Source organism: Mitsuaria sp. PDC51 (assembly GCF_900113225.1).
In the GTDB taxonomy this organism is placed as follows: Bacteria; Pseudomonadota; Gammaproteobacteria; order Burkholderiales; family Burkholderiaceae_C; genus Roseateles.
In genome coordinates this window covers 1593332-1708674 of record NZ_FOZE01000001.1, presented here as the reverse complement: position 1 = coordinate 1708674, position 115343 = coordinate 1593332, and the positions used below count along the sequence as shown (strand labels likewise).

The 115343-nt window shown below is 70.0% G+C and carries 87 protein-coding genes, 2 tRNA genes and 2 riboswitches (2 of these 91 running past the window's edge); of the genes, 41 read left to right on the top strand and 48 right to left on the bottom strand.

Features of this window, described 5'->3' with window-relative positions; genetic code table 11:
• A protein-coding gene (locus BM393_RS07420; RefSeq protein WP_254783259.1) for a TonB-dependent siderophore receptor crosses the window boundary here: on the top strand, positions 1–629 show its 3' portion. The gene continues 1369 nt to the left of window position 1, outside the view; only the last 629 of its 1998 coding nucleotides appear in the window; its start codon lies beyond the left edge, outside the window; it ends in the stop codon at positions 627–629.
• Between the two features lie 65 nt (positions 630–694).
• On the opposite strand, the gene BM393_RS07415 is transcribed toward BM393_RS07420, so the two are convergent.
• Genes BM393_RS07415 through BM393_RS07405 form a run of 3 tightly spaced genes read right to left on the bottom strand, consistent with a single transcriptional unit; the run spans position 695 to position 2834 of the window.
• On the bottom strand, positions 695–1657 hold the full coding sequence (locus BM393_RS07415; RefSeq protein WP_091725166.1) for a helix-turn-helix domain-containing GNAT family N-acetyltransferase: 963 nt from the start codon (positions 1655–1657) through the stop codon (positions 695–697).
• A gap of 57 nt (positions 1658–1714) precedes the next feature.
• Positions 1715–2350 (bottom strand): UdgX family uracil-DNA binding protein, encoded by a 636-nt coding sequence (locus tag BM393_RS07410; protein WP_091724108.1) that lies wholly within the window; start codon positions 2348–2350, stop codon positions 1715–1717.
• A 16-nt stretch (positions 2351–2366) separates the two neighbouring features.
• Positions 2367–2834, bottom strand: coding sequence for a response regulator (locus BM393_RS07405; RefSeq protein WP_175538214.1), 468 nt, complete (start codon positions 2832–2834; stop codon positions 2367–2369).
• A 209-nt stretch (positions 2835–3043) separates the two neighbouring features.
• On the opposite strand from BM393_RS07405, the gene BM393_RS07400 reads away from it, so the two are divergent.
• Both BM393_RS07400 and BM393_RS07395 read left to right on the top strand, forming a co-directional pair.
• On the top strand, positions 3044–8146 hold the full coding sequence (locus BM393_RS07400; protein WP_141225254.1) for a HAMP domain-containing protein: 5103 nt from the start codon (positions 3044–3046) through the stop codon (positions 8144–8146).
• Positions 8137–10569: a response regulator gene (locus BM393_RS07395; RefSeq protein WP_091724100.1), complete on the top strand. Its 2433-nt coding sequence runs from the start codon at positions 8137–8139 to the stop codon at positions 10567–10569. The genes BM393_RS07400 and BM393_RS07395 overlap by 10 nt, the downstream gene beginning before the upstream one ends.
• 108 nt (positions 10570–10677) lie before the next feature.
• On the opposite strand, the gene aceA is transcribed toward BM393_RS07395, so the two are convergent.
• Complete coding sequence (aceA, locus tag BM393_RS07390; RefSeq protein ID WP_141225253.1) at positions 10678–11976, bottom strand: isocitrate lyase; 1299 nt, start codon at positions 11974–11976, stop codon at positions 10678–10680.
• 339 nt (positions 11977–12315) lie between these two features.
• Positions 12316–13293: a tripartite tricarboxylate transporter substrate binding protein BugE gene (locus tag BM393_RS07385; RefSeq protein ID WP_091724097.1), complete on the bottom strand. Its 978-nt coding sequence runs from the start codon at positions 13291–13293 to the stop codon at positions 12316–12318.
• A 144-nt stretch (positions 13294–13437) separates the two neighbouring features.
• Here BM393_RS07385 and BM393_RS07380 point away from each other — a divergent pair, with 144 nt between their 5' ends.
• The gene (locus tag BM393_RS07380; protein WP_091724095.1) at positions 13438–14331 is read left to right on the top strand and encodes an AEC family transporter; all 894 of its coding nucleotides are present in this window, start codon (positions 13438–13440) and stop codon (positions 14329–14331) included.
• A 36-nt stretch (positions 14332–14367) separates the two neighbouring features.
• Here BM393_RS07380 and BM393_RS25935 read toward each other — a convergent pair whose 3' ends face one another.
• The 3 genes from BM393_RS25935 to BM393_RS07370 all read right to left on the bottom strand — a co-directional run bounded on the left by BM393_RS25935 (position 14368) and on the right by BM393_RS07370 (position 16464).
• Positions 14368–14634 carry a hypothetical protein gene (locus tag BM393_RS25935; RefSeq protein WP_183478932.1) on the bottom strand — a complete coding sequence of 89 codons (267 nt, stop codon included), beginning with the start codon at positions 14632–14634 and terminating at the stop codon, positions 14368–14370.
• Between the two features lie 116 nt (positions 14635–14750).
• Positions 14751–15563 carry an aspartate/glutamate racemase family protein gene (locus BM393_RS07375; protein ID WP_091724092.1) on the bottom strand — a complete coding sequence of 271 codons (813 nt, stop codon included), beginning with the start codon at positions 15561–15563 and terminating at the stop codon, positions 14751–14753.
• 7 nt (positions 15564–15570) lie between these two features.
• Positions 15571–16464 (bottom strand): amino acid ABC transporter substrate-binding protein, encoded by an 894-nt coding sequence (locus tag BM393_RS07370; RefSeq protein WP_091724089.1) that lies wholly within the window; start codon positions 16462–16464, stop codon positions 15571–15573.
• Between the two features lie 128 nt (positions 16465–16592).
• Between BM393_RS07370 and BM393_RS07365 the strand changes: the two genes are divergently transcribed.
• Positions 16593–17474, top strand: coding sequence for a LysR family transcriptional regulator (locus tag BM393_RS07365; protein WP_091724087.1), 882 nt, complete (start codon positions 16593–16595; stop codon positions 17472–17474).
• On the opposite strand, the gene queG is transcribed toward BM393_RS07365, so the two are convergent.
• Positions 17452–18531, bottom strand: coding sequence for a tRNA epoxyqueuosine(34) reductase QueG (queG, locus tag BM393_RS07360; RefSeq protein ID WP_175538305.1), 1080 nt, complete (start codon positions 18529–18531; stop codon positions 17452–17454). The two genes, BM393_RS07365 and queG, sit on opposite strands and share 23 nt — an antisense overlap.
• Positions 18532–18623: 92 nt before the next feature.
• Between queG and tsaE the strand changes: the two genes are divergently transcribed.
• Together tsaE and BM393_RS07350 are read left to right on the top strand one after the other, a co-directional pair.
• Positions 18624–19187 (top strand): tRNA (adenosine(37)-N6)-threonylcarbamoyltransferase complex ATPase subunit type 1 TsaE, encoded by a 564-nt coding sequence (gene tsaE / locus BM393_RS07355; RefSeq protein WP_091724085.1) that lies wholly within the window; start codon positions 18624–18626, stop codon positions 19185–19187.
• Positions 19188–19218: 31 nt separating this feature from the next.
• Positions 19219–20715, top strand: coding sequence for an N-acetylmuramoyl-L-alanine amidase (locus BM393_RS07350; RefSeq protein WP_254783257.1), 1497 nt, complete (start codon positions 19219–19221; stop codon positions 20713–20715).
• 6 nt (positions 20716–20721) lie between these two features.
• On the opposite strand, the gene BM393_RS07345 is transcribed toward BM393_RS07350, so the two are convergent.
• The 5 genes from BM393_RS07345 to BM393_RS07325 form a co-directional block, all read right to left on the bottom strand.
• The gene (locus BM393_RS07345; RefSeq protein WP_091724082.1) at positions 20722–21114 is read right to left on the bottom strand and encodes an XRE family transcriptional regulator; all 393 of its coding nucleotides are present in this window, start codon (positions 21112–21114) and stop codon (positions 20722–20724) included.
• A gap of 2 nt (positions 21115–21116) precedes the next feature.
• Positions 21117–21527 carry a type II toxin-antitoxin system RelE/ParE family toxin gene (locus BM393_RS07340; protein ID WP_254783255.1) on the bottom strand — a complete coding sequence of 137 codons (411 nt, stop codon included), beginning with the start codon at positions 21525–21527 and terminating at the stop codon, positions 21117–21119.
• A 130-nt stretch (positions 21528–21657) separates the two neighbouring features.
• The gene (locus BM393_RS07335) at positions 21658–22176 is read right to left on the bottom strand and encodes a nucleotidyltransferase family protein (protein WP_091725158.1); all 519 of its coding nucleotides are present in this window, start codon (positions 22174–22176) and stop codon (positions 21658–21660) included.
• Positions 22177–22229: 53 nt separating this feature from the next.
• Positions 22230–25685, bottom strand: coding sequence for a S41 family peptidase (locus BM393_RS07330; protein WP_091724076.1), 3456 nt, complete (start codon positions 25683–25685; stop codon positions 22230–22232).
• A gap of 283 nt (positions 25686–25968) precedes the next feature.
• A complete protein-coding gene (locus BM393_RS07325) occupies positions 25969–26622 on the bottom strand; it encodes a DedA family protein (RefSeq protein WP_091724074.1) in 654 nt (217 codons plus the stop codon).
• 94 nt (positions 26623–26716) lie between these two features.
• Between BM393_RS07325 and mutL the strand changes: the two genes are divergently transcribed.
• Positions 26717–28759, top strand: a complete 2043-nt coding sequence (mutL, locus tag BM393_RS07320) for a DNA mismatch repair endonuclease MutL (RefSeq protein WP_091724072.1) — start codon at positions 26717–26719, stop codon at positions 28757–28759.
• Here the strand turns inward: mutL and BM393_RS26085 are convergent.
• Complete coding sequence (locus BM393_RS26085; protein WP_254783253.1) at positions 28716–29816, bottom strand: hypothetical protein; 1101 nt, start codon at positions 29814–29816, stop codon at positions 28716–28718. The genes mutL and BM393_RS26085 overlap by 44 nt on opposite strands.
• Positions 29817–29831: 15 nt before the next feature.
• Between BM393_RS26085 and BM393_RS26080 the strand changes: the two genes are divergently transcribed.
• Genes BM393_RS26080 through BM393_RS07295 form a run of 5 tightly spaced genes read left to right on the top strand, consistent with a single transcriptional unit; the run spans position 29832 to position 36055 of the window.
• On the top strand, positions 29832–30605 hold the full coding sequence (locus BM393_RS26080) for a pseudouridine synthase (protein ID WP_254783251.1): 774 nt from the start codon (positions 29832–29834) through the stop codon (positions 30603–30605).
• 17 nt (positions 30606–30622) lie between these two features.
• Complete coding sequence (gene miaA / locus BM393_RS07310) at positions 30623–31612, top strand: tRNA (adenosine(37)-N6)-dimethylallyltransferase MiaA (protein ID WP_091725156.1); 990 nt, start codon at positions 30623–30625, stop codon at positions 31610–31612.
• A gap of 8 nt (positions 31613–31620) precedes the next feature.
• The gene (locus BM393_RS07305) at positions 31621–32280 is read left to right on the top strand and encodes an ABC transporter ATP-binding protein (RefSeq protein ID WP_091724067.1); all 660 of its coding nucleotides are present in this window, start codon (positions 31621–31623) and stop codon (positions 32278–32280) included.
• Positions 32281–32321: 41 nt separating this feature from the next.
• On the top strand, positions 32322–34913 hold the full coding sequence (locus BM393_RS07300) for an FtsX-like permease family protein (RefSeq protein WP_091724066.1): 2592 nt from the start codon (positions 32322–32324) through the stop codon (positions 34911–34913).
• Entirely contained in the window at positions 34913–36055 is a 1143-nt protein-coding gene (locus tag BM393_RS07295) for a lipocalin-like domain-containing protein (protein ID WP_091724064.1), read from the top strand. Before BM393_RS07300 ends, BM393_RS07295 begins: the two co-directional genes overlap by 1 nt.
• A 60-nt stretch (positions 36056–36115) precedes the next feature.
• Here the strand turns inward: BM393_RS07295 and BM393_RS07290 are convergent, their stop codons facing one another.
• Positions 36116–36673, bottom strand: coding sequence for a diguanylate cyclase domain-containing protein (locus BM393_RS07290; RefSeq protein WP_217648397.1), 558 nt, complete (start codon positions 36671–36673; stop codon positions 36116–36118).
• Positions 36674–37036: 363 nt separating this feature from the next.
• Here BM393_RS07290 and BM393_RS07285 point away from each other — a divergent pair, with 363 nt between their 5' ends.
• Positions 37037–39058, top strand: a complete 2022-nt coding sequence (locus tag BM393_RS07285) for a CHASE domain-containing protein (RefSeq protein WP_091724059.1) — start codon at positions 37037–37039, stop codon at positions 39056–39058.
• A gap of 46 nt (positions 39059–39104) precedes the next feature.
• Positions 39105–39683, top strand: a complete 579-nt coding sequence (locus BM393_RS07280; RefSeq protein WP_091724057.1) for a GNAT family N-acetyltransferase — start codon at positions 39105–39107, stop codon at positions 39681–39683.
• Here BM393_RS07280 and BM393_RS07275 read toward each other — a convergent pair.
• Entirely contained in the window at positions 39662–40264 is a 603-nt protein-coding gene (locus tag BM393_RS07275; protein WP_091724054.1) for a MarC family protein, read from the bottom strand. The genes BM393_RS07280 and BM393_RS07275 overlap by 22 nt on opposite strands.
• Positions 40265–40380: 116 nt before the next feature.
• Here BM393_RS07275 and BM393_RS07270 point away from each other — a divergent pair, with 116 nt between their 5' ends.
• The gene (locus BM393_RS07270) at positions 40381–40944 is read left to right on the top strand and encodes an Lrp/AsnC family transcriptional regulator (RefSeq protein WP_091724051.1); all 564 of its coding nucleotides are present in this window, start codon (positions 40381–40383) and stop codon (positions 40942–40944) included.
• Between the two features lie 23 nt (positions 40945–40967).
• Here the strand turns inward: BM393_RS07270 and xerD are convergent, their stop codons facing one another.
• From xerD to BM393_RS07250, 4 genes are all read right to left on the bottom strand, one after another.
• Complete coding sequence (xerD, locus tag BM393_RS07265; RefSeq protein ID WP_091725153.1) at positions 40968–41942, bottom strand: site-specific tyrosine recombinase XerD; 975 nt, start codon at positions 41940–41942, stop codon at positions 40968–40970.
• A 115-nt stretch (positions 41943–42057) separates the two neighbouring features.
• Positions 42058–43641, bottom strand: a complete 1584-nt coding sequence (locus BM393_RS07260; protein ID WP_175538213.1) for a DegQ family serine endoprotease — start codon at positions 43639–43641, stop codon at positions 42058–42060.
• Between the two features lie 151 nt (positions 43642–43792).
• On the bottom strand, positions 43793–45211 hold the full coding sequence (locus BM393_RS07255; protein WP_091724045.1) for an ATP-binding protein: 1419 nt from the start codon (positions 45209–45211) through the stop codon (positions 43793–43795).
• Positions 45208–45867, bottom strand: a complete 660-nt coding sequence (locus BM393_RS07250; protein ID WP_091724043.1) for a response regulator transcription factor — start codon at positions 45865–45867, stop codon at positions 45208–45210. Before BM393_RS07250 ends, BM393_RS07255 begins: the two co-directional genes overlap by 4 nt.
• Positions 45868–45918: 51 nt before the next feature.
• Positions 45919–46022, top strand: a riboswitch (glycine riboswitch).
• Between the two features lie 10 nt (positions 46023–46032).
• Positions 46033–46151: riboswitch (glycine riboswitch) on the top strand.
• Between the two features lie 64 nt (positions 46152–46215).
• Between BM393_RS07250 and gcvT the strand changes: the two genes are divergently transcribed.
• The 4 genes from gcvT (at position 46216) to BM393_RS07230 (ending at position 52378) form a co-directional block, all read left to right on the top strand.
• Entirely contained in the window at positions 46216–47349 is a 1134-nt protein-coding gene (gcvT, locus tag BM393_RS07245; protein WP_091724040.1) for a glycine cleavage system aminomethyltransferase GcvT, read from the top strand.
• A 98-nt stretch (positions 47350–47447) separates the two neighbouring features.
• Entirely contained in the window at positions 47448–47819 is a 372-nt protein-coding gene (gene gcvH / locus BM393_RS07240) for a glycine cleavage system protein GcvH (protein WP_091724037.1), read from the top strand.
• Between the two features lie 137 nt (positions 47820–47956).
• On the top strand, positions 47957–50851 hold the full coding sequence (gene gcvP, locus BM393_RS07235; RefSeq protein ID WP_091724034.1) for an aminomethyl-transferring glycine dehydrogenase: 2895 nt from the start codon (positions 47957–47959) through the stop codon (positions 50849–50851).
• 135 nt (positions 50852–50986) lie between these two features.
• On the top strand, positions 50987–52378 hold the full coding sequence (locus BM393_RS07230; RefSeq protein ID WP_091724032.1) for an L-serine ammonia-lyase: 1392 nt from the start codon (positions 50987–50989) through the stop codon (positions 52376–52378).
• Between the two features lie 18 nt (positions 52379–52396).
• Here the strand turns inward: BM393_RS07230 and BM393_RS07225 are convergent, their stop codons facing one another.
• Entirely contained in the window at positions 52397–52594 is a 198-nt protein-coding gene (locus BM393_RS07225; protein WP_091724029.1) for a hypothetical protein, read from the bottom strand.
• A gap of 226 nt (positions 52595–52820) precedes the next feature.
• Between BM393_RS07225 and BM393_RS07220 the strand changes: the two genes are divergently transcribed.
• Together BM393_RS07220 and BM393_RS07215 are read left to right on the top strand one after the other, a co-directional pair.
• A complete protein-coding gene (locus BM393_RS07220) occupies positions 52821–54266 on the top strand; it encodes an MFS transporter (RefSeq protein ID WP_091724027.1) in 1446 nt (481 codons plus the stop codon).
• 130 nt (positions 54267–54396) lie between these two features.
• Positions 54397–56436 carry an ATP-binding protein gene (locus BM393_RS07215; RefSeq protein WP_254783249.1) on the top strand — a complete coding sequence of 680 codons (2040 nt, stop codon included), beginning with the start codon at positions 54397–54399 and terminating at the stop codon, positions 56434–56436.
• A 20-nt stretch (positions 56437–56456) separates the two neighbouring features.
• On the opposite strand, the gene BM393_RS07210 is transcribed toward BM393_RS07215, so the two are convergent.
• The 9 genes from BM393_RS07210 to BM393_RS07170 form a co-directional block, all read right to left on the bottom strand.
• Complete coding sequence (locus BM393_RS07210; RefSeq protein ID WP_091724022.1) at positions 56457–57350, bottom strand: serine protease; 894 nt, start codon at positions 57348–57350, stop codon at positions 56457–56459.
• Positions 57347–58651: a GNAT family N-acetyltransferase gene (locus BM393_RS07205; RefSeq protein ID WP_091724020.1), complete on the bottom strand. Its 1305-nt coding sequence runs from the start codon at positions 58649–58651 to the stop codon at positions 57347–57349. The genes BM393_RS07210 and BM393_RS07205 overlap by 4 nt, the downstream gene beginning before the upstream one ends.
• A gap of 76 nt (positions 58652–58727) precedes the next feature.
• Positions 58728–61604: an XrtA/PEP-CTERM system TPR-repeat protein PrsT gene (gene prsT / locus BM393_RS07200; protein WP_091724018.1), complete on the bottom strand. Its 2877-nt coding sequence runs from the start codon at positions 61602–61604 to the stop codon at positions 58728–58730.
• 61 nt (positions 61605–61665) lie between these two features.
• Positions 61666–63033: a PEP-CTERM-box response regulator transcription factor gene (prsR, locus tag BM393_RS07195; protein ID WP_091724015.1), complete on the bottom strand. Its 1368-nt coding sequence runs from the start codon at positions 63031–63033 to the stop codon at positions 61666–61668.
• Positions 63034–63106: 73 nt separating this feature from the next.
• Positions 63107–65245 (bottom strand): XrtA/PEP-CTERM system histidine kinase PrsK, encoded by a 2139-nt coding sequence (prsK, locus tag BM393_RS07190; protein WP_091724012.1) that lies wholly within the window; start codon positions 65243–65245, stop codon positions 63107–63109.
• Between the two features lie 83 nt (positions 65246–65328).
• On the bottom strand, positions 65329–66708 hold the full coding sequence (locus tag BM393_RS07185) for a TIGR03013 family XrtA/PEP-CTERM system glycosyltransferase (RefSeq protein WP_091724009.1): 1380 nt from the start codon (positions 66706–66708) through the stop codon (positions 65329–65331).
• Between the two features lie 443 nt (positions 66709–67151).
• Positions 67152–68294 (bottom strand): branched-chain amino acid ABC transporter substrate-binding protein, encoded by a 1143-nt coding sequence (locus tag BM393_RS07180; protein ID WP_091724007.1) that lies wholly within the window; start codon positions 68292–68294, stop codon positions 67152–67154.
• Positions 68295–68636: 342 nt separating this feature from the next.
• On the bottom strand, positions 68637–69065 hold the full coding sequence (locus BM393_RS07175; protein WP_091724004.1) for a DNA polymerase III subunit chi: 429 nt from the start codon (positions 69063–69065) through the stop codon (positions 68637–68639).
• A 46-nt stretch (positions 69066–69111) separates the two neighbouring features.
• Positions 69112–70572, bottom strand: coding sequence for a leucyl aminopeptidase (locus tag BM393_RS07170; protein ID WP_091724002.1), 1461 nt, complete (start codon positions 70570–70572; stop codon positions 69112–69114).
• Positions 70573–70600: 28 nt separating this feature from the next.
• Here BM393_RS07170 and lptF point away from each other — a divergent pair, with 28 nt between their 5' ends.
• From lptF to BM393_RS07145, 5 genes are all read left to right on the top strand, one after another.
• Positions 70601–71800: an LPS export ABC transporter permease LptF gene (gene lptF, locus BM393_RS07165; protein ID WP_091723999.1), complete on the top strand. Its 1200-nt coding sequence runs from the start codon at positions 70601–70603 to the stop codon at positions 71798–71800.
• Complete coding sequence (gene lptG, locus BM393_RS07160; RefSeq protein ID WP_091723996.1) at positions 71797–72960, top strand: LPS export ABC transporter permease LptG; 1164 nt, start codon at positions 71797–71799, stop codon at positions 72958–72960. The genes lptF and lptG overlap by 4 nt, the downstream gene beginning before the upstream one ends.
• Before the next feature lie 88 nt (positions 72961–73048).
• A complete protein-coding gene (locus BM393_RS07155) occupies positions 73049–73474 on the top strand; it encodes a sirohydrochlorin chelatase (RefSeq protein ID WP_091723994.1) in 426 nt (141 codons plus the stop codon).
• A gap of 19 nt (positions 73475–73493) precedes the next feature.
• A complete protein-coding gene (locus tag BM393_RS07150) occupies positions 73494–74438 on the top strand; it encodes a CysB family HTH-type transcriptional regulator (RefSeq protein ID WP_091723991.1) in 945 nt (314 codons plus the stop codon).
• Between the two features lie 97 nt (positions 74439–74535).
• Positions 74536–75705 (top strand): pyridoxal phosphate-dependent aminotransferase, encoded by a 1170-nt coding sequence (locus BM393_RS07145; protein ID WP_091723988.1) that lies wholly within the window; start codon positions 74536–74538, stop codon positions 75703–75705.
• Between the two features lie 34 nt (positions 75706–75739).
• On the opposite strand, the gene BM393_RS07140 is transcribed toward BM393_RS07145, so the two are convergent.
• Positions 75740–77827, bottom strand: coding sequence for a hypothetical protein (locus tag BM393_RS07140; RefSeq protein ID WP_141225252.1), 2088 nt, complete (start codon positions 77825–77827; stop codon positions 75740–75742).
• Positions 77828–78064: 237 nt separating this feature from the next.
• Here BM393_RS07140 and BM393_RS07135 point away from each other — a divergent pair, with 237 nt between their 5' ends.
• The 3 genes from BM393_RS07135 (at position 78065) to BM393_RS07120 (ending at position 80177) form a co-directional block, all read left to right on the top strand.
• On the top strand, positions 78065–78769 hold the full coding sequence (locus BM393_RS07135) for a Crp/Fnr family transcriptional regulator (RefSeq protein WP_091723982.1): 705 nt from the start codon (positions 78065–78067) through the stop codon (positions 78767–78769).
• A gap of 70 nt (positions 78770–78839) precedes the next feature.
• Complete coding sequence (locus tag BM393_RS07130) at positions 78840–79922, top strand: phosphotransferase family protein (RefSeq protein ID WP_091723979.1); 1083 nt, start codon at positions 78840–78842, stop codon at positions 79920–79922.
• Between the two features lie 178 nt (positions 79923–80100).
• Positions 80101–80177, top strand: a tRNA-Pro gene (locus BM393_RS07120).
• Between the two features lie 87 nt (positions 80178–80264).
• Here BM393_RS07120 and BM393_RS07115 read toward each other — a convergent pair.
• Positions 80265–81740: a bifunctional diguanylate cyclase/phosphodiesterase gene (locus BM393_RS07115; protein ID WP_091723977.1), complete on the bottom strand. Its 1476-nt coding sequence runs from the start codon at positions 81738–81740 to the stop codon at positions 80265–80267.
• A 346-nt stretch (positions 81741–82086) separates the two neighbouring features.
• Between BM393_RS07115 and BM393_RS07110 the strand changes: the two genes are divergently transcribed.
• Together BM393_RS07110 and BM393_RS07105 are read left to right on the top strand one after the other, a co-directional pair.
• Complete coding sequence (locus BM393_RS07110; protein WP_175538212.1) at positions 82087–84072, top strand: OPT family oligopeptide transporter; 1986 nt, start codon at positions 82087–82089, stop codon at positions 84070–84072.
• A gap of 172 nt (positions 84073–84244) precedes the next feature.
• Positions 84245–84321, top strand: a tRNA-Arg gene (locus BM393_RS07105).
• Between the two features lie 440 nt (positions 84322–84761).
• Here the strand turns inward: BM393_RS07105 and BM393_RS26275 are convergent.
• Both BM393_RS26275 and BM393_RS07100 read right to left on the bottom strand, forming a co-directional pair.
• Positions 84762–84896: a hypothetical protein gene (locus tag BM393_RS26275; RefSeq protein WP_256382270.1), complete on the bottom strand. Its 135-nt coding sequence runs from the start codon at positions 84894–84896 to the stop codon at positions 84762–84764.
• On the bottom strand, positions 84881–85081 hold the full coding sequence (locus BM393_RS07100) for a hypothetical protein (RefSeq protein WP_091723972.1): 201 nt from the start codon (positions 85079–85081) through the stop codon (positions 84881–84883). Before BM393_RS07100 ends, BM393_RS26275 begins: the two co-directional genes overlap by 16 nt.
• Before the next feature lie 128 nt (positions 85082–85209).
• Here BM393_RS07100 and BM393_RS25140 point away from each other — a divergent pair, with 128 nt between their 5' ends.
• Positions 85210–86493, top strand: coding sequence for a hypothetical protein (locus BM393_RS25140; protein WP_141225251.1), 1284 nt, complete (start codon positions 85210–85212; stop codon positions 86491–86493).
• A 264-nt stretch (positions 86494–86757) separates the two neighbouring features.
• Here BM393_RS25140 and BM393_RS07095 read toward each other — a convergent pair whose 3' ends face one another.
• The 5 genes from BM393_RS07095 to BM393_RS07075 form a co-directional block, all read right to left on the bottom strand.
• Positions 86758–87213, bottom strand: a complete 456-nt coding sequence (locus BM393_RS07095; protein WP_091723969.1) for a hypothetical protein — start codon at positions 87211–87213, stop codon at positions 86758–86760.
• A 113-nt stretch (positions 87214–87326) separates the two neighbouring features.
• A complete protein-coding gene (locus BM393_RS07090) occupies positions 87327–87623 on the bottom strand; it encodes a hypothetical protein (RefSeq protein WP_091723966.1) in 297 nt (98 codons plus the stop codon).
• A 36-nt stretch (positions 87624–87659) separates the two neighbouring features.
• Positions 87660–91739 (bottom strand): RHS repeat-associated core domain-containing protein, encoded by a 4080-nt coding sequence (locus tag BM393_RS07085; protein ID WP_091723963.1) that lies wholly within the window; start codon positions 91737–91739, stop codon positions 87660–87662.
• Positions 91736–93277, bottom strand: a complete 1542-nt coding sequence (locus BM393_RS07080) for a hypothetical protein (protein WP_091723961.1) — start codon at positions 93275–93277, stop codon at positions 91736–91738. The genes BM393_RS07085 and BM393_RS07080 overlap by 4 nt, the downstream gene beginning before the upstream one ends.
• Before the next feature lie 13 nt (positions 93278–93290).
• Complete coding sequence (locus tag BM393_RS07075) at positions 93291–95399, bottom strand: type VI secretion system Vgr family protein (protein ID WP_091723958.1); 2109 nt, start codon at positions 95397–95399, stop codon at positions 93291–93293.
• Positions 95400–95648: 249 nt separating this feature from the next.
• Here BM393_RS07075 and BM393_RS07070 point away from each other — a divergent pair, with 249 nt between their 5' ends.
• The gene (locus BM393_RS07070; protein ID WP_091723954.1) at positions 95649–96509 is read left to right on the top strand and encodes a metallophosphoesterase; all 861 of its coding nucleotides are present in this window, start codon (positions 95649–95651) and stop codon (positions 96507–96509) included.
• Positions 96510–96538: 29 nt separating this feature from the next.
• On the opposite strand, the gene BM393_RS07065 is transcribed toward BM393_RS07070, so the two are convergent.
• Positions 96539–98476: a diguanylate cyclase domain-containing protein gene (locus tag BM393_RS07065; RefSeq protein WP_141225250.1), complete on the bottom strand. Its 1938-nt coding sequence runs from the start codon at positions 98474–98476 to the stop codon at positions 96539–96541.
• Positions 98477–98719: 243 nt separating this feature from the next.
• On the opposite strand from BM393_RS07065, the gene BM393_RS07060 reads away from it, so the two are divergent.
• The 3 genes from BM393_RS07060 to BM393_RS07050 all read left to right on the top strand — a co-directional run bounded on the left by BM393_RS07060 (position 98720) and on the right by BM393_RS07050 (position 102552).
• The gene (locus BM393_RS07060; protein WP_091723949.1) at positions 98720–99226 is read left to right on the top strand and encodes a GNAT family N-acetyltransferase; all 507 of its coding nucleotides are present in this window, start codon (positions 98720–98722) and stop codon (positions 99224–99226) included.
• Between the two features lie 81 nt (positions 99227–99307).
• Positions 99308–100924, top strand: coding sequence for a polyamine aminopropyltransferase (locus BM393_RS07055; RefSeq protein WP_141225249.1), 1617 nt, complete (start codon positions 99308–99310; stop codon positions 100922–100924).
• Positions 100906–102552, top strand: coding sequence for an FAD-dependent oxidoreductase (locus BM393_RS07050; protein ID WP_091723946.1), 1647 nt, complete (start codon positions 100906–100908; stop codon positions 102550–102552). Before BM393_RS07055 ends, BM393_RS07050 begins: the two co-directional genes overlap by 19 nt.
• Before the next feature lie 7 nt (positions 102553–102559).
• Here BM393_RS07050 and moaD read toward each other — a convergent pair whose 3' ends face one another.
• From moaD to BM393_RS07025, 5 genes are read right to left on the bottom strand one after another with little or no spacing between them, the layout of a single operon-like run.
• A complete protein-coding gene (gene moaD, locus BM393_RS07045) occupies positions 102560–102811 on the bottom strand; it encodes a molybdopterin converting factor subunit 1 (protein ID WP_091723943.1) in 252 nt (83 codons plus the stop codon).
• A gap of 52 nt (positions 102812–102863) precedes the next feature.
• On the bottom strand, positions 102864–104147 hold the full coding sequence (gene glp / locus BM393_RS07040; protein WP_254783245.1) for a gephyrin-like molybdotransferase Glp: 1284 nt from the start codon (positions 104145–104147) through the stop codon (positions 102864–102866).
• Positions 104140–105549, bottom strand: a complete 1410-nt coding sequence (gene thrC / locus BM393_RS07035) for a threonine synthase (protein WP_091723940.1) — start codon at positions 105547–105549, stop codon at positions 104140–104142. The genes glp and thrC overlap by 8 nt, the downstream gene beginning before the upstream one ends.
• Positions 105546–106856, bottom strand: a complete 1311-nt coding sequence (locus tag BM393_RS07030; protein ID WP_091725148.1) for a homoserine dehydrogenase — start codon at positions 106854–106856, stop codon at positions 105546–105548. Before BM393_RS07030 ends, thrC begins: the two co-directional genes overlap by 4 nt.
• Before the next feature lie 29 nt (positions 106857–106885).
• Positions 106886–108112, bottom strand: coding sequence for a pyridoxal phosphate-dependent aminotransferase (locus BM393_RS07025; protein WP_091723937.1), 1227 nt, complete (start codon positions 108110–108112; stop codon positions 106886–106888).
• 116 nt (positions 108113–108228) lie between these two features.
• Here BM393_RS07025 and BM393_RS07020 point away from each other — a divergent pair, with 116 nt between their 5' ends.
• From BM393_RS07020 to BM393_RS07010, 3 genes are all read left to right on the top strand, one after another.
• A complete protein-coding gene (locus tag BM393_RS07020; protein ID WP_091723934.1) occupies positions 108229–108603 on the top strand; it encodes an Mth938-like domain-containing protein in 375 nt (124 codons plus the stop codon).
• A 156-nt stretch (positions 108604–108759) separates the two neighbouring features.
• Positions 108760–109239, top strand: coding sequence for a peroxiredoxin (locus BM393_RS07015; RefSeq protein ID WP_091723931.1), 480 nt, complete (start codon positions 108760–108762; stop codon positions 109237–109239).
• Positions 109240–109611: 372 nt separating this feature from the next.
• Positions 109612–111336, top strand: coding sequence for a PhoH family protein (locus BM393_RS07010; protein WP_091723928.1), 1725 nt, complete (start codon positions 109612–109614; stop codon positions 111334–111336).
• 82 nt (positions 111337–111418) lie between these two features.
• Here BM393_RS07010 and mdtD read toward each other — a convergent pair whose 3' ends face one another.
• A complete protein-coding gene (gene mdtD, locus BM393_RS07005; protein ID WP_404932498.1) occupies positions 111419–112891 on the bottom strand; it encodes a multidrug transporter subunit MdtD in 1473 nt (490 codons plus the stop codon).
• A 71-nt stretch (positions 112892–112962) separates the two neighbouring features.
• Between mdtD and BM393_RS07000 the strand changes: the two genes are divergently transcribed.
• Positions 112963–113811, top strand: a complete 849-nt coding sequence (locus tag BM393_RS07000) for an HAD family hydrolase (RefSeq protein WP_091723926.1) — start codon at positions 112963–112965, stop codon at positions 113809–113811.
• A gap of 79 nt (positions 113812–113890) precedes the next feature.
• Here BM393_RS07000 and BM393_RS06995 read toward each other — a convergent pair whose 3' ends face one another.
• A protein-coding gene (locus tag BM393_RS06995) for a propionate--CoA ligase (RefSeq protein WP_256382268.1) crosses the window boundary here: on the bottom strand, positions 113891–115343 show its 3' portion. The gene runs 488 nt beyond the window's last position; 1453 of the gene's 1941 nt are visible here — the last part of the coding sequence; the start codon falls outside the window, past its right edge — the gene reads right to left on this strand; its stop codon occupies positions 113891–113893.

Sequence of the window (115343 nt, the reverse complement as noted above, 5' to 3'; positions counted from 1 at the left end):
CCTTCCTGCCGGTCAGCGGCCAGGACTTCGATGGCAAGGGCTTCGTGCCCGAGACCGGCAAGCAGTACGAATGGGGGCTCAAGCATGAATCGGCGGACGGCCGGCTCACCGGCTCGCTGGCGGTGTTCGACCTCAAGCGGCGCAACGTCACGACCTCGGATCCGGTCAACACCGGCTTCAGCGTGCAGACCGGCGAGCAGCAGTCGCGCGGCGTTGAACTCGAGGTGGGCGCCCGGCTCAAGGACGGACTGAGCCTGACCGCCGGCTACGCCTACACCGACGCGCGGGTCACGCGCGACAACAACGCCGCGATCCTCGGCAAGCCGATCAACCTGCAGCCGCTGCATGCGGCGACGCTGTGGGCGCTGTACAAGCCGACCGGGCTGCCGAACTGGACCTTGGGCCTCGGAGGTCGCGCGGTGAGCCGCCAACGCGGCAGCCTGCCCTTCGCGCTGCCCGGCTACGCGGTCGTCGATGCGAGCGTCGGCTACGCCGGCCCGGCCTGGCGCGTCAATGCGGGCTTGAAGAACCTGCTCGACAAGGACTACTTCGACGGCGCCATCAACGCCAACGTGGTCTCGCCGGCGCTGGGCCGCACCTGGACGCTGAGCCTGCAGCTGAGCTATTGAGCTACTGAGCTCTTGAGCGTGGCGAGCGCGGCAACGCCGGGCGCGGCGGACCCCGTGCTCGCGGATCAGCCCAGCGTCAGCTCCCAGGTTTCGCCGACGAGATCCAGGCCGAATCCCTGGAAGGGCTCGCTCGCGACCAGTTGGTAGCCCGCCTTGCGATAGATGTGCTTGGCGGCATCGAGCTGGCTGTTGGTCCACAGGCGCACCTGCCGGTAACCCGCCTCGCGGGCGAAGCGGTGGCACTCGGCGACGAGGCGATCACCCAATCCGAGTCCGCGCGCCGAGGGCTCCACCAGCAGCAGTCGCAGCTGCGCCACGCCGTCGATCGGCGCGCCGGTCGCCTCGTCGCGGGCCTGCACCAGCGCGACGCTGCCGATGTTGGTGCCGTCGCGCTCGGCGATCCAGCAGGCCTCGCGACGCGGGTCGAAGCGCTCGAGGAAGTCGGCGGCGATGCGCGCCACCAGCGCCTCGAAGCTCAGGTCGAACTGGTACTCGCGCGCATAGAGCGCGCCATGCCGCGCGACGATCCAGCCCATGTCGCCGGGCCGGTGCGGACGCAGCAGGAGGCCGCCCTTCGCCGGCTTCGCGCCCGGCTCCTCGAGCAACGACTGCACCCGCCGCAGCGCCTGAAGCAGCTCCACCTGCTGGACCTCGCCGAGCTGGCCCAGCAGCTCGCCCACCTGCTCGCGCGAGCGGCGATCCAGCGGCTTGAAGGCCTTGCGGCCGGCCGGGCTCAGCGTCAGCAGCGACTGCCGGGCGTCCGCCTCGCTGCGCGACGCGCGCACCAGGTCGCGCTCCTTCAGATGGCGCAGCAAGCGGCTGAGGTAGCCGGCGTCCAGGTCCAGCAGCCGCCCCAGTTCGGTCGCGGTCATCCCGGTTCCGGCCTCCAGATGCGCCAGCTCCCAGAGGATGCGGCACTCGGTGAGGCTGAACTCGGAGTCCAGCAGCCCTTCGTCGAGCACGCCGATGCGGCGCGTGTAGAAGCGGTTGAAGCGGCGGACGGCTTCGATACGGTCACTGTCGATCATGGCGCGCATGCTGCGCCATGTATTTGCTTTTGGCAAGCAATTGATTGCCAGCGGACCTCACACGTTGGGCGGAGCGCCGCCACGCTTCGGCAGCTCCCCGGCGCGGCGCAGGTCCTCGATCCACGCGGCGATCGCCGCGTCACGATCCGGTCCGCGGTCGCGCAGCAGCGCCGACGGGTGCAGCGTGATCAGCACGCGCCGGCCATCCTCGCGCGCGAGCCATTGGCCGCGATTCGCCAGCACCGGCACCGCATGCCCCAGCACCGCGCGGGCCGCCGTGGCGCCGAGCGCCACGATCGCGGCCGGGTCCACCGTGGCGATCTCCTGCTCCAGCCACGGCGCGCAGGCCTGCACCTCGCGCTGCGCCGGCGACTTGTGCATCCGCCGCTTGCCGCGCAGTTCGTACTTGAAGTGCTTGACCGCGTTGGTCAGGTAGAGCTGGTCGCGTGGCCAGCCCAGTTGCTCGAGCGCCTCATCAAGCAGACGTCCCGCCGGGCCGACGAAGGGATGCCCCTGCAGATCCTCGCGATCGCCGGGCTGTTCGCCGACGAGCATCAGCCGCGCCGCGACCGGCCCTTCACCAAATACCGTATGCGTCGCGCCCTGCCACAAGGGACAGGCCCGGCACGCCTTCGCCTGCTCGGCGAGCTGCGCCCACTGGGCCTGCCGGGCGGCGCGAGCGACGCGGGCCATGTCGCTTCCGGCCCACTCAATGCCTGGGCGTGCGATTCCCGTATGCGGGACGCGCCGGCCGGATCGCCGGCGCGCTGCCGCCGGCGACGAAATTGCCGGGTCGGGCGGTCAGCAATACCGCCAGCAGGTCGGTCACCTTCAGCGGCTTGTAGAGCAAGCGGTTGAAGCCCGCCGCGCCGGCGCTCTCGTCGGTGATCTCCGGGCCGCCGCCGGTCAGGCAGACGTACATCACGTGGCGGCCGGCCTCGGCATCGATGAGCTTGGCTTCGGACACCACCTCCAGGCCATTCATGTCGGGCATGTCGAAGTCGACGAACACCAGCTCCGGCTTGAACAGCTTGAGCAGCCGAAGGCCCACCCGGCCGCTGTAGGCCACCGCCGTCGCGCAGCCGTAGCAGCGGAACAGCTCGCTGAGGCTGCGCGCTCCCTCCGGGTCGTCGTCAATGACGAGGACCCGCAGCGCATGAGGCGATGGTTCGGACATCGAGGTGTTCTCCCTGAGTGCAACACGACGCAACAGCCCTACCCGCGCGACAAAGCGCGTCCGGCCACTGCCGTCCGTCGATGACTGAGAAGGGCAAGTGGCGTGCCCGCACCCCTTCGCGCCGACGCTCCTAAACCCAGCCCCCATGGTGGTGTACGCCCGGCTAAAGTCCATCGGTTGAGCCGCGTCGAGACGGCCGGGAGATGACCATGAGCGTCTTGGAAGAAGGGGTGGCCGTGGTCCCGGCCGAACACCTGAATGCGATGCTGCTCGCGCTCCATGCGCTGCGGCGTGGCGACCCCGACGTCCGGTTGCCGTTCCACTGGACCGGCGTCGCCGGCAAGCTCGCCGATGCCTTCAACGAGGTGGTCGAGCAGAACGCGTCGATGGCCGCGGAACTCTCCCGCCTGCGGCAGGTCGTCGGCAAGGAAGGCCGGCTCAAGCAGCGCGCCGCCCTGCCCGAGATGCGCGGCTTCTGGGGCCAGCAGATCGACTGCATCAACGCGCTGATCGACGACCTCGTCCATCCCACCAGCGAAGCTGCCCGCGTCATCGGCGCCGTCGCCGAGGGCGACCTCACCAAGTCCATGGCCCTGGAGGTCGACAACCGCCCGCTGCAGGGCGAGTTCCTGCACACCGCCAAGACCATCAACCGCATGGTCGAGCAGCTCGGCGACTTCTCCGCCGAGGTGACCCGCGTCGCGCGCGAGGTCGGCACCGAGGGCAAGCTCGGCGGCCAGGCCAAGGTCAAGGGCGTGGCCGGCACCTGGAAGGACCTGACCGACTCGGTCAACTCCATGGCCGGCAACCTCACCGACCAGGTCCGCAACATCGCCGACGTGACCACCGCCGTCGCGCAGGGTGATCTCTCCAAGAAGATCGAGGTCGACGTCAAGGGCGAGTTCCTGACGCTGAAGAACACCATCAACACGATGGTCGACCAGCTGCGCTCGTTCGCGTCCGAAGTGACCCGCGTTGCGCGCGAGGTCGGCACCGAGGGCTCGCTCGGCGGCCAGGCGCGCGTCGAAGGCGTGTCCGGCACCTGGAAGGACCTGACCGACTCGGTCAACTCGATGGCCGGCAACCTGACCTCGCAGGTGCGCAACATCGCCGACGTGACCAAGGCCGTGGCCGCCGGCGACCTGTCCAAGAAGATCACCGTCGACGTCAAGGGCGAGATCCTGGAGCTCAAGAACACCGTCAACACGATGGTGGACCAGCTGCGCTCCTTCGCGGCCGAAGTGACCCGCGTCGCGCGCGAGGTCGGCACCGAAGGCAAGCTCGGCGGCCAGGCCGACGTGCAGGGCGTGGCCGGGACGTGGAAGGACCTGACCGAGTCGGTGAACTTCATGGCCGGCAACCTGACCTCCCAGGTGCGCAACATCGCCGAGGTGACCACCGCGGTGGCTGCGGGCGACCTGTCCAAGAAGATCACCGTCGACGTCAAGGGCGAGATCCTGGAGCTCAAGAACACCGTCAACACGATGGTGGACCAGCTGCGCTCCTTCGCCGCGGAAGTGACCCGCGTGGCGCGCGAGGTCGGCACCGAGGGCAAGCTTGGCGGCCAGGCCGATGTGCAGGGCGTGGCCGGTACGTGGAAGGATCTGACCGACTCGGTCAACTCGATGGCGTCCAACCTGACCTCGCAGGTGCGCAACATCGCCGACGTGACCAAGGCCGTGGCCGCCGGCGACCTCTCCAAGAAGATCACCGTCGACGTGCTCGGCGAGATCCTCGAGCTCAAGACCACCATCAACACGATGGTGGACCAGCTCTCGTCCTTCGCCGCGGAAGTGACCCGCGTCGCGCGCGAGGTCGGCACCGAGGGCCGCCTGGGCGGCCAGGCCACGGTGCGCGGCGTGTCGGGGACCTGGAAGGACCTGACCGACAACGTGAACTTCATGGCCGGCAACCTGACCGGCCAGGTGCGCGGCATCGCCAAGGTCGTGACCGCCGTGGCCAACGGCGACCTGGCGCAGAAGCTGACCGTGGAGGCCAAGGGCGAGATCGCCGCGCTGGCCGACACCATCAACTCGATGACGGACACGCTGGCCATCTTCGCGGACCAGGTGACCACCGTGGCGCGCGAGGTGGGCGTCGAGGGCAAGCTCGGCGGCCAGGCCAAGGTGCCGGGCGCGTCGGGCACCTGGAAGGGCCTGACGGAGAACGTCAACGAGCTCGCCGCCAACCTGACCACCCAGGTGCGCGCGATCGCGGAGGTCGCCACCGCCGTGACGCAGGGCGACCTGACGCGCTCCATCACCGTCGAGACGCAGGGCGAGGTCGCGGCGCTGAAGGACACGATCAACGAGATGATCGTCAACCTCAAGGACACGACCCAGAAGAACACCGAGCAGGACTGGCTCAAGACCAACCTGGCCAAGTTCAGCCGCATGCTGCAGGGCCAGAAGGACCTGGTGACCGTCGGCCAGTTGATCCTCAGCGAGCTGGCGCCGGTGGTCGGCGTGCAGCAGGCCGAGTTCTACGTGCTCAACATGCGCGGCGAGATGCCGCGCCTGAAGCTGATCGCCAGCTATGCCTCGGGCGGCCTGGCCACGCATGGCAAGGAGCTCGCGCTCGGCCAGGGCCTGGTCGGCCAGTGCGCGCTGGACCAGGAGAAGATCCTACTGGCCAACGTGCCCAGCGGCGCCTTCCGTGTCGCCTCCGGCCTGAGCGAGACGGCGGCGATGGAAGTGCTGGTGCTGCCGGTGGTCTTCGAGGGCCGCGTGCGCGGCGTGCTGGAGCTGGCCTCGCTGGAGCGCTTCAACCCGACCCACCAGGCCTTCCTGGACCAGCTCACCGAATCCATCGGCATCGTGATCAACACGATCGAGGCCAGCACCCGGACCGAGGACCTGCTGATCCAGTCGCAGTCGCTGGCCGAAGAGCTGCAGCGCCGGCAGCAGGAACTGCAGCAGACCAACGGCGAGCTGCAGGAGAAGGCGCAGCTGCTGGCCCACCAGAACCAGGAGGTGGAGCGCAAGAACGCCGAGGTCGAGCAGGCCCGGCAGGCGCTCGAGGAGAAAGCCGAGCAGCTGGCGCTGACCTCCAAGTACAAGTCGGAATTCCTGGCCAACATGTCGCACGAGCTGCGCACGCCGCTGAACTCGCTGCTGATCCTGTCCGACCAGCTCTGCAAGAACAGCGAGGGCAACCTGACGCTCAAGCAGGTCGAGTTCTCCAAGACCATCCATGCGTCGGGCAACGACCTGCTGATGCTGATCAACGACATCCTGGACCTGTCCAAGATCGAGTCCGGCACCGTGGCCGTGGACGTCAGCGAGCTGCGCCTGGACGAGCTGCAGCGCTCGGTGGAACGCAGCTTCCGCCACTTCGCCGAGTCCAAGCACGTGGGCTTCAGCGTCGAGATGGAGCCGCCGCTGCCCAAGTCGCTGGTCACCGACGTCAAGCGGCTGCAGCAGATCATCAAGAACCTGCTGTCCAACGCCTTCAAGTTCACCCACCAGGGCCAGGTCACCTTCGCCGTCACCGCGGCCGCCGACGGCTGGTCGGCGGACAACGAGGTGCTCAACCACGCGGGCCAGGTGATCGCGTTCTCGGTGGCGGACACCGGCATCGGCATCTCGGCCGACAAGCAGCAGATCATCTTCGAGGCCTTCCAGCAGGCCGACGGCTCGACCTCGCGCAAGTACGGCGGCACCGGCCTGGGCCTGGCGATCAGCCGTGAACTCGCGCGGCTGCTGGGCGGCGAGATCAAGCTGGTGAGCGCGCCGGGCCGCGGATCGACCTTCACGCTCTACCTGCCGCAGCACTACACGCCGGCGCGCACCGCCCGTCCGCGCCCGGCCGGCGCGAAGCCGGTGGTCGATGCCGTCGACGTGGTGGACACGTCCCCTGCAGCCGATGCGGCGAAAGCGGACGCCGCGACGGCGGGCGCCGACGACGCGCCGCGCTCGCGCGCGGCGATCACCGCGGCCGAGCTGGCCGAGGCCGCGGTGCAGCGCGCCGCGGCACGCCGCGCGCCGGCCGGGCGAGCCCGTCCGGCCCCGTCCGACGCCGCCGAACCGCCGCCGCTGGAGCCGCAGCGCCCGCAGATGGACGCACCGCCGGACAGCATCGTCTTCGCCAATGTCGCCAAGGACGATCGCGAGGACATCGCCAGCGGCGACCGGGTGCTGCTGATCGTCGAGAACGACCTCGCCTTCGCCGACGTGCTGCTGGAGGCGGCGCGCCAGGGCGGCATGAAGGGGCTGGTGGCCACCACCGGCGCCGGTGCGCTGGCGATGGCGCAGGAGTTCCGGCCCAGCCTGATCTCGCTGGACATCTTCCTGCCCGACATGCAGGGCTGGCGGGTGCTGGACCGGCTCAAGTCCGATCCCGACACCCGGCACCTGCCGGTCTGCGTCGTCTCCACCGACGACGCGCGCGACCGCGCGCTGCAGGCCGGCGCGCTCGGCTTCCTGTCCAAGCCGCTGCAGTCGCGCGACGACGTGGACGTGGCGCTGCGCGAGCTGCAGCGCTACCTGGACCGGCCGCAGCGCCGGCTCGCCGTCGCGATGCCCGACGGGCCGGAGCGGATCGCGCTGCTGGCGCCGCTGGCGCATGACGTCGAGACGATCTTCGTCCGCTCGGCCGAGGAGGCGCGCGAGCTGCTGCCCGGCGTCGACGCGCTGCTGGTCGACGCGGCCAACTGCCCCTTCGGGCCGCAGGACGTGCTGGATGCGCTGGAGCGCCGGCCCGGCACGCTGCCGCTGCCGGTGGTGGCGCTGAACGCCGAGCCGCCCGCCGGCGCCGAAGCGTCCGACGAGCCGGGCGTGGCGCGACGATGGTCGCGGCCGCATGGCCTGGCGGTGCGCACCGCCGCCAGCACCGATGCGGCGCTCGCGGCCCTGGCGATGGCGCTGCACCGCGCGGCGGCCGACATGGGCGACCGCGAGGGCCAGGCGCTGCGCGACGCGCAGGAGGCGCGTTGCCCGCTGGCCGGCAAGAAGGCGCTGATCGTCGATGACGACATGCGCAACATCTTCGCGCTCGCGACCGTGCTGGACAGCCACGGCATGGTGATCGTCTCGGCCGACAACGGCCGCGAGGCGATCCGCCTGGTGCAGGAGGATCCGTCGATCGACATCGTGCTGATGGACATCATGATGCCGGAGATGGATGGCCTGGAGACCATGCAGCAGATCCGCCGCCTGCCGCGCGGCCGCGAGCTGCCGATGGTGGCGGTCACCGCCAAGGCGATGAAGGGCGACCGCCAGAAGTGCATCGAGGCCGGCGCCTGGGACTACCTCTCCAAGCCCGTCGACCCCGCCAACATGCTGACGGTGCTGCGGGGCTGGCTATGCCGCTGAGCGCCCTCTTCGACGGCTACGCGACGCCCGACGCGGCGGAGCGCGCCAGCATCCTGATCGTCGACGACCTGCCCGAGAAGCTGCTGGTCTTCGAGACCATCCTGGCCGACCTCGACCAGCACCTGGTGATCGCGCGCTCGGGCAGCGAGGCGCTGCGCGAGGTGCTGCGCCAGCAGTTCGCGGTGATCCTGATGGACGTGAACATGCCGGGCATCGACGGCCTGGAGACGGCGCGGCTGATCCGCGGCTACCGGCGCTCGGCGCACACGCCCATCATCTTCGTCACCGCCTACGCCGACGAGCTGCAGACCGCGCAGGGCTACTCGCTGGGTGCGGTCGACTACATCCTCTCGCCCGTCATTCCCGACGTGCTGCGCAGCAAGGTGCGGGTCTTCGTCGACCTGTTCATCATGCAGCAGCGCCTGCGACAGCAGGCGCTGGAGCGCATCGCGATCGCGCGCGCCGAAGCGGCGCAGCGCGCCGCCGAGGAGAACACGCGGCGCTCGATCTTCCTGGCGCAGGCCGGGCGCGAGCTGGCCGACTCGCTGGACGCCGAGGTCGCGATGCGGCGCCTGCTTGCGCTGCTGGTGCCGCGCTTCGCGCCGCGCGCGCTGCTCTGGCTGCGCGACGCCGGCCATGGCCACGAGCGCGTGCTGCGCTGCGACGCACCGATCGCGGCCGGCGAGCCGGCGCTGTTCACCGAGGGCCGCGAACAGATGCTCTCCGAGGTCCTCTACAACGCGACGCGCAACGCGCTCGAGCAGATGGTGCCGGCGCTGCAGCCCGGCGGGTCCGGCGCCGGAGCGGCCGCCCTGCCCGCGGCGCTGCCCGCCTTCGCGCCGTCGGTGCTGCCCGAGGACGACGAGCCGCCGCCGCGGGCGCTGCTGCGCCGCGACACGGCCAGCGGCGTCGTGCTGCCGCTGGTGGCGGGCGAGCGCGCGCTCGGCGGGCTGCTGCTGGTCGAGCCGCACCAGCCGCCCGACTGGCCGACGCTGGAGGAGCTGGCCGGACGGGCCGCGATCGCCTTCGAGAACGCGCGCCTGTATGGCGCGCTGCAGGCCGAGATCGTCGAGCGCCGGCAGGCCGAGGCCGGGCTGCTCGAGGCCAGCCGCCGCAAGGATGAATTCCTCGCGATGCTGTCCCACGAGCTGCGCAATCCGCTCGCGCCGATCCGCAGCGCGATCGAGGTGATGCGCGCGCTGGTGGTGCCGCAAGCGGGCGAGGAGGCTGCCGCGCGCGCCGATCGCGACGCCCGGCTCGCCCAGGCGCTGGCGGTGACCGACCGTCAGGCGCGTCACCTGACGCGCCTGGTCGACGAGTTGCTCGACGTCGCCCGCATCAGCCAGGGGAAGATCGTGCTCAAGACCGAGACACTGGACCTGCGCGATGTCGTGCGGCAGAGCCTGGAGGCGGTGCAGTCGCTGGTGGACCTGCAGCGCCAGGAACTGCGCCTGCAGTTGCCCGACCGGCCGGCGCGGGTCCGCGGCGATGCCGCGCGGCTGATCCAGGTCATCACCAACCTGCTGCACAACGCCAGCAAGTACACCGGGCCCGAAGGCCGCATCGAGCTGACGTTGGCGCGCGACGAGCCGGTCGATGGCGACAGCGATGACGACGGCCGCGCCGCGGCGTCGCGCGCGCCGGGCTTCACGCTGACCGTGCGCGACAACGGCCGCGGCATCCCCGCCTCGCTGCTGCCGCACGTCTTCGACCTCTTCGAGCAGGGCCCGCGCGGCCTCGATCGCAACCAGGGCGGCCTGGGCGTCGGGCTGACGCTGGTGCAGCGCTTGGTGCAGCTGCATCACGGCGAGGTCGAGGCACGCAGCGACGGCCCCGGCCACGGCTCCGAATTCGTGGTGCGCCTGCCCGCGGTGCAGGCGGACGAGGCGATGGACACGGTGCCGCCGGAGCCCGCAGCTGCGGCCAGCACCGCCCCGACCGGCGGCGCGGGGGCCGGTCGCGGCACGTCCGCGCCGCAGCCGCAGCCGCAGCCGCAGCCGCAGCCTCAGCAGGATGACGAGCCCTGCCACGTGCTGGTCGTCGACGACAACCGCGACGCGGCCGATTCGATGGCGGTCTTCCTCGAGCTGGCCGGCTTCGACACGCAGGTGGAGCTGGACGGCGCCCGCGCGCTGGACCTGGCCGCCGCCAGCGCGCCCGACGTGGTGCTGCTGGACATCGGCCTGCCCGGCCTGGATGGCTACGAGGTGGCCCGCCGGCTGCGCACCCTGCCCGGCGGCGATCGCTGCCTGCTGATCGCGCTGACCGGCTACGGCCAGCAGGACGACCGTCGGCGCGCGCACGAGGCGGGTTTCGACGTGCACCTGGTCAAGCCGGCGGACCCGGATGCGGTCGTCGAGCTGATCCAGGAATGGCGGCTGCGCGCGCCCGCCGCGCTGCATTCCGAGGCCACGACGCGCTGAGCCCGCGCCACGGCGCCATGAAGCCGCGGCGCCATGAAAAAAGGGACTGCTCCCGCAGTCCCTCTTCCGGTTCATCGACCCCGCGTGAACGGGGCCGCCGCGCGGCGATCAGCCGTGCTTGGCATCGAAGAACTGTTCGTCCTCCGTGGAACCCTTCAGCGCCGCGGTCGACGCCTGCGCCTCGATCGTGGTGGTGACCGCGTCGAAGTAACCCGTGCCGACCTCGCGCTGATGCTTCACCGCGGTGAAGCCCTTTTCGGCGGCGGCGAATTCAGCCTCCTGCAGCTCGACGAAGGCGCTCATGTTGTTGCGCGCATAACCGTAGGCCAGGTTGAACATCGAGTAGTTCAGGCTGTGGAAGCCGGCCAGCGTGATGAACTGGAACTTGTAGCCCATCGCGCCCAGTTCGCGCTGGAACTTGGCGATGGTGGCGTCGTCCAGGTTCTTCTTCCAGTTGAAGCTCGGCGAGCAGTTGTAGGCCAGCAGCTTGCCGGGGAACTTCGCATGGATGGCCTCGGCGAAGGCCTTGGCGAAGGCCAGGTCGGGCTTGCCGGTCTCGCACCAGATCATGTCGGCGTAGGGCGCGTAGGCCAGGCCGCGGCTGATGGCCTGGTCCAGGCCGTTGCGGGTGCGGAAGAAGCCTTCGACAGTGCGCTCGCCGGTGCAGAAGGGCTTGTCGTTGTCGTCGATGTCGCTGGTCACCAGGTCGCCGGCCTCGGCGTCGGTGCGGGCCAGCAGCACGGTGGGCACGCCCATGGTGTCGGCCGCCAGGCGCGCCGCGACCAGCTTGGCCACCGCTTCACGCGTCGGGACCAGCACCTTGCCGCCCATGTGGCCGCACTTCTTGGCGGCGGCCAGCTGGTCCTCGAAGTGCACGCCCGCGGCGCCAGCGTCGATCATGCCCTTCATCAGCTCGAAGGCGTTCAGCACGCCGCCGAAGCCGGCTTCCGCGTCCGCCACGATCGGAGCGAAGTAGTCGATGTCGTTCTTGCCTTCGCTCCACTGGATCTCGTCGGCGCGCTTGAAGGTCGCGTTGATGCGCTTGACCACCTTCGGCACCGAGTCCACCGAGTACAGCGACTGGTCGGGGTACATCTCGCCATTGCTGTTGGCGTCGCCGGCGACCTGCCAACCGGACAGGTAGATCGCCTTCAGGCCGGCCTTGACCTGCTGCATGGCCTGGTTGCCGGTGAGCGCGCCCAGCGAGTTGACGAAGGGCTCGGTGTTGACCAGGTTCCAGAGCTTCTCGGCGCCGCGCTTGGCCAGCGTGTGCTCGATCGGCAGCGAACCGCGCAGCCGCACCACGTCGGCGGCGGAGTAACCGCGCTGGATGCCCTTCCAGCGGGGGTTCTCGGCCCAGTCCTTCTCGAGGGCGGCAATTTGTTGTTCGCGGGTCAAGGTCGTCATGGTGAGCTCCTGTGGGGAATGAAGTTGCTGGAGAAAACGAAAACCGATGGGCTCAAATCTAGGCGCCTTGACTGCCGCCGTGTTGGCGTATGTCTTATATAAGACTGAATTTTTTATCCATACAAATCAATCACTTGCAAACAGGAAACCGGATAGTGAGAATGACTCTTCCATCATGAGAAATCTTGCGGCGGTGCAGCACGACTGCTTTTTGCATGCCGACAAACTCTTTTCATGATATGAAATCACCCGGGCGGCGATGGGAATCCGCAGACCGGAAATCCGGCCAAGAAAAAGGGCGCCCTTTTCGGGGCGCCCTTTTTGCGGAGACCGGTCCGGTCAGTCGAGCTTGAGCTTCTGCGTCTCGACGACCTTCTTGTAGACCGCGTATTCGGCCTTGATCTGCTCGCTGAACTGCTCCGGCGAGTTGCCGATCACGATCGAGCCGGTTTCCTCGATGCGCTTCCTGACCTCGGGCATGTCGACGGTCTTGCGCGCGGCCTCGTTGATCTTGGCCACGACCTCCTTGGGCAGGTTCTTCGGGCCGAGGATGCCGTAATAGGCCATGCGGTTGACCGGCTCCAGGCCCAGTTCCTTGAAGGTGGGCACGTTGGGCAGCACGGCCAGGCGCTGCGGCGCGGCCACGGCGATGGCCACCAGGCGGCCGTCCTTGATGAACGGGAGCGCGGACGGCAGGTTGTCGAAGATCATCGGCACCTGGCCCGCGACGGTGTCGTTCAAGGCCGGGCCGGCGCCGCGGTACGGGATGTGGGTGACGAAGACGCCGGTCAGGCTCTTGTAGAGCTCCATCTGCAGGTGACCGATGCCGCCGGTGCCGGAGGTCGCATAGCTGTACTTGCCGGGGCTCTTCTTCAGTTCGGCGATGAAGGCCTTGTAGTCCTTGGCGGGGAAGGACGGATGGACCGCGATGACGTTGGGCGTGGCCGCGAGGTTCACGATCGGCGTGAAGTCGGTCAGCGGGTTGTACGGTGTCTTCGGATTGATCGCCGGGTTGGTGGCCGTGGTGGACACGGTGGCCACGCCCAGCGAGTAGCCGTCGGGCGCGGACTTGGCGGTGTCGTTGGCGCCGATGATGCCGCCGCCGCCGGCCTTGTTCTCGACGACCATGGTCTGGCCCAGCGGACCGGCGATGTGCTGCGCGACCACGCGCGCCACGATGTCGGTGGTGCCGCCCGGCGCGAACGGGACGACCAGCTTGACCGGCTTGGTGGGATAGGACTGGGCCAGCGCCGCGGCGCAGGACAGCGTCAGCGTGCCCAGCAGCAGGCCGCGTTGGAGGATCGAGCGACGGTTCATGAGCTCCTCGTCTTCTGAAGGATTGGGGGATCGGGACAGCTTAAGTATCTCGTCGGCGCGCTCGCGCTAGCGGAACTACGTAGAGACCTCGCCGGCGGGGCGGGAAAGCGCTGGCACACTCGGACGCCCCCTTCGAGTCTTCCGATGCTGCTGCTGTTGCCTGACTTCCTGCTGATCGTCGCCGGCTTCGTGCTGTGCCGGTACACGCCGCTGGACCGCCCGGTCTGGGAAGCGGCCGAGAAGCTGGTGTACTTCCTGCTGTTCCCGGTGCTGCTGTTCAACTCGATCTCGCGCAGCAGCCTGTCGCCGGGGGACACGATGGCGCTGATGGGCGGCGGGCTGGGCGTGATGCTCAGCGGCATCGCGCTGGCCTTCGCGCTGCGCTGGGTGCCGGGCGTCGACGCGAGAACACATGCTTCCGGCGCGCAGGTGGCCTTCCGCTTCAACTCCTTCGTCGCGCTCGCGCTGGCCGAGCGGCTGCATGGCGCGCAGGGCGTGGCGTGGATCGCGATGATCGTCGCGGTGTGCGTGCCGGTGGCCAATGTCGCGGCGGTCTATCCGCTGGCCCGGCATGGCGGGCACGGCTACCTGCGCGAGCTGGCGCGCAATCCGCTGATCGTGTCGACGCTGGCCGGCCTGGCCGCCAACCTCACCGGGCTGCGCCTGCCGGAGCCGGCGGCGATCTCGCTGCAGAAGATCGGCCTGGCGGCGCTGCCGCTGGGGCTGATGGCGGTCGGCGCGGGACTGCGGCTGGGGGCGCTCAAGGACGCGCCGTGGCTGGCGAGCGCCCTGCTCGCGATCCGGCACCTGGTGCTGCCGGTGATCGCGCTGGCGATCGGCCATGCGCTCGCGCTGCCCGCGCCGCAGGCGGCCTTGCTGCTCGCCTTCGCGGCCATGCCGACGGCCTCCAGCGCCTACGTGCTGGCCGTGCGCATGGGCGGCAACGGCCCGTTCGTGGCGGGGCTGGTGACCGTCTCCACGCTGCTGGGGATGATCGTGCTGCCGCTGTGGCTGGCGCTGGGGACCGCGGCGCGCTGAGTACGGCTCGCCGCGCGGTGGCGGCGAGCCGTCCGTTCAAGGTCGATCGCGATCGGAACACTGCTCACGCCGGGCCGATCCGCGCCGTGCGAGCCATCGACCAGCCACCACGGCGCCAACCGCGATCAGGCACTGGTCGACGAGGAATCGCGGCATCGACATCCGCGCCTCCGCGCCTGCGTCAAAGGACGCGCCGAGTCCGACGAGGAGGACGCCCAGAGCGCCCCAACCCCACGAGCGATGGCCCGTGGCCCCTCGTACGAAGGCCGCGACGTAGCAGGTGGCGCCCAATTCGAGAATCATGCATCTGCTCCTCGGGCAGGACCATCCCGCCCGCAAGCGCATCTTCCCGACTGGAGGCGCCGGGAACCATCCTGGATTCCTCGTCGCACGTCGATGCCAGACACCGACTGGAATGTCTACTTGTGCCGCGGCGCCAGCGCCCAGGCCACGGCCTGGCGCGCCAGCGCCGCGGTGGCATCGATGACGGGCGCGCCCGCCGCCGCGGCGTCCAGCACGAGGGGGATCTCGGTGCAGCCCAGCACGATCGCCCGCGCGCCGCGTGCGCACAGGGCCTGCGCGGCCCTCGTCAGCCGCTGCGCCGCCGAGTCCATGGCTCCGGCCTTCACGTCGGCGATGCCGGGCATCACCAGCTCCAGCATCTCGCCCGCCGTGGGCAGCAACCAGTGGACGCGGCGTCCGTCCGGCGAAGCCCGGTTCAGGTAGAGCCCGGACGCGAGCGTCGCATCGGTCGCCAGCAGGCCGACCTTGCCGCCATCGGGCACGCGCTCCAGCGCCTCGGCGATCGCCGCGTCGACGAGGTGCAGCATCGGCAGCGCCAGCGCCCGTTCGAGCTCATCGAACCAGAGGTGCGCCGTGTTGCAAGGCACCACCACCACGCCCGCGCCGGCAGCCACCAGCCGGCGCCCGCTGTCGACCATGGCCGCGAGCGGCGACTCGCCCTCGCCGCGGAACGCGGCCGTGCGGTCCGGCACCTGAGGGATGCTGCTGACGACGACCGGCACGTGCTCCTGGTCCGTCGCCGCGGGCGTGGCCTCGAGCATCTTGCGCATGAAGTCCACCGTCGCCAGCGGGCCCATGCCGCCCAGGATGCCGACGATGCCCGCGGCACCGGGCGCCGCGACCGGACGCCGGATCGCATCGACGGCCGTCGGCGCGGCGGGCAAGGCTCCGCCCGCGCCGCGCGCCAGGCGCGGTGTGTCGTGCGTCATCGCGGTCTTACAGCGCCGGCTTGTCGGACAGCGTCTTGAGGTTGTCCTGCAGCTCGCGGCTCATCGGCGCATTGAGATTGATCCCCTTGGGCGGGATCGGCGACTGGAACCACTTCTTGTAGAGCGTCTCGAACTCGCCGCTCTTCATCAGCTGCGTCAGCGTCGCATCCACCAGCTGCTTGAAGGCCGGATCGTCCTTGCGCAGCATGATCGCGTAGGGCTCGACCTGGACCGCGTCGCCGACCACGGCCAGCTCCGCGGGATTGATCGCACTGGCGCGCAGGCCGTAGAGCAGGATGTCGTCCATCGCGAACGCGTCGGCGCGGTCCGACTGCACCAGCAGCGCCGATTCCGCATGGTCCTTCGCGCTGATCAGCTCGAAGCCCAGTTGCTTCTCCGCGTTGAGCTTGCGCATCACCTGGAAGTTGGTCGTGCCCGTGGTGGACACCACCTTGCGCCCCTTCAGGTCGGCGAAGGACTTGATCGGCGAACTGCTCTTCACCAGCAGCCGCGTGCCCGTGTAGAAGTAGTTGATCGCGAAGCTCACCTGCTTGGCGCGCTCGCTGTTGTTGGTGGTGGAGCCGCATTCGATGTCCACCGTGCCGTTGGCCAGCAGCGGGATGCGGTTCTGCGAGGTGACCGACTGGGTCGCCACCTTCAGGTCGGCGCGGCCGGTGGCCTTGCGGACCTGCTCGACGATCCGGCCGCAGATTTCCCAGCCGAAGCCGGTCGGCTGCGCATCCGCGCCCAGGTAGGAGAACGGGATCGAGGAATCCCGGTAGGCGACCGTGATGACGCCGGAGGCCTTGACCTTGTCGAGCGTGCCGCCCGCCTGGGCCCACGCGCCCATCGGCGCGACGAGCGACAGGGCGACGACTGCACTGGAAACGAACACCTTCATGGGAATTCCTTTCTCGGGGACGCGGGGGTTGCAATGCCGTGAACGATATTGAACCTCAGTGCCCAGCGGGCATCGCGGTTGCGCGTCATCCTATAAGCTGGCCTTATGTTCCCTATGGAGACGGCGTCATGCGCCTGAAGCACATCGAGGTCTTCCACGCCGTCATGCTGACGGGATCGGTCAGCGCGGCCTCGAAGCTGCTTCATGTGACACAACCGGCGGTCACGCAGTCGCTGCAGCTGGCCGAACTCCAGCTGGGCTACGCGCTGTTCACACGCCAGCGACGCCGCCTCGTACCCACGCGCGAAGCGCAGGCGCTCTACCCGGAGGTGCAGGCGCTGATGTCGCAGCTGGAGTCGGTGCGGCGCATGGCCGGCGCGCTGGGCAGCGGCGAGGGCCAGGGCTTCCGCATCCTGATCGTCCCTTCGCTGGCGGTGAAGGCCCTGCCCGAGGCGCTCAAGCGCTTCCGCTGCCGCTACCGCGACCTGCCCATCAGCGTGCGGACGATGCATTCGAACGACATCGCCCGCGCCATGGCGCTGCAGGAGGGCGATGTCGGCATCGTCTACGGGCGGCTGCCCCACCCCGCCCTCTCCGATGAACTGGTGGCGACCGGCCGGCTGGTGTGCGCCTCGCCGCGCAGCCGCACCGGCGCCGACCGCCGCACCACCGTCGCGCTGCAGGACCTGCTGCGCGAGCCCTTCATCCGCATCGACGAGCGCGACCCGCTGGGCGCCGTGCTGGCCGATCAATGGGCGCGGCTGGAGCTGTCGCCGCGGGCCGGCATCACCGTGCAGACCCACCACATCGCGATGATCATGGCCGAACAGGGATTCGGGCCGGCCATCATCGATTCGTTCACCGCGCAGGCCAGCGCGGGCGACCTGCACATCCGGACGCTGCTGCCGGAAGTGCCGGTCGAGGTGCGCGCGGTGCAGCCGCAGGGCTTGCGCTCGCCGCAAGCCGTGTCCGACTTCATCGCCGCGTTCAGGCAGGCCGTCGAGGGCTGAGGTCCTGCGCCAGGGCCCAGTCGATGTGCTCCGCCAGCAGCGGCGACGCGCCAGCGCGCGCCGCCTCGAGCGCCGCCCGCATCGCCGCCCGCAGCGCCGGCGCCAGGTCTTGCCGCAGCGCGTTGCCCAGCGCGACCGCGATGTTGCGGCGCCACCGCGCGTGGCCGATGCGGCGGATCGCCGAGCCTTCGGTGCGCTTGAGGAAGGTCGCCTCGTCCCAGGCCCACAGCGTCAGCAGCGAGGCGTCCCCGAGCGGCTCGCGCCATTCGAAGTCGGGCAGCGGGTTCCTGCGCGCGAACTTGTTCCAGGGGCAGGCGAGCTGGCAGTCGTCGCAGCCGTAGATGCGGTTGCCGATCGCGGCGCGAAACTCGACCGGGATCGGGCCGTCCTGCTCGATCGTCAGGTAGCTGATGCAGCGCCGCGCGTCGAGCCGGTAGGGGGCGATGATCGCCCCGGTCGGACAGGCATCCAGGCAGGCGCGGCACTGGCCGCAATGCGCGCTGACCGGCTCGCTGGGCGGCAGCGCCAGGTCCAGGTAGATCTCGCCGAGGAAGAACATCGAGCCGCTGTCGCGGTGCAGCGTCAGGGTGTGCTTGCCGCGCCAGCCGATGCCCGAGCGGCTGGCGAGTTCCACCTCCAGCACCGGCGCCGAGTCGGTGAACACGCGGTGCCCCATCGGGCCGACGCGCGCCTGCAGGCGGTCCGCCAGCTGCTGCAGGCGCTGGCGCAGGACCTTGTGGTAGTCCCGGCCGCGGGCGTAGAGCGACACCTGCGCCCGCGCCGGGTCGGCCAGCGCGGCCCACTCCCGCGCCTGCCATTCGGGGCCGATGGCCTCGGGCAGGTAGTCCATGCGCGCGGTGAGGATGCTGATCGTGCCGGGCACCAGTTCGGCCGGGCGGGCGCGCTTGAGGCCATGCGCGGCCATGTACTGCATCTCGCCATGGAAGCCGGCGTCGAGCCAGGCCTGCAGCCCGGCCTCCGCATCGCTCAGATCGACGTGGGCCACCCCAATCTGTGAGAATCCGAGCTCATGCGCCCAGGCGCGGACCTCGACCATCAGCGCAGCCAGCGCGTCGGGGTCGCGGGAGGGGCTCGAGGAGGCGTCGGAGGGCGCGTCGGGCCGCGGGGTGTTGACCAAGGAATTCATCGCTGTTGAGCATTCTAGAAACCCGCCCATTCCGTTGGCCCGACGAGGCCGCCTGCGAGCGCTTCGCGCAGGCGCTGGCCCGCTGTCCGCAGATCGCGGACCTGGGCATCGAGCTCGACGGCGGCCTGGGGGCCGGCAAGACCAGCCTGGTGCGCCACCTGCTGCGCGCGCTGGGCGTCACCGGCCGCATCAAGAGCCCCAGCTACGCGGTGGTCGAGGACTACACGCCGCCCGGCCTCGGCGGCCTGCCCGCCCATCACTTCGACTTCTACCGCTTCAGCGATCCGCGCGAGTGGGAGGACGCGGGCTTCCGCGACGTCTTCGCCGCGCCGGGGCTCAAGCTCAGCGAATGGCCGTCCAAGGCCGCCGGCATGCTGCCGCCGCCGGACCTGCGGCTGGTGCTCGCGGTCAATGACGACGACAGCCGGGACGTCCACGCCGAGGCGCACACGCCGCGCGGCCAGGCGCTGCTCGCCGAGCTGGACCGGCAACTGGCCGCCTCGACCTCATCGTCCGCCGCGCCCGCCGCTTCCGATGCGCCGGGCACGAACGGCGCCCCCGATTGACATCGATTCGAACGAGACCGACACGCCTCACATGAACGGAGACCTGACCGGCCTGCCTGCCGCCCCCCTGCCGCACGACGCGGTGGCGGCCCCGTCCACGCCCGTGACTGCGCCCGCGTCGCGCGACCGCCGCAAGGCCCTGCGCCGCATGGGCGCGGTGGTGCTGAGCTTCCCGGCCCTGCCCGCGCTGGCTGCGGGCGTCACCGGCGCCGCCACCATCGTCGCGGTGCGCGTCTGGCCGGCGAGCGACTACACGCGCGTGACCATCGAGTCCGACCGCCAACTGGCCGCCAGGAGCTTCATGGCCGCGAATCCGGACCGGCTCGTCATCGACATCGATGGCCTGGAACTGAACGCCGGCCTGAAGGAGCTGCTCGGCAAGGTGAAGCCGGACGACCCTTACATCGCCGGCGTGCGCGTGGGACAGAACCAGCCGCGCGTGGTGCGCATCGTGCTGGACCTGAAGCAGGCGGTGGCGCCGCAGGTGTTCACCATCGAGCCGGTGGCGGCCTACAAGAACCGCCTGGTGCTGGACCTGCATCCGACGCGCGAGCGCGATCCGCTGCTGGACCTGGTGCGCGAGAAGGAAGCGGCCGAGAGCGCCGCGGCGCAGTCGGTCAACGACGCGCTGGGCGAGCTGATCGGCCGCATCGACCGGCCGCAGACGGCGGCCTCGAGCGCCGAGAGCGCCGCCAGCGCGGCCGCCCTGCCCCCGCAGCGGCCGGCCAGCGCGGTCGCGCGGATCGAGACCCCGCCGCCGCCCGCGCCGCCGCTCAAGGAGGTGGCGCCGGAGATGAGCCAGTCCAAGCTGGATCGCCTGATCGTGATCGCGATCGATCCGGGCCATGGCGGCGAAGACCCCGGCGCGATCGGCCCCACGGGCCTGCGCGAGAAGGACGTGGTGCTGGCGATCGGCAAGAAGCTGCGCGACCGGCTGAACGCCAACCCGCGCATCCGCGTGATGATGACGCGCGATGCGGACTTCTTCGTCCCGCTGGGCGAGCGGGTGCGCAAGGCGCGGCGGGTGCAGGCCGACCTGTTCGTGTCGATCCATGCCGACGCCTTCATCACGCCGAAGGCGCGCGGGGCCTCGGTCTTCGCGCTGTCCACCAGCGGCGCGAGCTCGACGGCGGCGCGCTGGATGGCGGACAAGGAGAACGCGGCGGACGTGATCGGCGGCGTCAACAGCAAGGCGGTGAAGGATGCCGGCGTGCTGCGGGCGATGCTGGACATGAGCACCTCGGCGCAGATCAAGGACAGCCTGAAGCTGGGCGGCGAGGTGCTGGGGCAGATCGGCAAGCTGGCCAAGCTGCACAAGGGCAGCGTGGAGCAGGCCGGCTTCGCGGTGCTGAAGGCGCCGGACGTGCCGTCGATCCTGGTGGAGACGGCGTTCATCTCCAACCCCGAGGAAGAAGCCAAGCTGCGCGATCCGGACTACCAGGACGACCTGGTCAAGGCGCTGGCCACCGGCATCGCGCGCTACTTCGCAAAAAATCCGCCACTGGCGGCGAGACATCGGGCGTTGTGAAAGCGCTCAGGCGCGGCGCCGCGCCTTCGCCTTGCCGGACTCGGACTTGATCGCCAAGGGTGCGCCGTCGGACGACAGTGTTCCCAGGCCATCCAGGACGATCACCACACCGGCGGCCGTGCGGATCGTGAGTTGAAGCTCCGCCCCCATGGCGGAGACGTATTTCCGCAGCGTGGACAAGAGCATGTCGCTGCGCTTCTCCAGCTGCGTGACCGCGTTCTGCCTGATCTGAAGCACATCCGCCAGTTCGGTCTGTGTCTTCTCCAGGGCGCGGCGCGCGTCGGCCAAGGTGTCGGCGTAGCGGATCATGTCGTCCGCCATTTCCCGCCCCTTCGTCTCGACCCATGCCCGATCATCCGGCGGCAGGTCCGCGATGACGCTCTTCAAGGTGCGGCCCATCTTCAACTCCTTTCAGGCTTCTCAATTCCATTGACCGCGCTGGCAAGCAGGTCTGCAAACCGACGATCCGCCACCTGGATGAGCTGCTTGTAGAACGCTGACTGGCTCTTGCCCTGTTTCGCACCCGCCACCAGGACGCAGGCGCGCCTGTCGGGATCGAAGGCGAAGGCCGCCCGCCAGACCTCCCTTCCCGCCCTCGCGGTGAAGCGCAGTTCCTTCATGTTGGCGAACTTGGACCCATGGAGAACATCCACGTGCGGCCTGCCCGCGTGCGGTCCAGCATGCTCCACAGCCCGCATCGCGGCGATCAGTCCCAGGCGCACGGCCCGATCCAGATGTTCGAACTCGGCGTCGAACTCGTCATGGAAGTAGACCTCCCACTCTTGCCCTGTGCAGTCAATCGAGGCGCTCACCATAATCCTTGCGTGATATCACGTCAAGGTGATGGTAGAGCCCCTCATGCCAGCTTGCGGCGCTTCTCCCCCATCGCGCTCGGTGCTCCACCCGCAAGGGGGACCGACGTCAGTTCGCCGCAAGCAGCGCTCAATCCGCGATGACCGTTGTCCGCGGCCAGCGTTCGACGTAGCGCTTTGCCGCGGTCCTGTCCCGGAAGTTCTGCTCGCTGGCTCGCGTCGGGTTGCGGCGCACGACCATGTTGAAGAGGTCGTCGAGCCCATGGGGCGCGATCACATGGATCGTGTCGTCCGCGTCGAGCCAGAGTGCCACCGACGTCGCGTATTCGGGCCAGCTGCCGACGGCTTCCTCGAGCGAGCGCAACGGCGCCACGGCGTGGCCGAAGTACGACTCGAACCAGAGATGCACCGCGGCCTGATTCGTCACTTCCCACGGCAGCCCGGGCAGGCGTTCAGACAACCGGCGCTGGAGTTCGGCATCCCGCTCGCCACGCAGGTCCACGGGATCGAAGAACGCGACATCGACATCGGACAGGGCCGAGGGCTGCCCATGCCCGCTCAGCGCGTCCCACACGAGGTTGCGAACCGCGCCGGCACCGATGCACCAGGACGCCAGGCCCAGCGAGCGCACGGCGCGCAGCGCGTCCATGAGCCAGCCGCTGCCGCGCGCGAGCTCGACGAGCCGCGCGCGGTGGTCGACGCTCACTTGCCCAGCTGCGTCGGCATCGGCGGCGCCACGGTGCGTTGGATCGGCTGCCATGTCTTCAGGCGCTCCATCACGTTCGCGACCGCCGCCTCGAGCTGCACGTCACGGCCGGCGTTGACCGCCACCGGGTCCAGGTCCACATCGATGTCGGGCGAGACGCCTTCGTTCTCGATGCGCCATTCGCCTTCCGGCGTGAAGAAGCGGAAGAACGGCACGACCAGGAAGCCGCCATCGATCAGGCTCGGATTGGCCGAGATCCCGATCAACCCACCCCAGGTCCGCTTGCCGATCAGCGGCCCCAGCCCCGTGCGCTTGAACGCATACGGCATGAAGTCGCCGCCGGAGCCCGCGTCCTGGTCGATCAGCATCGCCTTGGGCCCGTAGATCGCGCCCGCGGGCGTGTCGTAGATCAGGCCATCGCGGTCCTTCCAGCTGCCCAGGTAGGCCCGGTTCAGCAGCTCGGTCACGTAGTTGGCCGCCTGGCCGCCGCCATTGCGGCGGTCGTCGACGATCAGGCCCGGCTTGTCCACCTGCGCGAAGAACATCCGGTTGAAGTGCTGGAAGCCCGGGCCGGCCGTGTCCGGCATGTAGACGTAGGCGATCTTGCCGCCGCTCAGGCGATCCACTTCCTCGCGGTTGTGGTCGATCCAGGCCCACTGGCGCAGGCGGCTCTCGGTCGAGATCGGCTCGACCGTCACGCGCCGCGCGCCCTGCCCGTTCGCGTTGGCCGACACCGTCAGCTGCACCTGCTTGCCGACCGTGTTCTCCAGCTGCTGGTACAGGTTGTGGGTGCCGTCCACCGGCTGGCCGTTGACCGCCAGCAGGTAGTCGCCCTCCTTGACGCCCAGGCCAGGCGCGGCCAGCGGCGCCTTCAGGTAGGGATCCCAGCGGTCACCCTTGAAGATCTTCTTGATGCGGTACTTGCCGTTCTCGAAGCTGAAGTCCGCGCCCAGCAGGCCCACCGCGACGCGCGCCTCCTGCACCACGTCGCCACCGCCCACGCGGTTGTGGCCCACCTGCAGCTCGCCGATCATCTCGACCAGCAGGTCGTTCAGGTCCTCGCGGCGCTGCACGCCGGCCACCAGCGGCGCATAGCGCTGATAGACGCCTTGCCAGTCCAGGCCGTGGAGCTTGGGGTCGTAGAAGAACTCCTTCTCCATCCACCAGGTCTCGTCGAAGATCTGGCGCCACTCGGCGCGCGGGTCGATGCGCGTCTTCAGGCCCGACAGGTCGATGCTCTTGGTGTCGACCTTCTCGCGGGCGTCGGCGATTTCCAGTCGGCCGCCGCCCAGGTTCAGCAGGAGCTTCTTGCCATCGGGGCTGAGGCTGTAGTCCTCGACCTGCGGCTTCACCAGCTTGGCCTTCTTCTCCTCGAAATCGAAGCGGTACAGGTCGCCCTTGCGGCCGTTGCCGCCCTCGGCGTCAATCGACACGCCGGGCTGCTTGCGCTCCAGGTAGAACAGCGCGCCATCGTCGGCCACGCCCAGGTCGTCGTAGCGGGCCGTCGCGACCGGCAGGCCGACGATGCGGTCCTTCAGGCCGGCGAAGTCGATCCGCACCGGCTTGGCCTTGGGCTTGACGTCCTTGGCGTCGTCCTTCTTGTCGGACTTGTCGGCCTTCGCGTCCTTGTCGCCCTTGTCGCCCTTGTCGGACTTTTCGCCCTTGTCGGACTTGTCTGCGTCCTTGGTCTCGTCCGCCTTGCCCTTGCCGTCCTTGCCCTCCTCGTCACCCGCCTTGGGCTCGAGCGGCGACTTGCCGTCGGCACGCAGCACCGCCGCGTACAGCCCCATGCGCAGCGAGCGCTCCTGCGTCGACATGTCCAGGCCCACCTGGGCCGGGCCGGAGTTGATCGAGGCGGCGAAGAACAGCACGTCGCCCTTGGTCGAGAATGCCGGCAGGTTGGCGTGGCTCAGGCCGTCGGTGACGGTGTGCTGCTGGCCGGTCTGGAAGTCGACGATGCGGACCTGGCTGAAGAAGTTCTTCCCGACCACCGTGTAGGCCAGGTAGCGACCGTCGGGCGAGAAACTGACGTCGAAGCCGGCGCGGCGCTCGCTGGTGTCGATCTTCGCGAGCCTGCCCGACTGCGGGCCGCTCAGCGGCAGCTGGTAGAGGTTGAGGTGGTTGTCCTGCAGCACCAGCCGCGCGCCATCGGGCGACCAGTCCAGCAGCGTGTAGTAGCCGACCTCGGGCAGCAGGATCTTGCGCGTGGGCTTGTTGGCGGCCTGGTCGCCGAGCTGGTCGCGGATCACCACCTGGTGACGCATGCCGGGCTCGTCGGAGACGTAGGCGACCTGCTGACCGTCGGGACTCCAGATCGCATCCTTCTCGCGCACGCCGGAGGTCTGCGTCAGGTTGCGCACGACGCCATCCTTCACCGGCACGGTGAAGACCTCGCCGCGGGCGCTGATCACCGCGCGCTTGCCGGTGGCCGACAGCGCCGCCTTGGTGACGGTGCGGGCCGCGTCCTTCCACTGCACGCGGGCCTCGTTGCTGGGCTCGTTCAGCGCGATGCTCAGGATGCGCGCGGTGCCGCCCTCCAGGCCGATCTCCTTGAGCTGCCCGCCGGCCTCGTAGACGATGCGCCCGTCGCGGCCATCGGCGCTGCGCACGTCCCAGACGGTTTCCCGCGTCAGCTGGCGCAGCGCCTTGGTCCTGGTGTGGAAGGCGAAGAGGTTGGCCGCGCCGTCGTTGCGGTCCGAGATGAAGACGACTTCGTCGCCCATCCAGATCGGATTGCTGTCGGTCGCGTTGACATGCGGGATCTGCTCCCAGGTCTTGCCCTTGGGATCGAGGATCCAGATCGGCGGCGTGGTGCCGCCGCGGCTCTGGCGCCAGCCGCTCGGGCCCGAGTAGGCCGCGCCGTTGGGGCGGTAGGCCAGGCGCGTGCCGTCGGGCGACCACACGCCTTCATAGGCGACGGCCTCCATCACCTTCTGCTCGAAGCCGCCTTCCAGCGCCACCTCGAACAGCTGCTTGCTGCGGGTATTCAGCACCTCGCGATTGGAGGCGAACAGCACGCGCCTGCCATCGGCGCTCCAGCCGGTGACCTGGTCCGCGGACGGATGCCAGGTCAGGCGCCGCGGCTGACCGCCGCTGGCGGCGATCACGTAGACATCGGTGTTGCCGTCGTAACCGGCGGAGAACGCGATCCACTGCCCGTCGGGCGAGAAGCGCGGCGCGAACTCCGGCGCGGCATGACCGGCCAGGCGGCGCGGCTGGCTGCCGTCGCGGTTGGCGATCCACAGGTCGCCGCCGTAGACGAAGGCCAGATGGCGCGCCGAGACGGCCGGCTCGCGCAGCAGCATCGTCACGGCGGGGGCCTGCGCGGCGACGCTCGCGGCGGAAGAAACGGAAGCCGTCGCGGCCTGCTGGGCCTGCGTGGGCGCCGCCGCGATGGCGGCGGTCAAGCTCAGGGCCAGGGTGGCGGCCTTGCTGAGAGTGCTGAGTTGCATGGGCTTGTCGGCGGTGAAAGGCAGCGGGCGAGGATAGCCCCGTGACTTTCCCGTGACGAAGCTCACCCCCGGGGTTTGCGCGCGGGGTGCGTCGGTGTTTTCCCGGGAGGGTGGCTGGGGGGGAAGACCGCCCACCTGCCGAGGTCGAGCGCTTGGTCGCTGGGGCGTGGGGCCCTGGCCGCAAGGGCCAGAACCCCACGCCCCACCGCCCCCGAACGGCTCGCTGTCCGCGTCGCAGGCTCGTGGTCTGCGTCGAGCTGTGCGCTGTCTGGGGGAAGTGCGGTTATGCGGCGGAGGCGGACTTCGCGCGCGAGGCCTTCCATCCGCCGTAGAGGGCGATGAGGCCGGGGATGATGATCATGGCCCAGATGATCTTGGAGAGATGGGTCTGGACGAAGGGGATGTTGCCGAAGAGGTAGCCCGCCAGCGTCAGGCCCACCACCCAGATGACGCCACCGGCGACGTTGTAGGCGGTGAAGCGGCTGCGGGTCATCTCGGCGACGCCGGCCACGAAGGGCGCGAAGGTGCGGATGAACGGCATGAAGCGCGCCAGGATGATGGTGACGCCGCCGTGCTTCTCGTAGAACTCATGCGCGGCGTCGAAGGCGCGCTTGTTGAAGAAGCGGGACTGCTCCCACTGGAATACCTTGGGCCCGAAGTAGCGCCCGATCGTGTAGTTGCACTGGTCGCCCAGGATCGCGGCCACCAGCAGGACGGTGATCGCCAGCGGCAGATTCATCATCCCGGTGCCGCACAGCGCACCGACCACGAACAGCAGCGAATCGCCCGGCAGGAAGGGCATCACCACCAGGCCGGTCTCCACGAAGACGATCAGGAACAGCAGCGCGTAGACCCACATGCCATAGGCGGCCACGAACTCGGCGAGGTGCTTGTCGACATGCAGGATGAAGTCGACGAGGAAGTGCATCAGATCCATGGGCGCGGATTATGGCGGGCGGTTCCATGACAACCGGTGACGAAACGCGAGGACGGACCGGATCGAATTTCCGCTCCTCCTACAATCGCGCCCCATGGATGACACCCTCGCCCCGATGGCGGACTCCGCGGCCGATCCGGGCCACGCCGTCTCCGGCGCGCGCCGCGCGATCCGCGAACTCCCCGATGAACTGATTTCCCAGATCGCCGCCGGCGAGGTCGTCGAACGCCCGTCCTCCGTCGTGCGCGAACTGGTCGACAACGCGCTGGACGCCGGCGCCGGCCAGATCCAGCTCAAGCTGATCGCCGGCGGCATCCGCTCCCTGATCGTCGAGGACGACGGCCACGGCATCCCCGATGGCGAACTGCCGCTGGCCATCAAGCGCCACGCCACCAGCAAGATCGGCAGCCTCGGCGACCTCGAGGCCGTCGCCACCATGGGCTTCCGCGGCGAGGCCCTCGCCGCCGTGTCCTCGATCGCGGAACTGGCCATCATCTCCCGCTTCCACGGCGCCCCGCATGCCTGGCGGCTGGAAGCCCGCACCGGCGAGCTCAGCCCCGCCGCCCGCGCCAGAGGCACCTCGGTCGAGGTCCGCGAGCTGTTCTTCAACACCCCCGCCCGCCGCAAGTTCCTCAAGAGCGAGGGCACCGAGCTGGCGCACTGCCTGGAAGCGCTGCGGCGCCACGCCCTCGCCCGCCCCGACGTCGGTTTCGCCGTCTGGCACGAGGGCAAGCTGGTCGACCAGTGGCGCGCGTCACCGCTGCCGCAGCGGATCGCCGAAGTCCTGAACGAGGAATTCATCGCGCAGAGCCGCGAGGTCTTCGCCGAGGTCGGCCCGATGCGCATCCACGGCCGCGTCGGCCTGCCCGAAGCCGCTCGCAGCCGCGCCGACATGCAGTACGTCTACGTCAACGGCCGCTACGTGCGCGACAAGCTGATCGCCCATGCGATCCGCTCGGCCTTCGACGACGTGCTGCACGGCCATCGCCAGCCCAGCTACGTGCTGTTCATCGACGTCCAGCCCGAACTGGTCGACGTCAACGTCCACCCCACCAAGATCGAGGTCCGCTTCCGCGACGGCCGCGAGATCCACCAGCAGGTGCGCCGCGCCGTGGTCGCCGCGCTGGCGCTGTCCCGCGCGGAGGACGGCGCGCCGGCCACGGCCGAAGGCGCTGCCGCCGGGCCGGCCGCGGACCCGGGTCGCCAGCGCTGGACCGGCACGCCGGCCTGGGAGCGGCCGATGGACGGCGCGCCCGCCGTCTCCGGGGCATCGTCCGGGGCGTCGTCCAGTGCGTCGTCCGACACGGACGCGCCCGGCGCCCGCGCCTACGAGCCACCCGCGCCGTATCACGCCCCCTCGGCCCGCTTCGCCGGCCCGGAAGGCTGGCGCGCGCCGATCCCGACCCGCGCGCAGACCGCGCTCGCGCTGGAGCAGGCCGAGGCGCTCTACGCCGGCGCGCCGGCGGCCGGGCTGCCGACGGCGCCGGCCTCGTCTGCCGCCGCGCTGCTGCGCGATGCGCCACCGATGCCGCTGCCGCTCAGCCAGGCCGGTGAGTGGCCGCTGGGCCGCGCGATCGCGCAGATCCAGGGCATCTACGTGCTGGCCGAGAACGCCCAGGGCCTGGTGATCGTCGACATGCATGCGGCCCATGAGCGCGTCGTCTACGAGCGGCTCAAGGCCGCGCTCGGCGAGACCCGCATCGACTCCCAGCCGCTGCTGATCCCGGTGACCTTCGCCGCGACGCCGGCCGAGATCGCCACCGCCGAGGCACAGGCCGAGACGCTGCGCCGGCTCGGGCTGGACATCTCGCCGCTGTCGGCCAAGGTGCTGGCGGTGCGCGAGCGGCCGGCGCTGCTGGCCGGCGGCGACGTGGTGGAGCTGGCCCGCGGCGTGCTGGCCGAGCTGGCGCAGTTCGACGCCAGCCACGCGATCGAGCGCGCCCAGCACGAGATCCTGGCCACGATGGCCTGCCATGGCGCGGTGCGCGCCAACCGGCAGCTGACGATCGACGAGATGAACGCGCTGCTGCGCGACATGGAACGCACCGAACGCGCCGACCAGTGCAACCACGGCCGCCCGACCTGGCGCCAGCTCACCCTCCGCGATCTCGACGCGCTGTTCCTGCGCGGACGCTGAGCCGTCGCCGCTCGCCCCGCCCGCTTTCCCGTTCGCATCGGCGATCCACCCTTTCACCAGAAGCAGTACCGACATGGCCACGCTCAAGCTCAACAAGAACAAATCGGCCGACGCCAAATCCGCGGACGGTCCGGACAAGGGCCCCCGCCGCGCGCCGCTGCGCGGCCAGGGCGTCAACAAGCCGCGCCCGACGCTCGCCAAGGCGCAGGCCGAGCGCGCCGAACGCGAGGCCTCGTTCCAGCAGCGCCGCGCCGAGGAAGGTCGCCAGGAGCGCCGTGATCCGCGCGGCGACGATCGCCACCGCGACGCGCGCGGTCCGCAAGGCCGGGATGAACGCCGCGGCGGCCCCGGCCGCCCGCAACGCGAAGGCGGCTACGGCGATCGCGCCGACCGCGGCCCGCGCGAGGACCGTGGTGGTTTCGGCGCCCGCCCTGACCGGGGCGGCGACGAACGCCGCGCCCACAGCGACCGTCCCCAGGGCGACCGCGGTCGCTACGGCGACCGTCCGCACGGAGATCGCCCCCGCTACGAAGACCGCTCGCAAGGGGATCGTTCCCGCTACGGCGATCGCCCGCGTGACAACGACCGCCCGCGCCAAGAGGACCGTTCCCGCTTCGAGGGAGACCGTCCGCGCCGCGACGACCGCGGCGGCGACCGTTACGGTGACCGCCCCGCCCGCCCGCAAGGGGACCGCGGCTACGGCGACCGTCCTCAGGGCCCACGCGCCTTCGGCGAGCGCCCCCAGGGAGACCGTCCTCAGCGCGACCGTCCCTTCGGCGACCGCCCAGCGGGGGACCGCGGCTACGGCGACCGTCCGCGTCGCGATGAGCGAGGCGGCGACCGGGGCGGCGACCGCTACGGCCGCGGCGCCGAAGGCTCGCGCTACGGTTCGGGCCCGGGCGCGAATCCCGGCTTCCGTCACGGCGAGGACCGGCCGCGCCGCGCGCCCGTCGGTGATCGGGGCGCCGCCCATCCGGGCGACGTCCACGCTCGCGCCGAACGCGAGGAGCGCGCCGAGCGCACCGACCGTCCGCGCCAGCCGGACGCGCCGCGTCAACCCGCACCGGTGCGCTTGGCCGATCCCGACGCCGGCGAGCGCCTGTCCAAGCGCATGAGCGAGCTCGGCCTGGCCTCGCGCCGCGAAGCCGACGAGTGGATCGAGGCCGGCTGGGTCACCGTCGACGGCGAGCCCGCGACGCTGGGCCAGCGCGTCGGCCCGGACGCGAAGATCGAAGTCGATCCCGCCGCCCGCGAGCAGCAGGCGCAGCGCGTGACCATCCTGCTGCACAAGCCCATCGGTTATGTCTCCGGCCAGGCCGAGGACGGCTACGAGCCGGCGTCGGTGCTGGTCAAGGCCGACACGCACTGGGGCGAGGATCCCGCCAAGATCCACTGGGCGCCCGGCCACGGCCGCAACCTCGCGCCCGCCGGCCGGTTGGACATCGATTCCACCGGCCTGCTGGTCCTGACGCAGGACGGCCGCATCGCGCGCCACCTGATCGGCGAGGACTCCGACGTCGAGAAGGAATACCTGGTGCGCGTCGCCCTCGAGCACGGCGATGGCGGGCAGCATCCGCAGCACCAGCTCGATCCGAAGGCGATCGCGCTGCTGAACCACGGCCTCGAGCTGGACGGCGTCCAACTCAAGCCGGCCAAGGTCAGCTGGGCCAACGAGGACCAGTTGCGCTTCGTCCTGCGCGAGGGCCGCAAGCGCCAGATCCGCCGCATGTGCGAGCTGGTCGGCCTGAAGGTGCTGGCGCTCAAGCGCGTGCGCATCGGCCGCATCCCGCTGGGCCAGCTGCCGCCGGGCCAGTGGCGCTACCTCGCGCCCTGGGAGCGCTTTTGATCGAAGCGCCGGCCGCGATGGCCGCAACGGCCGCCGCGGTCGCGCCCCGCCCGCCGCCGGCGTTGCGGCCGCTGTGCCTCGCCGGGCCGACGGGCTGCGGCAAGACGGCGGCCGCGCTCGCGATCGCGCGCCGCCAGCCGGTGGAGATCATCAGCGTCGACTCCGCGCTGGTGTACCGCGGCATGGACATCGGCACCGCCAAACCGACGCCGGAAGAACTCGCCGCGGTGCCGCATCACCTGATCGACGTCCTGGAGCCGACCGCGAGCTACTCGGCGGCGCAGTTCGTCCGCGACGCGCTGCGCCTGGTGCCCGAGATCCAGGCCCGCGGCGCGCGGCCGCTGCTGGTTGGCGGCACGATGCTTTATTTCAAGGCGCTGTTCGACGGCCTGTCCGAGCTGCCGCAGGCCGATCCAGCGCTGCGCGCGCAACTCGATGCCGAGGCCGCCCGCGACGGCTGGCCCGCGATGCATGCACGGCTGGCGGCGCTGGATCCGGAGACCGCCGCCCGCCTGGCGCCGCTGGACGCGCAGCGCATCCAGCGCGCGCTCGAGGTCTGCCTGCTCAGCGGTGAGCCGATGTCGGCGCTCTACCGGCGCCAGCGCGCGCAGGGCGTCGACTGGCCGCTGATCTCCCTGGAGCCGTCGGACGCGGCGCGCGCCTGGCTGCACCAGCGCCTCGCGCAGCGCTTCGAGCTGATGATCGAACAGGGCTTCGTCGACGAGGTGCGGCGCCTGCGCGCCCGCGGCGACCTGCACCTGGGGCTGCCGTCGATGCGCTGCGTCGGTTATCGGCAGGCCTGGGAACTGCTCGACGCCAACGAGGCCGCGCCCGACTTCGCGGCCCTGCGCGAACTGGGCACCGCCGCGACGCGGCAACTCGCCAAGCGCCAGATCACCTGGCTGCGCAGCATGCCGGCGCGGCGCGTGGTGGCGGCGGAAGCGCCCGACGCGCTCGAACAGCTGATCGCGCTCGCCGACGACACCGCCACTGCCGGCGCCAACTGAGCTCGACGATGGACGTCCCCCTCCTCACCGCCACCGGCCTGACCAAGCGCTACGGCGCGCAAACCCTGTTCGAGCACCTCTCGCTGACGCTGCATCGCGGCGAGATGCTGGCGCTGCTCGGCGAATCCGGCAGCGGCAAGTCCACGCTGCTGAACGGGCTGGCGGCGCTCGAGCCACTGGATCGCGGCCAGGTGGTGCTGCAAGGCCGCGACCTGCTGGCGCTGGACGAATCCGGCCAGGCCCGGCTGCGTCGCGAGCAACTCGGCTTCGTGTTCCAGGCCTTTCATGTGCTGCCCCACCTGACCGTGCGGGACAACGTCGCCCTGCCGCTGCTGCTGCAGGGCAAGCCCGACGCGCGCCGCGTCGAGGAGATGCTGGACGCGGTGGGCCTGGGCGCGCAGGCCCGCCACCTGCCGCGCCAGCTGTCCGGCGGCCAGCTGCAGCGCGTGGCCATCGCCCGCGCGCTGGTGCACCGCCCGGTGCTGGTGCTGGCCGACGAGCCCACCGGCAACCTCGATCCCGCCCATGCCGACCAGGTCATGCGGCTGCTGCGCCAGCAGTTGCGCGACCAGGGCGCGGCCTGCCTGCTGGTGACGCACTCGGCCCATGCCGCCGAGCTCGCGGACCGGCGCCTGCGGCTGGAGGACGGCCGCCTCGTCGAGGCCTGAGGGCGCGACGCCCGCGCCCGCCGATTGCCCGTCCCCATCGCATGAGCGCCCCGACCGTCTCCCCGCCGCGCGGCACCGGCCGCCACGCCCCGCTCGCCGGCCTGCGGCGCGCCTGGGGCTGGTGGTGGCAGCTGTCCTGGCCCGCGCTGCGCCTGCAGTGGGGCCGGCAGCTCGCCGCGCTGCTGACGATCGCGCTGGGCCTGGCGCTCGCGGGCGCGGTCCACTGGATCAATGCCTCGGCCCTGGCGCAGTTCGAATCGGCCGCGCGGCAGAGCAGCGCGCAGGCCGATGTCGAGCTCGGCGCCACCGCCGGCGCCGCGCCGCTGTCCGACCGCTTCTTCGCCGAGCTCGCCGCGCGCGAGGACATCGCCGCGATCGCGCCCCGGCTCGACGCGAGCATCCGGCTGCAGGGGCGCGACGGCCAATGGCAGCGGGTGCGGCTCATCGGCCTGGACCTGTTCCAGATCGGCGCCTTCCATCCGCAGTGGCTGCCGCGGATGGACGGCGCGGACCTCGGCCGCGCGCTGCGCGAGCCCGCGCTGCTGGTCAGCGACGCCGCCTGGACGCGGCTCGGCCTGGACGCCCCCGCCGCGCTGCGCGTGGACCTGCCCGGCGAGCCCGCGCCGCTGCCGGTCGTCGGCCGGGTGCCGGATCGCCAGCAGGCGCTGGTGATCATGGACATCGCCTGGGCCCAGCAGCTGCTGCATCGCCCGGGCCAGCTCGACGCCATCCTGCTGCGCATGGCCACCGGCCACGCGGTGCCGGCGGCCTGGCCGCCCGGCGTGTCGGCGCATGCGCCCGACGACCAGGCCCGCCAGCAGGCCGACGACGCCCGCCGCCTGACGCGCGCCTACCGGCTCAACCTGGGCGTGCTGTCGCTGATGGCGCTGTTCGTCGGCGCCTTCATGGTCTTCGCGGTGCACAGCCTGTCGGTGGCGCAGCGCTTGCCGCAACTGGCGCTGCTCGGCGTGCTGGGCATGAGCGCAAGGCAGCGCCTGGCGCTGCTGGTGTCCGAGGCGCTGGCGCTGGGCCTGGCCGGCGCGGTGCTGGGCCTGGGCCTGGCGATCGGGCTGGCGGAACTCGGGCTGCAGGCGCTCGGCGGGGACCTGGGCAGCGGCTTGACCGGCCTCAGCGGCGGCCGGCCCGCGCTGCGGCTCTCGACGGCGTCGATCGTGGGCCTGCTCGCGCTCGGGCCGCTGGTCAGCCTGGGCGCGGCGGCGCTGCCACTGGCGCGGCTGCGCCGGCTGCCCGTCGCCCAGGTGCTCAAGGGCCTGGGCAGCGGCGGCGACACGGGCCGCTGGTGGTGGATCGGTCCGGCGCTGCTGCTGGCCGCGCTGCCGCTGGCGGCGCTGCGGCCGGTGCTCGGGCTGCCGCTGGGCGCCTACGCCGCGATGGTGGCGCTGCTGCTGGGCGCGCTGGGCAGCGTGCCCTTCGTGCTGCGCGCGATCACCAGCCTGCTGCGTGGCTGGGCGGCGCGACGCGCGCTGCCGCTGCTGGCGGTGGAACGCGCCCGCGACCAGGCGGGCGAGGCCGGCCGGCTGATCGCCGGCGTGCTGGTCGCGCTGGCGCTCGCGGTGGCGATGCTGGTGATGGTCGCGAGCTTCCGCCAGTCCCTGGACCAATGGCTGAGCGACATGCTGCCGGCCGATCTCTACCTGCGCCAGACTGCTCGCGACAGCGCCCAGCAGGGCCAACCGATGCCGCCGGGGCTGGCCGCCTCGGCCGCCCGGCTGCCCGGCATCGACCGCGTGGCGGCACAGCGCACCCGCGACATCGGCTTCACCGTGCGCGGCATGACGGGCAGCACGACGCTGCTGGCACGACCGCTGGACCACCGCCTGCCGCTGCAGGGCGAGGCGGTCGCGCTGCCGGACGGCGTGCAGCCGGTCTACATCAACGAGGCGATGCGCGACGAGCTGCGCCTGGCGCCCGGCGACCGCTTCACGCTGCGGCTGGAGGGCCGCCAGTTGCCGGTCGCGGTGAAGGCGATCTGGCGCGACTACAGCCGCCAGACCGGGGCGGTGCTGATGGAGCGGCGCGACTGGGAACGGCTCAGCGGCGACGCGGCGATCACCGAGCTGGCGCTGTGGCTGCGGCCCGGCGCCGATCCGGTGGCGGCGCAGCAGGCGCTGCGCGAGGCCTCGGGGGCGCCGGACTCGCTGGAGATCGCCTCCGCGGGCGAGCTCCGCCGCTTCTCGCTGGCGATCTTCGACCGCAGCTTCGCCATCACCTACTGGCTGCAGGCGGTGGGCCTGGGGCTGGGGTTGTTCGGCGTCGCGGCCAGCCTGTCGGCGCAGTTGCTGGCGCGCCGGCGGGAATTCGGCCTGCTGCTGCACCTGGGATTGACGCGCGCGATGCTGCGCCGACTGGTGCTGGCCGAGAGCCTGCTGCAGGCGGTGGCCGGCGCGCTGATGGGACTGATCGTCGGCCTGGCGATCAGCGCGGTGCTGGTGTTCCGGCTCAATCCGCAGAGTTTCCACTGGAGCATGGACTGGTCGGTGCCGGCGGGCCGGGTCGCGGCGCTGCTCGCGGCCAGCCTGGTCGCCACCGGCGTGACCGCCGCCTGGGCCAGCGCCCGCGCGCTGCGCGCCGGTCGGGGCGAGGCGCTGCGCGCGGTGCGGGAGGACTGGTGATGATCGGACGACGACCGCTGCTGGGCGCCCTCGGCGGCCTCGGCGCCATGGGGCTGGCCCGCGCGCAGGCCACGCCGACCGACGAGACGCTGTCCGACGCGCCACTGCGCTTTCCCCGCGACCACGGCGCGCACCCCGAGACCCGCATCGAGTGGTGGTACGTCACCGGCGTGCTGCGGGTCGACGGGCGCGCTGGCGAGACGACGCGGCCGGACTTCGGCTTCCAGCTCACCTTCTTCCGCGTCCGCCATGCGCTCCAGCGTCCGCTGTCGTCGGCCTTCGCGCCGGACCAGGTGATGCTGGGCCACGCGGCGATCTCGGACCTCGGCCGCCAGCGGCTGCTGCACGACCAGCAGGTGCTGCGCCACGGCTTCGCCAACGCGCGCGCCGACACCGACGACACCCGCGTGCGCCTGGGCGCCTGGCAGCTGCGGCGCAGCGACGGCCCCGGCGGCCGCAGCCGTTATGTGCTGTCGATGCCCAGCGAGCACGCGGGCTTCGCGCTCGCGCTGACGCTGGACGCGCCCCAGGCGCCGCTGCTGCAGGGCCGCGCGGGCTGGTCGCGCAAGGGCCCGGGCGCGCAGCAGGCCAGCCGCTACGTCAGCGAGCCGCAGCTGGCCGGCAGCGGCCGGCTCGCGCTGCGCGACGGCGGCACGCGCACGGTGCGGGCCAGCGCCTGGCTGGATCACGAGTGGAGCAACCAGTACCTCGGTCGCGGCGCCGACGCCGCGCCGGACCGGGCGGTCGGCTGGGACTGGCTTGGTCTGAACCTGGACGACGGCTCGTCGCTGACGCTGTTCCAGATGCGCGCGCACGACGGCGCGGTGATCTGGACCGGCGGCAGTTGGCGTGCCGCGCACGGCGGCGCGCCAGTCGACTTCGAGCAGCAGCTGCGCTTCGAGCCGCTGGCCTTCTGGAAGAGCCCGGTGAGCCGGGCCACCTACCCGGTGCGCTGGCGCATCCATACGCCGCGCGGCGTGCTGCTCGTCGAGGCGGCCTACGCGGCCCAGGAGATCGACACCCGGCTCAGCACCGGCTTCCCGTACTGGGAGGGCGTGGCGCGCGTGAGCGACGAGGCCGGCCGCGGACTCGGCTGGGGCTACCTGGAGATGACCGGCTACGCCGGCCGGGTGCCGCTGTAGCGCCACCGACCGCGGGCCGAGGACCGATGGCCGATGGCCGATGGCCAAGGGACGACGGCCTCAGGCCGGGCGCGTTCCGCTGTAGCGGTTGCGGCCGGAGGGCATCGCCGCGTAGGCGCGCACGCAGTTGCAGCCGGCGCCGCGCGCCATCGCCAGAGCCTGACGCGCCTGCTGCAGCAGCTGGTCGGCGCCCTGCTGCGGCTCGCGCCGCCAGTCCTGCCAATGGGCCAGGCCCAGGCTCGCGCTCAAAGGCAGCGACTGGCCCTGCCAGCGGTAGTCCAGCGTCGCGACGCGGGCCCGCAGCCGGTCGGCCGCGTCCAGCGCGCCCAGCGGATCGGTGCACGGCAGGTAGGCGGCCCAGACGCCGCGCGGCAGCGGCAGCAGCCAGTCGCCGCCGCGCAATTGCTGCCGCATCAGCTGGTCCAGGCGCTCGTCCAGCGCCTGCAGGCATTCCTGGCCGTGCTGCTGCTGCAGGCGGGTCCAGGGATCGAGTTCCAGCAGCATCAGCACGCCGTCGTGGCGGTGGCGCTGCGCCCGGGCGGCCTCGCGTTTGAGGCCGTCCATCAACTGCGCCTCGTCCGCCGCGGCCACCCGCGCGGGCGGGTCGCGGCGCGCCACCCAGCGCCGCCTCAGGAATGCCCACCAGGCCCCGGGGCCCCTGTCCGAGTCTTGAGCCATGCTGCCCGCCTTCGCCGGAGATGAGGATTGATTGCAGCACAGGAGCAAGCCGCGCGCCGCCCCCTTGAGCGAGGGAGGATAGGCGCTTGCGCGGCGACGCGTCGCGGCAGATGTAACGAATCCGGACGCGCCGCAGGGACGCCATGCCGCCGCGCGGCGGCTGCTCTAAAGTACCCGGCTGTGTCCACGCCCAGCGGCCCCGCCGCCCCGCCCGTGCACGACGCTCCAGCGCACGACCTCGCGTCCCCGCTCCCGGCCCCAGCGCCCACGCCCGCACCATCCTCCGGGGCCGGCGACCTGCCGATGCCCGCCGTCGTCGGCGCGCTGCTGGTGCTGCTGGCCGGCCTGGCGCTGACGCTCAGCGCGATGCTCTGGAACCGCAACCGCGTCGTGGCCGAGGCCCATCGCCTGCTCGACGCCCAGATGGAGCGGCTGGAGCGCGACATCGTCCAGCGCTTCGTCCAGCCGGTGTACGGCCTCAAGGGCGCGCGCGGCGCGCTGGCCGCGCTGGGCGGGCGCGTTGACCGGCAATCCTTCCGCGCTTACGTCCAGTCGCGCGACCTGACGCGCGAATTCCCCGGCGTGCGCGGCTTCGGTTTCGTGCCGCGGGTCAAGCGCGCCGACCTGCCCGCCTTCATCGCCGCCGAGCGCGCCAACGGCGCGCCGCAGTTCTCGGTACGCAGCCGGGGCGACGCGCCCGACCTGTTCGTCGTCGCGCACATCGAGCCGCTGTCGCAGAACTACGCGGCCTGGGGCTTCGACCTGGGCTCGGAGGCGATCCGGCGGCGCGCGATCGAGCGCGCCATCGCCACCGGCGAGGCCACGCTGTCGGCGCCGGTGCCGCTGGTGCAGGACCATGCGCACGGCCCCGGCATGCTGCTGCTGGTGCCGGTGTTCCGCGACGGCGCCGACCCGATCGACGCCGCCCAGCGGCGCCAGGCGCTGCTGGGCCTGCTCTACGCGCCGCTGGTGGCGCAGGAGATCCTGCACGGGCTCAAGGAAGGCCTGGCGGCGGCGCCGATGGATTTCCGCCTGCTGGTCGACGACCACACCGCGACCGAGGACCTGCTGCTCGACTCCAGCACCGGCATCCAGCCACTCGATGCCGCGCCGAGCGCGCAGCCCGCCTTCGACCTCCGCGTGGTGGCGGCCGAGCGTCGGGTGGAGATCGCCGGGCGGGCGTTCCGGCTCGAGGCCGCGCTGACGACCGCCTACGAGCGCGCGGTGATCGACGCGGCGGGCTGGGGGCCGGGCCTGATCGGCCTGCTGCTGACGGCGCTGCTGGCGGCAACCACCTACCTGCTCGCGGCCGGCCGGGCGCGGGCGCAGGCGCTGGCCGACGCGATGACCGAGGACCTGCGCCGCCTGACGCTGGACCAGCAGGCGATGCTGGACGCCGACGTGATCGCCATCGCCAAGCTGCGCGGCCGGCGCATCGTCTGGAAGAACCGCGCGCTGGAACAGCTCTTCGGCTACGGCACCGACGAGATGCTCGGGCTGCCGGTGCGCGAGCTCTATGTCGACGAGGACACCTTCGCCGCGCTGGGCCGCAATGCCTATCCGGTGCTGAGCCGCGGCGGCCACTACCGCAGCCAGCTGCAGATGCGGCGCAAGGACGGCAGCCTGGTCTGGATCGACCTCAACGGCGTGGCGCTGCCGGGCGAGCGCGACGTGGACACGACGCTCTGGATGATGGCCGACATCACGCAGAGCAAGGCGCACGAGGCGCGCGTGGAGCGGGCCGCCTTCCATGACGCGCTCACCGGCCTGCCCAACCGGGTGCTGCTGGCCGACCGGCTGCGCCAGGCGATGGCCGTGGCGCAGCGGCAGTCGCAGAAGATGGCGGTCGCCTACCTGGACCTGGACGGCTTCAAGGCCATCAACGACGCCCACGGCCACGACGCCGGTGACGAGGTGCTCAAGGTCGTCGCGCAGCGGCTGTCCAGCGGCATCCGGGGCTCGGACACGGCCGCGCGGCTGGGTGGCGACGAGTTCGTCGTGCTGCTGACCCCGCTGCCCGCGGTGGCCGACAGCCGGCCGGCCTGCGAGCGGCTGCTGAGCGAGATCCTCGCCCCGGTGCGGCTGTCCAGCGGCGTGACGGTGCAGGTCGGCAGCAGCTTCGGCGTGGCGCACTACCCGCTGGACGGCGTCGACCCCGAGGTGCTGATGAGCCGCGCCGACCAGACGATGTTCGAGTCCAAGCGCGCCGGCCGCTGCCGCATCCGCTGGCTCAACGGCGCGTTGCCGCCGGAGGAGCTCGACCTCTCGGCGCTGCGGCGCACGGCCGAGGAGCTGGCCGCCGAGGCCGCCGAGGCCGACGGATGACCGGCGTCATGCCCGCTGAACCGCTGAACCGCCGTACAGTCGCCCGATGACCTCACTGACCACCGCCCGGCTCCGCCTGGAGCCCATGACCGATGCGCATCTGCACGGCCTGTTCGAGATGAATCGCGACCTGGACGTGATGCGCTACATCACGGGCAAGCCCGACACGCTCGAGGACACGCAGGCGATGATCGACCGCGTCAAGGCGCGCTGGGCCGAATGGGGCTACAGCTGGTGGACCTTCTTCGAGATCGAGACCGGCGAGATCATCGGTGCCGGCTGCATCCAGCACCTGGGCCGCGACGCGGCCAATCCGCACGAGATCGGCTGGCGCCTGCGCCGCGACCGCTGGAACCGCGGCTACGGCTCGGAGGCCGCGCGCCGCATGGCCGCCTTCGCCTTCGACGACCTGCGCGCGCCGCAGCTGGTGGCCGTCTGCGACCCGGCCAACGAGGCGTCCTCGCATGTGATGACCAAGCTCGGCATGCGCTATCGCGGCGTGGAGCGCTGGTACGACAACGACGTCGCGGTCTACGGCATGACGGCGGCGGAATGGCGCGCGGCGCAGGCCGCCGCGCGGACCGGGCCGGCCAATTCCGCCGATCAGAGCCCGCCGACGAAGTAGCGCTTCAGGCCCGACAGGATCATCTCGACCGCGATGGCGGTCAGCACCAGGCCCATCAGTTTCTCCAGCGCCGAGACCACCGAGTCGCCCAGCAGCTTGCGGATGCGGTCGGCCAGGATCAGCGCGAGGAAGGAGATGACCATCGCGGTGAACAGCGCGCCGATCCATTCAGCCACACGGTCCGGCTGGCGCGAGGCCAGCAGCAGCACCGTGGCCATCGCGGACGGACCGGCCAGCAGCGGCACCGCCAGCGGGAAGATGAAGGGCTCGCGTCCGGTGTCCACGCCGTAGGCCGACTCGCCGGCGTGGCTGAAGATCATCCGGATCGCGATGATGATCAGGATCACGCCGCCGGCCACCTCGAGCGAGCGCTCCGACAGGTGCATCAGGCGCAGGAACCCCTCGCCCAGGAACATGAAGGCCAGCAGCACCGCGAAGGCGATGCCGACCTCGCGCAGCGCGACCTTCAGCCGGCGCTCGCGCGGCACGGCCCGCATGATGGGGATGAAGATCGGCAGGCTGCCCAGCGGGTCGAGCACCAGCAGCAGCAGGATGAGGGCGGAGAGGAAGCTGTGATCCATGGGGCGCGATTCTCGCCGATGACGGCGTCGCGTTCGCCGCGGGTGGCACGCGCTCGCGCACGCTTCGTTCACGTGAATCCCTAGAATCGCAACAATTCCTCATCACGACCTCGCCGATGAACAAGTTGGACAAGAAGCCGCCTCGATCCGTTCCCGCCCCGGCGATCAGCGCGGGCCGGCCGGCCGCGGCGCCGACGCGCCCCCGCCCCCTCGGGCCGGTGACGCTGGACGCGATCGACCTGCGCATCCTGGGGGCGCTGCAGCGCGACGGCCGCATGTCCAACGTGGACCTGGCGGCGCAGGTCCACCTGTCGGCGCCGCAGTGCTTCCGCCGCGTGCGCGCGCTGGAGGAACGCGGCGTACTGCGGGGCTATCGCGCCGACGTGGCGCCGCTGGCGCTCGGGCTGGGCGTCACCGCCTACGTCAGCCTGAACATCACCGCCCAGGCCTTCGCCCGCGTGCGCGAGATCGAGTCGCTGATCCGCGACTTCCCCGAGATCCTGGAGTGCCACACCGTCTCGGGCGATTCGGACTACCTGCTGAAGGTGGTGGCGCGCGACCTGCAGGCGCTGTCCAAGTTCCTCACCGACAAGCTGATGCAGCTGGACGGCGTCGCGGACGTGCGGTCGATGATCTGCCTGGAGGAGATCAAGCCGCCGGCGGGCCTGCCGGTGGACTGAGGCGGCGTCGGCGCGACCGGCGCTCAGCCTCGCGGATGGTGCGCCGCGTGCAGCGCCTTCAGGCGCTCCCGCGCCACGTGCGTGTAGATCTGCGTCGTGGACAGGTCGGCATGGCCCAGCAGCAACTGCACCGCGCGCAGGTCCGCGCCATGGTTCAGCAGGTGCGTGGCGAAGGCATGCCGCAGCGTGTGCGGCGAGATCGGGCTGGTGATGCCCGCCACCACCGCGTATTTCTTGACGATGCGCCAGAAGGTCTCGCGCGTCATGGCCTGGCCGAAGCGGGACAAGAAGAGGTCGTCGGTGTTGCGCGCGCTCAGCAGCTGCGGACGCGCCTCCTGCAGGTAGCGCATCAGCCAGGCGTGCGCCTCCTCGCCGAAGGGCACCAGCCGCTCCTTGTCGCCCTTGCCGGTGACGCGCAGCACCGCCTCGCGCAGGCCGACATGCACGCTCTTGAGCGTCACCAGCTCGGTGACGCGCAGGCCGCTGGCGTACATCAACTCGAGCATCGCGCGGTCGCGCAGTCCCTGCGCGGTGCCGACGTCGGGCGCGTCCAGCAGCGCCTCGACCTGGGTCTGGTGCAGCGTCTTGGGCACGCGCAGCGGCTGCTTGGCGGCGCTGAGCTTGAGCGTGGGATCGCGCTCCAGCCGGCGTTCCCGCAAGGCCCAGCGGAAGTAGCGCTTGAACACCGACAGCCGCCGGTTCGCGGAGGTCGCCTTGCCGCCCTCGTGTCGCGCGGCCGCGTAGCCGAACAGGTCCTGCTCGCGGGTGTCGTCCAGCGCCAGACGCGGCTCGGCCGCCAGCCAGTCGGCCAGCAGCTGCAAGTCGCGGCGATAGGCCAGCTGCGTGTTGCGCGACAGGCCCTCCTCGATCCAGAGGGCCTCGATGAAGGCGTCGATCGCACGCTGGCTGCGCTCGCGCTCGGCCGAGCGCAGGGCCGGCTCACCGGGCGAGGCTTCGGGGGGGCGTGGTGCGGATGGGGTCGATCGGGACGAGGACATGCCGCGCATGATGCCAGCGCGAGGCCGCCGAAAAAAAGGGGCCCGCGCCACCACGCGCGGGCCCCACGGAGCAACCGCCACAGGCAGCGGTTGGTTGGGAGAACGGTTCAGGTCATCAGCCGATGCGCACCGGCACGAAGATCTTGTCGGCGCCGCGCTGCACCAGCAGCGCGACCGACTTCTCCGCGCCCTTGACCGCGCCGCGGACCTGCTCGACCGACTGCACCGGCGTGCCGTTGACGGCCAGCAGCACGTCACCCGGACGGACGCCGGCACGCGCCGCGGCGCTGCCCTCGCCCACTTCCTGGATCAGCAGGCCGTCGCGGGTGCCGAGCTGGCGGCGCTCCTCGGGCTGCAGCGGACGCAGCGCCAAGCCGAGCTTGGCGTGGTCGCCATCAGCGTCGCCGCCAGCCTTGGCCAGCTTCGCGCCCTTCTCGTTCGCGTCGCCAAGCGTGGCGGTGATGGTCTCGCGCTTGCCATTGCGCCAGACCTCGATGTCCACCTTGTCGCCGGGCAGCGACTGGTCCACGAGCGCCGGCAGGTCGCCGCTGGAGACGATGCGCTGGCCCTTGAAGCCCAGGATCACGTCGCCCGAGCGCAGGCCGGCCTTGGCGGCGGGGCCGTTCTCCTCGACGTTGGCGACCAGCGCGCCCTCGGGGCGGTCCAGCTTGAAGGAATCGGCGAAGCCCTGGTTGACCTCCTGCACCATCACGCCCAGCTTGGCGTGCTGCACCTTGCCGCCCTTCTCGATCTGCTGGCGGACCTTGTTGGCCACCTCGACCGGAATGGCGAAGGACAGGCCCTGGTAGCCGCCCGACGCGCTGTAGATCTGCGAGTTGATGCCAACCACCTCGCCGCGTGCGTTGAACAGCGGGCCGCCGGAATTGCCGGGGTTGATCGCGACGTCGGTCTGCAGGAAGGGCACGCGGCTCTCGTCCGGGCCCAGCGAGCGCCCCTTGGCGCTGATCACACCGGCGCTGACGCTGTTCTCGAAACCGAAGGGCGAGCCGATCGCCAGCACCCATTCGCCGACGCGCAGGTCGCGGGTCGCGCCCAGGCGCACCGTCGGCAGGTTCTTGGCCTCGATCTTGAGCACCGCGACGTCGGTCGACTTGTCGCTGCCCAGCACCTTGGCGCGAAACTCGCGGCGGTCGGTGAGCTTGACCACCACTTCCTGCGCGTCCTGCACGACGTGGGCGTTGGTCAGGATCACGCCGTCGGCGCTGACGATGAAGCCCGAGCCCTGGCCGCGGATCTCGCGGCTGCCGCCCTCGCCGCCGCCATTCGGGCCGCCGGGCATGCCGGGCACGCCGAAGCGGCGGAAGAACTCGTAGAACGGATCATCCGGATCGATCTGCGGCACGCGCGCGGCGCGCGTCTTCACCGTGCCGGACACGCTGATGTTGACCACCGCCGGCCCTTGCGCCGCGGCGATCTGCGCGAAGTCGGGCATGCCCGCCGGCGGCGGCGTGAAGTTCGCCGCCGGCGCGGCCGCGTTGGCCAGCGGCGTCGTCACCGCGGCGACCTGCGCCTCACCGGTTTGCGCCGGCGCGGTCGCCGCCGAGTCCGAGACCGAGACTGGGGTCACCTTGGCGTTGCGCATCGCCAGCGCACCGCCCGCGGCACCCAACACGCCGGCCGCGGCCAGCGCCCACACGAGCTTCTTCACCGGAATCATCTTCTCCACTTGTTGAGCCATCTGAACCTCCAGATTCGCTGCCGGCGGTCGGCCCGGAGGCCTTGCGCCGATTCGATGGCTCGAAGTGTGAGGAGCTTCGCTTAGGTCGCTCTTAATCGCCGTGGCCCCGCCGTGAAGCGGCGGTGGCGAGCGCCTTTCAGGCGCATGCCTTTCAGGCGTGCGGCAGCGCCGGCGGCACCGCGGGCGGCAAGGTTGGCGCCGCGGCCGGCGTGGCGCGCGAGAGCGGCATCGCCAGCTCCACGCGCAGGCCGCCCAGCGCGGTGCTGTGCCCCAGGCGCAGGCTGGCGCCGTGGTCGTCGGCGATGCTGCGCACCAGCGCCAGGCCCAGGCCGCTGCCCGGGGCCTGCTGGGCCTGCGCCTCGGAACGGTAGAAGCGGTCGAAGACCCGGCCGCGCTCGGCGTCGGGGATGCCGGGCCCGTCGTCCTCGACCACCAGCAGCGCCTGTCCGCCGCTGCGCTCCAGGCTCAGGTCGACGCGGCTGCGCCCGTACTTGATGCCGTTGTCCAGCAGGTTGCGCAGCAGCATGGTCAGTGCCTCGCGGTGGCCGTCCACCAGCACCGCATCGCAGCGCTCCATGCCCAGGTCGATGCCACGGGCCTGCGCCAGCGTCGCCGCGTCGATCACGCCGTCGCGGCACAGCGCATCCAGCGCGATCGGCTGCGACGGTGCCTGCGCCCTGGCACTGTCCTGCCGCGCCAGCGCGAGCAGCTGCTCGATCAGATGGGACGCACGGTCGATGCCCTGCCCGAGCTTCTCCAGCGCCTGCGCGCGGGCGGCGTCGTCCGGCGCGCGCCGCAGCGACTGCAACTGCAGCTTCAGCGCCGCCAGCGGCGAGCGCAACTCATGCGCCGCGTCGGCGACGAAGTGCTGCTGCTGCTCGAAGGCCTGCCGCACGCGGTCCAGCAGGCCATTGAGTTCGGTGACCAGCGGCTGGATCTCGGCGGGGAGGTCCTCGTCGTCGACCGGCGCCAGGTCCTGCGCCGCGCGGCGCGACAGCTGCTGGCGCACCCGCTCCAGCGGCGCCAGCGAATGCGAGACCACCCACCACACGACCAGCGCCAGCATCGGCAGCATCAGCGCCGTCGGCAGCACCGTGCGCCACGCGAGCTGCCCCGCCATGCGCTGGCGCACCGCGATGTCCTGCGCGACCTGCACGACCTGGAACCGGCCCTGCACCGCGAAGACCCGATAGCGCTTGCCGCGCAGCGCGACATTCGAGAAGCCCAGCACCGCGCGCTGCGGCAGCCAGTCCGGGCCGGCCGAGCGGTACAGCGGCGTGCCGTCCAGGCCCCAGACCTGCACGATCAGGTCGATGCTCTGCTCCTCCCCCAGCGGCAGCGGCAGGCCGGTGCCCATGCCCGCGCGCAGCGACAGCGCGACCTGCTGCATCTGGTAGTCGAAGATCTCGTCGGTCTCCATCAGCGCGTTGCGGTAGGCGCTCATGCCCTGGATCAGCGCGCTGGTCAGCATCGCGCCCAGCAGGAACAGCAGCAGCCGGTAGCGCAGCGAGCGCGGCAGCAACGCGAACCGGCCGCGCCGCGGCGCGTCGGGCTCCAGGCCCGCGTTCATTCCTTGGGCACGCGGTAGCCGACGCCGCGGACGTTCTGGATCAGCTCGGCGCCCAGCTTCTTGCGCAGGCCGTGGATGTAGACCTCGACGGCGTTGCTGCTGATCTCGTCCTTCCAGCCGTACAGCTTCTCCTCGAGCTGCTGGCGGGACAGGACCATGCCGGGGCGCGCCAGCAGCGGCTCCAGCACCGCCCATTCGCGCTGCGACAGCGTCACCGGATGGCCGTTGGCGGTGACCTCGCGCGTGGCGGGGTTGATGCTCACGCCCATGTGCTCGTAGACCGGCTCGGCTCGGCCGGCGGCGCGGCGCAGCAGCGCGCGGATGCGGGCCAGCAGCTCGTCGAGCTCGAAGGGCTTGAGCACGTAGTCGTCCGCCCCGGCATCGAGCCCGGCCACCCGCTGCGCGGTGGCGTCGCGCGCGGTGGCGATCAGCACCGGCACCGTCTGCTTGCGCCCGCGCAGGGCCTGCAGCACGCTCATGCCGTCGCGCTTGGGCAGGCCCAGGTCGAGCAGCACCAGGTCGTAGGTCTGGGATTGGAGCGCGGTGTCGGCGATCTCGCCGTCGCGCACCCAGTCCACGGCATAACCTTCGGCGCGCAGCAGCCCGAGCAGCTGCTCGCCGATCATGAGGTCGTCTTCCACCAGCAGGAGTCGCATGGGCGCGATTGTGCACGTCCGGCTGGACCGGGTCATTTCCATGACTACAATGCGCGCCTGTCAGGAGAGAGCCCCCTCGCGGGGGCCGCCGAAGGCGCAGTGGCACTGGCGATCCCACGCTGCGAACGCTCAGGCAAAAGGACTGACGAAACGCCCGAGACATCGGGCGTCCTCACTGGAGAGAGGCGGGGCGGACCACCGGTCGAGCCCGTCCACCGAAGGGGCAAGCCACCGGTCAACCACCGGCGGCCAATCTCTCAGGTAAAGCGGACAGCGAGGGCATCTCCCCCACCCGGACGTGATCGGTTCACAGTCGGGTGGTCATGACGAATGCCCTCGGAGCGAGACATGTCCGCCGATCAGAACCTGAACACGCCCCTGCACAAAACCCCCCTGCACGCGCTGCACCTGGAACTGGGCGCCAAGATGGTGCCCTTCGCCGGCTACGACATGCCGGTCCAGTACCCCGCCGGCGTGATGGCCGAGCACAAGCACACCCGCGCCAAGGCCGGCCTGTTCGACGTCTCCCACATGGGCCAGGTGCTGCTGGTGGGCGACGACGCCGCCGCCGCGCTCGAGACCCTGGTGCCGGTCGACATCGTCGACCTCGGGATGTTCAAGCAGCGCTACGCGCTCTTCACCGCCGACGATGGCGGCATCCTCGACGACCTGATGGTGGCGCGCCGCACCGACGGCCTGTTCGTGGTCGTCAACGCCGGCTGCCGCGACCAGGACATCGCCCATATGCAGAAGCATCTGTCGGGCCGCTGCGAGGTGCGTCCGCTGCCCGACCAGGCGCTGCTCGCGCTGCAGGGCCCGCAGGCGGTGACCGCGCTGTCGCGCCTGAACCCGGGTGTCGCCCAGCTGGTCTTCATGACCGGCGGTTTCTTCGAGCTGGACGGCATCCCCACCTTCGTGACCCGCTCGGGCTACACCGGCGAGGACGGCTACGAGATCTCCGTCGCCGCCGACCGCAGCGTCGAGCTGGCCCGCAAGCTGCTGGCCCAGCCCGAGGTGATGCCCATCGGCCTGGGCGCGCGCGACTCGCTGCGCCTGGAAGCCGGCCTGTGCCTGTACGGGCACGACATCGACACGACGACCACGCCGGTCGAGGCGTCCCTGACCTGGGCGATCCAGAAGGTGCGCCGCGCCGGCGGCGCGCGCGCCGGCGGGTATCCGGGCGCGGCCGTCATCGACCGCCAGTTCGCCGAAGGCGCCGCGCGCAAGCGGGTCGGCCTGGTGAGCTCGGAACGCATGCCGGTGCGCGAAGGCGCCAAGCTGGTCAACGCCGACGGCCAGGAGATCGGCGTCGTCACCAGCGGCACGCTGGGCCCGACGGTCGGCAAGCCGGTGGCGCTGGCCTATGTGCAGACGCCGTACGCCGCGCTGGGCACCGAGCTCTTCGCCGAAGTCCGCGGCAAGCGCACCCCGATGACGGTCTCTTCCACGCCGTTCACGCCCAACGGATACTTCCGCGGCTGATCCGCGATCCTGGGTCACCTCGTCCCCCGTTCCCTCGAGCCGACGCGAGTCGTCCTCGGGATTCCCGTTCCAACCATCCGATTGCACGGAGCCTCTCCATGAGCATCAAGTACACGCCCGACCACGAGTGGGTCGACACCACCGACGGCATCGCCACCGTGGGCATCACGGTCCACGCGCAGGACGCGCTGGGCGACGTCGTGTTCGTGGACCTGCCGGACGTCGGCAAGTCCTTCGCCGCCAAGGAAGTGGCCGGCGTGGTCGAGTCGGTCAAGGCCGCCGCCGACGTCTACGCCCCGGTCTCGGGCGAGATCGTCGAGGTCAACGAGGCGCTGCGCGCCGACCCGTCGCTGGCCAACACCGACCCGCTGAAGTCGGGCTGGTTCTTCAAGGTCAAGCTGTCCAACCCGGCGGAACTCGACGGGCTGATGGACACCACGGCCTACGACGAGCTGGTGAAGAACTCCTAATCGTCGCCCCCTGCGCGCAAGGCCTCGTCAGGCCTGCCGCCGCCGCTGGCCCTCACCCCTGCCCTCTCCCGCAAGCGGGAGAGGGAGCCCGGCAGGCCTTGCGCCGCAAAGAACTTCATCTCCAGGATCGCCCCGCCATGTCCGCCCTGCCCTCCTTCGCCGAACTCGAGAACGCCGTCGAGTTCCACGCCCGCCACATCGGTCCCGACGCGCACGACGAAGCGCTGATGCTGTCGGCCATCGGCAGCGCCTCGCGCGCCGCGCTGATCGACGCGATCGTGCCGGCCGCCATCAAGCGCGCCGCGAAGATGGACCTGCCGGACGCCGTGACCGAAGCGCAGGCGCTGGCCGAGCTCAAGGCCATCGCGGGCAAGAACCAGATCCTCAAGTCCTTCATCGGCCAGGGCTACCACGGCACCCTGACCCCGGGCGTCATCCTGCGCAACATCCTCGAGAACCCCGCCTGGTACACCGCCTACACGCCCTACCAGGCCGAGATCTCCCAAGGCCGCATGGAGGCGCTGGTCAACTTCCAGACCATGGTCTGCGACCTGACCGGCCTGGCCATCGCCAACGCCTCGATGCTGGACGAGGCCACCGCCGCCGCCGAAGCGATGACGCTGGCCGCGCGCGTGGGCAAGAGCAAGAGCCAGACCTTCTTCGTCGCCGATGACGTGCTGCCGCAGACGCTGGAAGTCGTGCGCACCCGCGCCGAGCCGCTGGGCATCACCGTCCAGGTCGGTCCCGCCGAGGACGCCGGCAAGGCCGAGTGCTTCGGCGCGCTGGTCCAGTACCCCGGCGTGACCGGCGTGGTGCGCCCGCTGCAGGCGATCGCCGACGCGGTCCACGCGCACGGTGGCCTGCTGGTGGCCGCGGCCGACCTGCTGGCGCTGACGCTGATCGCCGCGCCCGGCGAGCAAGGCGCCGACATCGCCGTCGGCACCACCCAGCGCTTCGGCATGCCCATGGGCGCCGGCGGCCCGCACGCCGCCTACATGGCCTGCCGCGACGAGTTCAAGCGCTCGCTGCCGGGTCGCCTGGTCGGCGTGTCGGTCGACGCGCACGGCAAGCCCGCCTATCGCCTGTCGCTGCAGACGCGCGAGCAGCACATCCGCCGCGAGAAGGCCACCTCCAACATCTGCACGGCGCAGGTGCTGCCGGCCGTCGTGGCCAGCATGTACGCCGTGTATCACGGCCCGCAAGGCCTCAAGCGCATCGCGCAGCGCGTGGCCGCCTACACCGCCGTGCTGGCGCAGGGCCTGAAGTCGCTGGGCCTGACGCTGGCCCACGAGACCGCCTTCGACACGCTGCACGTGAAGACCGGCGCGCACACCGGCCCGGTGCTGGCCGCCGCCGTCGCCGCCGGCATGAACCTGCGCCGCGCGAGCGAGGACAGCATCAGCCTGACGCTGGACGAGACCACCACCCGCGCCGACGTGCAGGCGCTGCTGACCGTCTTCGCCGAGGGCAAGCCGGTGCCGGACGCCTTCGCCGCGGCCGGGGCGCCGACCACGCTGGTGCCGGCCGCGCTCTCGCGCACCAGCGCCTACCTGACGCATCCGATCTTCAACATCCACCACTCCGAGACGGAGATGCTGCGCTACATCCGCCTGCTGTCCGACAAGGACCTGGCGCTGGACCGCAGCATGATCCCGCTGGGCTCGTGCACGATGAAGCTCAACGCGACCAGCGAGATGATCCCCATCACCTGGCCCGAGTTCGCGCAGGTGCACCCCTTCGCGCCGCAGAGCCAGCTGCAGGGCTACGCCCAGCTGGACCAGCAGCTGACGTCCTGGCTGTGCCAGGCCACCGGCTACGCGGGCGTCTCGCTGCAGCCCAACGCCGGCTCGCAGGGCGAGTACGCCGGCCTGCTGATCATCAAGGCCTGGCATGAGTCGCGCGGCGACGCGCATCGCAAGATCTGCCTGATTCCCGAGTCGGCGCACGGCACCAACCCGGCGTCGGCGCAGATGGTGGGCATGCAGGTCGTCGTCACCAAGTGCGACAAGGAAGGCAACATCGACCTGGCCGACCTGAAGGCCAAGTGCGAGCAGCACAGCGCCAACCTCGCCGCGATCATGATCACCTACCCTTCGACGTACGGTGTCTTCGACACCCACGTCAAGGAGATCTGTGCGCTGGTGCATGAACACGGCGGCCGCGTCTACGTGGACGGCGCCAACATGAACGCGCTGGTCGGCATCGCGGCGCCGGGCCAGTTCGGCGGCGACGTGTCCCACCTGAACCTGCACAAGACCTTCTGCATCCCGCACGGCGGCGGCGGCCCGGGCGTCGGCCCGGTCTGCGTGGTCGAGGACCTCGTGCCCTTCCTGCCGGCGCACCGCTCGGCCGGCCTGGGCGAGAAGACCGCCATCGGCGCCGTCTCCGCCGCGCCGCTGGGCAACGCGGCGGTGCTGCCGATCTCGTGGATGTACATCCGCATGATGGGCGAGACCGGCCTGAAGGCCGCGACCGAGACCGCGATCCTGTCGGCCAACTACGTGGCCGCGCGCCTGTCGGACCACTACGACATCCACTTCAGCGGCAACATCGACGGCGTCAAGGGCGGCGGCGTGGCCCACGAGTGCATCCTGGACCTGCGCCCGCTCAAGGACAGCTCCGGCATCTCCGCCGAGGACGTCGCCAAGCGCCTGATCGACTACGGCTTCCATGCGCCGACGCTGTCCTTCCCGGTCGCCGGCACGCTGATGGTCGAGCCGACCGAGAGCGAATCGAAGTTCGAGCTGGACCGTTTCATCGCCGCGATGATCCAGATCCGCGAGGAGATCGCGAAGGTCGAATCCGGCGCCTGGTCCAAGACGGACAACCCGCTGCTCAACGCGCCGCACACCGCCGAGAGCCTGCTCAAGACCGAGTGGACGCATGGCTACAGCCGCGACGACGCGGCCTATCCGGTCCCGGCGCTGCGTCACGTGAAGTATTGGTCGCCGGTGGGCCGCGTGGACAACGTCTACGGCGACCGCAATCTCGTCTGCTCGTGCCCTCCGCTCTCGGCCTACGCTGACGAGTGATCAGGGTGAATCAAGGAGGCCGCTGACGCGGCCTTCTTTTTGGCCTAGCTTCTTTCAAGGCCGCACGGTCGGCGCGTCACGAGCGCGCAGAACCGGACGGCGCAAGCCCGCAAGGGAATACCCACGAGGTCCGCCATGGCAGTTTCCGTTTTCGACCTGTTCAAGATCGGCATCGGGCCGTCGAGCTCGCACACCGTCGGGCCGATGCGCGCCGCGCGCATGTTCGTGCAGCGCCTGCGGCATGAGGGCGTGCTCGAGCGCACGGTGCGCGTGGCCACCGCGCTGTACGGCTCGCTGGGCGCGACCGGCAAGGGCCACGGCTCGGACAAGGCCGTGCTGCTGGGCCTGGCCGGCCATGAGCCGGACACGGTCGACATCGAAAGCATTCCCGGCATCCTCGACGCCATCCGCAACGACAAGCGCATCGCGCTGGGCGGCGACCATGTCGTCGCCTTCGACGAGGCGCGCGACCTGGTGATGTACCGGCGCCAGAGCCTGCCGCTGCACGCCAACGGCATGCGCTGCATCGCCTACGACGCCGAAGGCAACGAGCTGCAGAACCGCGTCTACTACTCCGTCGGCGGCGGCTTCGTCGTCACCGAGGAAGTCCTGGCCGACGGCGCCAAGCAGAAGCAGATCGCGCCGGACACCACGGTGCTGCCCTACCCGTTCAAGACCGGCGCCGAGCTGCTCGCGCTGACCGAACAGGAAGGCTGCTCGATCGCCGAGATCATGCGGCGCAACGAACGCCACTGGCGTCCCGACGAGGAGACGCGCGCGGGCCTGCTGAAGATCTGGCGCGTGATGCAGGAATGCGTGCAGCGCGGCTGCCGCACCGAGGGCATCCTGCCCGGCGGCTTCAAGGTGAAGCGACGCTCGGCGGCGCTGTACCGCGATCTGGTCGCGCATCCGGAGGCGGCGCTGCGTGATCCGCTGCAGGTGATGGACTGGGTCAACCTGTACGCGCTGGCGGTCAATGAAGAGAACGCCGCTGGTGGCCGCGTCGTGACCGCGCCGACCAATGGCGCGGCCGGCATCGTGCCGGCGGTGCTGCACTACTACGCCCGCTTCGTGCATGGCGCCAATGAGGACGGCATCGTCGACTTCCTGCTGACGGCCGCGGCGATCGGCATCCTTTACAAGGAGAACGCGTCGATCTCAGGCGCCGAGGTCGGCTGCCAGGGCGAGGTGGGCGTGGCCTGCTCGATGGCCGCCGGCGCGCTGTGCGCGGTGATGGGCGGCACGCCGGCCCAGGCCGAGAACGCCGCCGAGATCGGCATGGAGCACCACCTGGGCCTGACCTGCGATCCGGTCGGCGGCCTGGTGCAGATTCCCTGCATCGAACGCAACGCGATCGCCTCGGTCAAGGCCATCAACGCGGCGCGCATGGCGCTGCGCGGCGACGGCACCCACCATGTCAGCCTGGACAAGGTCATCAAGACCATGCGGGAGACCGGCGCCGACATGATGACCAAGTACAAGGAGACCGCCCGCGGCGGTCTGGCGGTCAACATCGTCGAGTGCTGACGCGCCGACGGCGACGCGTCAGCCGTCGTCGCCGACCGTGAACGACGCCGGGGCCGGGCCGGCGTCGCCGTCGTCCTCCAGGCCCGCGCCGCGGGCGTCCTGCACTGCGCTGAACAGCAGGCCGATGGTCATGGCGAGGCTGCACAGCAACAGCGCGGTCTTGAACAAGCTGGTAGGTTCGGTCCTCGCGGCCTTGGCGTGCTTGGTGATGCTCATGGCGGTCTCCTTTGGATCTGACGCATGGTCCGCCCGTCGATGCCGCCGAGGCAGACGCCGATGACGCATCGCCGGGTCCTGCAATGGCGTCAGCGCGCGTCGGCGATCGACCGACAACGAGGATGTAGAAATCCGTCAGCCCCGATCGTCGTGAAGCGAAACCCCGTCTGTCTTCACGAAGCCGTCACGGGTCCTGCCACCCCCTCTGAATGGATGCGAATCCGCCATGACTGCTCACCTTGATCCGAAGCGGCGCCGCTGGCTGGCGCTGGGCGTGCTCTGCCTGGGCGTGCTGATGATCGTGCTGGACACGACCATCGTGAATGTCGCCCTGCCCTCGATCCGCGCCGACCTGCACTTCACCGAGACCTCGCTGGTCTGGGTGGTCAACGCCTACATGCTGACCTTCGGCGGCTTCATGCTGCTGGGGGGCCGGCTGGGCGACCTGTACGGCCACCGGCGCATGTTCCTGGCGGGGCTGGCGCTGTTCACCGCCGCGTCGGCCGCCTGCGGCCTGGCGCACACCCAGGGGCTGCTGATCGCGGCCCGCGCGGTCCAGGGGCTGGGCGGGGCGGTGGTGTCGGCGATCTCGCTGTCGCTGATCATGAACATGTTCACCGAGCCCGCGGAGCGGGCCAAGGCCATGGGCGTCTACGGCTTCGTCTGCGCCGGCGGCGGCAGCATCGGCGTGCTGCTGGGCGGCCTGCTGACCAGCACGCTGAGCTGGCATTGGATCTTCCTGGTGAACCTGCCGATCGGCGTGGTGGTGATCGGCCTGTGCCTGTGGCTGATCGAGCGCGCCGGCCCGACGGCGCCCGACGAGACCCTGGACTGGGCCGGCGCCGTGACCGTGACGCTGTCGCTGATGCTGGCGGTCTACGCCGTCGTCAACGGCAACGAGGCCGGCTGGACCTCGCCCCGCACGCTGGGCCTGCTGGGCGTGGCGGCGGCGCTGATGGCGGCCTTCCTGGTGCTGGAGACCCGGGTGGCGCATCCGCTGATGCCGCTGTCGCTGTTCCGGCTGCGCTCGGTGGCGGTGTCCAACGTGATCGGCGTGCTCTGGGCGGCGGCGATGTTCGCGTGGTTCTTCCTGTCGGCGCTCTACATGCAGCTGGTGCTGGGCTACGACGCGATGCACGTGGGCCTGGGTTTCCTGCCGGCCAACCTGATCATGGCGGCCTTCTCGGTCGGCCTGTCGGCGAAGCTCGTGATGAAGCTGGGCCTGCGCAAGCCGCTGTGCGGCGGGCTGCTGCTGGCGGCGCTGGGGCTGGCGCTGTTCGCGCGGGCGCCGGCGGACGGCGGCTTCTGGCTGGACGTGCTGCCCGGCATGCTGCTGCTGGGCCTGGGCGCCGGGGTGGCCTTCAACCCGGTGCTGCTGGCGGCGATGAGCGAGGTCGCGCCGAGCGAATCCGGTCTGGCCTCGGGCATGGTGAACACGTCCTTCATGATGGGCGGTTCGCTGGGGCTGGCGGTGCTGGCCAGCCTGGCGGCGTGGAAGACGGCCGAACTCGGCGCGCTGGGCGCCGCATTGCCGGCGGCGCTGGCGGGCGGTTACCGCGTCGCCTTCGCGGTCGGCGCGGTCTTCGCGGCCACGGGCGGGCTGCTGGCCCTGCTGCTGCGCGAGCCCGCGCCGCAGCCGGGCATGGCGGCGCCGGCCGGTCACGCCGGCTGAGGCTCTGCCGCCTCCACCTTGCCTGCGCGCCTACCGATCCTTGCACAGTTGTTCCTGGGTGTCCGGCGGCCCTCCGGAACGGGATGAGAATGCCCCTTCGTGAGGACGGACGAGGAACGTGGCAATGAGCATGAACACCTATCTGAAGGGCCGCCTGCGCAACACCGCCCTGTTGCGCAGCCAGGGACTCATGCCGCTCTACGAGGCCGTGGTCAATGCGATCCAGGCGATCGCCGACTCGGACGATCCCGACGGTGGGGACATTCGCATCGAGGTGCTCCGCACGCCCCAGCAGCAGTTGCTGGAAGACACCCGGCAGCGCCGCGGGGCGCCGCCCCAGGAGCCCATCGTCGGCTTCCGCATCATCGACAACGGCGTCGGGTTCGACGAACGGAACATGTCCTCGTTCGAGACGCTGGACAGCGACTACAAGGCCGCGCTGGGCTGCCGGGGCGTGGGGCGACTGCTGTGGCTGAAGGCCTTCGAAGCGGTCAAGGTGTCCAGCATCTTTCGTTCCAGTGACGGCAGCCTGCGCCAGCGCAATTTCTCGTTCACGCCCGCGCATGGCGTCACCGCGCAGGTGATGACCGACGCTCCTCCCGACGCACAGCCGACAACGATCATTGAACTCTGCGGCTTCGACCAGCCCTATCGCGAGGCTTCACCAAAGACGGCCACCACCATTGCCCAGAACGTCTTCGAGCATTGCCTCTGGTATTTCGTGCGCGAGGGGGGCGCACCGGCCGTCTCGGTCGTGGACGGCGACGAGGTGATCGACTTGCATGAGGTCCACGCCGCCTACATGCTGTCGTCCTCGACCAAGGAGCGAATCACGCTCAAGGGGCAGGAGTTCGAACTGACCCATCTGCGATTGAAGGCCGGCGCGGACCGCCAGCACTTCCTGGCCTGGTGTGCCGCGGGCCGCGTCGTGGAGAAGGAACCCTTGGGCGGTCGGATCTCCGGTCTCCACGGTCGGATCAAGGATCCGGAGGGCGACTTCCACTACGCCTGCTACATCACCTCGGCCTACCTGGATGGCCACGTCCGGCCCGAACGCATCGGCTTCGACCTCGAGGCCATCAGCGATGACCTGTTCTCGGCTACCGAACTCGGGATCGACGACATCCGGGACGCCGTGGTCACCCGCGCCAGCCAGCACCTGCGTGACCACCTTGAAACGAATGCAAAGGCCAGCCGGGACCGCGTGGAGCGCTTCGTCTCCGAGCGGGCACCTCGCTACCGGCCGATCCTCAACCGGATCGAGCCGGCCCGGTTGAGCGTTGATCCCGACATCTCGGACCGCGACCTCGATCTGCTCTTGCACCGTCATCTCGCGGACATCGAAGGCAGCCTGCTCGCGGAAGGCCACGAGATGATGAACCTGGGAGACGCCGAGTCACCGGCCCAGTACCAGCTTCGACTGCAGCGCTATCTCGAGAAGGTCGATGACATCAAGAAGTCTGACCTCGCCAACTACGTCTTCCACCGCAAGATCATCCTCGACATCCTGGAGAAGGCCATCAGCGTCGGCGCCGACGGTCGATACGCGCGCGAGGATCTGATCCACGATCTGATCATGCCGATGCGCAAGACCTCCGACGAAGTGTTCTCGGATGGCTCGAACCTCTGGTTGATCGATGAACGACTGGCGTTCCACAACTTTCTCGCATCGGATCGGCCGCTGGCCTCCATGCCGATCACCGGAAGCATCGATGCCAAGGAGCCGGACCTGTGCGCCTTGAATGTCTTCGACCAACCGCTGCTGGTGAACGAAGGTCAGAAGCTGCCGCTGGGATCGATCGTGGTGGTGGAGATCAAGCGCCCGATGAGGAACGACGCTCGCGCCGTAGAGGACAAGGACCCGATCGAGCAAGCGCTCGGTTATCTCGAACGGATTCGCGAAGGCGGTGTCAAGACCGCGCGGGGGCGCCCCATCCCGGGTTCCGACACGATCCCCGGCTTCTGCTACGTCATCGCGGACCTGACTTCAACCGTGCGCCATCGTTGCAAGGTCCTGGGGCTGCGCGAAACCAGCGACAAGCAGGGCTACTTCGGCTTCAACGACAACTTCAGGGCCTACATCGAAGTGATCTCGTTCGACCGACTGCTCAACGCGGCCCGGGAACGCAATCGCGCCTTCTTCGACAGGCTCGGATTGCCAACACCCTGAAGAGCGGGCCGGCTGAGGCCTCACTTGTCCAGCAGCGGCCAGACGTACTTCACCGGTACCGCGTAGCTGATGCCGCTGGGCGCGCTGAGCGCCGATTCGCGGGTGCCCTTGAGGGCCACCATGTTGACCACGCCCACCACCTTGCCGGTGCGGATGTCCAGCAGCGGCCCGCCGCTGTTGCCCGGATAGGCCGTGGCGTCCAGCTGCAGGAACTCCAGCGCGCCTTCCCTCAGCTGGCGCACCGCGCGCTCGGACAGCGCATTGGAACTGGGCGCCGGCAGCGCGGCCCGGGTGATCGCGGCGATGCTGCCGCGATGCGTCGCCATCGTCACGCCCAGCGCGGTGCCGATCGGATACCCCATCAGCGCCACCGCCGCGCCCTCCCGGACCACCGGCCGGTCGCCATCGACCTCCGCCAGCGACAGCACGTCCACCAGCGCGCCCTTGTCGTCGGCCAGCTCCAGGATCGCCAGGTCGCGCGCCGCGTCGCGGCGCAGCAGCTTCACCGCCCGCAGCTGCGGCTGCCCCGACGCATTGCCGGCCGCCGGCACGGTGATCATCAGGTCCTTCTCGACCGGGTTCGGGACCACATGCGCGCAGGTCACGATGCGGCGCCCGTCCCCCACCGCGAAGCCGGTGCCGCGGAAGCCGAAGCGCGGGTTGTCCGTCGCCGCGAAGGTGCCCACCGCCACCACCGCCTGGCGGCTGCGGTCGATCAGGTCCGGCAGGGTGTTGGACATCTCCTGCGCCCGGGCCGTGCCCGTGCCGGCCAGGCCCCAGGCGCCGAGCGCGCCGCCCGCGCCCCAGGCCAGCAGCTCGCGGCGCGCCACGACGCGGGCGCGTCCGGGAGCCCGTGCGGCATCGGTCGCGTTCGGGGGCGTCGTCGAGGGGATCCGGTCGGTACTGCGGGTCATGCGGCAAGGTCCTTCGAGGTGATGCCCATCTCCAGCGTGGAGACGAAGCTGCGCCAGTGGCGGTCGGGTTCGTCGATGCGGAAGCCGTAGAAGCTGCCCTGGTCCGTGTCCTTGCGGCGCACGGCGCGGCAGGTCACATGGGCCGTCTCGCTGTGGCCCAGCTCGATCTCGACCGTGCCGTCCACCTGCAGCGGGAGTTCATGGTCGCACTCGGCCTGGAAGCCGTGGGCCGAGACCTCGATCACGTCGAGGTCGAAGTGGCCCATCTCGCTGTCGTTGGCGGCGCGGATGTCCAGGTGGCCGGGGCAGCGGATCGAGTAGCGCGGGTACTGCCGCAGCGAGCGGCCCAGGTCCTGCCCGCCGCCGCTGAGCATCGGCAGCACCGAGCGGAACTGCGCGTCCTCGCGGTACACCGACCACAGCAGCGCCTTCTTGCGGTCGTCCATCTGCGCGAACACCGGCACCACGCGGTTGAAGAAATGGTCCAGCAGCGCCGGCGTCATGACCGGGTCGTTGGTGGTGTGGAAGCGGCGCTCGGGCAAGCGGATGTTGGGCAGCCGGTGGCGGAAGAAGTAGTGGTGCAGGTTCTTCACCGGCTTGCGGCCGCGGTAATGGCGCTCGAACAGCGCATCGGCCTCGTGCAGGTCCAGCGTCGCCCCGACCGCCGGCGCACCGTTGGCGAAGTCGTACTCCGCCACCGTCTGCTCCTTGAGCCGCCGGAAGAACAGCAGCGCCTCGTACAGCTCGATCTTGTCGGGGTTCACCGCGATCACCAGGTGCCGGGTATCGAAGTACTCGGTGCAGTACTGGTGCATGAACTTCATCAGCGGGAACAGGATCGCGCCGCCGGTCTTGCGGAAGGCCGGCGCCACCGCCAGGGCCGAGATCTCGGCGATCTTGCCGCCCTTGGCCCGCACGCCCTCGAGGTCGAAGACGGACTGCAGCGGGAAGCCGAACACGCCCTCGCGCACCATCGAGATGGTGCCCACCACCACGCCGTCGTACTTGGCGCACAGCGTCGTCGTGGTCGGGAGGGCGTGATAGACCGTCACGCGCAGACCGCTCGGGTCGGGTTTCATGAAGCCGCTGCCGACATAGGCGTCGTGCAGGATGCGGAAGCAGGCGTCGAGTTCCTCCTGCGTGTCCGCCACCTTGAGCTCCAGGCGCTCCGAGGGCGACGGGTCGCAATCCACCATGCGGCGGTAGATCGCGAAGCGCATCGGCTTCGGCAGCGAGGAGAAGATCCGCCGCAGCCCCTGGTGGAACCGCTTGCGAAGACTGGATCGTCGAATCTGGCTCATGACCGTCCCCTCCCCGGGTGCGGTGTCTCCGCCGCCTCTCGGCCCGCGCGGGCGTCCGACCTCGTGGTCGACCGCCTCAGCGGATCGCGGCCTGCAGCTTTCGCACCTCGGCTTGTTGCTCGAAATTCGGTCCCAGGTCCGCCAGGCGCTTGAGTTCCGCCTCGGCATCGCCCTTGTTGCCGCCGGCCACGTACAGCTGCGCCAGGCGCAGGCGGTACGCGGGCACCGACGGCGCCTGCTTCACGGCTTCCTTCTGCACCTCGACGGCCTTGGCGTTCTGGCCCTTGGCGGCGAGGGCCTCCGCCAGCGTGTCCATGTAAGGCGGCACGTTGGGGCGGAGCTTGTTCGCTTGCTCGGCAAATTTCAAGCCCTCGTCCGCCTTGCCGGCCCGCAGGCGCAGCCAGGCGACGTTGTTGGCCGCCGCCGCGTTCATCGGATTGGCGGCCAGCACCGCCTGATAGCGCTGCTCCGCCTCGGGATAGCGGCCGCTGTTGAGCGCCACGTCGCCCAGGTGGTACTGGAACAACTCGTCGGTCTTGTACTTGGCCAGGTAGGCGGCGGCGTAACGCTCGGCCTCGTCCTTGCGGCCGGACTCGATCAGCGTGCTGTGCAGCACGATCGCCAACTCGGTGTTGGCGGTGGTGGCGCCGGCCTCGGCGGCCAGCTGGTCGGCCTTGCGGTAGGCGGTCACCGCGGCGGGGAAGTCGCGCCGGCTGCGCGCCACGTCGCCCTCGAGCTTCCAGCCCAGGCCGAACTTGGGCTGCGCCTGCTGCAGGCCCTTGACCGCGACGAGCGCCAGGTCCGGGCGGCCCATCTGCAGGGCCTTCTCGACCACCTTGCGCGCCAGCTCGCCGTCGCCGGGCCCGATCGCCTGGGCCCGCTTGAGCGCCGCGGCCGCGGCCTCCTTGTCGCCGGCCAGCAGGTGCAGGTCGGCCAGGCGCAGCGGTCCCAGCGGCGAGCGCGGCTGCAGCGTCGCGACCTTGTTGAAGCTGCTGATGGCCTGCTGGCGGTCGCCGGTGGCGGCCTGCACCTGGCCCAGCAGGTCGATCAGCGCCGGGTTGTCCGGGCTGGCGGTGACGCCTTCCTGGGCCAGCGACAGCGCGGTCTTGAAGTCCTTCTGCTCCATCAGCAGGCCGACCGCCGCCTGGCGCGGCGTCGGGTCGTCCGGATGCTGCCGGGCGAGTTCGGTCAGGCGCTTGATCGCCACGTCCTTCTCGACCAGCTTGTGCGCCAGCTTCAGCCCCATGGTGGCCATCTCGGCGCGCAGGTTCTTCGGATCGGCCTTGAGCACCACCTCGTAGCGCTTGACGGCGTCCTCGGCCTTGCGGTCCTGCAGGTCCATGGTGGACAGGCTGTTGGCCGCGGTCATCGAGGTGGGCTCGCGCCGGACCGCCTCGTCGAAGGCGGCGCGCGCGCCGGCGCGGTCGCCGCGCAGCAGCGCCATGCGGCCGCGCAGCTCGGGCGCGGTCGAGGACTTGGGATCCTTCTTCTCCAGCGCGGCGATCGCCTGCGTCGCGGCCTCGTCGTCCTTCTTGCGCGCCAGCACGCTGATCAGCGCGATGTCGGCGGAGGTGCCCTTGTCCTCGGCCGAGAGCTTGCGCAGCGCGGCCACGCCGGCAGCCTCCTGGCCCTTCTGGATCTGGCCCAGCGCCAGGCCGACACGACTGCGCACGTCGTTCGGATTGACCTCCGCGGCGCGGGCGAGGAAGCGCTCGGCCTCGGCGCCCTGCCCCTGCTTGAGGCGGATCTCGGCGGCCAGCGCCAGCACCTCGGCCGACGGCGCCTTGCCGTCGAGCGCCGGTTGCAGCGTCGTCATCGCCTGCTCGGCATCGCCGCCGCGCAGCTGCAGCTGCGCCAGCGCGACGCGGGCCGACTGCGCCTCGGGCGAGGCCTGGATCAGCTTGCCGTAGTTCGCCTCCGCCTGGCGCAGGTCGCCGTTGGCCTGCGCGACGCGACCGGCCAGGAACAGCGCGCGCTCGTTGTTCGGCGCGACCTTCAGCAGCGCCTGCGCCAGCGCGGTCGCCTCCTTCACCTGGCCCGCGTCCATCGCGAAGACGGCCGCGTAGTAGAAGGTCTGCGCATGCTGCGGCGCGGCCGCCTTCATCGCGGCCACCGCGTCCTTGGCCCCGGCCTTGTCGCCGGTGCGCATCAGCTGATTGATCAGGCCGGCATGGGCGCCGACCAGCTTCTTGTCGAACTCCAGCGCCTTGCGGAAGCTGGCGATCGATTCGGCCGCCGGCGCGTCGGCCAGCACCTGCAGCTCGCCCTTGAGCTGCCAGGCCTCGGCCGCCTGCGGCGACTTGGCCAGCACGCGCTCGACCTCCTCGCGCGCTTCGGGCAGCTTGCCCTCGCTGGTGAGCAGCCGCACGTTGACCAGCCGCACCGCCACGCTGTCGGGTGCCGCGCGCACGGCGGCATCGGCGGCCTTGCGGGCCTCGGCCAGCTTCTGCCGGGCGACGTAGGCGCCGACCAGCGTGGTCTGCAGGTCGGCCTCGTCGGCGGCGGTCTGCAGGTGACGGCTGCCGTACTGGCCGATCAGCTCGTCGACCTTGCCCTGCATCAGCAGCAGCCGGGCCTGCAGCGCGATCAGCGCGTCGCCGCCGAAGCCCTGCGAGCGCGCCTTCTCCGCCTCGATCGCGGCGCCGGCGACGTCGCCGCTGTCCAGCAGCGCCTTGGCCAGCAGGTAGCGGGCCTCGGCCAGCGACCCGTCCTTCTGCAGCGCGTTCTTGAGCTGGATGATCGCGGCCTTGTGGTCCTTCTTCTCCAGGTGCGTCTTGGCGGAATTCACCAAGTCCTGCGCGGATTCGCCCAGGCAGGCCGACAGCAGCAGCGCCGAACCCAGCGCCAGCGCGGTCGCGCCGCGCTGCAGGGCCCGCGGGAGGCCGTCGGGCGCGCTGCGGGAGGAGCCGTGGAAGGAACCGGTCGGTGGGCGGTGCGCGGGCTTGCGGGACATGCGTGTCTCTTTCGCTGTCGGTGGGTGTCGGAGGATCGGTGCGGTGCTCAGGCCTTCATGCCTACGCCTTGACGCCGAGGCGGGACATCAGGTCGTACAAGGTCGGCCGGCTGACCCCCAGCAGGTCGGCGGCCTTGGCGATGTTGCCGTCGGTGCGGGCCAGCGCGGCCACCACGGCCTGGCGCTCGGCGCGTTCGCGCACGGCGCGCAGGTCGAGTTCGGGCTCCTCGGCGGCGGCCTCGCCGCCGGCGGGCAGCGGCAGGTTGAGGTCGTCGGCGGTGATGCGGTCGCCGTCGGCCATGATGGACGCGCGCTTCATCACGTTCTGCAGCTCGCGCACGTTGCCCGGCCAGCGGTGGCCCTCGACGGCGCGGATCGCGTCGTCGGCCAGGCGCAGGATGGGGCGGCGCTGCTCCGACGAGAAGCGGCGCAGGAAGGCATGGCTGAGCAGCACCGCGTCGCCGACGCGATCGCGCAGCGGCGGGATGTCGACCACGATCTCGGCCAGGCGGTAGAACAGGTCTTCGCGGAACAGGCCCTGCGCGATCTTGGCCTTCAGGTCCTGGTGCGTCGCGCCGACGATGCGCACGTCCACCGCGATCTCCTGGCGCCCGCCCAGCCGCTCGATGCTGCGCTCCTGCAGGAAACGCAGCAGCTTGGCCTGCAGCGGCATCGGCAGGTCGCCGATCTCGTCCAGCATCAGCGTGCCGCCATGCGCGGTCTCGATCTTGCCGACGGTGGTCTTGGTCGCGCCGGTGAAGGCGCCGCGCTCGTAGCCGAAGAGCTCGCTCTCGAGCAGCGCCTCGGGGATGGCCGCGCAGTTGATCGCGACGAAGCGGCCCTTGCGCTTGGACGCATCGTGCAGCGATTGCGCCAGCACCTCCTTGCCGGTGCCGCTCTCGCCCAGCAGCAGCACGGTGGCGTCGCTGCCGGCCACCCGCTCGACGGTGCGGCAGATGCGCTGCATCTGCGGGTCGCGCGTCAGCAGCCGACCGGTGGGCTCGCCGTCCTGCTGCGTCAGCAGGCGCTGGTTCTCCTGCTGCAGCTCGTGCAGGCGCATCGCGCGCTCGACGGTCAGCACCAGCACGTCGGGATCGACCGGCTTGGCCAGGAAGTCGTAGGCGCCCATGCGGATGGCCCGCAGCGCGTTGCTCTGGTCGTTCTGGCCCGTGAGCACGATGACCTTGGTGCCGGGCTCCAGCTCGATCAGCTTCTCGAGCAGGCGGAAGCCCTCGGAGGTCGAGTCCTGGTCCGGCGGCAGGCCCAGGTCCATCGTGACCACCGGCGGCTTGTGGCGGCGGAACTGCAGCACGGCGCTGGCGACGTCGTCGGCCGTGACCGACTCGAAGCGGTCCATCGACCACTTGAGCTGCTTCTGCAGCGCGAGGTCGTCCTCGACGATGAGCAGCGAAGGGGGCTGGGCGCTCATGCGCGTTCCCTCCGCCGCGCGGGGCCTTGCGGGAGGGAGGCGGCGGGGCCGGCGAACGGCGCTGCGGCGGGGCTCATCGCGCCTCCACCAGGCCGGCGTCGCTGCCCGACTGGGCGAAAAACAGCGGCAGCAAGATGGTGACCTTGGTGCCTCGTCCGGGCGCGCTTTCCACGTTGATCTTCCCCCCTAGTTCCTGCAGGTACTGGTAGCTCTCGTAGGCGCCGATGCCCATGCCCGCCGCCTTCGTCGTCTGGAACGGCTTGAACAGCCGTTGATCGATGAACTCCTGCGACATGCCGCAGCCAGTATCTTCCACTTCCACCTGCGCGTGGCTGCCCACGCGCTGCAGCCGCAGCGTGACGCGGCCGTCGATCGGCGTCGCGTCCAGCGCGTTCTGCACCACGTGGCCGAGCACGCGCTCGATCCGTTCCTCATGGCCGCGCGCGCTGACCTCGTCGCGCAGCTCCAGTTCCAGGCCGCGGCCCTTGCCGACCGCCGCCGCGGCCAACCGCCGCGCGATCGCCGTCAGCGCCACGCCGCCGGCGCTGCCGTGATGCGGCTTGTCGCCCTCGCGCAGCTGCAGCATCAGCTGGCGCATCTTGTCCAGCGAGTTCTCCACCGTGTCCAGCATGTCCTGCTGGAACTCCGGGTTGTCGCGCAGCCGCTTGGCGTTCTTCATCATCAGCGACAGCTGCGTGACGATGTTCTTGAGGTCGTGCACGACGAAGGCCGACATGCGGTTGAAGGCCTCGAACTTGCGCGCCTCCAGCAGCGCCTCGGCCGCCTGCATCTGCGCCAGGTAGCTGGCGGCCTGCTGGGCGGCGGTACGCAGCAGGTCCCGCACTTCCCAGTTCAGCTCCAGCCGCGTGCGCGGCTGCCCCAGGATCACCCAGCCGGTCAGCGTGCCCGCGTTGATCAGCGGCACCAGCAGCCAGTGGCGCGCATCGCCGGCCAGCGCGGCCGGCAGCGGCGCGTGCTCGTAGGCGCCGGGGTCGCGGCGCCATTCGTCCAGGTCGACGATCCAGGCGCGCTCCTGCAGCAGGTGCAGCAGCGCGGCGTCCGCGGCCAGCGGCTGGCGGTCGTCGTTGAGGTTCCAGCGCGCGGCCTGCTGGTATTCGCCGTCGGCGCCGGCCGCGGGCGCGCGACGCAGCCACAGCGCGCCCGAGGGGCTCTCGACCAGGTGCGCCAGCCCGCGGATCACCGACTCGCCCAGCTCCGCCGGCGAGGCGCTGGCCGACAGCATCGCGGTGAAGCGCAGCCACTCCTGGCGATAGTCGTAGCGGTAGCTGAAGAAATGCTTGCTGATGTAGACGCGCAGCTTGGCGCGCAGCGAGCCCGACAGGCCCATCGTCAGCAGCGCCAGCACGCCCACGGCCAGCAGCACCTGCTGCAGCGCGCGGCCCCATTCGCCGCCGGTGTAGCGCACGTAGTAGCCGATGCCCGACACCCCCAGCAGGTAGACGCCCACGATCAGCAGCGTGGCCGAATGGAAGGCCGCGGTGCGCGAGACATGGAGCTTGTCCAGCCACTTCTTGTGGCGCCGGCTGGCCAGCCACAGCAGCGGCACGGCCAGGCTGTGCACGGCGGCGCGCACGCTCAGCGCGTCGCCGTCGAACTGCTGGAACAGCGAGGCCTGCGAGAACACGAACACGTCGAACGCGAAGACCGCGCCCAGGCCCAGGCAGACCGGCTTGGCATTCCAGCGCGCGTCGCTGTGGATGTTGCGCAGCATCTGCTCGAGCAGCACCAGGCCGAAGACGCCCAGGCCCAGCCAGGCCATCGTCATCGGACGCTGCATCTGGGCCAGCGGCGCGTCGCCCCAGTAGCGCCACAGCGGCAGCGCGACCGCGGCCGCCACGCCGGCCCAGGCCAGCCACTGCAGCGGCCGCGCGACGCCGGCGCTGCGCGCCTGGCCGTCGTCACCGCGCGATTCGATCAGCGCCAGGATGAAGGAGAACCACGCGCCGTAGCGCAGCGCGTCGCAGATGGGCAGCAGCACCAGCGCGGGCCACTGGTGGGACCCGAGCCAGCCCTGCTCGACCGCCGCGTCCAGCCCCGCCCAGACGGCGCTGAGCAGCAGCGCGGCCTCGAGTCGCAGCGCGCGGCGCCGGTGCTGGCCGAACTGCGGCAGCACCACGACCGCCAGGGCCAGGTGCGCCAATACCGCGACGATCCCGGACGCGGTGCCGAGGTTCAGGGTGTCTGCCCACATGGATCAGGGTCCCGGCGCGCGGGCCGCGTTCCGAGGCGGGCGCGGGAACGGGACGCCGGGAGCGGGTCGCTCCGCCGTCGCGCTCAGCGCGCCCCCCGGCCCGTCAGGACCACCGCCACCGTCTCCAGCATGATCAGCAGATCGAGGAACAGCGTGTGGTTCTTGACGTAGTACAGGTCGTACTGGAGCTTCTCCAGCGAGTCCTCGATGGTGGAGCCGTATTCGTAGCGCACCTGCGCCCAGCCGGTCACGCCCGGCTTCACGCTGTGGCGCACCGCGTAGTACGGAATCTGCGCGACCAGCTCGTCGACGAAGAAGGGCCGCTCGGGACGCGGGCCCACCATGCTCATCTGGCCGCGCAGCACGTTGATCAGCTGCGGCAGTTCGTCGATGCGGACCTTGCGGATGAAGTTGCCGACGCGGGTCACGCGGGCATCGTTCTTGGTCGCCCACTGGGGGCGGCCGTCCTTCTCGGCGTCGTTGCGCATGCTGCGGAACTTGATCACCTTGAAGGTGGCGCCGTTCAGGCCCACGCGCTCCTGCGTGTAGAAGATGCTGCCGGGCGATTCCAGCTTGATGAGCAGCGCGGTGACCGCCATGATCGGCGCGGTCGCCACCAGCAGCACCAGCGAGGACACCAGGTCGAAGGCGCGCTTGACGGCACTGCGCAGCACGCCCTGGTTGAAGCCGTCGCCGAAGATCAGCCAGCCGGCGTGGACGTGGCTGATCTTGATCTGCGCCAGCGTCTTCTCGAAGTAGGTGGCCAGGTCCACGACGCGGATGCCGTAGAGCTTGCAGTCCAGCAGCTGGCGCAGCGGCATGGAGCCGCCGCGGCGCTCGGACAGCGCCACGACGATCTCGTCCACGCCCAGGCGCATCGCGGCGTCGGTCAGGGTCTCGCCGGCGGCCAGCAGCTGGTGGGCGGGCACCTGCGGATCGATCTCGTTGGGGCCCGGCAGGAACCCGACGATCTGCGCATGCGGATCGGCGGCGCGCAGGCTCTCGCTGACGGCCAGCGCGGCGTGGCCGCTGCCGAAGATCAGGATCTTGGTCCGGCCCGCGCCCTGCACGCCGGAATGCGCCGCGTAGACGCGGTGCACCATCACCAGCGCGACGGCCAGCATGGCGGTCGTGGTCAGCAGGTCGCGGTGGGAGACGGTGGCGGGGATCAGGCTGAACAGGCCGTAGGCCAGCGGCAGGCCGATCAGCAGCGCGAACAGCGCGCGGGCGCAGGACTGCGTCAGCGAGCGCTTGTGGGATTGGGAGTAGAGGCCGGACGCGGAGTTGATGACGAACATGCCGCCGGCCAGTGACAGGCCATAGGACGCCGCGAAGCTCATCATGTGCTCGCCGCTGCCGTGGCTCAGCGCGACCGCGAACACCGCCGCGATGATCAGGCCCAGGTCGAACAGCACCTGGATCAGGGTACGACGATGGAGGTAGTGGTTAAAAATTCGAATCATGCCCGTCCCCAAAGCTGGTCACGGCATCCTCTTGGGACGCTGTCGCCGACCCGGGTGAACCTCTCTGGACCGCTCGTCGCGAACGCCTCCTCCAGAGGAGGACCCTGTTCGCTGCGGGGGGCATCATGCCTGCGCCCCCCAGGCTTGAAAGCCCCCTGTTTGCAGGGGCGTCCGCCTTGCAATCCGACCCGGTTGAACCCGTCTCCCGTCGACCGCCGCCGGATCCCCGAATCGATCCCTCGGCACGCTGACGCAGGCCATTGTCGGTAGCGCCTCGGAGGCGCAAACCCCCTGACTGAATGCTTTGGGGGGCTCTCGTGCGGGAATGCACGCGAGTGAGGGGGTGATCCCTCGATCAGGGGACAGCGCCATGTCGCATGGCCATGGACGAAAAAAAACGCCCACCGAAGTGGGCGTCCTTCAACCTTGCAGCGCTTGGAGGATCAGCGCACCACGGCGATCTGCTCGCGGTTGCCACCCTTGTAGGTGTACAGGGTCAGCGCGCCGTTCTTGATGTCGCCCTTGGCGTCGAAGGCGATCGTGCCGGTCACGCCCTTGTAGTCCGAGGTCTTGGCCAGCACGGGCAGGTAGACCTTGGGGTCGGCGGACTTGGCCTTGACCATGGCGTCGACCATCACGTTGACCGCGTCATAGACGTACGGAGCGTAGATCTGGACGTCGACCTTGTACTTGTCCTTGAACTTGGTCTTGAAGGCGTCCAGCGACTTCTTCGATTCGCCTTCCACGCCGCCCGCTTCCGCGCAGACGACCTGGCTGTCGCTGATGGTGCCGGCGGACAGCTTGGGCAGTTCGGCCGTGCAGATGCCGTCGCCGCCCATGAACTTGGCTTCGATGCCCAGCTGCTTCATCTGGCGCAGCATCGGGCCGGCCACGGCGTCCATGCCGCCGAAGAAGACGACGTCGGGCTTCTTGCCCTTCAGGGAGGTCAGGATGGCGGTGAAGTCCGTGGCCTTGTCGTTGGTGAATTCGCGGCCGACGACCTTGCCGCCGGCGGCCTTGACGCCCTTCTCGAATTCGTCGGCGACGCCCTGGCCGTAGGCGGTGCGGTCGTCGATGACGGCGATGGACTTGCCCTTGAGCTGCGTCACCGCGTACTTGCCCAGCGTGCCGCCCAGGTGCACGTCGTCAGCCACGACGCGGAACGCGGTCTTGTAGCCGTTGCGGGTGTACTTGGGGTTGGTCGCCGACGGCGAGATCTGCGGGATGCCGGCATCGCTGTAGATCTTGGACGCGGGGATGGTCGTGCCCGAGTTCAGGTGGCCGACCACGCCGTTGACCTTGGAGTCGACCAGCTTCTGGGCGGCGGCGGTGCCTTGCTTGGGATCGCCGGCGTCGTCTTCGGCCAGCAGTTCGAACTTGACCTTCTTGCCGCCGATCGTCACGCCCTTGGCGTTCAGCTCGTCGATGGCCATCTTGGCGCCCAGTTCGTTGTCCTTGCCCAGGTGCGCGATCGCGCCGCTGGTCGGACCCACGTGGCCGATCTTGACCACCGCATCCTGCGCCATCGCGGCGCCGCTCGCGGCAATGGCGATTGCGCCCACGATCACATTCAGCTTGGATTGCATCTAGGAACCTCCGACTCGGGATATGTGGAATGACGTTGAGTTCTCAACGCGAGCGACCATACCCCGAAAGGCGGAGCCGTTTCCATAGTGAAAATGCTGTGAACGCGGTCACGGCGCAGGCGTTGTCGCGCCCCTGTCACCGGGGCAAACCCGGATGGTTTTCACAGGAGTGCGAAGGCGCACACAGCCCCTGCGCGAAGAGTGCGGATTTCCGCCCACCCGGCGCCCGACAAGCCCCGCCAGCGCCCTGTCCATGGGCGTCACGGCACCACGCCCGCGCGCGGCGGCACCACCGCGGCGCGATCGGTCGCGGTGAACGTTCGTGGTGATCGACGCCGGCGTTCAAGCCGACATCACGTGATGATTCAGCGTCAGGCCGAGGGCCTTGTAGGCCTTGAATCGCGCGCGTCCCGCGGCGACCTGTTCGGCATCTGTGGAGACCAGCTCCAGCACGCGCTCGAAGCGTTCGATGCCCGGCGGCACGCCCGGCTCGAAATTCAGCAGCACCCGGCACCCGGCCAGCGCGTCGAGCTGGTCCGAGAGCAGGATGGGGGTGCGCGCGCGCAGCAGTTCCGGCGTGTCGCCGCGCAGCAGCAGGTGGGGCAGGAACTCGCCGGGATCGAAGGTCCAGAGCGTCTGGTCGAGTCGTTCGAGCAGCCGCATCGGTCCCCACACCCCGACGGTCAGCCCGGCCGCCTGCGTCTTGCGCAGCAGGCGGCAGGCGTAGACCTGTCGGTCGGGCACGCCGGTATAGAAGTTGACCTCCGTCACCGGACCCGCCCTTCCCTTGTCAGCTTCCGAGGAACGCGGCGCGCGCTCAGCGGACCTGCGACAGCACGAAGTGCGTCAGCAGGCCGACCGGACGGCCGGTGGCGCCCTTGGCGCCGCCGCCCTTCCAGGCGGTGCCGGCGATGTCCAGGTGGCCCCAGCGGTACTTCGAGGCGAAGCGCTGCAGGAACTTGGCCGCCGTGATGGAACCGCCCTCGCGGCCGGCCACGTTGGCGACGTCGGCGAAGTTGGTCTTCAGGCCGTCGGCGTAGTCGTCGTCCAGCGGCAGGCGCCAGCACGGATCCAGCGCCGTCTCGCCGGCGGCCGACAGCGCGGCCGCCAGTTCGTCGTCGCTCGCGTACATGCCGGAGCGCACGCCGCCCAGCGCGATCACGCAGGCGCCGGTCAGCGTCGCGACGTCGACCACGGCCGCGGGCTTGAAGCGCTCGGCATAGGTCAGCGCGTCGCACAGGATCAGGCGGCCTTCGGCGTCGGTGTTCAGGATCTCGATGGTCTGGCCCGACATCGAGGTCACCACGTCGCCCGGCTTGACCGCGCGGCCGCTGGGCATGTTCTCGCAGGCGGCGATCAGCACGACCAGGTTGATCTTGGGCTTGAGCTCGGCCACCGCGCGCAGCGTGCCCAGCACGGAGGCGGCGCCGCCCATGTCGAACTTCATCTCGTCCATGCCGGCGCCCGGCTTGAGCGAGATGCCGCCCGAATCGAAGGTGATGCCCTTGCCCACCAGCACGATGGGCGCCTGCGTTCTGGCGGCGCCTTCGTATTTGGCGACGATGAAGCGCGGCGGCACGTCGGAGCCCTTGGCCACCGACAGGAAGGAGCCCATGCCCAGCTTCTCGATGCCCTTCTGGTCCAGCACCTCGACCTTGATGCCGTGGCTCTTGGCCAGCGCCTTGGTCTGGTCCGCCAGATAGGCCGGCGTGGCGACGTTGGGCGGCAGGTTGGCGCATTCACGCGCCACCGCGATGCCGGCACCGATGGCCTGGCCGCGCGTCAGGCCGGCCTTGACCGCCTTGGCCTCGTCCTTGCCGTGCAGCAGCGCGATCTTCGTCAGCTTGGACGCGGCGGGCGCGCTGGGCTTGGTTTCGCGGTAGACATAGACGGCGTCCTGGGCGGCCAGCACGGTCTGCTCGGCCAGGGACTCGGTCAGCTCGGCGCCGAAACCGGCGTAGGCCACCGAGGCGCCGGTCGCGCCCTTGCCCTTGAGCTGGCCCAGCGCCGCGGTCAACGCGGAACGCGCCGCCTTGAGCGTCGAACCGCTGGCGGCCACGATCAGGCGCGGGGCCTTCAGGCCGGCGGGACGGACCAGGGACAAGACCTGACCCGCCTTCAGCTCGAAGTCGCCGAGCTTGATGGCGTCCTTGACCAGGGCGGAGACGGTCTTGTCGAGCGACGCCGGCAGGCTGTCGCCGGCGACGATCAGCACCAGGGCGTCGGCGCCGTGCGACGACAGGGCGTCGAGGGACGCGAGCTGAGAGCGAAAGTCCATAATACCGAGAAGTAGATAAAGTGCCCGGATGTTATTCGATTCATCAGTACGCAAAGAACTCGCCCGCAGTTTCGGATTGGCCTTCGTGGTCATCCTGACCATCGTCGTGACGATGCTGCTGGTGCGCTCCCTCGGCATGGCGGCCAAGGGCACGGTGGCACCGCAGCATGTGCTGCTGTCGCTGGGCTACCTGGCCCTGGCCCAACTGCCGGTGATGCTGAGCCTGTCGCTGTTCGTCGCCGTCGTCATGTCGCTGGGGCGCATGTACAAGGAATCGGAGATGACCATCTGGTTCGCCAGCGGCCTGGGCCTGACGCGCTTCGTGCGGCCGGTGCTGACGATGGCCTCGCCGGTGCTGGTGGTGGTGACGGTCTTGATGACCATCGTCTGGCCGTGGAGCAACGAGAACAGCGCCCAGCTGCGCGAGCAGTTCGAGCAGCGCAGCGACCTGTCCCGTGTCGCGCCGGGCCAGTTCCAGAGCTCCAACGACGGCTCGCGGGTGTTCTTCATTGAACGCGACCCGGCCGACGAGGCCGCCGCGCGCAACGTCTTCATCATGAACAACACCGAGCACCTGGAGTCGGTGACGACCTCGGCGCGCGGCGCGCTGCAATACAAGAACAACCAGCGCGTCCTCGTGCTGGAGCACGGCCAGCGCAACGACGTGGACCTGCGCAACGGCGACAAGTCGGTCGCGCGCTTCCAGCAATACCAGGTGGTGGTCGACGACGAGGTGATGCGCGCCGACGGCAAGCGCGCGCCGAAGACGCGTCCGACGCTGGACCTGCTGGTCGACCGCTCGCCGCAGAACGACGGCGAGCTGGCCTGGCGCTTCGGCATGATCCTGGGCTGCGTCAACCTGGTGCTGCTGGGCATCGGCATCTCGGCGACCAACCCGCGCCGCGCCAGCAACTGGAACCTGCTGTTCGCACTGCTGGCCTTCATCGTCTACTTCAACCTGATCAACCTGACCCAGACCTGGGTGGTGGGCAACAAGATGAAGCTGGGGCCCGCGATGCTGGCGCTGCATGGCGGCGCCTTCGTCGTGACCATGCTGCTGCTGCTCTGGCGCGAACAGGGCGCGCGCCTGGGCGCCCCGCGCAGCGGCGTGCTGCCGGCGCCGCCGGAGAACCCGGCCTATGCCGAGACCGTGCTGGGCCCGGTCCCGGCGGGCGTGGTCATCGCGCCGGCCTCGATGTCCTCGTCCACGCCGGGAGTGCCCACATGAGAACCGTGCGGCGGCTGCTGTACCGCGACATCCTCAGTTCCTTCACCCTGGTCATGGCCGGGTTCCTGGCGCTGTTCTTCTTCCTGGACTTCATCGACGACCTGGACCGCTTCCAGCGCCTGGGCCTGGGCCTGGGACTGGCGGTGTGGTCCAGCGTGCTGAAGCTGCCGGGCCGTTTCTACGAACTGATGCCGATCGCGGTGCTGATCGGCACCATCTTCAGCATGGCGCGGCTGGCGCAGTCCAGCGAATTCACCATCCTGCGCACCGGCGGCCTGGGGCCGCAGCGCGCGCTGGGCCTGCTGAGCGTGATGGCGCTGGCCTTCGCGGTGCTGGCCTTCGTGGTGGGCGACTTCGTCAACCCCTGGGCGGACCGCCAGGCGCAGCTGCTCAAGTCCACCGCCAGCGGCGGCGTCACGAACGCGCAGGGCGCGTGGATGAAGGACCGCATCGGCGACTTCAGCTACGCGGTGCATGTCGGGCGGGCCCGCTCGAACGGGACGATGGAGGACGTGCTGGTCTTCGAGTTCGACAGCAAGGGCGCGATGGCGACCCGGCTGACCGCCAAGAGCGCCACCGTCGACGCCACCGGCCGCTGGCAGATGAACGAGGTGCGGCTGACGCAGTGGTCGCGCGTGGCGACCCCGCTGAGCCAGCCGGCCGCCAACGCGCCGCAGCCCAAGGACCCCGCGGCGCCGCAGGACAAGCTGTCCGAGAACCCCGCCATCCACGAGGTCCTGCTGCCGCGCTTCGACTGGCAGAGCCAGTTGCCGGCGGGCGTGGTGTCCGCGGCGGTGCAGCCGACCTGGAACATGTCCACGCTGGAGCTCTACCGCTACACGCGCCACCTGTCCTCGCAGGAGCAGTCCTCGGCGCAGCCGGAGATCCAGTTCTGGCGCAAGGCCTTCTATCCGTTCGCCTGCATGGTGATGGTGGCGCTGGCGCTGCCCTTCGCCTACCTGCACTTCCGCTCGGGCGGCATCAGCGTCAAGGTCTTCGGCGGCATCATGCTGGGCATCAGCTTCGTGGTGCTGAACGCGATCACCGGCCACCTCGGGCTGCTGCGCGACTGGACCCCCTGGCTGGTGGCGTCCGCGCCCAGCCTGCTCTACCTGGGCATCTCGATGGCGGCGTTCTACTGGCTGGTGCGCTATCGATGAAGGGCGGGAGCGCCGCCCGCCGGTCCGGCACCCGCCGGTCCCTTCCCCCGGCCGCGACCCGGCCGCTTCAACCGACGGAGGACTGCTGATGGACGGTCTGCTGCTCTTCGCCCACGGCGCCCGGGATCCGGCCTGGGCCGCCCCGTTCCAGGCCATCGCCGCCGAGCTGCAGACGCGGCGGCCCGACCTGCCGATCGCACTGGCCTACCTGGAGCTGATGGCCCCGGACATCGCCACCGCCGCCGGCGCCCTGGCCGCGCGCGGCTGCAGCCGCATCCAGATCGTGCCGATGTTCCTGGGTGCCAGCGGCCATGTGCGGCGGGACGTGCCGCCGCTGGTCGAGTCGCTGCGCGCGACGCACCCTCGGGTGCTGTTCGTGCTGCACGACGCGATCGGCGAACAGGCCTCCGTCATCCGCGCGATGGCGGGCGCGACGCTGGACCTCATCTCCGGCGTCACCCTGCCCGCCGATCCGCTCGACCCTTCCACCCCGACCGTGCTGCCCCAGGCCTGACGCCTGCGATGACCACGCCATGAACCTGCACCAGTTCCGCTTCGTCCAAGAGGCCGCGCGCCGCAACCTCAACCTGACCGAGACGGCCAAGGCGCTCTACACCTCGCAGCCAGGCGTCTCCAAGGCGATCCTGGAGCTCGAGGAGGAGCTCGGCGTCGACATCTTCTCGCGCCATGGCAAGCGGCTGCGCAGCATCACCGAGCCGGGGCGCCAGGTGCTGAAGTCGATCGAGATCATCATGCGCGAGGTCGGCAACCTCAAGCGCATCGGCGAGGAGTACTCCAAGCAGGACGTCGGCACGCTCTCGATCGCCACCACCCACACCCAGGCCCGCTATGTGCTGCCGGGGCCCGTCACCCAGCTGCGCCGGCAGTTCCCGCAGGTCAACATCGGCCTGCACCAGGGCAGCCCGGACCAGGTCGCCCGGATGCTGATCGACGAGACCGCCGACGTCGGCCTGGCCACCGAGTCGCTGTCGCAGTTCGAGGAGCTCGTCACCCTGCCCGCCTACGAATGGCAGCACGTGCTGGTGATGCGCGCGGAGCATCCGCTCGCGCAGGTCGAGCGCATCGACCTGGAGCAGCTCGCCCAGCAGCCGCTGGTGTCCTACCACCCCAGCTTCACCGGCCGCACCCGCATCGACCGGGCCTTCGCGCAGCGGCATCTGACGCCCAACATCGTGCTCGAGGCGATCGACTCGGACGTCATCAAGACCTATGTCCGGCTGGGACTGGGCATCGGCATCGTCGCCGAGATGGCGGTGCGCGAGGACCCACCCGGCGGCGAGCTGGTCTCGCGGCCGCTGGGCCACCTGCTGGGCCAGAACGTCGCGCGCATCGCCTTCAAGCGCGGCGCCTACCTGCGCAACTACGTCTACAGCTTCGCCGAGCTGCTGTCCGACCGGCTCAACCGCACGCTGCTGCAGCGCGCGATGAGCGGCGAGGCCAGCGACTACGACCTCTGACGCGCAACAAGCGCCCACCCGACGCCTTCCCCCGATCCGATCACGGCCACCTCCAGCGCCTCCCCCGCTTCCGACCCGCCCCTTCATCGATCCCACCATGCGTGTTCACACCCCCGTTCCCGCGAGCCGCCTGCCCCAACTGGGGGTGACGGTCTTCAGCGTCATGTCGGCGCTGGCGCAGCAGCACCAGGCCGTCAACCTGGGCCAGGGCTTCCCCGACTTCGACGGCGATCCGGCCTTGCTGGATGCCGTCGACGCCGCGATGCGCGCCGGCCACAACCAGTACCCGCCGATGCCCGGCGTGCCGGCGCTGCGCCAGGCGATCGCCGCCAAGATCCAGACGCTCTACGGCCATGCGTATGACCCGGACAGCGAGATCACCGTCACCGCCGGCGCGACGCAGGCGATCCTGACGGCGCTGCTGGCGGTGGTGCATCCCGGCGACGAGGTGATCGTGCTGGAGCCCGCCTATGACAGCTATGCGCCCAACATCGCGCTGGCGGGCGGCGTGCGGGTGGCGGTGCCGCTGGATCCCCAGACCTTCCGCCCCGACTTCGACCGGCTGCGCGCCGCGCTCACGCCGCGCACGCGGGCGATCATGATCAACAGCCCGCACAACCCCAGCGGCGCGGTCTGGAGCGCGGACGAACTGCGGCAGCTGGCCGAGCTGCTCGACGGCACCGAGGTGCTGGTGATCAGCGACGAGGTCTACGAGCACATGGTCTACGACGGCCACATGCACCAGAGCGTGTCGCGCCTGCCGGAGCTGGCGGCGCGCAGCCTCGTCGTCTCCAGCTTCGGCAAGACCTACCACGTGACCGGCTGGAAGGTGGGTTACGTGGCGGCGCCGGCAGCGCTCACGGCGGAGTTCCGCAAGGTGCACCAGTACAACGTGTTCACCGTCAATTCGGCGATGCAGCACGGCATCGCCACCTACATGCGCGATCCGGCGCCTTACCTCGGCCTGAGCGACTTCTACCAGCGCAAGCGCGACCGCTTCCGCGCCGGACTGGCGGACTCGGGCTTCGTGCTGCGCCCCTGCCCGGGCAGCTACTTCCAGTGCGTGGACTACGGCGGCCTGCGGCCCGAGCTGGCCGCGCTCGACGACATGGCGATGTGCCAGTGGCTGACTCGCGAGATCGGCGTCGCGGCGATTCCGCTGTCGGCCTTCTACGGCGGCGGCAGCGACGCGAAGGTCATCCGCTTCTGCTTCGCGAAGAAGGACGAGACGCTGGACCTCGCGCTCGACCGCCTGAAGCGGATCTGAGGCCGGGCCGGCCGCTGGCGGCCCGCAACGCTCGTCAGCGGCCCTTGGCGTCTCTCGGCGGCTCGTCGTCCACCAGCGACAGGTCCAGGTCGACCGACTGCGTGAGGACCGACCGCGGTGCCGGCATGCCCGGCGGCGGCGGTGGCGACTGCCACACCATGGTCGCCATCTGGTCCACGTGCGCCGTCGCATCCAGCGGCAGCACGACATCGATCGACTGGCCGTCGACCTCGTGCTCCGCGCGGTCCCGCGCCACGGCGTACAGCAGCAGCAGGTCGCGGTAGGCCGGCAGGCCCAGGTCGCCGCTGTACTCCTGATGCTTGGACAGCAGGTCCTGCAGCAGGCTCATGCTGCCCTCGGCGTCGACCCAGGCGGCCTCGAGCCGATCGATCAGTTCGTCATGGGCCTCCAGCCCCTCGCCCTCGTTCAGGTCGTCGCTCCACGACGGCGCGCGCGCATGGAACTGCTCCGCGAAACGCGTACCGACGCGATCGAAGGCCTCGCGGTCGCCGCGGCGCTGGTAGAGCTCCATCAGCTTGAGGAAGGGCAGGCCGCTGGCCGCGTCGCGCTGGTTCAGGCGCGAGGACAGCAGCTCGATGGCCGCGTCGTCCTGGCCCAGGACCATGAAGAAATCGACCTGCTGCTCCAGGTCGATCAGTTCCTCGACGGTCACCAGGCTGCCGACGCCGCCCAGGTCGGCGGTGAACGGCGCGGGCCGCGTGTCGTCGCGATCGAACTGCAGGCTCAGCGGCTCGACCGCCTCCATGGCCTCGAGCGCGGCCAGCGCCTCCAGCGCGTCGTCGGCGGCGGTGGTCGGCGCCCGCGTCGAGGCGCGCGCCGGTGGCGGCGTCAGCGGGCCGGGCCGGGTCGGTTCCTCGACGGCGGTGAGCGGCATCGGGATCGTCGTTGGCGCCGACGAGGCGGGCGGCCCGTCGGTCGACAGGTGCGACATCAACGGGGCCGGCGAACTGTGCGGATCGGTCGGCGTGAAAGGCGACGGCCCCGTGGGCATCGGCGGCGGCACCGTCGCGGCGCCTCGCATCTCCGCCTCGGCGTCCTGACGCGAATCGGTCAGCCAGTGCTGTTCCGCCTCGCGCCGCTGCATGCGGTTGCTGCGCCACAGCAGCAGGCTGCTCGCGGCCAGCGCCAGGCTCAGCAGGCTCAGCCCCAGCACCCAGGTCGAGGACGATCCACCCGTCTCGGCGGCCCGTTCGCGCGCGGCCTGCAGGTCCTGGCGCAGCGTGTTCATCGCGGCGAGCGTGCGCTTCTGCTCCGCCTGCAGGTCGGCGATCTGCTTCTGCATCGCCAGCACCTGCTGGCGGGCCTCCTCGGCGGCGCTGGCCGCGCTGGCGGCGGCCTCGGCCGCCAGCAGCGCGGGCGCGGACGACTGCAAGGCCTCGGCGGGTTCGAGGCTCAATCGGGGCGCGGACGATCGTGTCGCGCGTTCCTCGCGGCGAACGGCCGCCGGCGCCGCGGCGCTACCGTCGCGCTCGGGGCCAGGGCTTGCCTGCGCCACGCGACGGGGGGCGCGGCGTGGGCGCTCGGCCGCGGAGGACCTGGGCGTCGCGGCCGCGGCCAATGCCGGTTCGCCTGCACTGACGGGCGCCGAGGCACGGGGCGCCTCGGTCACGCGGGCGGGCTGCCCTTCCCGCTGCGCTTGCATCGCGGGCGACACCAGCGGCACGGTCGTCGCGCCGGTGTCGGCCAACGGTTCTGCATTCAGGCCGGGCGGATCGATGAAAGCGGTGTATTGGCGCGTCAGCCGCGCGCTGCAGCCCACGCTCAGCTGCACCGAGACGATGGGCTCGTCGATGCGCTGCACGCTGCGCAGCCGCACGCCGGTGGGGCGTCCAGCGTCGCCCTCGATCTGCCAGTGCAGGCCCGAGGCGGACAACGGGTTCTCGCCCGCGCTGACCTCGGCGCGCACGCAGTCGGGCGTGAGGCTCTCGCCGGGATTGAGCTGGACGGGGAACAGCAGGTTCAAGGGCTGCCCCAGCGACGAGGCCGCCTGCGGTCGGCCCACGCCGAGACTCCACGCGGGCGCCGACATCACGAGGATGGCCAGCACGAGAACGCTATGCGACGGCAACACGCCGCGCGGGTCGTGATGATCTCGATCCATGCCCGCTGTCATTGCTGTTGGAGTGCGTTTCACTCTAGCACGGCGCTCCCCGGGACAAACCCGGAAAAGCGCCCCTCCTTCGCCCGCGACGCGCATCGCCCGCGCATCATGCGCGCATCGGCGCGGCGCCATGGGGCGCGCCGCGGGTCCCTCACAATAGGCCGGATGAGGTCGCGACACACGCGGCCCGTCCGCATCTTTCAGGAGACGGCTGGCCTGTCACGCCAGCGACAAAGCATGAACAGCTCGGTTCTTACAATTTCCGAACGCAACAACATCGAGTCGGGGCCGTGGTTCTCCAAGCTGTCACTGCCGTTGCGCAGCGACATTCTGGCGCGCGCCACCGTGCGTCGCCTCGCCGACGGCGCGCTGATGTCGGTGCGCGGCGAACCGGCCGAGGAATGGATCGGCGTGGCCAAGGGCGCGGTGCGCGTCAGTTCGGTGTCGCTGTCAGGCAAGCAGGTGACGCTGACCTATGTCGAGCCCGGCATCTGGTTCGGCGACATCGCCCTCTTCGACGGCCTGCCCCGCACGCACGACGCCAGCGCCCATGGCGAGACCACGCTGCTGGTGATCCGCAAGCCCGACTTCAAGGACCTGCTGCAACGCCACACCGAGCTGTACGAGGCGCTGCTTCGCCTGAACTGCCGGCGGCTGCGGCTGATGTTCGACCAGGTCGAGGACCTCAACACCCGACCCCTGGCCTCGCGGCTGGCCAAGCAGATCCTGCTGCTGGCGCGCAGCTACGGCGTGTCGCAGGGCGAGGAGGTTCGCATCGGCCTGCAGCTGGCGCAGGAAGACCTCGCGCAGTTGCTGGGCGCGTCGCGCCAGCGCGTGAACCAGGAGCTCAAGGGCTTCGAGCGCGAAGGCGCGGTGCGCGTCGAGCCGACGCGGCTGGTGGTATTGAGCAAGGAGAAGCTGTTGGCCATCGCCAACCGCTGAGCGCCCGGCGACCGATCCCCCGGTCCCCGGAGCGCGTGTTTCGCATCTCACGACAACTCCAGGAGACCTTGTGGACGACGCATTCACCGGCACCCGCGCCCCGACGCATCCGATCGACGCCCAGGCGCTCGCCGCCTGGCTGGCGCGCGAGATTCCCGGCTTCACCGGCCCGCTGACGATCGAGCAGTTCAAGGGCGGCCAGTCCAACCCCACCTACCAGCTGATCACGCCCGGCGGCAGCTACGTGATGCGGGCCAAGCCCGCGCCGGTGGCGAAACTACTGCCCTCCGCGCACGCGATCGAGCGCGAATTCACCGTGATGCGGGCACTGGCCGGCACCGACGTGCCGGTGCCGCAAATGCTGGCGCTGTGCGAGGACGAGTCCGTCATCGGCCGCGCCTTCTACGTGATGGCCTTCGTGCAGGGCCGCGTGCTGTGGGACCAGACGCTGCCCGGCGCGTCGAACGCGGAACGCGCCGCGATCTACGAGGAGATGAACCGGGTCATCGCGGCGCTGCATCGCGTCGACTTCCGCGCGCTGGGCCTGGAAGGCTACGGCAAGCCGGGCAACTACTTCGAGCGCCAGATCGGCCGCTGGAGCAAGCAGTACCAGGCCACGATCACCGGCCCGAACGAGGCGATGGACCGCCTGATCGACTGGCTGCCCGCGCACATCCCCGAATCGGCGCGCGACGAACGCGAAGTCTCCATCGTGCATGGCGACTACCGGCTGGACAACCTCGTCTTCCATCCGACCGAGCCCCGCGTGCTGGCGGTGCTGGACTGGGAGCTGTCGACGCTGGGCCACCCGCTGGCGGACTTCAGCTACCACTGCATGTCCTGGCACATCCGCAAGACCGGCGCCGCGCGCGGGCTGGGCGGCGTGGACCTGGCGCCGCTGGGCATCCCGGGCGAACTGGACTACGTGCGCCGCTATTGCGAGCGCACCGGCCGTGCCGATCCGCAGCTGGTGATGAAGGACTGGAACTTCTACCTGGCCTACAACCTGTTCCGCATCTGCGCCATCCTGCAGGGCATCGCCAAGCGGGTGGAGGACGGCACCGCCTCGAGCGCGCAGGCCCGCGAGGCCGCGGCAGGCGCCAAACCGATGGCGGAGCTGGGCTGGGAGATCGCGCAGAAGCTGTCGCGCTGAGGCCCCGACCTCCTGCTTTGGGAGCAGAGGGTCGCGAGTTCCCGAACAGGCGAATTTCCAGGCTACAATCTGCGGCTTCGTCGGGGCGTAGCGCAGTCTGGTAGCGCATCTGCTTTGGGAGCAGAGGGTCGCGAGTTCCCGAACAGGCGAATTTCCAGGCTACAATCTGCGGCTTCGTCGGGGCGTAGCGCAGTCTGGTAGCGCATCTGCTTTGGGAGCAGAGGGTCGCGAGTTCGAATCCCGCCGCCCCGACCATTTCTCCAGAAGAGCCGCAAGGAGCAATCCTCGCGGCTCTTCGTTTTTTCAGAGTGGCGACGCGCGACCGCGCTCTGGCGCTCTGGATCAGCGCCTCGCATCCAGCGGCACCGCCGCGGTCTCCACGAAGATCGACGGCCGGAAGCCCTCCGCGCGCCCTTCCGTCGACTTGTCCGGCTCGGCCGCCAGCACCTCGATCGCGAGCGCCGTCATCGGCTTCGCGAACAGGTAGCCCTGCAGCTCGTCGCAGCCCATGGCCACGAGCTGGTCGCGCTGCGCCGCCGTCTCCACGCCCTCGGCCACGACCTTCAGGTGCAGCACGCGGGCCATCTCGATGACCGCGCGCACGATGGCCTGCGCCTGGACGCTGGTGGCGACATCGGCCACGAAGGCCCGGTCGATCTTGAGCTCCTGCGCCGGCAGCTGGCGCAGCGCAGCCAGGCTGGAGTAGCCGGTGCCGAAGTCATCGATCGACACATGCACGCCCAGCGCGCCCAGGCGCTTGAACGCGCGGCCGGTGACCGTGGCGTGCTCCATCGCGACCGATTCGGTGATCTCGCAGGTGAAGCGCTCGGGCCGCAGGCGATGGCGCCGCAGGCCTTTCTCGAGGCGCCCGATGAATTCGTCCGAGCGCATCTGGTAGCCCGACACGTTGATCGCGACGCGCATGCGCAGGCCCATCTCGCGCCAGCGCGCCGCCTGCGTGAGCGCGGTGTCGGCCACCCAGTCGCCGATCGGATCGATCAGGCCGTAGCGCTCCGCGATCGGGATGAAACGCGACGGGCTCACCATGCCGAGCGTCGAATGCCGCCAGCGCAGCAGGGCTTCCACGCCGGTCACCTGCAGCGTGCGCGCATCCATCTTCGGCTGGTAGACCAGCTCCAGCTCCCGGTTCTTGATCGACTCCCGCAGCTCGCGCGCCATCGTGAGCTCCTCGCGCAGCTCCTCCTCCTGGACCGCGTCGAAGAAGGCGTGGCCGTTGCCGCCCAGGCGCTTGACCGAGCGCATCGCCGTCTGCGCGCGGCGGATCAACCGGATCGAGTGGCCGTGCTCGGGCGACATCGCCACGCCCACCGACAGGCTCACCGTCAGCGGTGTCGCGCCGACCAGGACCGGCTCGCCCAGCGCCTCCAGCACCTGCCGCACCAGGGCGTCGGTCTGCGATGCCGGGACCTCGCTCCACAGGGCGAATTCATCCCCCGCGAGCCGCCCGACGAGGGACCGCTTTCCGGCGAGCTGCCGCAGCCGCTCGGCGGTGCGCACCAGCAGGTGATCGCCGTGGTCCTTGCCGTGCTCTTCGTTGATCAACCGGAAGCCATCCAGGCCGATGTAGAGCAGGCTGCCCTCGCCGCCGCGGCGCTGCAGCGCGTCCAGCAGCGCGGCGAACTCGTCCTCGAAGCGGCGCGCCGGCAGCAGCCCGGTGAGCCGGTCCCGACGCCGGGCACCGGACGCGCGGCCGAACTTTCCCTGGACCGCCATCAGCAGGACCAAGGTCAGGACCACGCCCAGCAGGACGCCCAGGAGAACCCACATCAGCGTCAACAGCGGCTCCAGATGCAGCAAGGAGGAAGTGGGGATGCTAGGCGCTGAACGCACTTTCGTGCGGCGGCAGCACCGGAATGCGGGGGCCCGTCCGATCGGCGCGCGGTCCGGGCGTGAAGAACTCGGCGTGGCGCGAGCGTCGTCCGCGCCGACGGACACGGGGTTCGCAGCCTCAGCGCGACACCCCACCCGTCAGGGCGATAGGCGGGTGGCGATCAGGGGAAACCCCATGCGAGGGCTCGTGTCAGCGCGATGTCAGGCAGGGACAATGCGCGCTGTTTTTTTGTTTCAAAAGAGCGTCCTTCCTGGTCACGAGCCTGGAGCCGGGCGCGGCAACGGGCAACCCGGGAAGAGGATCGAGCACAGCATGGCGCTACAGCATTTGACCGACGAGCAGGTGCAGACCTGGTCGCGCGCGCAGAAGGACGAGTGGTGGTTCAAGAACGTCTTCCGCGGCGACATGGCGCAGCTCTCGCTGCGTTCGGGCTTCACCGGCTTCATGCTGGGCGGCATCCTGGCCGCGACCTCGCTGTACATCGGCGGCAAGACCGGCATCAGCGTCGGCGTGGGGCTGACCTCGGTGATCCTGGCCTTCGCGATGTTCCGCATCTTCGCGTCGCTGGGCTGGGCCAAGGACTACACGATCCTGGAGAACAACTGCACCCAGTCGATCGCCACGGCCGCGGGCTACGTGGTCTCGCCGCTGTTCTCGTCGCTGGCGGCGTACATGCTGTTCGTCGACCACATCGTGCCGTGGTGGCAGATGATGATCTGGATGATCGTCATCGCGGTGCTGGGCGTGCTGGTGGCGTTCCCGATGAAGCGGCGCTTCATCAACGAGGACCAGCTCCCCTTCCCCGAGGGTCGCGCCTGCGGCGTGGTGCTGGACTCGCTCTACACCGGCGAGGGCGGCGAAGGCATGTACAAAGCCAAGCTGCTGGCCAAGGTGGCGGCGGGCGCCGCGATCTACCAGGCGCTGATCAGCGATGGCTGGATGAAGCTGCTGCAGTTCAAGCTGCTGCGCATGGACAAGTGGGCCGGCATGACCGAGCCCTGGACCTTCCATGAGCGGCTGGACCAGTACTACTACGGCATGGCGGCCAAGGCCGAGATCTGGATCCCGAAGATCCTGGGCACCGACATCCGCGCGCTGGGGCTGCGCCTGACGCTGGACGCGGCCATGCTGGGCGTGGGCGGGCTGATGGGCATCGCGGTGGCGACAAGCTGCCTGCTGGGCGCGTTCGTGAACTTCGTGGTGCTGGCGCCGATCATGATCCAGGCCGGCGACATCGTGCAGCGCGTGGCGCCCAACGGCGCGCCGATCCCGATCTCGCGGGCGGAGATCGTCAACCAGTGGTCGATGTGGTGGGGCGTGGCGATGATGGTCGCGGGCTCGCTGACGACGCTGCTGGCCAAGCCCGACCTGTTCGTGGCGGTGTTCAAGTCCTTCCGCCGCAAGCCAGGCCAGGCCGGCGGCGGCAGCGACCTGCTCAAGGACATCGAGGTGCCGCTGTGGATCTCCTTCGTCGGCGTGCCGGTGATGGGCGTGCTGACGGCCTACATCGCGCACCTGTTCTTCGGCGTGCCGGTGGGCATGGCGCTGATCTCGCTGCCGCTGATCCTGGTGCTGACGGTGATCTGCACGAACTCGATGGCGCTGACCTCGTGGACGCCGACGGGCGCGCTGTCCAAGATCACGCAGTTCACGATGGGCGCGATCGACCGGACCAATCCGGCGTCCAACCTGATCCCGGCGGGCATGACCTCGGAGATCTCGTCGAACGCGGCCAACCTGCTGAGCGACATCAAGCCGGGCTACATGCTGGGCGGCAAGCCGCGTCACCAGGCGATCGGTCACGTGATCGGCGTGGTGGCGGGGGTGCTGTTCTGCGTGCCGCTGTTCTTCCTGCTGTTCGTGCCGAAGAACGCCGAGGGCCTGCGTTCGACGTCGACCATCATTTCCGAACAGTTCTCGATGCCGGCGGCGGTGCAATGGCGCGGCGTGGCGGAGATCATCGCCAACGGGCTGCACAGCCTGCCGGCGTCGGCGCTGATCACGATGGCGATCGCGGCGGTGTGCGCGGTGGCGATCGAGCTGATCAAGATGGCGACCAAGGGCAAGTTCCCGCTGTCGTCGGTGGCGATCGGCCTGGGCGTCGTGCTGCCGCCGGAGTCGACCTTCGCGATGTGGGTCGGCGCGATGATCTTCTTCGTGATGGCCAAGGTCCACAAGACGCCGGGCACGTCGGGCTGGAAGCGCTGGGTGGACGGCTGCGAGCCGATCTGCGCGGGGCTGATCTCGGGCGCGGCGCTGATGGGCATCGGCAACGCGATCGTGAACGTGCTGATCTGATCTTCAGCTTGTCGAGAGTCGATCGACCATGGATCGACTTCGAACCGTTCCCCGGCCGTCGTTAACGGCGGTTCGCATGGCACAATTCGGGCCCTTCGGAGGCGTGGGAACGCCCTCCCGGGGCCCGAAGTCCGTTCTGGACAAAGGCATCGATCGGTCTACCGATTTCCGTCTGCCCATAGCTCAACTGGATAGAGCAGCCGCCTTCTAAGCGGCAGGTCGGGGGTTCGAGTCCCTCTGGGCAGGCCAGTTCAACGGTGCGGTGAAAGCGCTCGCTAGGCTTGGCCTAGCGCCTTCCGTGCTCGGTGGGTTCTGGCGAACTGCGTCGAGACGCTGACCGCCGGTCAGCCGCTTACCTGCATGGGGATTGGCGTGCTCCGGCGCCGCGGCGTGCTCGTCGCAATCGACGGTGTTGATGTTCCAAAGGTAGGACGCCGTCTCCTCGACGATGAACCAGCCGGCGTCCTCGCGGGTTGCCGGGATGAGCACCAGCGCGAGGGCGTCGTTGCCCCAGGTCAGCACGGCCACGATGTCGCCGTGGACGCGGGGCCTTGCGCAGGTCGAGTCCAAGAGCCATGGCTCCCCCGGAAAGTTCGCGGGGAAACTGCCATCCTTGACACGACAGGCCGAAGCGCGGCGGGCATGAAAAGGTCCGACGCGCAGCCGGGCTGCAGGTGCGGACGCGGTACTCAGCGATCCGACGGACGCGGCGGGCTGCCGAAGCCACCGCCGGGGCCCATGGAGCCCGTGCCGGGCCCGCCGGGCTCGCGGCCCTTCTTCACGATCAGCGCGACGATGCCGATCACGATCAGCAGGCCGAGCACGGCGCGAGGGCCGTAGTGTGGCCGGCATCGGCATCCTCGGCCAGCACTGCCCTGGCGGCGGCATCCGGCACGGTGGCCGCGGCGTTGGGCGGGTCCGCGGCCAGGGCCACGGGTGCGGCAGCGAGCGCGGCGGCCGCCAGTGCTAACGCCACCAGCGGGCGCGGAAACAGCGAAGGGTTCAACATCGGGAGCCTCTCATCGAGTGGACGGGTGAGGCCGCGCTAGCGGCGCACCGATCAGCCCCCCGAACCTAGTGGGTCGAGGCGCGGCGCGACCTCAGGCGGAAGGCTGCCATCCTTGGTACGCTGATCGGATGTCCGCCCTCGGTCCTTTCCAACGACACCCGCAGTTCGCCAACGGCACGTTCTTCGAAGCGGATCCGCTTGCAGGTGTCGAAGCTCTATACCGATGGTGCGACGAGCGCTTCGGCACTACATGGCGCACAGGCAGGAGCAGCATCCTCGCTAGGGACTGGAATGAAGGTTTCGAGCCCGCAGTGAAGCGTCTCCTTTTCATCGCTTACGCAATTGAGCGATATGTGGCGAACCTCACCACAGAGTCAACGCCGGCCATCGACCACAAAATCCCAACATTTCTCAAGTGCAATAGCGTTACGCAGTTTCGAGAAGATCTTGGGGAATTGGTAATTGGTGGCATTATCGGCGACAAGGCCGGCCCGGTGGCTTGCGACCCACTCGTCCGGCCACTAACCTTCAGTGGCGATTCAGGGGCGACGCGGCCCAATAGCTGCGATTTTGCGATAAGGATGCCGAATGACGACGGCGAGCCGACGGACATATTAGTCGATGTAACAACACTCAACTTTGGCCACTATCGGGACTGGCAAAAGGCCCTCGACGAGGTCGCCAACAGCATTTCCAACCAAATCATTAAGGCGGGCCTATTCAAACAGCTATCGTTCTCGGCTTCGCTTGGAATCACAGCACACAGCCCCTTTAGACGCGATGTGCTCAGCCTCATCGAAGAGATGCGCGACTCAGCGGACGGACGCAAAGTTCTCAGCCTACCTGGCGGGGAAGTGGAGGTGGCCTGGGAGGGGATGGACATCATACAAATTGAGCCGGATGAATTTCCTACAGGAAATTTCCGGGGCCGAGCAGCTGTCTTTCATACTGCTGGAGCTGTTGCTCATTCAAGTGTTTCTGTAAACCGCACACTGCGACCCGCAGCGACGGACGAAGCCATCATCTACAAGAGCTTGATCAGGACGCTCAAAGCCAAAAAGGAACAACTAAAATTTTTGGACAAAGAGACAACAGAAACAGCCATCTTCATTCAGAATGCATCAGAGGTCATCCCCGACGCCTATCTAGAATGGCTTCTTCACACTCGAGTTTGGCCCAATCCGGAATTTCGTTGGCTCAGTTGTGTGTCAATATTCAGAATAACAGAGGATTACTCCACACGGAATCGTGCTGTGGTGATCGCAATAATCACCAATCCAAATGCACACCACAAGACCCCACAGAGTTTTCTCAATGCAATGACAACTGAGGTCACTTATCGCGGTGGAATTGTCCAACCTACACCGCCATCGGAGACACTCCTCGCCGCTTCGCCCCCGTCTTCCTCGTAGCCGGCGCGATAAACATTGCGAACTTCTCCCCGGCCTCGCGGATCTGGCCGAACTGCCGGTGGGCATCCGACCGGTGGCTGCTGGAGTTGACGATTGAGGTGCTGAAGAGCGCTTGATCCAGGTCGCGTCGGTGGCAAATCAGCAGGATGTCTTCTTGTTGGACATCGCGGCTGCTAGAGCTGGCTGGCGGTGCGCGAGGCAGACGTGACTAGCGACTCGGTCATGTAGGCCACGAGGTCCTCCGCTCTTCCAGAGGTTAAGCAACTACGGCGAATACTGCCGGCGTGCCGCAGCTGAGGTCCGCGATACTCCTCCCGCAATCGGAACGGGGTCCTGACTGACCATCTGAATCTCGAGCCCCGAGAGCAGCAGTGTGCTCACGCGCAACGCTGCTTCGATCTCCTCACGCGAAAGTTCGGGGCGACGTGCCGCCAGAAGGTCCACGACCTCCCCGCGCTCCAGGTCGTAGGCAATGTCGGAGAGGAGTGCGTCTTTCCCTACGATCTTCAATCCGAAAGTCCGCTTGAGTTCCAGTCTCTTTTCTGGAGAGACCGAATACTCGACATGTTCCGAGCATGAAATGTTGTCGGGTGTGCTTGACGCCTGCCGCAGCAATGCAGTGCGAATGCCTTCATTGTCGATCGCGCTGTTCGGATCGACCAAGAGGCGGTCCATCGCCGCTTGCACGGCACGCACGAGATCATCGCGAATCAAGAACATCGCTCAGCGTTCCCGAGAGCTATCGCCCGCGCTGATTGAACTCGCAGTTCGTGTTGCCAGATTTCGAGTCCCTCCGCACAATCCGAGCCCCCCCGACAGCACGCGCGCCCCAATTAGCCGCGCGGCTTCTCGTAGACAGGCGTGAACTCGGGCGCCGCGGAATCCAGCTTCCCGTACAGCCTTTCGCTGTCATCCTTCCACCAATATTCGGTGTACTGAGCGGGTGCCTTCCACTCGTGAATGGCGATCAGGCCGAGCAAGGAGCAAGGGTTGTCGGCCATGAAGTCCCAGCCATTCTTCTCGGCGCAGTACATGTCGGTATCGACATCGCGCCAGAGACGAAATCCCTTCTGCTTCAACACATTCAATGCGGTGTTGTAGACATTCGTATATTCAGAAAGCGCTGCCATCGTTCCTTCTCCGTAAATCAGCGATCGACCATTGAATCATCTTCGGCAGGTGCCGCCGTTGACCAGTTCCATCGCCTCGAATGGAATTCCGCCCTTGAGGAGCACTTCAAGGGCAAGTTTCGCGTTCTTCACCGCCGTTTTGTCCCCGCTGCGCTCGACCGCGCTCAGGACGTTGTTGTGATCGACAAAATTGCAGCCGCCGTCGATGACTTTCTGCACGTCGATCTTCACCAGGCCGTTTCCGGACGCATATCGTTTGGTGGCTTCCGCTGTCTTGGACGCGGAGATGTACTGCGTGTCGATGCCCTGGACGTGCTCCGCGATCGACCCACCCGTTCCCTTGGGCGTCAGCCCCAATCCCTGGTCGAATCGCTCCCGGTCCTGGGCGCTCAATTGGCGATAGACGGGTTCATACCGCGGCCGCCTCGCCATGAGCCCCAAGGGGTCCACCCAGGTCGAGGCGTTGGCGGCGTATTGATAGGGATGGGGGCCCGCGCCCATTCCTAGCGGATCCTGGGTCACGAACTGACCGGCCAACGGATCAAAGTACCGATGGCGGTTGTAATGCAGGCCGGTCTCGCGATCCTCGTACTGACCCTGCAGGCGGATTGAATTGGCGAGGTCGTCAACCAGCGCTCGCGCCTCTCCCCACGCTTCCTGTCGAGCGGCCCACACCACCCGTCCATCGCCTCGGGTCACGCGTATCGGACAACCGTTCGGGTCGTTGTGGAACCGATAGCTGACTTCTCCGTCCACCACCGCCAGCGGCACGAAGCTGTGGGGGTAATACAGGTACTCGCGCCGCGACCTCGTCCCAGGTTCCTGGTCGATTACCCTCTCCGCCACCAGCGCATCGCCATCCCAGCCGAAGCGCACCTCGTCGCTCCCTGTCCGCTTGAACACCCGCCGCCCCATCGGGTCGTAGCCGTAGACGGTCTCGGCCTCGTCCGGCTCCGCGTCACCGAAGGTCGCTCGTCTGCGGCTCCGCACCAGCCGCTGATTCGCATCCCACGCTAACGCCAGCGTCCTCGGCTCCTCGCCGTCCAGCTGCCGCTCATCGCGGCGCTCGATCAGGTTGCCCGCCGCATCGAAGCGGTAACGCACACCCTCGCACCAGCCCTCGCGCCGCCAGGTGCCGTCCCGCTTCACGCCCGTCGTCAGCCGATCCCCGGCCGGGTCCTGGAAGAACTTCTTCAGCTTCCCCTGTGGATCGATGTGCTCGACGATCTGTCCGAGCGGGTCGTAGCGGAACTGGTCCAGGCCGTACTGGCTGTCCTTGCGGTGCGTGAGATTGCCGGCCGCGTCGTAGGCGTACTGCGTGCTGAAGAGCCACTCCGACTCGCGCCGCACGCCCTGACCGGTGAGCCGGCCCTCGGCGTCGTACTGGTACTGCCGCTCGAGGCCCGGTGCCAGCGTCTCCTTCACCACCTGCCCGTTCTCGTCCCGCTCGATCGTGATCGGCGGTTCGTCGTTGATGCGGATGGCCGTGGGCTGTCCGAGCGCGTCGTACTCGTAGGCCACCGTGTTGCCGGCGCTGGTCTCGCGCCGGATGCGACGGCCCAGCAGATCGAATCCGTTCTTGATGACGAAGTCGCCCTGCTGCTCCTCGATCAAGCGTCCCTCGACATCGAGCACCCGCTTCACCGTCACATGCTCGTTGGCGCAGCCGGTGAGGTTGCCATTCGCGTCGAAGTCGAAGGTCTCCTCGAACTGGCGTCCCGCCGCGAACGGATGCTCGAAGCGCTTGCGCCGGACCCGGCCGAGCTTGTCGGTCGTGAAGTCGATGACACGCCCCAGCGGATCGACGCTCTGCTTCAGATGCCCGGCCACATCGAAGACATACCGCGTCGCCTGCCCCCAGTAGTCCACTTCCTCGACCACGCGCCCGAGCGCATCGCGCCTGAGCTCATACATCTCACCGCGCTGGTTGCTCACGCCGATGAGCTGCTCTTCCGTGTCGTAGTGGTACTGCACCACGTGGCCGTCAGGCTGATGGCGCTTGGCGATCAGGCCTTGCCCGAAGTACTCGAAGCGCGTGCGCGCCCCGTTCTCGTCCTCGTGATGCGTCAGGTTGCCCTGGGCGTCGTAGGCGCAGCGGATGCGCGCGCCCGTGGGCAAGGTCGCCTCGACGAGCCGCCCCTTGCCGTCGTAGCGATAACGCGTGGCACGGCCCGAGGGGTCCGAGCGCTCGAGCACATTGCCCAGCAAGTCGCGCTGGAGCCGGGAGACATGTCCCAGCGCATTCCTCACGCTCACCAGCTGGCCATCGGTGTCATAGCCCAGCCGCGTCGTCGCCTTCAGCGCGTCGCTCACACTGAGCAGCAAGCCGTCCGCGCTGTACTCGTAGGCCGTCACCGCGCCGAGCGGGCTCGTCTGCTCGGCCAGCAGCCCGCGTTCATCCCATCGCTGACGCCAGCTCGCGCCATTGGGATCGGTGATCGCCACCGGCTTGTCGCGCGCGTCGACCTCGATCGACATCGCGCTGCCGTCCGGCCGCGTGAGCTTCAGCAGGTTGCCGCGCTCGTCATAGGCGTATTCGGTCCGGTGATTCGCCGCGTCCACCACCGCCGTCGTGCGTCCGACCTCGTCGTACTCGAAGATCGTGCGACCGCCCAGCGGGTCGATCTCCAGGATCGGCAGGCCGTGCTCGTCGCACTGGACCGTGGACACATGCCCCAGCGAATCGGTGATCCGCACCTCGCGGATCGCGGGCCAGTAAGCGAATTGGTAGTCGTACAGCCGGCCGTCGCCCCACGCGCGCACGACCTGCCACTCCTCGCCGCCTTCGCCGCGCTTGTCGTACTCGTAATGGAAGGACAGTCCCGTCCGGTTGGTGTGCCGCACCATGTGGCGGCCGTCGTAGGCGAATCGGTAGGGGTGGTCCAGTTCATCGCGGACCGCCGTCAGGCAGCCCTGCGCATCGTGCTCGTAGCTGACGAAGGTGTGGCTGAACTCGGCCTCGGCCACGTACAGCGAGAGCGACCGGATGAAGCGCCCGGCGTACTCGACCAGCAGATGTCGTCCGCCCGATTCGCGGATCGCGCTCAGCCGGCCCTCCACCCATTCGTAGAGCAGCCAGTTGCCGCACAGGTCGCTGACGCGGCCCAGCGGCACTTCCCGCAGCTGCCCGGTCACGGGGACCGTCAGCGACTTCGGGAAGTGATAGGTCAGATCGCCCTTGGTGCGCACCCGCCACTCGTCACCGTGGTCGCTGAGCCGCGCGCCATCCATCAGCTCCAGCACCGCCGCCGCGTCGCCCTGCGCGGCCGGCAGCGCGGGGAAGAGTGCCGGCCCGGCATCCGGATGGAAGAACACCACGCTGCCGTCGGCCGCATCGATCTCCAGCCGCGCATCGGCCGGACTCTCCCAGCCGACGCCGCACGCCCCCACCCGCTCGCGCCCCGAGGCGTAATTGCGCACCCAGTCCATCGGGACACGCCAGGGCAGGCTGAAGTCCACCTGCTCGACACTGACCTCGCCGGTCAGGATGTTCACCGGCTCCGCGCGCAGCACCTTGCACTTCAGGAAGCCGGGGTCCATGTTCTTGAAGAGCTTCTGCCGGAACTTCTTGAAGCCCGCGCCCATCGCCTTGCCGAGCCGCGACTTGGCCAGCTTGCCCAGGCCCGCGAAGGCGCCGCGCGCGATCATGCCGGCCATCGAGATCGTCGGCGCGCCGCCCACCTTCACCGTGTTGGGGATCGCCAGGTTGAAGCTGGTGGGCAGCAGGTTGGGCAGCTTGAGCTTTTTCTTCTTCGGCCGCGGCGGGCTGGGCATGCCCGCGATCTGGCAGCCCAGCACCGGCAGCGCGAGGTAGGACAGCGGATCGCCGTCGGCCACCACGGTGGCGCTGCCCATGAACAGCTCGTCGTCCTTGTCCGGAATCATCGGCGCGAACGGGAAGCCGGGCGGGATGTGCACCACGATCGCCGAGGTGCCGGCCGTCGCGCGCTTCATGCCCATCACCTTGACGGTCGCGCCGATGAAAGGCAGGTAGTCGAAGGGATCGAACACCACCGACAGATGCGGCGTCGGCAGCGGCACCGGTCCGGCCGGCGTGGTGCACAGATGGATGTCGATGCCCAGCTGCGGGTCACCGTGCTTGGCGGAGAGATTCATGCGGCGGATCCTTGGGCGGTCGACGGCGCCGCGGCGGGGCCGATGGCGCCTGGCATCGCGATCGGCCAGGATGGACCGAACAGGCCTCGTGCCTGTTCGAACAGCTCGAGGAAGGCGGCGCTGCCGCCGGCCGCCTCGCCGTCCGCCCTCGCCTGCGCCGCATGCTGCAGCGCCTGCTCCTCGTCGAGGTGCTCGCGCTCGACCCGGCGCAACTCGGCCACATCGGCGGACGACTCCAGCGCCGCGGCCTGCTGGTCCAGACGCCCTCGCCGGCTCAGCTGCTCGCGGTCGAGGTCGCGCCGGATCGCCTCGATGCGGCCAGCGCGCTCCGGATCGACGAGCCGCAGCAGCTCGAAGCAATGCAGCGGCAGCGTCGTCATCGGCCGCGACGCGGGCCGCAGCCCCTCGCCGACGGCCAGCGCCGGACGCCCGAAGGCCAGCGCCGCGTCAGCATCGCCGGCACGCGCCAGGCAGAAGCTGCCCATGCGCAGCGCTTCCAGGCGCATCAAGGGATTGGGCAGCGCGGCGGCCAGTTGCTCGGCGGCCTGGTAGCACGGCACCGCCGCGCGCGGCTCGCCGGCCGCGATCAGCGCCGCGGCCTCGCCGAACCAGGACTGCAGCACCAGCTGACCGCCCGCCGGATGCCCCGCCTCGCGAGCGGCCTCGGCGGCAGAGCGCGCATGGCGGTAATGGTTGACGGCCTCGTCGCAGCGCCGCTCCTTGAGCATCACGCCGGCGGTGAGCAGCCGCACCGCCACCTCCTGGTCGGGCCAACCCTGCTGGCGCGCGAAGGCCAGCGCATCCCGTGCCTTGAGCTGCACCTGGTCGGCGGAGCCCTTCTCCGCGAGCGCGAACAGTCCCGTGAGCAGGCTGCGGAACACGCCGCCCGGCCCCACCGCGGGCTCCTGCGCGAAGGTTTCCTGCGCCACCGCCCACGCATCGAGCGCCAGCGGCTGCACCAGCACATCAGGACGATCCTCGCGCGCCAGCCGCTCCAAGCGCGGCGCGCCATCGGCATCGGGCACCAGCAGGCGCACGCCATCGGGCACGCCGGCGTCGAGCGCGCGGGTCACCCAGGCGGCCCAGGCCTCGTCGTCGGTCACGCTCGCGGGCGAGAGCACGGCGACGAGCTGCCCGAACACCGGGTGATGCCCGGCCAGCGCGGCCAGCGCGCGCATGAAGGCCGCGGCGGTGTCGGGGACCTCGTCCGGCTCGAAGCGCCAATCGGGCGTCTGCCCGGCCTGGCGCAGATCGTCGTGGCTCGCGGCGTACTGGCCGGCCAGCGCTTCCTTGAGCGCGCGCGAATAGGCGATGGACTGCTCGAACGGCGCATCGAAGACGACGAAGGTGTCGCCGCCGACGCCGCCGGTGGCGTCGCCCGCGGGCGCATGCCGCTGCATCTCGAGGAAGGCGTCGAGCAGGCGCCTGCCGCCGTCCGGCACCTGCCACAGCAGCAGGCGCTTGTCGGGCTGGTCGACGAACGCCTGCCAGTGCTGCAGCAACTCGGCGAGCCGGCGCTGCACCGGATTGATGGCCATGGCCATCCTTTCTTCAGCAGTTCAGGGAGATTTCCGTCCCGTTGACCGACACGCCACTGGCATCGACCTTGATGACGGAGCCGCCGGCGCTGATCGTGATGCTGCCGCCGTCGATGACGACGGTCGACGAGCCCACGCCCAGGGTCAGCGCGCTGGCCGAGGTGTAGCTGCCCGCGCCGGTCGCATGCAGGGCCATGGTCTCGGTGGCGCCCTGCGTCAGCGGGCCGCTCGCCTGGACCGCGAGCGGGCCGGTGACGGCCTGGCTGTAGCCGCCGGTGACGGACTGCGTGTAGCCGCCGGTCACGGTCAGGCGCTTGCCCGCGCTCACCGTCTTTTCCTCGCCCGCGGTGACCGTCTCGACGAACTGGCCGTTGACGGTGTTCTCGCGCTTGCCGTTGACGGTGTTGGTGACATCGCCATGCACGGTGCGCGCGGTCACGCCGGTGATCGTCTGGGTGTAGCCGCCCGCGGTGACCGTCATCTCATGCCCGGCGTTCACCGTCTCGGCCAGCTTGCCCACCACGCTCATCGTGCGGTCGGCATTGACGGTCAGGGTGTCGTTGACCGACACGGTCGTCGTGCGGTTGTTCTTGACCGTGTTGGTCTGGTCGTGCAGCACCGTCGTGGACATGTCGTACTGCGCATGCAGGGTCATCTGCTCCTGCCCGGCGGTGTCGTTCATCGACAGCTCGTTGTAGCCGGCGCCCTTGTGCGTCCTGGACTTGATGCCGCTGACCACCGCGCCCTCGGGCAGGCTGTAGGGCGGCATCTGCTCGGCGTTGTAGAGGCGGCCGACGATGAGCGGCTGGTCCGGGTCGCCCTCGAGGAAGTCGACGACGACCTCCTGCCCGATGCGCGGGATGGAGACGCCGCCCCAGCCCTTGCCGGCCCAGGGCTGCGACACGCGGATCCAGCACGAGCTGCGCTCGTCGCGGCGGCCGCGCCGGTCCCAGTGGAACTGCACCTTCACCCGGCCATAGGCATCGGTGTGGATCTCCTCGCCGCCCGGCCCGGTCACGGTGGCGGTCTGCGGCCCCGGCACGATCGGCTTGGGCGTGCGGCGCGCCGGCCGGAACTGCTGCGCCGCCGGGATCGCGGCGAACTCGCAGCGCAGGTCGGTTTCGCCACTGCCCGATTCGCTCGCTGCCTGCCGGACGATCAGGCGGGTCGACGTGATCAGGTACTGGCCGTTCTGGTCATCGCGCGGATGCCGCGTCATCGCCAGCAGCCGGCCGACGCACACGCCCTGCGCATTGGTGCTGCCCGCGAGCAGGCTGAAGGCGCTGTGCAGTTCGTCCAGGCGGTCTTCCGCGTACTGCGCGCCGTCGGCGGACTGCAGGTAGCCGCCCGGGAAGTCGAAGATCTCGCCGTCGGCCAGGTCGTGCGCATGGGCCCGCGACTGCTCGGTCAGCAGCGAGGTCGAGGGCCGCTCGAAGTCGTAGTCGGTGAGGACGACCTTGCCGGGCGGCATGCGCTGCTCGCTGGTCCAGCGGCCGATGTGCTCCAGCAGCGGCGGCGCCTGCTCCACGTTGCCGTAGAACGGCAGCGACTCGCACCCCGGCGCGCTGTCGTGCGCGCTGGCCGCGTCGCAGAGCACCAGCTTGTGGCCGCGCTCGTCATGCTCGACGTGCCAGTAGATGCCTTCGTGCTCCAGCAGCCGCGCGACGAAGTTGAAGTCCGTCTCGCGGTACTGCACGCAATAGGTCCAGGGCCGGTACGGCCGCATCAGCTTGAACTCGAAGCGCGCCGCCGCATGGTCCTGGAACACCGCGGCCACGATGTCGGGCACGCTCATGTCCTGGAAGATGCGGCAGTCCGCGGTGCGCGTGAGCAGCCACGGCCAGGGCCTGAGCGTCATTTCGTAGACGGCGTGGCGGCCCTCGAAGCCGCCCTGCGCGAAGCGCGCGACATGCCCGCTCAGCCGGCGTGGCGCCGCATCGCGCAGCGCGATGACGACGGCCACCGGCTTGCCGAGCAGGTCGCCGGCGGCGATGTCCAGCCGCTCGCTGAGCAGGCGGAGCTGGATCTCGCCGAGCTCGCTCAAGGCCTCGGTGGCGTGGCACTCGTGCACGCGGAAGGTGCCGTCGGGCAAGGGGGATTCAAGCCGGAGGGAAGCGGTCATGTCGCGCGGTGCTCGGTGGGGCCTGCATTAGAGGCAGCGCCCCCCGAGGGGGTAAAGCGACGAAAGTCACCAGCGGCCGGCACGCCAGCGCGACGGCGCCGCCAAGGGGTGACCTTCCGCATGGGCACGCCCGGGCGCGCCGGCGTCCGCCGCGGCGCCCGCGGACCGTCCACGCGTTGCGACGCGTTGCGATTCTTTCCGTCGTTTGCACCGCATACTCGCCACCGTCCGCCGCTTCCAAGCCCCTCGATGCTGTTGTCCGCGCTGCGCCAGTTCCTGACCTTGCTGCTGTCCCTGCTTCTCGCCGCCGCGCTGCTGGCCGCCTGGGGCCTGTTGATCGAACCCCGCTGGGTGGCCGCCCGGGAAGTCCAGGTTGCGGTGCCCGATTGGCAAGGCCCTCCGGGGCTGAAAGTCGCCGTCGCCTCGGACTGGCACATCGCTCACGAGTTCCGCCACGTCATGACGATGGCGCGCGCCCAGGCGGTGGTCGACGCGATCAATGCCGCGGCGCCGGACGTCGTGCTGCTGCCCGGCGACTTCATCCACGGCCGCGGCGAGGACGGCACCACGCCGGAGCAGATCGCCGCGATCCTTGGACGGCTACGCGCCCGGCATGGCGTGTACGCGGTGCTCGGCAACCACGACTGGTGGACCGACGGCCCGCGCTTCACGCGTGCGCTGCGCGCCGTCGGCATCCGGGTGCTGCTCAACGAGGCCGTGCCGCTGCCGGGCACGGCGGTGTGGGTGGTGGGCGTCGGCGACCGCATGTCCGGGCACAGCGACCCGCGTCGCGCCGTGCGCGGCCTGCCGCGCGGCGCGCAGGCCCTCGTCCTGATGCACGACCCGGCCAGCGCGCTCGACCTGCCGGCACTCCCCGGCCTCACGGTCGCGGCCCACACCCATGGGGGTCAGGTGCGCGTGCCGTTCTACGGCTCCGTCGTCGCGCCCCACGGGTGGCCGAAGGACAAGACGCGGGGATGGGTCGACGTCGGCCGGCAGCCGGTCTACATCACCAGCGGCCTGGGCGTGAGCATCTACCCGATCCGGATCAACGTGCGGCCGGAGTGGGTGATGTTCACGATGGGCTCGACCAGTGCGAAGGCGCATTGACTCGTCACGCGTCACGCGTCGACGAGCCGCTATGCCACCCACAGCGCGCGGGCGGCCGGCGCCGGCGCTGATGCCGACGCGACGCGCCGCGGACCGCCCGCCGGCCCTGCGGCCACGCCGAAATGGAGACGGCCCTTGCCGGCCCGCTTGGCCGCATACATCGCCTCGTCCGCGCCGCGCATCACCGCCGCCGTGTCGCAGGTGCCGAGGGCCAGCACGATGCCGATACTGGCGCTGATGGTCACCCGGTGTCCGCCGCCGATCGCGATCGGCCGCTCGATCTCCGCCAGGCAGCGCTGCAGCACCGCGCGCGCGCCGGCCGTGTCGCCGCTGGCGGGCAGCACGATCGCGAACTCGTCGCCGCCCAGGCGGGCCACGATGTCGTTGGCGCGCAGCGTCTGCTGCAGCCGCTCGGCCACCTGCCGGAGCACCTCGTCGCCGGCCTCGTGCCCATGGCGGTCGTTGACCGGCTTGAAGCCGTCCAGGTCGAGGTAGCAGACCGCCAGTCCCCGGTCCGCCCGCAGCGCGGCGGCCTGGGCGTCCACGAGCTTCTCCTCGAAGAGCCGCCGGTTCGGCAGCCCGGTCAGCGCATCGCGGAAGGCCATGCCGTAGGCCTTCTCCTCGCTCTGCTTGAGCGCGTCGATGTCGACCAGCATCCACAGGCTCTCGTCCTCGGAGACCAGGCTGCCGCTCAGGTCGATCCACAGCGGCGTGCCGTCCTTGCGGCGCATCTGCACCTGCGTGCGGAAGCGGCCGCCGGCCCGCAGCGCCGCGTAGCCGACCCGGCCGATGTGGTCGAAAGTGGCCTCGTCCAGGTAGAGCTCGCGCATCGACTGGCCGCGCAGCTCGCCCGGCGCATAGCCCAAGATCCGGCCCAGCGCCCGGTTGTCCCAGAGCACCACGCGGTCCTTCAGCCGCGCCATGCCGATCAGGTCGTTCTCCAGCATCAGCGCCTGCTCGCGGGCGGTGCGGTCGGCGGCCAGCCGGCCGTCATGCTCGCGCTTCTGGCCGCGGTAGAGCAGCACCGAGATGCCGCCGATCAGACCCACCATCAGCGCGACCAGCCCGGCGAGTTCCGCGCACTGCCGGTACCAGGCGCCGAGGTACTCCCCGGTGCTCAGGCCGGCGTACATCGTGAACGCGTAGCCCGGCACGCGGCGGTAGGCGGTGATGCGCTCGACGCGGTCCAGCGCGGTGGGCGTCACGTACCAGCCGCGGTCGGGACTGCGCTTGAGGTTGGCGCGCAGGGCGTCGGAGACGATGGCCTCCCCCAGGCCCTTGACTGAGCCGGGCTCCGACACGGAGTGGCGCGCGACCAGCAGGAAGCTGTCGTTCGTGCGCATCGCCATCGCGCCCGAGCGGCCGAGTTCCATGCCGGAGAAAAGCTGGACGAAGTGGGCCGAGGTCAGCTCGGTCAGCACGATGCCGTCGAACTGGCCGTCCGCGTTGATCAGGCGACGGGCGGCCACGATGCACCACTCGCCGGTGACGCGGCAGCGCAGCGGCTCCGACACCACGGTGGCGTCGCGGGCGCGCGCCCGGTCGAAGTAGCTGCGGTCGCCCAGGCGGATCGGCGTCGTGGGCGGCGCCTCGCCGTGGACCAGCACCTCGCCCGTCGCATCCGCCACCCGCAGGGCGCTGACGTGCCTGAGGAGCTCGCGCTGCTCGTCGAGCATCTGCGCCAGGACGCGGGTCCGGTCGGCGGCGTGCGCCGTCTTCGCATAGCGCTCGGCCACCGTGGCCAGCGCGTTGTCGATCAGGCGCAGCTCGGCGGCGACCTCGCCGCTCATGCTCGCGGCCAGGTTCTCCGCGGTCAGCTGCGCCGCGCTTTCATCGCCTTCCCGGGCATTGCGCAGGCTCAGCCAGGCGGCCGCGCTCAGGGTCAGCGCCAACGCCAGGTTGCCCGCCACCAGCCAGCGGCGCAGCCGGGCCGGGGAAGTCGTTCCAATCGTGCGTCGCTTGAGCATGAGGGTCCTTTGGGGCGGAGCCCCGGGCATGGCGATCCAGGCCGGCGGGTCCGTATCGCCGTTGTACGGGCGTCTCGATCGGTGCGCCATCCAGCACCGGATGAACCTCGTGTAGGTCGATCCACGACGGGCGGTACCCTTTCGCCTCCGTTCGCCGTCCATTTCCGCCCGCTCCCTCCCCCGCTTCCGCCCCTGTCCCGTCCCGAGCGCCGGCGGCCACGGAGCACCAGGAGAAAACTCACGATGCACATTCCCACCCTCGAATCGGAACGACTGGTCCTGTCGCCCCCGGACCGCCGCTGCGAGGACGCCTACCGGCGCTTCTATGCCGATGCCGACGCGTCGGGCGCCTACGGCGGCCCGCTGGCGCCGGCGGCCATCTGGTCGCGGCTGGCCTTCGACATCGGCGTCTGGACGCTGCAAGGCTTCGGCGTGTGGGCGATCCGCCGCCGCGACGAGGACGCGGTGCTCGGCATGTGCGGTTTCTGGCAGGGGCCGGGATGGCCGGTCGAACTCACCTGGTGGCTGCTGCCCGAGGCGCGTGGACAAGGGCTCGCGCTGGAAGCTTCCCGGCTGGTCGTCGCCCACGCCCATCGCGTCTGGCAGTGGCCTTCGGTGCAGACCTACATGCGCGACGACAACCACGCCGCCCGCGCCCTGGTGGCCCGTCTGGGCGGACGCCTGGTCGAGCGACGCGCCTTCCCCGATGGCGAGAGGCGCGATCTCTTCGAGATCCCTCCCGCCGCCTGAGCCCGGGCCCTGCGGAACCCGCCGGCCGGCACCGCACGCCGAGGCCGGGCGAGCCTCGGGCGCGTGATAGCCTCGCGCCCCATGTCCCAAGACCCCACCGCCGACGCGGCGTCCCCGTCGGACGCCGCCGGCGACACCGAGCTCTCCGGCAGCACGCGCGCCCGCGCCTCGATGGCCGAGGTCCTGCTGCTGGCCAGCGTCTTCGTCATCGCGGCCTGCGGGCTGGTCTACGAGCTCGCCGCCGGCGCGCTCGCCAGCTACCTGCTCGGCGATTCGGTGCTGCAGTTCTCGACCATCATCGGCGCCTACCTCTTCGCGATGGGCCTGGGCTCCTGGCTGTCGCGCTACATCGACCGCCAGCTGGTCGCGCACTTCCTGCGCCTGGAGCTGCTGGTGGGCGTCATCGGCGGCCTGATGCCGGCGGCGCTGTTCACCGTGCACAGCCTGCTGCCGCCCTCGCAGGCGCTGGCCTTCCGCGTGCTGCTCTACGGCCTGGTGCTGCTGGTGGGCACGCTGGTCGGGCTGGAGATCCCGCTGGTCATGCGCATCCTCAAGCGCCACTTCCGCCAGCGCTACGCGCTCAAGGAACTGGTCTCGCAGGTGCTGACCTTCGACTACCTCGGCGCGCTGCTGGTGGCCGTCGCCTTCCCGCTGCTGCTGGTGCCGCAGCTGGGCCTGGTGCGCACCGGCCTGTTCTTCGGGCTGCTCAACGTCGCCGTGGCGGTGTGGGCGCTGTGGCTGTTCCGCGCCGAGCTGCGAGCCTGGCGCTCCCATGCGCTGACCTGCGCCGTGGCCATCGCGCTGCTGGCCGCCGCGATGGCCGGCGCCGACCGCCTCAGCACCTGGGCCGAGGACCGCTTCTACGGCGAGCAGATCGTGTTCAAGGAAAGCAGCAGCTACCAGCGCATCGTCGTCACGCAGGGGGCCGGCGGCACGCGGCTGTTCCTCAACGGCAACCTGCAGTTCCACTCGCGCGACGAGTACCGCTATCACGAGGCCCTGGTCCATCCCGCGATGGCCGCGCAGGGCGCGCCCCGCCGCGTGCTGGTGCTGGGTGGCGGCGACGGCATGGCGGTGCGCGAGATCCTGCGCTACCCGAGCGTCGAGCACGTCACGCTGGTCGAACTGGACCCGCACATGACCACGCTGTTCTCGACAATGCCGCTGCTGCGCCAGCTCAACCAGGACGCGCTGCGCAGCCCCAAGCTGGAGATCGTCAACGCCGACGCCTTCGGCTGGCTCGAGGCCTCGCAGGCGAGCTTCGACGTCATCGTCATCGACTTCCCCGACCCCAGCAACTTCGCGCTGGGCAAGCTGTACACGGCCAGCTTCTACCGGCTGGTGGACCAGCACCTGGCGGCCTCCGGCTATGCGGTGATCCAGGCGACCTCGCCGCTGGTGGCGCCGCGCGCCTACTGGACCGTGGTGACCACGGTGGAGTCGGTGGGCCTGACGGCGACGCCGTACCACGCGCATGTGCCGAGCTTCGGCGAATGGGGCTATGTGCTGGCGAGCCGCCGGCCCTGGTCCATGCCCCGGCAACTGCCGCCGGGCCTGCGCTTCCTGAGCCTGGAGAGCCTGCCCGCGCTGATGAGCTTCCCGCCGGACATGGCGCGCCCCTCGGGCCTGGAGGTGAACCGGCTGTCCAACCAGGTGCTGGTCCACGAGTTCGAACGCGAATGGGGCAAGCTGCATTGAAGCGGCGCGACCTGCTCGTGCGCGCGACGGCGGCCGCGCTGCTCCCGATGCTGTCCGCCTGCGGGCGCGATGCGCGCCCCGTCGCCGATCGCCTGGCCGAGCGGCTGGCCGGGCTGCCCGGCGGCTGGACCGGCGCGAACTGGGAACGCGGCCATCGGCTGCGCGGCGCCCTGCCCGACTGGTCGACCGCCACCGCACCGCCCCGGCGCGCGCAGGTGCTGGTGCTGGGCGCCGGCATCGCCGGCCTGGCCTGCGCGCGGCGGCTGCGACTGCGCGGCGTTGACGTCGCGCTGCTGGACGTGGAGGACGTCCCCGGCGGCAACAGCCGCGGCCACCGCATCGGCGCCGGAGCGGCGCTCGGCGAGGGCCTGCGTTGCCCGCTCGGCGCGCACTACCTGCCCACGCCCGGGCCCGAGGCCGTCGAGGTGCGGGCGCTGCTGGAGGACCTGGGCCTCGCCCGCGAGGAACACGGCCGCTGGGTTTATGAGGAGCGCTGGCTGTGCCACAGCCCGCAGGAGCGGCTGTGGTGGCGGGACCAATGGGTCGACGGCCTGCTGCCGCCCGCGGAGTCGCCCGAGGTCCAGGCGCAGTACCGCCGCTTCGGCGAGCTGGTCGAGCAGGCGCGACGCGAGGTCGGCTTCGCGATGCCCAGCACCCATCACGCCTGGACCGCGGCGCACCGGTCTCTGGATGCCAGGACCTTCGCCACGTGGCTCGACGAACACCAGCTGACCGCGGCGCCGCTGCGCTGGTACCTCGACTACTGTTGCCGCGACGACTACGGCGCGGACGCCACGCAGGTGTCGGCCTGGGCCGGCCTGCATTACTTCGGCAGCCGCCATGGCTTCATGAGCGGCGAGGAGCGCGAGGCCGTGCTGACCTGGCCGCAAGGCAACGGCTGGTTGTCGGAGCGCCTGGCCGCGCCGCTGGCCGAGGCCTTCCACGGCGGCCGGACGGCGCTGCGCGTGCGCGAGGAACGGCACGGCGTGCAGGTGCTGGCCTGGAACGAGGCGGCGCGACGCGCGGAGCGGTGGGAGGCCGACCAGGTCGTGATGGCGATGCCGCTGTTCATCGCCGCGCGGCTGGTGGAGCAGCCGCCGGCCGCGCTGACCGAGGCCGCGCGCGGCATGCGCTACGCGCCGTGGCTGGTCGCCAACCTGCTGCTCGACGCGCCGCCGCTGGAGCGGCTGGGCGCGCCCCTGTCCTGGGACAACGTCGCTTATGGCGGCGAGGCGCTGGGCTACGTCAATGCCGGCCAGCAGGACCTGGATCCCAGCCGCGGACCGCTGGTGCTGACCGCCTACCGCGCACTGCGCGAGTCGCAGCGCCGCGACCTGCTGCAGGGCGACTGGCGCGCCTGGGCCGGTCGCGTGCTGGCGGATCTCGCGCCGCTGCACCCCGATCTGCCGGAACGGCTGCAGCGCATCGAGCTGATGCGTTATGGCCACGCGATGAGCATCCCGCATCCGGGCCTGCGCGGCTCACCCGCGCTGGCCGCGCTGCGCGAGCGGGCGCAGGGCCGGCTGCAGTTCGCGCATGCGGACCTCGCCGGCTATTCCGTCTTCGAGGAGGCGTTCACGCAGGGCGAGGCGGTGGCGGCGCGGATCCAGGCCGGGGCGTCGCGCTGAGCGCGGATCACCCGCCCGTCACCGGCGGGAAGAACGCGACCTCCGACCCGTCCTTCACCGGCGTGTCCTCCGGCAGGATCTGCTGGTTCAGCGCGCAGCGGATCGCCCGCCCGCGCGCCAGCGCCTCGGCATGCGCCGCGTCGCTCGCGATCAGCGCGTCGCGGATCGAGCCCAGCGTCGCGCCGGCGTGATGCGCGATGCGCTCGTCGGTCCCCAGGGCCTCGCGCAGCGAAGCGAAGTAGCGCACGGTGATCGTCATTTCGGTCAGCTTGTCGAAGGAAATCGCGGTCCGGCCGCAGCAGCGCGGTTGGTCAGAACAGCTCGTTGAACGGCAGGAAGCGCAGCAGCTGTCCGGGCTCGACGGTGCTGCCCGGCGGCAGGTCGATCAGACCGTCGGCCCAGGCGGCCGAACTCATCACGCCGGAGCTCTGGTTGCCGAACAACTGCAACCCGCCCGCGTCGCTGAGCTTCGCGCGCAGGAACTCGCGGCGCTTGTCGGCCTTGGTCCAGGTGAACTCGGCCGGCAGCAGGAAACCGCGCGGCGTCAGCTGCGTCGCTCCCTGCAGGCGCAGGAGCACCGGCCGCACGAACAGCAGGAAGGTCACGAAGCTCGACACCGGATTGCCGGGCAGGCCCATGAACCAGGTACGGCCGCCCTGGCTGGTCACCTCGCCGAAGGCCAGCGGCTTGCCCGGCTTGATCGCGATCTGCCACAGGTCCAGCCGGCCTTCGCGCTCCAGCGCGGGCTTGAGGTGGTCCTCCTCGCCGACGGAGACGCCGCCCGAGCTGAGGATGAGGTCGGCGTCCCGGGCCGCGTCGCGCAGCGCCGCGCAGGTCGCCTCGAGCGAATCGGGCACGATGCCCAGGTCGCGCACCTCGCAGCCCATCGCCAGCAGCAGCGCATGCAGCGTCGTGCGGTTGGAGTTGTAGATCTGGCCGGGGCCGAGCGGCTCGCCGGGCAGCACCAGCTCGTCGCCGGTGGAGAACAGCGCGACGCGCGGCCGGGACGCCACCGTCAGCGCCGCCGCGCCGGCGGTCGCGGCCAGGCCCAGCGAGGCGGCATTGAGCCGCATGCCGGCGCCCAGCACCGGCTGGCCGACGCGCAGGTCCTCGCCACGGCGGCGGATGTGCAGGCCCGCGACGAGTGGCGCGTTGATACGCACCCGGCCGAGGCCGGCGCCGCTCTCGGGCAAGGCCTCGCACATCTCCTGCATCAGCACCGCGTCGGCGCCTTCCGGCACTGTCGCGCCGGTGAAGATCCGCGCCGCCGTGCCGGGCTGCAGCGGTGACGGCACCGAGCCCGCCGCCACGCGCTGCGACACCGGCAGCACCGCGCCTTCGCCGCCCAGCGCGGCCACGTCGGCCGCGTGCATCGCGTAGCCGTCCATCGCGCTGTTGTCGTAAGGCGGCACGTCCAGCGGCGACACCAGGGCCTGCGCCAGCACGCGCCCGCGCGCCAGCGGCGTCGACACGGATTCGGTCCGCCCCAACGGCGTCACCTGCGACAGCAGACGCTGCAGCGCGTCCTCCATCGGCAGCATCGGCGCGCGCTGCGCCGCGGCGCCAGCGGTCGGAGCGGGCTTGGCGTCAGACATGGTCGACGATGAACTGCTTGACCTGGTCGACGGAGACCGGCAGCACGGTCACGCGCTTGGGGCGCGACTCGAGGTCGTCCAGCGCGGCGGGCCGCGGCGGGACCAGGCCCAGCGCTTCCTCGATGGTCGCGGCGAACTTGGCCGGCAGCGCCGTCTCCAGCACCAGCATCGGCACGCCGGGCTGACGCTTGTCGAGCGCCACCTTCAGGCCGTCGGCGGTGTGCGTGTCGATGATCACGCCGTACTGCGCATGGCATTGGCGGATCGTCGCGACCCGGTCTTCATGGGTGCTGCGGCCCGAGACGAAGCCGTAGCGCTCGCCGATGCGCGCGCGCTCCTCGGCGGTGATCTCGAAGCAGCCCTTGGCCGCCAGCTCCTCGCCGAACAGGCGGTTCACGCGCGCCGCGTCGCGGTCCAGCAGGTCGAACACGAAGCGCTCGAAGTTGCTGGCCTTGGAGATGTCCATCGACGGGCTGGAGGTCTCCAGCGTGTGCTCGGCGCCGCGCGGGCGATAGACGCCGGTGCGGAAGAACTCGTCGAGCACGTCGTTCTCGTTGGTCGCGACGACCAGTTGCTCGATCGGCAGGCCCATCATGCGCGCCACGTGGCCCGCGCAGACATTGCCGAAGTTGCCCGAGGGCACGGTGAAGCTGACCCGCTCCGCGTCGGTCTTCGTCGCCTGGAAGTAGGCCGCGAAGTAGTAGACGACCTGCGCCAGCAGCCGCGCCCAGTTGATCGAGTTGACCGTGCCGATGCGGTGGCCGCGCTTGAACGCGAGGTCGTTCGAGACCGCCTTGACGATGTCCTGGCAGTCGTCGAACACGCCCTGCACGGCGATGTTGTGGATGTTGGCTTCCTGCAGGCTGAACATCTGCGCCTGCTGGAACGGGCTCATGCGACCGTGCGGGCTGAGCATGAAGACCTGGATGCCGGCCTTGCCGCGCATCGCGTACTCGGCCGCGCTGCCGGTGTCGCCCGAGGTCGCGCCCAGGATGTTCAGCGTCTCGCCGCGGCGGCCCAGTTCGTACTCGAACAGCTGGCCCAGCAGCTGCATCGCCATGTCCTTGAAGGCCAGCGTCGGCCCGTTGGACAGCGCGACCAGCGCCAGCCCTGGCGCCAGCGGCTTCAGCGGCGTGATCTGCGGCGTGCCGAAGACGGCCTCGGTGTAGGTGCGATGCACGATCGCCTTCAGGTCCGCGGCCGGGATGTCGTCGATGTAGAGCGACAGGATCTCGAAGGCCAGGTCGGCGTACGACAGCCCGCGCCAGCGCGCGAGCGTCGCGGCGTCGATCCGCGGATAGGCGGTCGGCAGGTACAGCCCGCCGTCGGGCGCCAGGCCCTCCAGCAGGATGTCGCAGAAGTGGCGCTCGGTCTTGTCGCCGCGGGTGCTCAGGTACTTCACGCCAGCTCTTCCTTGCGCAGCTTCACGATCGGCGCGAGCACCGTCTCCAGCGCCTGCATCTTCGCCAGCGCCTCGCTCATGCGGCCTTCCTGCGTGTCGTGCGTCAGGATGATCAGGTCGGTCTGGCTCTCGCCTTCGGCCGACTCGCGCTGCAGCACCGCGTCAATGCTGATCTCGTGCTCGGCCAGGATGGTGGTGATGCGCGACAGCACGCCCGCCTGGTCCGCCACGCGCAGGCGCAGGTAGAACGCGGTCTGCACCTGCTCCATCGGCAGGATCGGCGTGTCGTTCATCGCGTCCGGCTGGAAGGCCAGGTGGGGCACGCGGTGGTCCGGATCGGCCGTCGCCAGGCGCGTGATGTCGACCAGGTCGGCGATCACGGCCGAAGCCGTCGGCTCCGCGCCCGCGCCCTTGCCGTAGTACAGCGTCGTGCCGACCGCGTCGGCCTGCACCAGCACCGCGTTCATCGCGCCCTCGACGTTGGCGATCAGGCGGTTCGCCGGGATCAGCGTCGGATGCACGCGCAGCTCGATGCCACGGTCGCGGCGGCGCGCGATGCCCAGCAGCTTGATGCGGTAGCCCAGCTGCTCGGCGTACTTGATGTCGGTGGCCTGTAGCGCGGTGATGCCTTCGACATGGGCCTGCTCGAACTGCACCGGAATGCCGAACGCGATCGCGCTCATGATCGTGGCCTTGTGCGCGGCATCCACGCCCTCGATGTCGAAGGTCGGATCGGCCTCGGCATAACCCAGCCGCTGCGCCTCCTTCAGCACCGTCGCGAAGTCCAGGCCCTTGGAGCGCATCTCCGACAGGATGAAGTTGGTCGTGCCGTTGATGATCCCGGCGATCCACTCGATGCGGTTGGCGGTCAGGCCCTCGCGCAGCGCCTTGATGATGGGGATGCCGCCGGCCACCGCCGCCTCGAAGGCGACCATCACGCCCTGCTCCCGCGCGGCGGCGAAGATCTCGCTGCCATGCACCGCCAGCAACGCCTTGTTGGCCGTCACCACGTGCTTGCCGGCCTTGATCGCGTCCAGCACCAGCGTGCGCGCGATGCCGTAGCCGCCGATCAGCTCGACGACGATGTCGATCTCCGGATTCGCGATCACCTCGCGCGCGTCCGCCACCACAGTGCAGGCGTCGCCGACGATGCTCCTGGCGCGCTCGACGTCCAGGTCGGCCACCATCGCGATCTCGATGCCGCGACCCGCGCGGCCGCGGATCTCTTCCTGGTTGCGGCGCAGCACCTGGAACGTGCCGCCGCCGACGGTACCAATGCCCAGCAGGCCAACTTTGATCGGGTTCATCGTCATGTGTCTTTCAGGAGGTCGAGGGGTCAGCGGCCGTGGCGTTTGCGATAGGTGCCCAGGAAGCGCTCGATGCGGCCGACGGCTTCACGCAGGTCGTCGGTGTTGGGCAGGAACACGAGCCGGAAATGATCGGGAGACTTCCAGTTGAAGCCCGTCCCCTGGACGATCAGCACCTTCTCCTCGGCCAGCAGCTCGTAGGCGAACTGCTGGTCGTCCTCGATCGGATAGATCTTGGGGTCGAGGCGGGGGAACATGTAGAGCGCGGCCTTGGGCTTGACGACGCTCACGCCCGGGATCTGCGTCAGCAGCTCGTAGGCGAGGTCGCGCTGGCGCGCCAGGCGGCCGCCCGGCGCCACCAGGTCCTTGATCGACTGGTAGCCGCCCAGCGCGGTCTGGATCGCGAGCTGGCCCGGCGTGTTGGCGCACAGCCGCATCGAGGCCAGCATGTTCAGGCCGGTGATGTAGTCCAGCGCATGGCGCTTGTCGCCGGAGACCACCATCCACCCGGCGCGGTAGCCGCAGCTGCGGTAGTTCTTGGACAAGCCGTTGAAGGTCAGCGTCAGCACGTCGTCGGACAGCGCCGCGATGCTGGTGTGCAGGTTGCCGTCGTACAGCGTCTTGTCGTAGATCTCGTCGGCCAGGATGATCAGTTGGTGCTGGCGCGCGATCTCGACGATCTCGCGCAGCAGCGGCTCCGGATAGAGCGCGCCGGTCGGGTTGTTCGGGTTGATCACGACGATCGCCTTCGTGCGCGGCGTGATCTTGGACTTGATGTCGGCGATGTCGGGAAACCAGTCGCTGGATTCGTCGCAGACGTAATGCACCGGATTGCCGCCCGAGAGCGCGACCGCGGCGGTGTACAGCGGGTAGTCGGGCGCCGGCAGCAGCACCTCGTCGCCGTTGTCCAGCATCGCGTTGAGCGCCATCACGATCAGCTCGGACGCGCCGTTGCCCAGGTACACGTCGTCGACCGCGACGCCGCGAATCCCCTTTTCCTGGCAGTAATGGACCACCGCCTTGCGCGGCGCGAACAGGCCCTTGGAATCCGTGTAGCCGGCCGCGTCGGGCAGGTTGCGGATCATGTCCTGGACAATTTCGTCCGGCGGCATCAGGCCGAAGGCGGCGATATTGCCGATGTTCAGCTTGATGATCTTCTGGCCCTCTTCCTCCATCTGCCGGGCCTTGTCCAGCACGGGTCCGCGGATGTCATAACAGACATTGGCCAATTTGCTGGACTTGGTGACGGTTCTCAAGATGGCTCCTGGAATACACAGGGGAAAATCGGGACCGTCGATTTAAACACAGGGTTATCGCGGGTAATCGCACGGCCGCGCGGCGCCACCCTCCGTCGCTGCCAGAATCAGCCTCAATGAAATTTCAACCCGACCAGCCGCTGGGCGGCAACATGATCTCCAAGCACGACCTGCACCACGTGTGGGTCAACGGTGTCGAGCAGGCGCACAGCGTGCTCGTCCCTTGGCAAGGGCAGCCCGAGGACTGGGACGTCACCCGCTTCGAGGACCTGACCGAAGCGCACTTCGAGCGCATCCTCAAACGCAAGCCCGAGCTGGTGATCTTCGGCAGCGGGTCGAAGATCCGCTTCGCGCGGCCGGCGCTGTATCGTGCGCTGATCGACGCCCGCATCGGCATGGAGACCATGGACATCGGCGCCGCCTGCCGCACCTACAACGTGCTGGCGAGCGAAGGCCGCGCCGTGTTGGCCGCGCTGCTCATCGAGCCCTGAGCGCCCGCCGGCCGCGACCGCCCGCGGCTCCCCGTCCGACCTCCCTCTCTCTGGGAGCGCATTGGCTCGTCCAGGTCAGCCGGGGAGAGAGACGACCCATTCAACGTATAATCGCTGGCTATGCCCGCCCGGGCACATCTCTCTGAAGAACGCCACATGACGCCAGCGCTCAACAAACCCCTCCCGGACATTGAAGCTCTTGCCACGGGAGGCGTGAAGTTCACACCCCAAGCCTTTCTGGGCAAGGTCGTGGTGCTGTACTTCTACCCGAAGGACAACACCCCGGGCTGCACCACCGAAGCGATGCAGTTCCGCGACCATCACAAGGACTTCGTGAAGGCCGGCGCCGTCGTGCTGGGGGTGTCCCGCGACAACATGGCCTCGCATGACAAGTTCAAGCAGAACCTGGAACTGCCCTTCGAACTGATCGCCGACACCGAGGAAAAGCTCTGCCACATGTTCGGTGTGGTGAAGAACAAGATCATGTACGGCAAGAAGGTCAAGGGCATCGAGCGCTCGACCTTCCTGATCGATGCCCAGGGCATCCTGCGCGAGGAATGGCGCGGCATCAAGGTCGCCGGCCACGTCGACGAAGTGCTCAAGGCCGTCAAGGCGCTGAAGAAGGAAGCCGCCTGATCGACGCCGCGATCCGGCCAGGGTCGCGGAATCTCGCATCGGACCACCGATTCCGCTGCCTCGCATCCCGGGTTTGCGCTGACTCGCGCGAGGCGCCGTCTGACAGCAACGCCGCCATCTGTCCGTCATGGGCACGCGCGGCGAGTTGTGCATAATCGGCCGCATGCCCCTGTGCCTGATCGCAGCGATTGAATCCCCAAGGACGAGCCGCACCGCCCCCGGTGCGGCTTTTTGTCTTCTGGGGTCCGCTGGCGAGTTCGAGGCCCCCGATGCCGCCGATACCTCCGGCATCGCCACCGCCCGTCAGGCCTGGGGCATGACCCCTGGTCCGCGTGGACCCAGGCTCATCACGCAAGCCCGCCACCCCCGCACATGCCACTGCCCAAGCCTCCGACCAAGCGCGCCAGCCGCCTAGATTCCGACGCCTACGCGACCGACCTGTCGCCCAGCAAACGCCCTCCCGCGCTCGAGGCCAAACCGTCCGCCACCATCACCGCCCACAGCGCGGCGAGCATCGCCGAGACCGCCCTGCCGGCCACCGCCCCGGCCCTGCCGCCCGCCGCCGCGCGCTCGCGCGCCGAGCCGGTCGAGGCCCGCGGCGGCGGATCGCCGTCGCTGGCGCTGGTGCCGCCGGCGCCGGCCAAGGCCCCCACCAGGAAGACCGCCACCGGCCGCGCCAAGGCGCGCAAGCCGGCGGGTGAGGCCAAGCTGTTCGTGCTCGACACCAACGTGCTGATGCACGACCCGATGTCGCTGTTCCGTTTCGAGGAGCACGACATCTACCTGCCGATGATCACGCTCGAGGAACTGGACGGCCACAAGAAGGGCATGACCGAGGTCGCCCGCAACGTGCGCCAGGTCAGCCGCGACCTGGACGCGCTGGCCGCCTCGCTGAAGTCGAGTTCGATCGAGGAGATGTCCAAGGGCCTGCCGCTGGACCAGACCGGCCACCGCGAGGCCGGCGGCAAGCTCTTCTTCCAGACCACGCTGTTCGACACCCCGCTGCCCCAGGGCCTGCCGCAAGGCAAGGCGGACAACCAGATCCTGGGCGTCGTGCAGGCGCTCAAGGCGCAGCAACCCGGCCGCGAGGTGGTGCTGGTGTCCAAGGACATCAACATGCGCATCAAGGCCCGCGCGCTGGGCCTGCCGGCGGAGGACTACCGCAACGACAAGACGCTCGAGGACTCCGACCTCCTCTACACCGGCGTGCAGGCGCTGCCGGCGGACTTCTGGGAGCGCCACGGCAAGACGATGGAGAGCTGGCAGCAAGGCGGCACCACCTTCTACCGGATCAGCGGCCCGCTGGTGCCGACGCTGCTCGTGAACCAGCTCATCTACCTGGAGGCGCCCGGCGCCGCGCCGCTGTACGCCAAGGTGCAGGAGATCACCGGCAAGACCGCGGTGCTGCGCACGCTGAAGGACTACGGCCACCAGAAGCATTCGGTGTGGGGCGTGACCGCGCGCAATCGCGAGCAGAACTTCGCGCTTAACCTGCTGATGGATCCGGACTGCGACTTCGTCACGCTGACCGGCTCGGCCGGCACCGGCAAGACGCTGATGACGCTGGCCGCCGGCCTGTCGCAGGTGCTCGACGAACGCCGCTACAGCGAGATCATCGTCACCCGCGTGACCGTGCCGGTCGGTGAGGACATCGGCTTCCTGCCGGGCACGGAAGAGGAAAAGATGGGCCCGTGGATGGGCGCGCTCGACGACAACCTGGAAGTGCTGGCGCGCGGCGACAGCACCGCCGGCGAGTGGGGTCGCGCGGCCACCAACGACCTGGTGCGCAGCAAGATCAAGATCAAGAGCCTGAACTTCATGCGCGGGCGTACCTTCCTCAACAAGTACGTGATCATCGACGAGGCCCAGAACCTGACGCCCAAGCAGATGAAGACGCTGATCACGCGCGCGGGTCCGGGCACCAAGATCGTCTGCCTGGGCAACCTGGCGCAGATCGACACGCCCTACCTCACCGAAGGCAGCTCCGGCCTGACCTTCGCGGTCGACAAGTTCAAGGGCTGGGCCCACAGCGGCCATGTGACGCTGGCCCGTGGCGAGCGCTCCAGACTCGCGGACTTCGCGTCCGAGGTGCTCTGAGCCCTTCCCCGCCCCATGACGACGAAGCCACCCTCCAGGGTGGCTTTTTCTTGCCCGCGAATCGGGGATGGAGGGCGCGCGATCAGTCCTCGGGCGTGAGCTTGGACCGCACGGTCTCCTCGGCCGCGCCCTCGTCGCGGCGCAGCTGGTGGAAGATGAACGCCGCCATCGCGGCCATCGCGCCCAGCGCCAGGTAGGTGCCGTGGAAGGCCGGCACGATGGCGGCGCCCTCGGTGCGCGCCAGGCCGTGCGAGAACAGCAGCAGGAAGGCGCTGGAGGTCGCCACGCCCAGGCTCATCGACAGCTGCATCACCACCGCCAGCAGGCTGTTGCCCGCGCTGGCGGTGCGCTCGTCGAGGTCACCCAGCGTCAGCGTGTTCATCGCGGTGAACTGCATGCTGTTGACCATGCCGAACAGGCCCAGGTGGATCGCCAGCCAGACATGCCCCACGCCGCGCGGGATCAGCGCGAAGCTGGCGATCAGCACGCCCAGCAGCAGCGTGTTGACGATCAGCACGCGGCGGTAGCCGGCGCGCTTGATCAGGCGGATGGCCAGCGTCTTGGTGAACATCGCGCCCAGCACCGAGGGGATCATCGACAAGCCGGCCTCGCTGGGCGAAAAGCCCAGCCCCACCTGCAGGAACAGCGGCGTCAGGAAAGGCGTCGCGCCGCTGCCCAGCCGCGCGAACACATTGCCCAGCAGCCCGATGCGGAAGGTCGGCACGGCGAAGAGCGCGGGCGAGAACAGCGGCTCGTCGGCGCGCGACGCATGCAGCCAGTAGGCCATCATGCAGGCCACGCCCGCCACCAGCATCACGAAGCACACGGCCACGCTGACCACGTGCTCGCCAAAGCCCTGCAGCGCCAGCGACAACAGCATCAGCCCCACGCTGAACAGCCCGTAGCCGCCCCAGTCGAAGCGCCGGCCCAGCGGCCCCTTGATCTGCGGCATGTAGCGCTGGCAGGCCCAGGCGCCCGCCACACCGACCGGCAGGTTGATCAGGAAGATCCAGTGCCAGCTGGCGTACTGGGTCAGCACGCCGCCCAGCGTCGGACCCAGCAGCGGCCCCACCAGCCCCGGCAGGCTGATGAAGGTCATCACCGCGAGGAACTCGCCTTTGGGGAAGGCCCGCAGCACCACCAGCCGCCCCACCGGCACCAGCAGCGCGCCGCCGATGCCCTGCACCACCCGCGCCGCGACCAGCACGTGCAGGCTGGGCGACACCGCGCAGGCCAGCGAGCCCAGGCTGAACAGCCCGATCGCCCACAGGAACACCGTCCTCGTCCCGAAGCGGTCAGCCAGCCACCCCGAAGCGGGGATCAGCAAGGCCACCGTCAGCAGGTAGGCCACGACGGCGGATTGCATCCGCAGCGGGTCCTCGCCGAGGTCGCGCGCCATGCCGGGCAACGCGGTGTTGAGGATGGTCGTGTCCAGCGTCTGCATGAAGAACGCGAGCGCGACGACCCACGGCAGCCAGCGGCGCGTGGCGTCGTCAAGGACCGGTCGGCCGAGCGCGTCCAGCGGTGTCGTCGAGGTGGGAGGCATGGGCGGCATCCGGCAAGTATCGAACCGGGCCAGCGTAGGATGTGCGCCTATCGCGGCGCTCATCCAGCCGCCCACGACCCATGCGCTTCTACGTTTCCGATCTCGACGGCACCCTGCTCGATCCGCAGGCCCGGCTCTCCGACACCACCCGGGCCGGCCTGACCGAGCTGCTGGCCGAAGGCCTGGCCTTCACCGTCGCCAGCGCGCGGCACGTGGTCTCGATCGCCCGCATCCTCGAGGGGCTGCCGATCTCGCTGCCGGTGGTCTCGTCCAACGGCGCCTACATCAGCGACCTGCGCACCGGCCGGCATGAGCTGGTCAACGCGATGGAGCCGGCGCTCGGCCAGGCGATCTTCGCGCTGGTGCGCCGCCACGGCCTGATGCCCTTCATCGCGACGCACGGCGCCAAGGGCGACCAGCTGTTCTGGCAGGAGGTCCAGAACGAGGGCCAGCAGCGCTTCGTCACCGAGCGCCAGCGCAACGCCGACCCGCGGCTGCGCCATGTGGACCGGCTGCAGGACCAGTTGGCGGACCCGCTGGTGACGCTGCTCGTCGTCGGCCGCGCGGAGCCCCTGGAGGCGCTGCAGGCCGAGATCCTCGCCACCTGCGGCGACCTGGTGACGACGCACCTGGCCGAGGACATCTACATGCCGGGCTGGCCCTGGCTGAACGTGCACGACCGCCGCGCCAGCAAGGACCAGGCGATCGCGTCGCTGGCGCAGCGCTACGCGCTGCATGAGCGCGAGCTGGTGGTCTTCGGCGACCAGGTCAACGACCTGACGATGCTGCGATCGGCGCACCATGCGATCGCGGTGTCGAATGCCAGCGACGACGTGAAGCTGGCCGCCCACCGCATCATCGGCGCGCATCACGAGGACGCCGTGGTGCATTTCATCCGCGAGGACTGGCGCGCCCTGCTGGGCCGCTGACGGCGGCGGGGCTCGCATCGCGCGAACGGCGCGCCGGCGCCCTCGCCCTCAGCACGCCATCGAACGGCCGCTCTCGGGTTCAGCCGGCGCCCGCGACCAGCTCGCGGATCTGCTGCAGGGCGGCTGGATCGTCCAGCGTGATGAGGTCGCCCGGATCGCGCTGCTCGCACACCGCCTGGATCGCGCGCCGCAGCAGCTTGCCCGAGCGGGTCTTGGGCAGCAGCTGGACGAAGCGCACCCGCGAGGGCCGCGCCACCGCGCCGAGCTGCTGGTCGACGCGCTTGAGGATCTCGCCCTCGAGGGCCAGCGCTGCCTGCGGCGTCGCGGCGCGCGCCGGATCCTTCAGCACCGCGAAGGCCATCGCGACCTGGCCCTTGAGCGCATCGGCCACCCCGACCACCGCGACCTCGGCCACCGCCGGATGGCCGGCGATGCACTCCTCGATCTCGCGCGTGCCGAGGCGATGGCCCGCGACATTGATCACGTCGTCGCTGCGGCCGAGGATGAAGTAGTAGCCGTCCTCGTCGCGCAGCGCCCAGTCGAAGGTCGAGTAGACCTGCCGGCCGGGCACGCTCGACCAGTAGGTGCGCACGAAGCGCTCGTCGTCGCGCCAGACGGTCTGCATGCAGCCCGGCGGCAGCGGATACGCGATCGCGAGCAGGCCCTTCTGATTCGGCGCCTCCAGCACCGCGCCGGTCTGCTCGTCCAGCAGCTGCACGCGGTAGCCGGGCATCGGCACGCCCGGCGAGCCGAACTTCGGCGCCGCCGGCTCGACGCCGCGCGCCAGCGTCAGGATCGGCCAGCCGGTCTCGGTCTGCCAGTAGTTGTCGATGACGGGCTTGCCGATGGCGTCGGCGATCCAGCGCGCGGTGGGCTCGTCCAGCGGCTCGCCGGCCAGGAACAGCGCCCGCAGCGAGGACAGGTCGTGCCGCGTCAGGCAGGCCGGGTCCTGTTTCTTGAGCACCCGCACCGCGGTGGGCGCGCTGAACATCACCGTCACCCGGTATTGCTCGACCAGCCGCCACCAGACCGCCGCGTCGGGGCTGACCGGCGTGCCCTCGTACATGAGCGTCGCCATGCCGGCGATCAAGGGCCCGTAGACGATGTAGCTGTGGCCGACGACCCAGCCGATGTCGCTGGTCGAGAAGAAGGTCTCGCCCGCGCGGCCGTCGTAGATGAGCGCCATGCTGGTGGCCAGCGCGACCGCATGGCCGCCGACATCGCGCTGCACGCCCTTGGGCCGCCCGGTCGTGCCGCTGGTGTAGAGCGTGTAGCTGATCGCGTCCGACGGCAGCCATTCACAGGGCACGCGCGTGCCCCACAGGCGCTCCCGCAGCGCGGCGTGATCCAGGTCACGGTCCGCGACGCGCCCGAACGGGCTCAGGCCGCGGTCGATCATCAGCACCTTCGCCGGCTTGTGCGCGGCCAGGCGGATCGCCTCGTCCAGCAGCGGCTTGTAGGGCACGATGCGCCCGTTGCGGCTGCCGGCGTCGGCACTGACGATCAGCACCGGCTCGGCGTCGTCGATGCGG

Excerpts from the sequence above, each read along its gene's own strand:
- BM393_RS07415 (WP_091725166.1), bottom strand. The coding sequence starts at position 1,657 with ATGATCGACAGTGACCGTATCGAAGCCGTCCGCCGCTTCAACCGCTTC.
- BM393_RS07410 (WP_091724108.1), bottom strand. The coding sequence starts at position 2,350 with ATGGCCCGCGTCGCTCGCGCCGCCCGGCAGGCCCAGTGGGCGCAGCTC.
- BM393_RS07405 (WP_175538214.1), bottom strand. The coding sequence starts at position 2,834 with ATGTCCGAACCATCGCCTCATGCGCTGCGGGTCCTCGTCATTGACGAC.
- BM393_RS07400 (WP_141225254.1), top strand. The coding sequence starts at position 3,044 with ATGAGCGTCTTGGAAGAAGGGGTGGCCGTGGTCCCGGCCGAACACCTG.
- BM393_RS07395 (WP_091724100.1), top strand. The coding sequence starts at position 8,137 with ATGCCGCTGAGCGCCCTCTTCGACGGCTACGCGACGCCCGACGCGGCG.
- aceA (WP_141225253.1), bottom strand. The coding sequence starts at position 11,976 with ATGACGACCTTGACCCGCGAACAACAAATTGCCGCCCTCGAGAAGGAC.
- BM393_RS07385 (WP_091724097.1), bottom strand. The coding sequence starts at position 13,293 with ATGAACCGTCGCTCGATCCTCCAACGCGGCCTGCTGCTGGGCACGCTG.
- BM393_RS07380 (WP_091724095.1), top strand. The coding sequence starts at position 13,438 with ATGCTGCTGCTGTTGCCTGACTTCCTGCTGATCGTCGCCGGCTTCGTG.
- BM393_RS25935 (WP_183478932.1), bottom strand. The coding sequence starts at position 14,634 with ATGATTCTCGAATTGGGCGCCACCTGCTACGTCGCGGCCTTCGTACGA.
- BM393_RS07375 (WP_091724092.1), bottom strand. The coding sequence starts at position 15,563 with ATGACGCACGACACACCGCGCCTGGCGCGCGGCGCGGGCGGAGCCTTG.
- BM393_RS07370 (WP_091724089.1), bottom strand. The coding sequence starts at position 16,464 with ATGAAGGTGTTCGTTTCCAGTGCAGTCGTCGCCCTGTCGCTCGTCGCG.
- BM393_RS07365 (WP_091724087.1), top strand. The coding sequence starts at position 16,593 with ATGCGCCTGAAGCACATCGAGGTCTTCCACGCCGTCATGCTGACGGGA.
- queG (WP_175538305.1), bottom strand. The coding sequence starts at position 18,531 with ATGGTCGAGGTCCGCGCCTGGGCGCATGAGCTCGGATTCTCACAGATT.
- BM393_RS07350 (WP_254783257.1), top strand. The coding sequence starts at position 19,219 with ATGAACGGAGACCTGACCGGCCTGCCTGCCGCCCCCCTGCCGCACGAC.
- BM393_RS07345 (WP_091724082.1), bottom strand. The coding sequence starts at position 21,114 with ATGGGCCGCACCTTGAAGAGCGTCATCGCGGACCTGCCGCCGGATGAT.
- BM393_RS07335 (WP_091725158.1), bottom strand. The coding sequence starts at position 22,176 with ATGGACGCGCTGCGCGCCGTGCGCTCGCTGGGCCTGGCGTCCTGGTGC.
- BM393_RS07330 (WP_091724076.1), bottom strand. The coding sequence starts at position 25,685 with ATGCAACTCAGCACTCTCAGCAAGGCCGCCACCCTGGCCCTGAGCTTG.
- BM393_RS07325 (WP_091724074.1), bottom strand. The coding sequence starts at position 26,622 with ATGGATCTGATGCACTTCCTCGTCGACTTCATCCTGCATGTCGACAAG.
- mutL (WP_091724072.1), top strand. The coding sequence starts at position 26,717 with ATGGATGACACCCTCGCCCCGATGGCGGACTCCGCGGCCGATCCGGGC.
- miaA (WP_091725156.1), top strand. The coding sequence starts at position 30,623 with ATGGCCGCAACGGCCGCCGCGGTCGCGCCCCGCCCGCCGCCGGCGTTG.
- BM393_RS07305 (WP_091724067.1), top strand. The coding sequence starts at position 31,621 with ATGGACGTCCCCCTCCTCACCGCCACCGGCCTGACCAAGCGCTACGGC.
- BM393_RS07300 (WP_091724066.1), top strand. The coding sequence starts at position 32,322 with ATGAGCGCCCCGACCGTCTCCCCGCCGCGCGGCACCGGCCGCCACGCC.
- BM393_RS07295 (WP_091724064.1), top strand. The coding sequence starts at position 34,913 with ATGATCGGACGACGACCGCTGCTGGGCGCCCTCGGCGGCCTCGGCGCC.
- BM393_RS07285 (WP_091724059.1), top strand. The coding sequence starts at position 37,037 with ATGCCCGCCGTCGTCGGCGCGCTGCTGGTGCTGCTGGCCGGCCTGGCG.
- BM393_RS07280 (WP_091724057.1), top strand. The coding sequence starts at position 39,105 with ATGACCTCACTGACCACCGCCCGGCTCCGCCTGGAGCCCATGACCGAT.
- BM393_RS07275 (WP_091724054.1), bottom strand. The coding sequence starts at position 40,264 with ATGGATCACAGCTTCCTCTCCGCCCTCATCCTGCTGCTGCTGGTGCTC.
- BM393_RS07270 (WP_091724051.1), top strand. The coding sequence starts at position 40,381 with ATGAACAAGTTGGACAAGAAGCCGCCTCGATCCGTTCCCGCCCCGGCG.
- xerD (WP_091725153.1), bottom strand. The coding sequence starts at position 41,942 with ATGTCCTCGTCCCGATCGACCCCATCCGCACCACGCCCCCCCGAAGCC.
- BM393_RS07260 (WP_175538213.1), bottom strand. The coding sequence starts at position 43,641 with ATGGCTCAACAAGTGGAGAAGATGATTCCGGTGAAGAAGCTCGTGTGG.
- BM393_RS07255 (WP_091724045.1), bottom strand. The coding sequence starts at position 45,211 with ATGAACGCGGGCCTGGAGCCCGACGCGCCGCGGCGCGGCCGGTTCGCG.
- BM393_RS07250 (WP_091724043.1), bottom strand. The coding sequence starts at position 45,867 with ATGCGACTCCTGCTGGTGGAAGACGACCTCATGATCGGCGAGCAGCTG.
- gcvT (WP_091724040.1), top strand. The coding sequence starts at position 46,216 with ATGTCCGCCGATCAGAACCTGAACACGCCCCTGCACAAAACCCCCCTG.
- gcvH (WP_091724037.1), top strand. The coding sequence starts at position 47,448 with ATGAGCATCAAGTACACGCCCGACCACGAGTGGGTCGACACCACCGAC.
- gcvP (WP_091724034.1), top strand. The coding sequence starts at position 47,957 with ATGTCCGCCCTGCCCTCCTTCGCCGAACTCGAGAACGCCGTCGAGTTC.
- BM393_RS07230 (WP_091724032.1), top strand. The coding sequence starts at position 50,987 with ATGGCAGTTTCCGTTTTCGACCTGTTCAAGATCGGCATCGGGCCGTCG.
- BM393_RS07225 (WP_091724029.1), bottom strand. The coding sequence starts at position 52,594 with ATGAGCATCACCAAGCACGCCAAGGCCGCGAGGACCGAACCTACCAGC.
- BM393_RS07220 (WP_091724027.1), top strand. The coding sequence starts at position 52,821 with ATGACTGCTCACCTTGATCCGAAGCGGCGCCGCTGGCTGGCGCTGGGC.
- BM393_RS07215 (WP_254783249.1), top strand. The coding sequence starts at position 54,397 with ATGAACACCTATCTGAAGGGCCGCCTGCGCAACACCGCCCTGTTGCGC.
- BM393_RS07210 (WP_091724022.1), bottom strand. The coding sequence starts at position 57,350 with ATGACCCGCAGTACCGACCGGATCCCCTCGACGACGCCCCCGAACGCG.
- BM393_RS07205 (WP_091724020.1), bottom strand. The coding sequence starts at position 58,651 with ATGAGCCAGATTCGACGATCCAGTCTTCGCAAGCGGTTCCACCAGGGG.
- prsT (WP_091724018.1), bottom strand. The coding sequence starts at position 61,604 with ATGTCCCGCAAGCCCGCGCACCGCCCACCGACCGGTTCCTTCCACGGC.
- prsR (WP_091724015.1), bottom strand. The coding sequence starts at position 63,033 with ATGAGCGCCCAGCCCCCTTCGCTGCTCATCGTCGAGGACGACCTCGCG.
- prsK (WP_091724012.1), bottom strand. The coding sequence starts at position 65,245 with ATGTGGGCAGACACCCTGAACCTCGGCACCGCGTCCGGGATCGTCGCG.
- BM393_RS07185 (WP_091724009.1), bottom strand. The coding sequence starts at position 66,708 with ATGATTCGAATTTTTAACCACTACCTCCATCGTCGTACCCTGATCCAG.
- BM393_RS07180 (WP_091724007.1), bottom strand. The coding sequence starts at position 68,294 with ATGCAATCCAAGCTGAATGTGATCGTGGGCGCAATCGCCATTGCCGCG.
- BM393_RS07170 (WP_091724002.1), bottom strand. The coding sequence starts at position 70,572 with ATGGACTTTCGCTCTCAGCTCGCGTCCCTCGACGCCCTGTCGTCGCAC.
- lptF (WP_091723999.1), top strand. The coding sequence starts at position 70,601 with ATGTTATTCGATTCATCAGTACGCAAAGAACTCGCCCGCAGTTTCGGA.
- lptG (WP_091723996.1), top strand. The coding sequence starts at position 71,797 with ATGAGAACCGTGCGGCGGCTGCTGTACCGCGACATCCTCAGTTCCTTC.
- BM393_RS07155 (WP_091723994.1), top strand. The coding sequence starts at position 73,049 with ATGGACGGTCTGCTGCTCTTCGCCCACGGCGCCCGGGATCCGGCCTGG.
- BM393_RS07150 (WP_091723991.1), top strand. The coding sequence starts at position 73,494 with ATGAACCTGCACCAGTTCCGCTTCGTCCAAGAGGCCGCGCGCCGCAAC.
- BM393_RS07145 (WP_091723988.1), top strand. The coding sequence starts at position 74,536 with ATGCGTGTTCACACCCCCGTTCCCGCGAGCCGCCTGCCCCAACTGGGG.
- BM393_RS07140 (WP_141225252.1), bottom strand. The coding sequence starts at position 77,827 with ATGGATCGAGATCATCACGACCCGCGCGGCGTGTTGCCGTCGCATAGC.
- BM393_RS07135 (WP_091723982.1), top strand. The coding sequence starts at position 78,065 with ATGAACAGCTCGGTTCTTACAATTTCCGAACGCAACAACATCGAGTCG.
- BM393_RS07110 (WP_175538212.1), top strand. The coding sequence starts at position 82,087 with ATGGCGCTACAGCATTTGACCGACGAGCAGGTGCAGACCTGGTCGCGC.
- BM393_RS07100 (WP_091723972.1), bottom strand. The coding sequence starts at position 85,081 with ATGTTGAACCCTTCGCTGTTTCCGCGCCCGCTGGTGGCGTTAGCACTG.
- BM393_RS25140 (WP_141225251.1), top strand. The coding sequence starts at position 85,210 with ATGTCCGCCCTCGGTCCTTTCCAACGACACCCGCAGTTCGCCAACGGC.
- BM393_RS07095 (WP_091723969.1), bottom strand. The coding sequence starts at position 87,213 with ATGTTCTTGATTCGCGATGATCTCGTGCGTGCCGTGCAAGCGGCGATG.
- BM393_RS07090 (WP_091723966.1), bottom strand. The coding sequence starts at position 87,623 with ATGGCAGCGCTTTCTGAATATACGAATGTCTACAACACCGCATTGAAT.
- BM393_RS07085 (WP_091723963.1), bottom strand. The coding sequence starts at position 91,739 with ATGAATCTCTCCGCCAAGCACGGTGACCCGCAGCTGGGCATCGACATC.
- BM393_RS07080 (WP_091723961.1), bottom strand. The coding sequence starts at position 93,277 with ATGGCCATCAATCCGGTGCAGCGCCGGCTCGCCGAGTTGCTGCAGCAC.
- BM393_RS07075 (WP_091723958.1), bottom strand. The coding sequence starts at position 95,399 with ATGACCGCTTCCCTCCGGCTTGAATCCCCCTTGCCCGACGGCACCTTC.
- BM393_RS07070 (WP_091723954.1), top strand. The coding sequence starts at position 95,649 with ATGCTGTTGTCCGCGCTGCGCCAGTTCCTGACCTTGCTGCTGTCCCTG.
- BM393_RS07065 (WP_141225250.1), bottom strand. The coding sequence starts at position 98,476 with ATGCTCAAGCGACGCACGATTGGAACGACTTCCCCGGCCCGGCTGCGC.
- BM393_RS07060 (WP_091723949.1), top strand. The coding sequence starts at position 98,720 with ATGCACATTCCCACCCTCGAATCGGAACGACTGGTCCTGTCGCCCCCG.
- BM393_RS07055 (WP_141225249.1), top strand. The coding sequence starts at position 99,308 with ATGTCCCAAGACCCCACCGCCGACGCGGCGTCCCCGTCGGACGCCGCC.
- BM393_RS07050 (WP_091723946.1), top strand. The coding sequence starts at position 100,906 with ATGGGGCAAGCTGCATTGAAGCGGCGCGACCTGCTCGTGCGCGCGACG.
- moaD (WP_091723943.1), bottom strand. The coding sequence starts at position 102,811 with ATGACGATCACCGTGCGCTACTTCGCTTCGCTGCGCGAGGCCCTGGGG.
- glp (WP_254783245.1), bottom strand. The coding sequence starts at position 104,147 with ATGTCTGACGCCAAGCCCGCTCCGACCGCTGGCGCCGCGGCGCAGCGC.
- BM393_RS07030 (WP_091725148.1), bottom strand. The coding sequence starts at position 106,856 with ATGAACCCGATCAAAGTTGGCCTGCTGGGCATTGGTACCGTCGGCGGC.
- BM393_RS07020 (WP_091723934.1), top strand. The coding sequence starts at position 108,229 with ATGAAATTTCAACCCGACCAGCCGCTGGGCGGCAACATGATCTCCAAG.
- BM393_RS07015 (WP_091723931.1), top strand. The coding sequence starts at position 108,760 with ATGACGCCAGCGCTCAACAAACCCCTCCCGGACATTGAAGCTCTTGCC.
- BM393_RS07010 (WP_091723928.1), top strand. The coding sequence starts at position 109,612 with ATGCCACTGCCCAAGCCTCCGACCAAGCGCGCCAGCCGCCTAGATTCC.
- mdtD (WP_404932498.1), bottom strand. The coding sequence starts at position 112,891 with ATGCCGCCCATGCCTCCCACCTCGACGACACCGCTGGACGCGCTCGGC.
- BM393_RS07000 (WP_091723926.1), top strand. The coding sequence starts at position 112,963 with ATGCGCTTCTACGTTTCCGATCTCGACGGCACCCTGCTCGATCCGCAG.